Below are 112,643 nucleotides of genomic sequence, written 5' to 3'. Positions count from 1 at the left end.
GAGGTCACGGTTGAGCAGTTCGTCAGCCAACTGGCCGAAGGTCAGCGCCTTATAGGCCGCGGCGTCCTTGACGCGCGCCTGCAAGGCCCGCAACTGGCCTTCGGTCAATGCCAGCAACAGCGTGCGCTGGGGGTCGAGCAGGCGGGCGAACTGATGAATCAGGAAGGTCTTGCCGGTACCGGCGAAGCCCTGCACGGCCACCGATTCGTCGATCCCACTGAGAAACTCGCGCAACAGCCGGTTCTGCTGGTCGCTGAGCATCAGGTCGCTGGCCAGCGACGGCAGGGACACCGGGTGCAGCGGCGTTGCGCGCTGGCGGTAGCTGTCGGCGAACTGGAAGTTCCACTGGCCTTCGGCATCCAGCAGTTCGTCGGCCTGGTACGGCACCTCGCTGGACAACAGTGCGATACCGTTCTCGCCGAGCATGCCCAGGCCCATCGCGAAGGCTTCACGGTCGAAGTGTTGCGCTACCTGGCCCTGGAAACGCCCGGGCGCGGCATTCTCGACCTCGTTGGCAATACGCACGATTTCAGCGAAACGGCGCTCCTGCGCATCCGCCGAGGCGTTGTTGGGCTGGCGTGGCAGGTTCTGCACGAAAAGCACCGTCGCGGCTTCGAGCAGGCTGGCGGTGCTGAAGAACCCGGGATGGGGCTCGCTGGCGAGGCGGTCGGCCTGGTCGCTGGACAAAGGCAGGTAGAACATCGGCACCTCGGGGGAAATCAGGGCGGCACGATAACAATTTTTTAGCTGAAATGCTGGCTTCAGTGTTGCCTGGGCCAGCCTGCGACGAGGCCGCTAGCGCCTGCTCAACCCCTGCCCCGCCTCAATGTCTCGCTGGGAAACTCCTTGAACAACTGCCGGTAACTCTCTGAAAACCTTCCCAAATGCCAGAATGACCAGCGCATCGCCACCTCGGCCACCGTCACTCTACCGTTGCGCAACAGATCGCGCCGCGCACCGTTGAGCCGACGCAAGCGCAACCAGTGCGCCGGTGGCATGCCGGTAAATGCCTTGAACGCTTGCTGCAACTGACGTAGGGAAACCCCGGCAACCGCCGCAAGCTCCACCAGGTTCAGGGTCTCTTCCGGGCAGTCGGCCGCCCACTCACTGACCCGCCGCATGATCGCCCGTTCCTCGTCTCGCCGCCCCAGGGCCACGCCCTGCAAGCGTTGGCAGGCGTTGTCGAGGATGAACAGGCAGTCATCCAGCAGCTGTTCCGCCAGGGCCTGCCCCTGCAGTGGGCAATCGGCCTCGCCCAGGCGGGTCAGCGTGGCACTCAGCCAACTGCCGAACAGCGCATTCTGGCCGCTGCCCAACGGCACCATGAACAACCCTTCGAGGCGCTGCGGGTCCAGGCCATGACCGGCCAGGAACGCCTGGTCGAACACCACCGCCACTTCCTCGTAGTTCTCCGGCGTGATCCAGATGTTGCGGCTCTGTTCGTTCAGCAGATAGAGGCTGTTCTCGCTGCGGTCGAAGCAGAACGCCAGCGAACCGCTTGGTGCACGGAAGAATTGCTCTACCCGGGTATTCAAGCGCTCCTCGTACACCTCCACCCCCTCCAGCCCCAGGCAACGCAGCTCACCGCTGAAATGCCCGGGGGACATCTGCCGGTACTGCTGCTGCCATGCCGGGGTGGCACGCACTTGTTCGGTGACGTCGGTGGTATGGAAGGCCTGGACTTGCAGGGCATTGGCGGTTGTCACGCGCGGTCCTAGTGCACTCTTCTGGTGCATTCATTGCCGGAGTAAAGTGGATAGATCGGCCACAGGGCTGCGACCAAGATAGTCTCCAGTGCGTCAACTGGGAAGCGCAACGCCTTCGAAACCTGGTAACGGGTTTTGCCGCAAACCCGCTCCCCCACTGAAACCCAACCAAGAGGTCTGTATGAACGCCCCCTTCGATCAGCTGTCCACCTGGCTGAAAGAACACCGCATCACCGAAGTCGAATGCGTGATCAGCGACCTGACCGGCATCGCCCGCGGCAAGATCGCGCCTACCGCCAAGTTTCTTCACGAGCGCGGCATGCGCCTGCCCGAGAGCGTGCTGCTGCAGACGGTCACCGGCGACTACGTTGACGATGACATCTACTACAACCTGCTCGACGCAGCCGACATCGACATGGTCTGCCGCCCTGACCCGACTGCGGTTTACCAGATCCCATGGGCGATCGAGCCCACCGCGATCGTGATCCACGACACCTTCGACAAGCAGGGCAACCCCATCGAACTGTCGCCACGCAACGTACTGAAGAAGGTGCTCAAGCTGTATGCCGACAAAGGCTGGCAGCCGATCGTGGCACCCGAGATGGAGTTCTACCTGACCCAGCGCTGCGAAGACCCGGACCTGCCGCTGCAAGTACCACTGGGGCGTTCGGGCCGTGCCGAAAGCGGTCGCCAGTCGTTCTCGATCGATGCCGCCAACGAATTCGACCCGCTGTTCGAAGATGTCTACGACTGGTGCGAGATCCAGGGCCTGGACCTGGATACGCTGATTCACGAAGACGGCCCGGCGCAGATGGAGATCAACTTCCGTCACGGCGACGCGCTGGACCTGGCCGACCAGATCACCGTGTTCAAGCGCACCATGCGCGAGGCGGCGCTCAAGCACAATGTCGCTGCCACGTTCATGGCCAAACCGATCACCGACGAGCCGGGCAGCGCCATGCACCTGCACCAGAGCGTGGTCGACATCGCCACCGGCAAACCGATCTTCGCCAATGATGACGGCAGCATGAGCCAGCTGTTCCTGTACCACATCGGTGGCCTGCAGAAGTACATCCCCAAGCTGCTGCCGATGTTCGCCCCCAACGTCAATTCGTTCCGCCGCTTCCTGCCGGACACCTCGGCACCGGTCAACGTCGAATGGGGTGAAGAAAACCGCACCGCCGGCCTGCGCGTACCCACCTCCAGCCCCGAGTCGATGCGTGTGGAGAACCGCCTGCCCGGCGCCGATGCCAACCCGTACCTGGCCATCGCCGCCAGCCTGCTGTGCGGCTACCTGGGCATGGTCGAGCGCATCGAGCCCAGCGCACCCGTGCAAGGCCGCGCCTACGAACGACGCAACCTGCGCCTGCCGATCACCATCGAAGACGCCCTGCAGCACATGGAAGACTGCGAGACCGTGCAGCAGTACCTGGGCAAGCAGTTCGTCCAGGGCTATGTGGCGGTCAAGCGTGCCGAGCACGAGAACTACAAGCGCGTGATCAGCTCGTGGGAGCGTGAGTTCCTGATGCTCAGCGTCTGAGCCGGCCCGTTCGCCTTCATCTGGCCGCTCTACGGGGTTTGTGGACGCGGCCTCCAGCGCACTCGAAAAACAAGATCAACGAGGTGTCCCCATGCGTCATCTGCAAGCCCTGATCCCCGCCGCGTTCACCCTGCTGTTCGCCAGCACCGGCCACGCCACCCCCTCGGTCAGCGTGTACAACTGGACCGACTACATCGGCGACACCACCTTGGCCGACTTCCAGGCCAGTAGCGGGATCAGGGTGGTCTATGACGTGTTCGACTCCAACGAAACCCTGGAAGGCAAGCTGCTGGCCGGGCGCACGGGTTATGACGTGGTGGTACCCTCCAACCACTTCCTCGCGCGCCAGGCCCAGGCCGGTGCCTTCCTGCCGCTGGACCGCAGCAAGCTGCCCAACTGGCCGCACCTGGACCCCAAGCTGCTCAAGCAGCTTGAACAGAACGACCCCGGCAACCGCTATGCCGTGCCCTACCTGTGGGGCACCAACGGCATCGGCTATAACGTCGACAAGGTCAAGGCGGCCCTCGGCGTCGACCATATCGACTCGTGGGCGGTGCTGTTCGAGCCGGAAAACCTGAAAAAGCTCAAGCAGTGCGGCGTGGCGTTCATGGACTCGCCCGACGAACTGTTCCCGGCCGTGCTCAACTACCTGGGCATGAACCCGCGCAGCGAGAAACCGGCCGATTACGCCAGGGCCGAAGCCCGCCTGCTCGAACTGCGCCCCTACATCACCTACTTCCACTCCTCCAAGTACGTTGCCGACCTGGCCAATGGCGATGTCTGCGTCGCCTTCGGCTATTCCGGCGATGTGTTCCAGGCCGCCAACCGCGCCGTGGAGGCGAACAACGGCGTGAAAGTCGCCTATAGCATTCCCAGGGAAGGCAGCAACCTCTGGTTCGACCTGCTGGCCATCCCCAAGGACGCCAACAACCCTGAACAGGCCCTGGCCTTCATCAACTACCTGCTCGACCCCAAGGTGATCGCCAAGGTCAGTGCCACGGTCGGCTATGCCAACGCCAACCCTGATGCCCAGGCCTACATGGATGCATCGCTGGTCAACAACCCCGAGGTCTACCCACCCCAGGAAGTGCTGGACAAGCTGTACATCTCCAGTACCCCGAGCCCGAAGATAATGCGCGTCATGACCCGCTCCTGGAGCAAGATAAAGTCCAACCGCTGAGCCGAGAACCCCATGTCCTTCACGACCCAACACGCCGCCTCGTACTACGCCGCCACGGCACGCGATGCGGCGCCCTACCCTAGCCTGGACGGCGAACTGATAGCCGACGTGTGCGTGGTCGGCGGCGGGCTGACCGGGGTCAACACGGCCCTGGAGCTGGCCGAGCGCGGCCTGTCGGTGGTACTGCTGGAAGCCCGGCGCATCGGCTGGGGCGCCAGCGGGCGCAATGGCGGCCAGCTGATCCGCGGCATCGGCCATGATGTCAGCGGCTTTGCCCGGCATGTCGGCCAGGACGGTGTGCGTTATCTCAAGCAGGCCGGCATCGATTCGGTAGCGCTGGTGGCCAGCCGCATCGCGCAGTACGGGATTGCCTGCGACCTGCGCTGGGGCTTTTGCGAACTGGCCAATACACCCACCCAGTTCGCCGCATTCAAGGATGAGCTGGAGGACCTGGCCGCCCTCGGCTACCGCCCGGAAACCCGCCTGGTCGGTGCCGATCAGCTGCACGAGATCGTCGCCAGCGACCAGTACGCCGGCGGCCTGGTCGACATGGGCTCGGGCCACCTGCACCCGCTCGACCTGGTCCAGGGCGAAGCACGTGCTGCCCACGGCCTGGGCGTGCGCATCTTCGAGCAGAGCCCGGTGCTGCGCATCGAGCACGGCCCCCAGGTGGTTCTGCACACGCCGCATGGCAAGGTGCGGGCGAGTAGCCTGGTGCTGGGCTGCAACGCCCACCTCGACGAACTGGAACCGCGCCTGAGCGGCAAGGTGCTACCCGCCGGCAGTTACGTGGTGGCCACCGAGCCTTTGCCCGAGTCGCTGGCCAGTCGCCTGATCCCGCAGAACATGGCGTTGTGCGACCAGAAGGTCGGCCTGGACTACTACCGCCTCACAGCGGACCGGCGCCTGCTGTTCGGCGGTGCCTGCCATTATTCCGGTCGCGACCCCAAAGACATCGCTGCCTACATGCGGCCCAAGGTAATCAAGGTGTTCCCGCAATTGGGCAACGTGCAGATCGACTACCAGTGGGGCGGCATGATCGGCATCACCGCCAACCGCTTTCCCCAGGTCGGCCGCCTCAGCCAGCAGCGCAACGTGTACTACGCCCAGGGCTATTCCGGGCATGGGCTGAACGTGACGCACTGGACCGCCAGACTGCTCGCCGAAAGCATTGCGCTCGGCCATAGCCGCGGGCTGGATGTGTTCAGTGCGGTGCCGCACCTGACCTTCCCTGGCGGCAAGGCACTGCGCTCGCCGCTGCTGGCACTGGGGATGTTGTGGTACCGCTTGCGCGAGGCGCTGGGCTGAACGGCGGCGACAGGTGTGCCATTTTCATTCCGATTGAACTCCGCCACTGGCCATCTGTCGCGCACCTGCTAGCGTTGTTCTGGCCGACTCCACATGGATGCATGTTCATCATGAAATCACTGCCTCGCATTACCCTGTTGTGCGCCGCATTGCTCGCCGTTGCTGCCTGCTCCAGCAATCGCGTGGACCCCAAGGACTACTCCGGCTTCCTCAAGGACTACAGCCGCCTGGCAGAAGCCAAGAGCCCGTCGGGAGACCCGGTGATGCGCTGGATCGACCCCAAGGTCAACGTCAACCAGTACAGCCAGGTGTACATCGAACCTAGCCAGTTCTACCCCAAGCCACAGCCGACGGAGGTCATTTCGGCGCAGACGCTGCAGGAAATCACCCGCTACTTCAATGAGGCCCTGCGTCGTGAAATGGGCAGCGTAGTGCCCCTGGCCAAGGGCCCCGGCCCGGGGGTCATCGTGGTGCGTCCTGCGATCACTGCGGTGTCCACCAGCAACGAAGGCCTCAAGCCCTACGAGATCATTCCCATCGCGTTGATCTCGGCCGGTGTGAACACGGCCATGGGCGGCCGCGACCAGCAGGTGGATGTTGGCGTCGAGGCGGCATTCCTCGATGGTGCCAGCCAGAAGGTGCTGGCCCAGGTGGTGCGCAAGGGGGCAGGACAGGAACTGGAAAACAAGAGCACCAAGCTGACCCTGAACGATGTGAAGCCGGTGCTGGATGGCTGGGCCAAGGACATGCGCGCGAGCTTCCTGGCAGCGAAACAGAAAGCCCGCTAGGCGCTTGATGAAGTAGGGGCGGCCTTGCGTCGCGAAGGGGCGCGAGCGCCCCGGATCCAAGTGTCCAGAACCATCTCGGGGCTGCCCGGCAGCCCTATCGCGACACCAGGCCGCTCTTGCCGTTGAATGCGTCAACACTCCACGAACGCAACAGCCAGACCGCCGCGCGAGGTTTCCTTGTAGTTGGCATGCATGTCTGCCCCGGTATCGCGCATGGTGCGGATCACCCGATCGAGCGAGATGAAATGCTCGCCATCCCCGCGCAAGGCCATCTGTACGGCGTTGATCGCTTTCACGGCGGCGATCGCGTTGCGCTCGATGCAGGGCACCTGCACCAGGCCGCCGACCGGGTCGCAGGTCAGGCCAAGGTTGTGCTCCAGGGCAATTTCGGCGGCGTTTTCCAGTTGCGGTGGCGTCGCGCCAAGCACCTGGGCCAGGCCGGCAGCGGCCATCGAACAGGCTGAGCCCACCTCGCCCTGGCAACCGACCTCGGCCCCGGAAATCGACGCGTTCTTCTTGCACAGGATGCCGACTGCCGCTGCGCCCAGCAGGAAGTCCACCACATCCGCATCGCCAGCGGCGGGGTTGAACTTCATGTAATAGTGCAATACCGCCGGGATGATGCCGGCCGCGCCATTGGTCGGCGCGGTCACCATGCGCCCGCCGGCGGCGTTCTCTTCGTTCACCGCCAGGGCGAACAGGTTGACCCACTCCATGGCACTGAGGGTGGAGCCGATCACGTTGGGTTTGCCCAGCTCCTGCAGGCTGCGATGCAACCGCGCTGCGCGCCGCTTGACCTGCAGGCCACCGGGCAAGATGCCTTCGTTGCGCAGGCCGTTGTCGACGCATTCACGCATGGCCGCCCAGATCCGCAGCAGGCCCTCGCGGACTTCGCCCTCCGGGCGCCAGGCACACTCATTGGCCATCATCAATTGCGCCACGCTCATACCATGGGCTTTGCACAAGGCCAGCAACTGCGCTGCGCTATCGAACTCGTACGGCAGCTGCACCGCGTTCGCTGCGCCTGGTGGCGCATCGATATCGGCTTGTTCGACGATAAAGCCACCGCCCACCGAGTAGTAGGTCTGGCGCAACAGGCTGGCCTGCCCGTCCAGGGCTTCCAGGCTCATGGCGTTGGGGTGGTAAGGCAGGTTTTCGTCGAGCAGCAGCAGGTCACGGCTGTACTCGAACGGCAGCGGGTGGCTGCCATCGAGCATCAGGCATTGCGCCTGCATGACCTGGGCGATGCGCGACTCGATGGTGGCCGGGTCGATACGGTCCGGCCACTGCCCCATCAGGCCGAGCAGGCAGGCGCGGTCGGTGGCGTGGCCAACGCCGGTGGCCGACAGTGAGCCATACAGGCGCACCTCGACACGGCGCACCCGGTCGAGCAGCCCTTGCTCACGCAGGGCCTGGGCAAAGGTCGCTGCTGCCCGCATCGGGCCGACGGTATGGGAGCTGGACGGGCCGATGCCGATTTTGAAAAGGTCGAAAACACTGATAGCCATGCTAATGCCTGACCGTGTCCGGGTATGTAGCCGTAGCACGGTGATCTGAAAAAATTGAGCGGTATTGCGAAGTTGCGCGATACTGCCGCGCTGGCTCATGGATGACCAACGAAACTTCCTAAGCATGGCTTTAGCGGTACTAAACGATGCGTCGACAACTCAATGGCCAGATGTTCGTCTGGCTGCATGTATTTGCCTGTGCGGCCCGGCACTTGTCCTTCACCCGCTGCGCCGAAGAACTGCACATCACCCCCGGTGCGGTCAGCCAACAGATGCGCCAGCTGGAAGAACGCCTGGGCTATCGGTTGTTCCTGCGTCGGGCGCGCGGCGTGGAACTGAGCGCCGAAGGGCAGCGCCTGGCGCAGACGGTGGCCGAAGCCTACGGCAGTATCGAGGCCGAACTGTTGCGCCTGGATGCCGGCGAAATCCGTGGGACCTTGCGCCTGCGTTCGATCCCGTCGTTCCTGGCCAAATGGCTCACGCCCCGCCTGCCGCGTTTCCAGCAGCGTTACCCGGACATCGAACTGCGCCTGGTGGCCGAGGACAGTGCCCAGGCATTGACCCTGGGTGATTTCGACCTGGCCATCGACCTGAACGATGGCAGCTACCCCGGCATGCTCTCGACGCCACTGCTGGACGAGCAGATTTTCCCGGTGTGTTCCCCCACCCTGCTGCGCGGCCGCCCGCCGCTGCACGGGCCGGCAGACCTGGCGCATTACCCGCTGCTGCATGACATCACCGCCTGGCGCGGCAGTTCGGAATATGCCGAATGGGAGTTCTACCTGGAGGGCATCGGCGCCGCTGGCCTGGATGTGCGACGCGGGCACACGTTCAATCGTAACCACCTGACCATCGAGGCAGCGATTGCCGGCATTGGCGTGGCGATTGCGCGGCGCACACTGCTCAACGACGAGCTGGAACGCGGGGCACTGATCGTGCCGTTCGGCGTGCCGATTGCCAACCACAAACGCTACGTGGTGCATTACCCGCCGGGCGGCTTGAACCAGCCTGGTGCGCGAGCGGTGCATGACTGGCTGGTGGAAGAAGCGCGAGGCTTCCGGGAGTTGCACCCGCTAAGCAAGGACCAGCCAGCTCAATAAGCCTGCTTGCCGGTAAACGCGTTCAGTGTGCGGACCAGGATCACGAAATCCAGCCACAACGACCAGTTGTTGATGTATTCGATGTCCGAGTCGACCCGCTGGATCATCTGCTCGATATCCTTGGTCTCGCCGCGGAACCCGCGCACCTGGGCCAGGCCGGTCATGCCTGGCTTGATGTTGTGGCGGGCAAAGTAATCGACGATGTCCTGCGAATACAGCGTGTCATGTTGCAAGGCATGCGGCCGTGGCCCGACCAGCGACATTTCGCCGGTCAGTACATTGAACAACTGCGGCAGCTCATCCAGGCTGGTGCGGCGGATAAAGGCACCGACCCGCGTCAGCCGCGGGTCATTCCGCTGCGCCTGGCGGATCACGCCCTGCTCCGGCTGGTGCACGTGCATGCTTCTGAACTTCCAGATACGGAACGCTTCCCCGGTCCAGCCGGTGCGTTCCTGGCGGAAGAACACCGGGCCGCGGCTATCGAGCTTGATCGCCAGCGCCACGGCCAGCAGCACCGGCGATGCCAGCAGCAGGATCAGCGCCGCCAACACCCGGTCCTCGAGGTTCTTCAGGAACAGGCTCATGCCGGTCAAGGGGGTTTCCGACAAGGTCAGCACCGGAATGCCGGCGATTTCCCGCACGCTGTGGTTGATCAGGCGCAAGGAGAAGATATCCGGCACCCAGTTCACCGCAATGCACTTGTCGAGCAACTTGAAGTACACATCGTTGATGACCTCGGAACCACCCAGGGGTGTCACCAGGTATACCGTGCGGATGCCGTGCCGGGCCACGATCTCGTCCAGCTCGGCAATGTGCCCCAGTACCGGCAGGCGTTGCTTGCCCTCGGCAGCGTCCCGCCCCGGCTCGTCGCGCTTGTCGATCAGCACGCAACCCAGCACACGTTCGCCGAACCAGGGGTTGTTACTGATTTTCTGATAGAGAAAATTGGCCAGGTCACCGGCGCCAATGATCAGGGCATTGTCCAGGCGCGCATGCGCGCTGAAGCGCTTTTGCAGTTCACGCACGGCAAAGTGCAGAAACAGCTGGGCGATGTAGCCGATGATGAACAGCTGCACGATCAGCAGCCGCGAATAGGTTTCGCTCTGTTTGGTCAGGAAGGCCATGACCACCAGGAAGCAAAAGGTGGCCGACCACGCCTTGAACAGCCGGAAAGCCTTGATGGAAAGCCCGACGTTGCTGCGGTAGATCGCATAGTGGTCGTAGATGACCGCCAGGGCGCCAATCAGCAGCAGCAGCATGATCACATAATCGGAGGTGATATGGCCAAACTGGTCGTAGATCAGATACCAGGCGATACCGGTGACTGCTATGCCATCGAGGCCGGCCTGGATGGCGTTGCTGACGCTGCTTCTTCTTTGAAGTAGGGAACGACTGCTCCTGGGTTCGAAAACCATTTCAGACCTCTTCAATTCGAGCGCAGCAAGTGCCTTTGATCCAACCGCAAGCCTTGAAAACGGCCCATGCGAAGCCTGCGAATCAGGATCATGCAGCCGACGATCCTTGCTCTCACTGTAGCAGCCAGACGCCATCAGCGTGCCGACAACGCCGCCCGCGCGCCTTCCAATTGGCTTACCGGGCGAGTCTGCCAGCCGCTCCGCTGCGGCGGTACAGCAGGGTACGCAGCAAGAACAGCGGGTTGCCCACCACATAGCGCGTGAACAGGCGCTTGGGCTCGCGCGACAGCCGGTACAGCCACTCCCCGCCCAAGCGTCGCAGCCACTTCGGTGCCCGGCTGACCTTACCACCGAGAAAGTCCAGGATTGCCCCACCGCACACGATCAGGCACGGCCCGCCAGTGGCCACCAGTCTCGCCGCCACTGCCTCCTGCCTGGGCATGCCCATGCCCAGCACGATCAACTCCGGTTGCCGCTCCCTGGCCAGTTGCAGGTAGGTTTCGATGCTGGCAAAGCCATCGTGAACCGACACTGGCACCACCCCGAACAACGCCGCGCAGCGCTGCACGGCCTGGTCCAGAAACGGTTGCCGTGTCCCCCAGAAGGCCACCCGCCGCCCCCGGTAGGCGGCCATCAGCCGAGGAATGAAGTCGGTGCCATTCATGTTGCGGCCGGGCTCCAGGCCGAGGTGACGGTAGAGGATCGCCATGCCGGCGCCGTCGCGCAGCAGCACGTCGGCCGCCGACAATGCCTGGCTGTAGGCGCGATCACGTACGACCAGGTTCATCGCATGGGCATTGACGAAGCCCAGCACCGTTGGTGCTTGTGCAGCGGCCATGCGGTCGAGCAGGCGCTGTGTAGCAGCGTCGTCGGCCACCGTTTCGAGCTTGCCGATGATGCTGTCCCAGCGCTTCTGCCAGTGGGCCATCAATCGTCATCCCGTTTCGAACGCACCCAGTCAACCTGGCGCTTGATCAGGAACCCCAGGTACATGGGGACTTTCCTTGCCGCGTAGAACGGCGCGTACAGCAGCACGGAAAACGGGACCAGTTCGCGACAGAAACGCGCCCACGCCAGCACCACTGCCAGGCCCAGCAAGGCCAACCCGCACAGGGCGATCCATGCCGGTGTCGCCACGCCGAACAGCAGGTATGCCAGCCAGGCCAGCAGGTTGAGCGCGACCAGGGCCAGCACCAGCAATGCCAAGGGCGGCACCAGCAGGTCCAGGGTCATGGCCAGCAAGCTGCCGTTACCCTGCGTGATGGCGGCCAGCGCGCGCCTGGGCGCATCGCTCAGCATCAGGCCCAGGTGGCCATGCTCCCAGCGGGTGCGTTGGCTGTTCAGGCCCTGCTCGTTGGCCGGGAACTGGCTGGTGACCAAGGCCTCGGGGCAGAAGATCGGGGGCTTGCCTTGCTGGCACAGGTCCAGGCCCAGCTTCACATCCTCCACCAGGTGACCATTGGCCAGGTCGACCAGGGCCAGGTCACGCCAGGCGAACGCCATGCCTGCCCCCATCAGCTGGCAAGGCAGGCCCAACCGGGCCCAGCCACGCGGGCGGACCAGGTTCTTGACCCGCCAGGCGAATTCGGCGACTTGCACTTTCGGCCCGGCCCCCGCCGGTGCATGGGTCAAGTACAACGCCTGGACCGGGCGGGCGACTTGCTGGCAGCGAAGCGCCAGGCGTTCGATTGCAGCCTCGCCTACCCGGCAGTCGGCATCCACCACGATCACCACCTCGGGCGGCTGGCCAGCCAGGTGACGCACACCAAAGTCCAAGGCGTAACCCTTGCCACGCAAGCGCACATCGTGCCGCTCCACCACCTCCGCGCCGGCCTCACGCGCCAGTTGCGCCGTATCGTCGGTGCAGTTGTCGGCCACCACCAGCAAACGGTCGCCAGGCTGCAACTGCGGGGTGATGCTCGCCAGCGTGGCACGAATGATCGAAGCTTCGTCATGAGCCGGTACCAGCACAGCCACCTGCGGACGCCTGCTGCCGCCGACGGGCTGCGCAGGCCTGGGCAGGCAAGCCATCAGCACTTGCAGCAACAGCAGCAGCACCGGTAGCAGGACGATGATCGCCAGCAGGCCGAGAAACCAAGCCAATACAGTTATCATGCGGATGCCTTGAAATAGCTGGCCAGCCGGGCCGCCTCGGTGTCGATATCATGCCGTTGCAGCACACGTTGGCGGGCCGCCTCGCCCATTCGCTGCAGCACTTCGACAGGTTGCGCCAGGCATTCGGCCATGGCTGTCGCCAGTTCGTCCACGGCGCCGGCGGGAAACAACCAGCCGTTCTCGCCCGGCTGTACCAGCTCGGGAATGCCGGCCACATAGGTGGTCAGCACCGGCCGGCGCAACGCCATGGCCTCCATGATCACCACCGGCAAGCCCTCGGCGAAGCTGGGCAGCACCAACGCGCGGGCGGCAAGGATTTCTCCGCGCACCTGCGCGCCGCTGATCCAGCCGGTGATACGCACGTACTGCTGCAAGCCGTAACGAGCAATCAACGCCTCGATCTGCCCGCGCATGTCGCCGTCACCAGCCAGCACCAGCTCGAAGCAGATGGGCCGTGCAGCCAGTATTCGTGCTGCTTCAAGCAGCAGCAGTTGGCCTTTCTGTTCACACAAGCGCCCTACGCACACCAGGCGTAGCGCCGCGGGTACGCTGGCCGGTGCTACTTCGTGGAAACTGCGCTCGAGGCCACAATGCACCACCTTCACCTTGGCCCAGTGGTCGTGTGCCACCCAGCGGTACAGCTGGCTGCGCCCGTACGAACTGACCGCCACGACAAAAGCGGCGCGCCGCACTTTCTCGCCGAGGTGCAGGAACTGTGGTTTGTCGAATTCCTCCGGCCCGTGCACGGTAAAGCTGTAGGCTGGCCCGCCCAGTACGTGGGCCAGCATCACCACCTCGGTGGAGTTGGTACCGAAGTGTGCATGCACATGTTGCGCCTCACCTGCCTGCAACCATTGCAGCACCTGGCAGGCCTCGGCCAGGTAGATCATGTGGTAGGGCCAGGGGCGATCGGCCCGCAGGCCCAGGCGCATGGCCAGCCACAGTGCGCGGAAGAACTGCCGTGGCTGCCTGCACAGCACTTGCCAGGTGGGTTTCAGCAAGCCCCTCATGCCGCTTTGCAACACATAGCGGGTGTTGCCACGTTCAGTCGCGTCTTCAGCGTCCTGCAGCTCGGCGTCCCACCCACGCAAGGCAATACGCTGCACCGTAAGCCCCTGGCGCTCCAGCGCGAGGATCTCGCGACGGATGAAACTGTGGCTGACTTTCGGGTACTGGTTGATGAAATAGGCAATGCGCATAGGAATCCAGATCAAGACCCGCATGATGAACCTTCTGACCCGCCGCAGTAGTGTCAGCTATCACTTCAAGCTGTCGACTACCGGTGGCTGGTGTCCCGCCGATGCCCCTTGGTCAGGTGCATCCCCCTGCTTCTCTTGTAGCCCAAGGTTGTGACCGCTGCCTGCCAAAGCAGCCTGCAAGCGAGCGAAAACATCGTCGAGCAGTAACTGGCGACGGCGGTACATCGCCCGTTTCCTGGACGGGATGTCCTCGTTCGCCCGTTGTGCCGGAGCCATTGGCAGGGCAAAAAAATCCGTACGCTCGCAGGCAATGGCGCCATGCTCCTGCCAGATCGCGTCATAATTGCCGACCAGTTCCTCGCCTTTGTCATGGCCGAAATACGCATGCCGGTGGTGGCGGCAGGCATCACGCACGGCATACAGATGCACCACGCGCAACGTCCTGGCCAGGCACTTCAGCGCTTCGAGCAGCAGGCTGCGCGGTCGCAGCCCCTCGAAGTCCTTGGTCAGGTCGCGGTAGATGGCCAGCGAGGTTTCGCTGTCGACCCCCTTGTGAATGCCTTGCACGGCACCGATGAACAGGCACAGCTCGCCCTGGCTGCGGCACATGGTGAATGCCAGGGAGGCAACGCGCAGGTCGTTTTGGAACAGGTTCAACACCAGCTCCCCTTCCCGCTTGAACCAGATCGGCCGGTCGAGGACCAGGCGGCAACCGGGCGAATGGCTGGACAGCTCACACACTACCTGGCTGGCTGTCCGCTCCAGCAGCAACAGTGCCGGAAACTGCCCGGCCACCACCTCAAAATGCGAGGCCACCACCTCCAGGCGCTGCGGCGCTTCCCAGCATTTGCTGATGTAGGGCCATTGCACCACGCCGATACAATCCACACCCAGCCGGCGCCAGCGCGCCTCGCCCAGGGCCAACGTCATGCGCTGCAGGAAGGCGTTCAATTCCGGCCATTGCCTGGCAATCTGCCGCATCAGCCGGTACTTGTTGTTCAGCGCGCGCAACGAGTAGCCCGGTTGCAGGGTGAACACGCTTTTCACCATCGTGCCAAGCATCCACGGCCCCTCTTGCTTGTATTCGATCAAGGCCGGCTTGCCGGCCACGAAGCGCTGCTGCAAGAACCTCAGTTGCCCGAGCATTTCCGGGAACTTGCCCAACACCAGGAACAACGCCTGGAGCCTGTTCTCCCGCGTCGATCTGCCACCACGGCGGGCCAGGCGCAAGGCCTGCAGCGGGTAGATCAGCAGCAACAGCAGGCCCCAGCCGCCCAACGCCAGGCAGGCCAGCACAATCGCCATCGGGATGCCCAAGCCCCAGGCCCAGGCCCGGCGCGATTCACGCAGCCAGTGCCGCTCGGGGGCCTGGCCATGCAGGTAAGCCCCCTCTGCATAGGCATGTCCGGCGCGCAGGCTGCGCCGCCACCATTGACCGAAACGAGTCATGGCGGCGTCGTGCAGTGTCATCTCGGCGTCCAGGCGCCAGATTTTCCAGCCCTGTGCCCGCAGGCGTACGCACAGTTCAGGCTCTTCGCCGGCGATCAACCCGGCGCGGAAGCCGCCGACGGCGGCAAAGGCATCTGCCCGCATCAGCGCATCGCCACCGCACGCCTTGGCCTCGCCGACCGGGGTATCCCACTCCAGGTCGCACAACAGGTTGTAAACCGAACGCTGGGGGAAACGCTCACGTCGCCGGCCACACACCACCGCCACGTCGGGGTGGCTGTCGAGGAACGCCCGCGCCACCGCCAGCCAGCCAGCGTCGACCTCACAATCGCCGTCGACGAACTGCACCAGGCGCAGCGACGGCAGCAGCCGCTGCAAGGCGGCAAAGCCTTCATTGCGCGCGCGCGCGGCGGTGAACGGTTGGCCCATGTCCAGCGCCAGCACCTCCACCCCCAGGCTGCGGGCCAGGTGCGGTGAACCATCGGAAGACCCCGAGTCGACGTACAGCACCTTGTCCGCGCCATGCACCAACGAACGCAAGCAACGCTCGAGGCGCTGGCCTTCGTTGCGGCCAATCACCACCACGCCGGTTCCGCTCGCCATGGGTTTCACTCGACCGGCACCGTACTGGCCGCTTGCCGGGCCTTGATGGTCGCCGGCACCCCCACCGCCAGCGAGTTGTCCGGCACATCCACCAGCACCACGGCATTGGCACCAATCACCACGTTGTTGCCAATGCGGATGCTGCCCAGCACCTTGGCCCCGCTGCCGATATCGACGTTGTTGCCGAACACCGGTGCAATCGGCTCGCTGACGTTCTTCAGGCCCACCACCACGCCGTTGCGAATACGACAGTCATCGCCAAACCGGGCATAGCCGCTGATCACGATGCCGCCAAAATGGTCGATGACGAAGTTGCGGCCGATCACCACTTCGCACGGTAACTCCACGCCGGTGATGATCTGCACGCATTTGAACAACACCTTGTACAGCAGCGAAAACAGCTTGCGCAGCAATGCCGGGCGCACGCCATAGCGCCAGCGGCCGAAGCGGTACACCAGCAATACCCAGAAGCCCTGGGCACCCCAGTCGCCACCATGGGCCCGCAGGTCGGCACGTATATTCTCGAACATGGCTCCACCTACCTTGTCGCTTGGCTGGCGTACCGGGTCTTGAACAACAGTGACCAGGTCGTCCGGCAGTGACGCCAGCAGGCGCGTATAGCGCCCCAGCCGCGTCGTTTCAACAGCGCCTTGAGTGCCAGCACCAGATCGCCGAGGGTCACCAGCAGCATGTGCAGGGCAAGCCCCGCCAAGCCGTGATGCTTGCGAAAGTACAGCAGCTCGCTTTCGATCTGATACGCCGAAATCTGTCGGCTGGCTGCCTCCAGTTCGGCTACCGAGCGTGAACTCTCCCCGCCGATGTGCACCACTGTGGTATGCGGGTAGAACACCACCTTCCAGCCCGCCGCCTTCACCCGCTTGCAGTGGTCGACCTCTTCGTAATAGAGAAAGTAGCGCGGGTCGAACAGGCCTACCTGGTCGAGCACTTCGCGGCGCACCAGGTAGAAGCAACCCGGCAGCCAGTCGCATTCGCGCACTGACGCGTGGTCCCAGTCCATGTCATCGACCATCTTCAGGCCCGGCAAGAAACGCCCCAGCCCGGTGCGCCCGGCAAACACATTGAGCGGTGTCGGAAAGTAGCGGCAGCTCGGCTGCAGATCGCCGTCGCGGCCCTCCAGGCGCACACCCAGCACGCCGCAATCCGGGTGCGCCTCCATGTAATCGAGGGTTTTCTGCAGGGCATCGGCAGCCACGAAAGCGTCGGTGTTCAGCAGCAAGGCGTATTTGCCCTGCAGGTGCGCCAGCAACTGGTTGTTGGCCCGGCCGAAACCCACGTTGTGCTTGTTGCTCAGCAGCAGCGCCTGCGGGCACACCTCGGCCATGCGCTGCAGCGAGTCATCCACCGAGGCGTTGTCCACCACCAGGTAGTTGGCCAGCCGTTCGCTGTCGGCCCGGCGCAGTGCATCGAACATCGGCTGCAGCAGCCCGGCGGTGTTGAAATTGACCACCAGGACATCGACCGGTTTGCTAGCCATTGCTGCCGTCCCCAAAGAAGTACTGGCGCCTTTGCGCCATCAGCAGCGGCTCCAGCTCGGGGTCATAGGCGCCGTTGCGCTGCTTGACCAGGTCGATCCACGGGTAGGCTTCGCAACGTGCCTCGACCCGTTTGATCAACTCCTCGGTGGTGCAGATGAATTCTGCCGGGTTGCCACCGAATACCGTGCCTGGTGGCACGTCCTTGGTCACTACCGCGCCTGCCGCGACGATCGACTCTGGCCCGATGGTCACGCGGGGCATGATGATCGCGCCATGGCCGATGAAGCAGTTGTCCCTGATGTCGATATAGCCGACCGAGTCCAGGTGTTTGCCGAAGCGGTGCTCGATCAGCAATACCACCCCGTCATGACCGATCAGTGTGCAGTCGGCCAGGCCCACACTGTTGCCGATACGCACCAATGAAGGGTCGAGAAACTTGCTGCCTGGGTTGGCGTGGAAGTGGCTGCCCACCGAATGAAAGTTGCCCCAGCGGCTGAGGTACGCGCCCCACTCGAGTGCCGTGGGCCTGCAGAACCTGCGGTAGAACGAGCTGCCACGCCCGGTTGCATGAACATACTGCGCCACTGCCTTGCGTATCCATCCTTTCATGCTGCCAGCCTCGCAATCAAAGCAATCTGGACTGTTCCTGAGGCGCATTCGGTCTCGTTCTTGTAGGTGCTGACCGCAACGCACTCAACCCGTTCACAACATTTATCACCCCAGCGCATCCCTGGCCGCGCTCATCCTGGCATCGAGGTGGTCGGCCAGGCGCAGGGCAAATTGCAACAACGGCAGGGTCGGATTGGAGGCCCCGCCGGTAGCAAAGATGCTGCTGCCGGCGATGTAGAGGTTGCCAATACCGAATACCTTGCAGTTGCTGTCGACGACACCGGTTTGGGCAGAGGACGCCATGCGCGTAGTCCCCATGTGGTGGGCATGGGGTGACAACCTCAACGGTATCGAAGTGTCATAGACATAATCATTGAGCTTGATGAACCCCAGGTCCATGTCGGCCCACTGCTTGGCCAGCTCACTGCCAATGCACTTGATGGTGTGGCGGTCATCAGCACTCAGGGCCCAATTGACGTTGACCTTGGCCACACCGAGTGCGTCCTTCTCATCCAGCAGCGAAATACGGCTATACAGGTTGGGGAACTGTTCGATCAGGGTGCTGATGAGACCGTCGCCGGGGCAACTGAACCGGGCCACGAAGGCGATCTTGCTGGCGACACCCATGTCGCAGGCCAGGTTCTCCAGAAAGTGCTTGACCTCGGCGGTGCGCCCGTAGGTCTGTACTTCGGCCAGCAAGGCAGCCCTGACATTGCCCTTGCCGGCCTTGTATTCGTCAATGAAGGCATCGGTGGTGAAGTACTCGCGCGGTGCAGGAGCGAGCCCCGACTTGAGGATGAAGCTGCCAAGGTCGATGTTCAGGTGCTCCATGAAACAGCTCCCGACCAACCCGTCCTTGCTCACGATACCCGCCCTCAGCAACGATTCGCTGTTGAGCAGTTGCCTGGCATTCTCGATGCCGCCGGTGGCCAGCACGAAGGTTCTCGCCACCAGGCGCTGGCGATTGCGCTGGTAATCGGACAGAACCACTGCGGCCAGGTTGCCGGTGGCCTCGTCGAACTCCAGGTCCACGCAGTTGCAGTTGATGAACACGTCCAGGCCTTCGGTCTGCTCCAGGGCGGTGGCGTATTTCTGCGCAAACCGCGTTGGCGGGCTGAGCAGAAAGCGGTCTGGCTCGAACTCGTCGCCACCGAGCCCGCTGTTGATTGCCTCGAAGTCCGACCCAGGCGGCAAGTCGACGATTTCCATGGCGGCAGGCAGGTAGCCGGCAATTTCCGAATAGGGAATCGGCCAACCAGGCAAGCCGCCGATGGGAGGGAGGGCGAAATCCGAAGCAGTGAACGGCCGGCAACGGCCAGCCCAGTGGTTCGATGTGCCACCCAGGTAACGCAGGCGGGACTCCTTGGCATACAGTTCCAGGCCGGTGGACTTGCAGGCATACAAGTCTTGCGAGAGTGATGAGTACTCGCGCCCGCCACCTTCGGCAAGCAGCACCCGCCAGCCAGCGGCGGCCAGGCGCAGCGCCAGGGTGATGCCGGCCGGGCCGGCGCCGATGATGCAGACGTCATAATTGTCGCGCAGGGTCTTCTGCAGTTGGTAATCGTTGATCATGCCTGCTCGTTCCGGAAGTAACGGGACGGCAACACCCAGCCATTGATCAACACGTGCCCGCGCTTGGCGCCACGTTCGCTGGCAATGGCCGTTGCAGTACCGAACACTGCCCCGCCGACGCCCAGCAAGACACAACTCTGGATAAAGCTCCTGCGCCCCAACTGCGCAGCACAGAAAGTAAACTTGCCCATGGTCCGGTGGCCTGTGCCCTTGAAAGTCTCTCTCGGCAAGCTGCATCACAGCCAATTGAAAAAGGCTGTCAGCAGCGCCCCGCAAAGCGCCCCGAGCAGTAGCATCGGCAGCACCATCAGCTCACGTTTGAGGCTGAAGATATCCAGCTTGCAATTCACGTACACGATCAGCACCAGCGTCGGCAGGGTGTGCAGGGCCACCCCCCAGATCGCCCACTCCGCTCCGCCAAGCGTCAGCAACAACGGCAGCAGCCCCCACAGCGAGACCAGGCGGATGATGTTGTCGATGGCTTGATACTTGGTCAGGCCCAGGGCAATCCACACCTGGTGTGCCAAGGTATAGCGCAATGTCAGGAACGACAGCGAAAGAATCGCCAGCATCGGGCCAGCTTCACGGTAGCGGTCGTCGTACAGCCAGCCGATCAGCAACGGGCTGGCAGTGAGGAACCCCCCACAGATGAACAACACCAGCAGGTCGACCAGCAGGCGGAAGCGGTGATACAACGCCTTCAGGCGCTCCTTGTCGTCGGCTCGGGCTGCTTCGCTGAAGGCGGGTAGCGCCACCGCCCCGAAAATTTTCATCAGTGCGGTCTGTACGGCCCCCAGGATGAGTACGGCTATCGAATAGACCCCCAGTTGCGCTGTCGTCATGCTGGCTCCGAACCAGATGCGGTCCCCGTACATGGCCAGCACGCCAACCATCGACGACAACAGGATCCAGCGGCCAAACACGATCAGTTCGTTCAACGCACTGCGGTCCCACTGCAGGCGGTTGCGCGGCCCCTCGAGGGCGGTATGGCCGAGCAGGGTCCAGGCCAGGGCCGACACCAGGCCGGCGATGACCAGCGCCCAGACCGAGTGGGTCAGGTAACCCAGTACCAGCATCACCACCAGGCCGACCACCTGCGAGGCCAGGTCGACCAGTGCCACGCGCTTCTGTTGGAAAGTGCGTACAGCCACGTCTATCTTGGTGGACTGAAAGCCCCAGATCACTGCCGACAGCCCAGTGGCCGCCAGCACCATCGGCAATACGGGTTCGGCATAGGTGGAGTCTGCCGGCCACAACTCGGCGTGCTGGGCAAGCCAGGCCCCCAGGGCCAGCAGCAGGGTCAGGATGAACAGCACGAAGCCGCGGATGATCTGCACCGTCCAGGCGGTATTGAGAAAATGCGGGTCGTCGCCGCGCTGGCTCTGCACGATGTTCTGCCGCAGGCCGACGTCGGACAACAGGTGCAGGAGTACCGAAATGGTGTTGGCAATGACCATCACCCCGAACATTTCCGGCACCAGCAGGCGGGCCATGAGCAGGTTGCCGCCAAGGCGCATCGCTTGTGACGCCACCTGCGAGACCAGGTTCCACGACCCGGCCTTGAGGGCCCGCTTGCGCAGGCTCGCGGCGGCTGACACATCAATCGACGGCATGACTTCAATCTCTGACTGACTAAAAAGTCACTATAGTTTCAATTAGCCACGATGCTAGCCGTTGCCCACCGAGGGAAAGGTGCACATAGCCAATGCCTGAACATTTGCGTGCGTTGATCGTCATCCTGTTCCTGGCTAGCGTGGTCTTCCTGCTGGCCCGGCGGCCTGCCAGCGACCTGATCCCGCTGCGCGACTTCAAGCGCAGGCGCAACCTGTGGTTCCTGCTGACCCTGCTGGCCTTCTTCTCGCACAGTTTCTGGCTGTACCTGGGCGCAGGCGCGGTCATCCTGTACATCGCCGGGCGCCGCGAGCACAACCCCATGGCGCTGTTCTACCTGCTGCTGTTCCTGATCCCGCCGGCTTCGCTACAGTTGCCGGGATTCGGCCTGGTCAATTACCTGGTCGACCTCAACCATATCCGCCTGCTGACCGTGTGCGTGCTGTTGCCGGCAGCACTGGCCCTGCGCCGCCAAGGCGACACCCTGCGCTTCGGCCGCATCTGGCCCGACAGGCTACTGGCGGCGGCGCTGCTGCTGATGAGCATGCTGTACCTGCGCGAAACCACCCTGACCGACACCCTGCGCCAGACGTTGTACCTGTATATCGACGTGCTCCTGCCGTATTACGTGGCCAGCCGTGGCCTGCGCCAGATCAGCGATTTCAAGGACACCCTGCTGGCCTTCGTGCTCGCAGCCTTCCTGCTGGCCCTGATCGGTGTTGCCGAGTACGTGCGCCACTGGCTGCTGTACAGCGCCCTGGTCGACGCCATGGGCGTGCCATGGAGCATGTCCGGCTACCTGGACCGCGGTGGTTCGCTACGCGCCAGTGTCACCACCGGGCAGGCCATTGTCCTGGGCTATGTGATGAGCGTGGCGATTGGCCTGTTCCTGTTCGTCCAGGGTTACGTGCGCCGCCCCTGGCAGCGTCTGATGGGGGCCCTGCTGTTGGCCGCCGGGCTGTTCGCACCGCTGTCGCGCGGCCCGTGGATCGGGGCCATGGTCATCGTGGTGATGTTCGTCGCCCTGGGCAAAGGCGCGGTCAGGCGCCTGGCACTGCTGGCTGCGGCCGGCATGCTGGCCTTGCCGCTGTTGACCGTCATACCCGGTGGCGACAAGGTACTGGACCTGCTGCCCTACATCGGCAACGTGGACAAGGAGAACATCACCTACCGCGAGCGGTTGATGGACAATGCGTGGATCGTCATCCAGCGCAACCCGCTGTTCGGTTCGTTCGATTTCCGCAATACCCCGGAAATGCAATCAATGATCCAGGGTGAAGGCATCATCGACATCGTCAACACCTACATCAATGTGGCGTTGCGGGTCGGGCTGGTCGGGCTCGGCCTGTTCCTGGCGTTCTTCGCCAGCGTGCTGCTCGGCATCCGCAAGGCCATGCGCAGCTTCCCCGACAAGGACGATGAGCGTCGCCAGCTCGGCCGGGCATTGCTGGCGACGCTGGTCGGCATCCTGGTGATCATCTTCACCGTCAGCAGCATCACCTTCATCCCGGTGGTGTACTGGACGATCGCCGGGCTGGGCGTGGGCTACAGCCAGATGGTGCGCCGGCTTCACGACAGCCAGGTCAGCGAGCTGGCCAACACGAGCCTTCAAACCGGGTAATGCCTATGAACCTGCTCTTGCTGCGCCGCTCAGCCCTGCACACCCTGCGCGTTTCGGTCCTGGCCGGCTTGGCCTTGCTGCCATGCGCCGGGTGGGCATCGGCGTGGCAAGTCAGTATCGATGAACAGGATGGCCTGCCCATGGTGACCCTCGGCGGCGGGCCGGTGATGAAAGCCAGGTTCGACTTCTGGGCGGCCAACTGGAGCTGGACCGGTTTCGACACCGCGGTCAAGGTCAATGGCCCTTACCACTACACGCTGCAAGGCAACAACAAGGCGCTGGATTTCGACCTGACGGCGGACATTCGCAAGGAGCAGGCGCAAACCCTGAGCTGGGTTTTCGACCTTGACGCTCACAGCCGCCAGGCCGGGGTGATGGGAGGCGGCATGGTGTTCCAGTTCGACCCCGGGCAAATCGCCGGGGACATGGGCGCGCCGCAGTTGCTGCCCGGCAACCGTGGCTGGTCCTGGGGCAAGGCTGAGCAGGGCCGAGGTATCGAGATGCGCTTCGACCCGCCGCTGGCCAAGGTGTATTTCGAACGCGGCAACCCGTCCGAATTGCGAGCGTTTCTCTACAGCGACCCGATCAACGCCGGCCAGCAGCAGATCAAGGCGCTACTGAACATCACCGGCGACATCGAGCTGGGGCCTACGCCCAGTGAACGCTTCGGCCTGGCCGACCCCACCCGCTGGCCGGATGACCAGCTGGACTGGCGTACCTCGCCGGTGGACCTGTCGTTCCTCAACGTCACGGAAAAGCCCGCCGGCAAGCGCGGCTTCGTCAAGGCCGTCGGCGAACAGCTGATGTTCGAGGACAACACCCCGGCGCGCTTCTGGGGTACCAACCTGTCCGCCTATTCATTGTTCAAAAGCCCGGACGAAAAAATCCGCCTCCAGGCCAAGCGCCTGTCAGCCCTTGGCTTCAACCTGGTGCGCCTGCACCATCACGACTCGCCGTGGGTCAGCCCGAACGTGTTCGGCGACGTTACCTTGGTGCGCGATACTCGCCAACTCGATGCCGAGTCGCTGCGCAAGCTCGATGTATGGATCAAGGCGCTCAAGGACGAAGGCATCTATGTGTGGCTGGACCTGCACGTACAGCGGGCGCTCACCGCCAACGACGACATTGACGACTTCAAGGAGATCGCCAAGGGCCAGGACCACGTCGACCTGAAGGGTTATGTCTATGTGAACCGCAGCATCCAGCAGGCCATGAAGCGCTTCGCCGAACAGTACCTGGGCCATGTTAACCGGTACACCGGCCTGGCCTACAAGGACGACCCGGCCATTGCAGCCGTGCTGATCACCAACGAGGACGACCTTACCCAGCATTACGGCAACGCCTTGCTGCCAGACAAGGACGTGCCCCGCCACAGCGCACGCTACATGGAGGCAGCCAAGGCGTTCGCCCGCCAGCATGACCTGCCGGGCGACCTTGCCTGGCGTGCCTGGGAGCATGGTCCGTCGAAGTTGTTCCTCAACGACCTGGAGCAGCGCTTCAATACCGAGATGATTGCGTACCTGCGCCATCTCGGCGTGAAGGTACCGATCGCCACCACCAGCACCTGGGGCGGCAATGGTTTGAGTGCGCTGCCGGCGCTGACCACAGGCGATGTGATCGATGCCCACAGCTACGGCGCCAATGGCCAGCTGGAGAAGAACCCACTGAGCAGCGACGGCATGATCGACTGGCTCGCCGCCGCCCAGGTGGTCGGCAAGCCGATGACCGTCAGCGAATGGAATGCCGAGCCCTTCCCGCTGCCCGACCGCCATTCGTTGCCGTTGTATGTGGCCGCTACCGCCAGCCACCAGGGCTGGGACGCGATGCTGCAGTATGCCTACAGCCAGCAAGCCTTCAATCCGGGCTGGCGCACGGCGGACAACTGGCACGCTTACAACGACCCGGCGATGCTCGCCACCCTGCCCGCTGCCGCCCTGCTCTACCGCCGTGCGGACGTGCATCCGGCCACGACCCGTTACGTGTTCGCGCCGACGCCTGGCATGCTGTACGGCCAGGAGATCACCCCGCGCAATTCAGCGCTGCTGCGCACGGCCATGGAAAAGGGCCAGTTGCAGATCGCCCTGCCGCAAACACCGGAACTACCCTGGCTGAAACCCGCCACCATCCCGGCCGATGCGCAGGTGCTGAAGGATCCGGGGCAAGCCTTGCTGGCGGCCAATGCCAGCGAAGCGGTTACCGACACGGGCGAACTCAGACGCAACTGGCAACAAGGCCTCTACACCATCGATACCGCGCTGACGCAAGCCGCCACCGGTTGGCTGGGTGGCCGCTCGATCAGCCTCGGCGCCATCCAGGTGCAGGCACAGACACCCTATGCCAGCGTCGTGGTGCAAAGCCTGGACGGCCGCCCTCTGGGCCAGTCGCGCGAACTGCTGGTGTCGCTGGGCACCCGGGCCGTGCCCAGGGCCGATGCCAACACACCGTTCAACGTCGAGCCGCTTGCAGGCACCTTGAGCATCAAGGCGCCCGCTGGCCTGAAACTGTACGCCCGAGAGGCAGCGGCACAGCTGAAAGCCTTGCCCGTGGCGTACCAGGATGGGCATTACCGCATCACCTTCGATGGCCAATACATGTCCAATTGGCTGTTCTTGAAATAGGGCATATGGCCATCTACCCTCAAACAGACCTGTAGCTGAAGCGCCCGCCCGGTCTTGACCAGGGATGATTCACTGCGGCTGAACAACAGCAGAGTCCAGGAGGCTTGGATGAAGTTTCTGGTTGTCGGTGGCGCAGGCTACATTGGCTCGCACATGGTCAAGCACCTGCTCGGTACTGGCCATGAGGTGGTAGTGGCCGACCTGGTCTCACCTGGCCCCGGTGTGCAGTGGGCGAAACTGGACATCGCCGACGAACCCGCCCTGGATGTGCTGTTCGCCGTTTGCCGCTTCGATGCCGTGTTCCACTTTGCCTCGTACATCCAGGTGGGCGAGTCGGTCAGCGTGCCCGGCAAGTACTACCAGAACAATGTCGCGGCGACCCTTGCCCTGCTGCAGGCCATGGTCAATGCCGGCATTCGGTACCTGGTGTTTTCTTCCAGCGCTGCCGTTTATGGTAACCCGCAGTATGTACCGATCGACGAAGCGCATGCCAAGGGGCCGATCAACCCGTATGGGCTGAGCAAATGGATGGTCGAACAGATTCTCGAGGATTTCGATCGCGCCTACGGCCTGAAGTCGGTCTGCCTGCGCTATTTCAACGCCGCCGGCGCTGACCCGCAAGGCCAGTTGGGGGAATGCCATGACCCGGAAACCCACCTGATCCCGCTGATCCTGCAGGCCGCTTCGGGAAGGCGTGAGGCGATCACGGTGTTTGGCCGTGATTACGACACGCCGGATGGCACCTGCATACGCGACTACGTGCATGTGGCCGACCTGGCGACGGCCCATGCGCTGGCGGTGGATTATCTGTTGGCTGGCGGAGAACGCACCGCGTTCAACCTGGGCAATGGGCTGGGCTTCTCGGTGCAGCAGGTTATCGATACCGCCGGGGTAGTGACCGGGCGACAGATACGCAGCCTCGATGCCCCGCGCCGCGCGGGTGACCCGCCGCGACTGGTGGCGGATGCTGGCAAGGCCATGCGTGTGCTGGGCTGGCGCCCGCAATTTGCCGAGCTGGAACAGATCGTGCGGCATGCGTGGCAGTGGGAGTTGCAGTATCCGTGGCTGAAGCGCCAGCGCTAGGGCGCGCGCTGCGCCCCCGTGGGCTGGCAGGCAAATGCCTCAATAATAGGTTCGCGGTTGCTCATCGGCCTTGTTCAACACCGTTCCGACCAGGTTCACCCTGGCCAGGTGGTGCAGGCAGTCCTCGATTTCCTTCCTGTTGTTCATGCCGTTGGCCACCACCAGCAACACACAGTCGAACTTGGGTATGACGGTAATCGCATCGTCAGAGCTGAGCAACGGTGGCAAATCGAAAATGCAGATGCGCGACTCATAGCGGTTGCGCAGGTCGCTGATCAGGTTGCTCACCTTGGGCGACGACAGCATTTCGGTAGACATCGGCACCGGTACCCGTGTCGGCAGCACCACGAACCGCGGCAGGGTCGGGTTGACCAGGCAATCCTGCAACTCGGCCTGGTCGCTCAGGAACTCGTTCAATGATTGCTCCATGGGCAGGCCCAGGCTGCTGCCGACCTTGGGCCGACGCAGGTCGAAGTCCACCAGCAACGCAGTCCTGGTGGTGTGGTGGGCGATACTCATGGCCAGGTTGATGGCCAGCACCGTCTTGCCCGCTTCAGGCGTTGGCGAGGTGATGGCCAGGGTACGCCAGCCATTCTCGTCCATGGCCCTGAGCACTTGCGTGCGCAGCAGGTCGATCGGCCCGTTCATGTTGGAGTTCTTGTTGTACGCCACGATGCGGTGGCGCTCCAGGTGCTCCGCGCGCAGTGGCACCACCTTGGTGTTTACGTAATCGAACTCGCCAGGCACCTCCCTCAGCGCCGTGCCGGGGGCTGGAGACAATGCCTGAGGGGTTCCCGGGGTCACCGGGTGAAGCGTGTGGCCAACAGCCGGCTTGGTCCCGTCCATCGCTGCTTTCCTTATGCAAACCGAGACATGACTTTGAACAACAGCACATCCAGTGGCAGGTAGAACACGTGCACCAGCACCATCAGGATAGCCACCAGTACCAGCGCCGCCAGCAACAGCCAGTTGCGCCAACGCTTGCGTCGGGCCACGTCGGCCTTGGTATCGATGTACGGCAGCGCCACCAGCACGCGTTTGCCCAACAGGTTTTCCAGGGCGCCAACGCCGCGAATACGCTGGTTGAACATCTCCAGCAGCATCACCAGCGCACCACCACCTGCCGGTGCCAGCACCAGGCCCAGGGCGGCGATCTTCTTGCGGTTGGGCTTGATCGGCTTCTCGGGCAGCAGCGGTGGCTCCAGCAGCACAAAGCGCTCGGCCTTGTTTTCCTGCTCAAGGCTCTCGGTGATCTTCGCGCCCATTTCCTTGGCACGAATTTCCTCGTACTTCTTGCGCGCGTTGTCATGGTCGCGCATCAAGGTCACCAGGCCGCGCTCGACCTGCGGCGCCTCGAGAATTTCGGCCTCGTAGCCTTCCATCTTCCTGGTCAGTTCGCGTTTCTGCTCGGCCAGCGAAGCGATGCGTTCCTGTGCCGCGCTGATCTTGGCGCGCACACGCGCGGCATCGAGGTTGCCGGTGGAAACCGCAGCCGTTGAGTTGCCGCTGGCTTCGAGTGCCTGGATCTTGCGCTTGACCGCCACCACATCGGGGTGGGCTTCCTTGTAGCGGCTCAGCAGCCGGGCATATTCGGCTTTCAGGCCTGGCAGGTCCAGGGCCTCGTCGGCAGCGGGCGCCCGCGGGCCTTCGCCAACCTTGGTGGCCAGCCCGGCATTGGCCGCGGACAACTCCAGCTCCAGGTAACGCAGCTCTTCCTGGGCTGCCTTGTAATCGCGGTCGACTTCACGGAATTCCAGCTCCGAGCGCGACAGCATGTTCATGCGCAGGGTCTGGTGCTCGGGCAAGGCATTGGCATGGGCCTGCTTGAAATCCGCCAGCTGGTTCTCCAGGCTGGCCAATTCGGCCCCCAGCTTGTTCGCTTCCTGGGTCAGGAACTCGGTGGTTTCGTTGGCTCGCTCGGTACGTTGCTTGAGGTTCTCGTTGAGGAACAGCGTGACCAGTTCGTCAGCAACTTGCTTGGTCACTTGCGGTTGCCTGTGCTCGAACGACACATTGAACGCCACGGTCGCTTCACCTCGCCCGCGCACATAGGTGGTAAGGCTCTGCACCACGATGGCACTGCGCATCTGGTCGATCCTGTCGCTTTCGCTGAAACGCTCGTCGGCGAACAGGTTGTACTTGTCGATGATGCGCATCAGGTTCTCGCGGGTCATCACCCGCTGGCGAATCACCTCGATGCGCTCATCGGCAAAGCTGGTGTTGTTGGTCGAGACCAGCTCGGGTGAAATCTGCTGCGACTCCACCAGGATGGTGCCGGCCGACTGGTAGATCGGCGGCACCATGACGGCGACCGCGACGGTCGCCGCCAGAATGACTACGATGCTCACCCCCAATATCAGGGCACGGTCCTTGATAATGGCGATGTAATCTCTGAGGGACAGTTCGTAGTCAGACTTCATCGGGCCACCTGCCTGAAGTTCAGATGTCGGGGTACCTGTACGTCAACGTCAAGCCCACGATCGTAGCGCTCGCATCGGCTTCGCGATCCTGCTGCCGTTCCTTGTACATCAACGACAGGCGCAGGTCCCAGTACGGCGAAAACTGGCGGCTGGCCCACACGCTGTAGGTTTGCAGGGTATTGGGTGTCTGCCCTTGGCTGTCTTGCCAGGCGGCGTCCGCACCCACCCGGGTCAGCTCGCTGACAGCGTAGCTCCATACACCACGCACCTGGTCCAGCTGGGCGAAGCCGCCTTCGGCGCTGGCCACCGTGCTACGCTCGGCGGTGAAACTGGCAAGGGCACGCGCCCCGGTGTACAGCAGCGCCACACCGCCCTCGCCACGCCCACCACCTTCGTTACCGGAAACTTCAGTGGCACCTGCGTACACATCAGCGCTGAGGCGTTCGGACAACTGATACTTGACGCCTATCGCCGGGCTGTAACTGTTCGAAGCCGTCGCCGTCTGGTCCTGCTCGGGCTCGTAACGGCGGACGTCAAAGCGGCTGTACACATCAGCCCGCTCGCTCCAGGCGTAGGTCCAGGTGAACACGTTGGCCAGTTCGTCGTAACCGGTCAGCGTACTGATGTCATAACGGGCACGGTTGTAGGTGGTTTCGTTGCTCAACGTGCTGCGTTCGGTGACTGCCTGGCTCCAGTTGCCGGTCAAGGTATAGAGCTTCTGCGTGCCATCGGTGGTGACCACACCGGTATCCAGCACTGTCCCCGACAGCGTCGAACTCTCGTTGTAGCGTGCCAGCAGGCCAAAACGCCCACGTTCGGTCTGGCGTTGCCAGCCCAGGCTCACATCCGGGTCCTCACGGTTGTCCACCACTGCCGTGTCGGACGAACGCATCACATGCATGCCCAGCCCCAAGCGCAGTTCATCACGGTCGAAAGTGCCGATCAGGGTGTAATCGGGCGCGATGATCGTGCGCGTTATGCCCTTTTCATCCGACGACAGCAGCAAGGGGTTGCTGTCGTATTCGACGGAGGTTGGTACTACCACCGTTGACTGCCAATTTGCCGCCAGGGCGGCGTCCGTGAATGGCAAGACCAAGATTGCCGTTGCAATGCGAGTTGTTCTAAGAAGAGGCATCAAGTGTTCTTATTAAAGGCAAGATCAAGGAACGACCAGCGTATCGCCAGCCTGAAGTTGGATGTTGGTGGACATATCCCTGCCCGACACCAGGTCTTTATATCGCACAGGCAGGATTTTTTGGGAAGCGCCGGTGCCGCGCACTACTTTGATTTCGCTTTCATCGGCAAACTTGTCCAGGCCACCCGACATGCTCAGGGCCTGCAGCACTGCAGTAGGGCCGGCCATCTGTACTGCCCCGGGCTTGATCACTTTGCCCTGAACATAGACCAGGTTACCGGCGATGCTCTTGACGACCACGCTGACGTTCGGGTCAGGAAGGAATTTTTCGAGTTTGGCGGCCACTTGTTTTTCAACCGCCGTTACATCCAGCCCGGCAACTTCGATACGCCCGGCAAGGGGAAAGGTAATACTGCCATCGGGCAGCACCGTGGCTTCCTGACGCAGGCTGTCTTCCTGCCACACCGAGACCATCACCACATCGCCGGGGCTTAGCAGGTAGGTACTGTTCGGTTCGGCATTGCTGGCACCGGCCCCCAGCATCAACAGACAGAACGCGGCAAACATTGAACGCACCATGAGGGTCCCTCCGGCCAAAAGGCCCGACGAAGAGCACTGAATGAGAACAGCCCACCAACTCTCGCTCCGCATTGCGGCATATACTCGCCGCGACCGCCTCACCTTCCTGGAGGCCTTTACCTTGACGCTGTGCAGCCTGGGCTGCGTTGCCGGCAACCGTGGACCTTCAAGGGCTACTGGCAATATAGCAACGCTTGGCAAATTGACAAGGAAGGGAATGGCACGCGGCATCCAGGGGGCAACCCTGTCGGCCGCAGCGAGCTCAGATCTTCCTTCTGTTGGCGACCGCTACAAAACCAACGACAGCAAAGGCAAACAGCCAACCTGCGGTTGACACAGACATGACACTGTTCTGGTTGATATATAAATCCGCTGCGCGCGCCGCGCCACTTAACAGCGCCAGCAAAGACATCGACTTGATTATCAGAGCCGTGCGCATACGCCCCTCCTTTTAAGAGGAAGATCAATAAGTTATTGCCGTGGTGTTGCAGGAGTTGTCCGCTGTTGAATTGAGCTTATGAGCACAATGGCAGTGCGTCAATGATCCGACACAATAATAAAATTCAATAGCTGCCCAACCGATTCGTCAAAATGTCGTCAGGCAAACTGTGCAGGGGCGCTTTGCGGCGGCGGGCTGCCAGGCAGCCCGCGGCTTTCATGGCATGACTGGCGGTACATACTGCAGCGTGGTACCCAAGGCCCACAGCAGCACCAGCACCAGCGGCACATGCACCAGCAACTGCACGAACGAGAAACCGATCAGGTCACGCGCCTTGAGCCCCAGCACCCCCAGCAGTGGCAGCATGTAGAACGGATTGATCAGGTTCGGCAGGGCTTCGGCGGCATTGTAGATCTGCACCGCCCAACCCAGGTGGTACTGCAGATCGTTGGCCACCAGCATCACGTATGGGGCCTCGATGATCCACTTGCCACCCCCCGAGGGGATGAAGAAGCCCAGCACCGCCGAATACACCCCCATCAGTACGGCGTAGGTGTCATGCGTGGCGATCTGGGTGAAGAACAAGGAAATGTGATGGGCCAGGGTCTGTTCATCCACCCCCTTCACCTGGGTGAGGATGGCGGCGATCGAACCATACAGCGGGAACTGGATCAGCACCCCGGTGGTGGTCGGGACCGCACGGGCCACTGCATCGAGGAAGCTGCGCGGGCGCCAGTGCAACAAGGCACCGAGCATGATGAACAGCAGGTTGTAGGTGTTCAGCCCGGAAATCGCGGTAATCGCCGGCTTGGTGGCGAACTCCTGGTACAGCCAGCCGGCAGCCAGCGCCACCAGCAACAGGATCAGGATCGGGCTGTGCTCCAGCCACTCGCCCGGGCGGGTGCGCTGGGGCGCCGGTGGCGCACTGAAGCTGGGGTCGACCCCGCAGTCCTGGGCGCTGCGCGCGCTGTTCGGGCCAGGTGCCGTGGCGTAGGCGATCACCAGCGAGACCACTACCAACGCGGCCAGCATCACCCCGGACTGCCAGAGGAAGATGGTTTCGGTGAACGGAATCACCCCGGTAATGGACAGGATCGACGGTGGCAGGCTGGCCGGGTTGGCCTGCAGCTGCGCGGCCGAAGACGACAGGCCCAGCGCCCAGACGGCGCCCAGGCCCAGATAGGCAGCGGCACCGGCGGCGCGGTAATCCATCTGCAGTTCGGTACGCCGCGCCAGGGCGCGCACCAGCAGGCCACCGAACACCAGCGACAGGCCCCAGTTGAGCAACGATGCCAGCATCGAGATCAGCGCCACCCAGCACACCGCCGAGCGGCCATTGCCGGGAATGCGCGCCAGGCGGTCGATCAGCCGTGCGGCGGGCGGCGAACTGGCCACCACGTAGCCACCGATGACCACAAAGGCCATTTGCATGGTGAACGGGATCAGGCTCCAGAAACCATCGCCAAACGCCTTGGCGGTGTCGGTCGGCTTGGCGCCCATGGCCAGGGCGCCGATGCCCACCAGCATCACCGCCAGGGCAGCGAATACCCAGGAGTCAGGAAACCAGCGTTCGGCCCAGTTGGAGCAGCGCAAGGCAAAGCGGGCGGAGCGGCTGTCTTGGATTTCAGCGGCCACGGTTCAATTCCTTTTATTGGTTTTTTTGGATACATGAGCAACGCAAAAAACCCGTAGGAACGGCCTTCTGTCGCAAAAGGGCGTTCCTACGGGGGCGCTTTGCGGCGAATGATTAGAAGGTCATTTCCTTCACGTCATCCGGCACGATCAGCTTGCCGGCGGTCTTCTCGATGATTTCTTCAACGCTCACCCCGGGCGCAGTTTCACGCAGGATGAAGGCGCCGTCTTCGATTTCCAGGTAGGCCAGGTCGGTGAGTACCTTGCGGATGCAGCCGGCACCGGTCAGCGGCAAGCTGCACTGCGGCAGCAGCTTGGACTCGCCGTCCTTGGAAGCATGGGTCATGGTGACGATGATATTCTCGGCGCCGGCCACCAGGTCCATGGCGCCGCCCATGCCCTTCACCAGCTTGCCCGGGATCATCCACGAGGCGATGTTGCCGTGCACGTCCACCTCGAACGCACCGAGCACGGTCAGGTCGACGTGGCCGCCACGGATCATGGCGAACGATTGCGCCGAGTCGAAGATCGAGGCGCCACGCCGGGCAGTGACGGTCTGCTTGCCGGCGTTGATCATGTCGGCATCCAGGGTGCTTTCGGTGGGGAATTCGCCCATGCCGAGCAGGCCGTTTTCCGATTGCAGCATCACATCCATGTCGGCGGGTACATAGTTGGCCACCAGGGTCGGAATGCCGATACCCAGGTTGACGTAGTAGCCGTCTTTCAATTCACGGGCGACGCGTTGCGCCATCTGTTCGCGGGTCAGTGCCATGGTCAGGATCTCTTTGTTGTTCTGATGGATGGCGCTCAGGCCTTGACGGTGCGCTTTTCGATACGCTTCTCGAAGGTGCCGACGATGACGCGGTCGACGTAGATGCCCGGGGTATGGATTTCGCTGGGCAGCAGTACGCCGGGCTCGACGATTTCTTCCACTTCGACCACGGTGATCTTGCCGGCGGTGGCCGCCAGCGGGTTGAAGTTTTGCGCGGTGTTGCGGTACACCACGTTGCCGTAGTGGTCGGCCTTCCAGCCCTTGACGATGGCGAAATCGCCGGTGATGGATTCTTCGAGGATGTACTTGCGGCCGTGGAATTCACGCACTTCCTTGCCTTCGGCTACCGGGGTGCCGTAGCCGGTGGCCGTGTAGAAGGCCGGGATGCCGGCACCGCCAGCGCGCATCTTCTCGGCGAGGGTGCCCTGCGGGGTCAGTTCCACTTCCAGCTCGCCGCTGAGCAGCTGGCGCTCGAATTCGGCGTTTTCGCCCACGTACGAAGCCACCATCTTGCGGATCTGCCGGTCTTCCAGCAGCACGCCAAGGCCGAAGCCATCGACGCCGCAGTTGTTGGAAACCACGGTCAGGCCCTTGACGCCACGCCGCTTGATTTCGTTGATGAGGTTTTCCGGGATGCCGCACAGGCCAAAACCGCCTGCCAGTACCGTCATGTTGTCGGTCAGGCCTTCGAGGGCCTGTTCATAGGTTGCAACGCGCTTGTCCAGTCCGGCCATGCTGATCCGCCTTTTGTAGTTGTTTAACCGACGAGGCTGTCGGTGAGCGTGTGGAAGACATCTTCACCGCAAGCGACTGATTTGTTAATTTTGTTTTCGTCATCGATTGATAATTTTTACAAAACAACCAACAGGCCCGTCATGAACGTCAAGCAACTGCGTGCCTTTGTCGCCGTGGCCAAATACCAGAGCTTCGCCCAGGCCGGTGAACACCTGCATGTCTCGCAACCAGCCCTGAGCCTGACCATCAAGGCCCTGGAAGAGAACCTGGGGGGGGCCCTGCTCAGCCGTACTACGCGCAGCGTCAGCCTGACCGCCGAGGGTGAGGTGCTGCTGCCGCTGGCACGCCGCCTGCTGGCCGACTGGGACGATACCGAAGAGATGCTGCGCCAGCGCTTCACCCTGCAGCTGGGCCGGGTTTCGGTGGCGGCCATGCCGGCCTTTGCTGGCAACCTGCTGCCGCATTCGCTCAAGGTGTTTCGCCAGCGCTACCCGAAGGTAAACGTCACCGTGCACGATGTGATCAACGAGCAGGTACTGGAACTGGTGCGCCATCGGCGCGTCGAACTGGGCATTGGCTTCGAACCGGACAATATCGATGGCCTGGACTTCCACCCGTTGTACATGGACCGTTTCGTCGCCGTGGTGCCCGCCGATTCGCCCTTGGCGCAGCTGCCTCAGGTCAGCTGGGCACAGTTGCTTGCCGAAGACTTCGTGGCCCTGCAGCGCCCTTCGGCGGTGCGCCTGCTGATGGAGCAGAACGTCGCCGCACGGCACGGCAAGCTGGCGGTGGCGTTCGAGAGCCACCAGCTTTCCACCATCGGCCGTATGGTCGCCAGTGGCCTGGGAGTCAGTGCCGTACCGGCGCTTTGCATCAACCAGATGCAGGAGCTCGGCGCCCGCTGCGTGGCCCTGGTCGAGCCCACGGTCGAGCGCCGCATTGGCGTGATTGCCCTCAGCGAACACAAGCTTTCCACGGCGGCGCAGGCGCTGCTTGAGGTGCTGCTTTCCAATACCCGGATTCCGGAGGTGACATGCGTTACGTGACATTGGCAGGTTCGAGCGTTCCGGCGATCGGCCAGGGCACTTGGTACATGGGTGAAGATCCGGGCCGCCGGGCGGCCGAGGTGGCAGCCCTGCAACAAGGCATCGAGCTTGGCCTGAGCCTGGTCGATACTGCCGAGATGTATGCCGAAGGCGGCGCGGAAGCAGTCGTTGGCCAGGCCATTGCCGGGCGCCGTGACCAGGTGTTCCTGGTCAGCAAGGTCTACCCGCACAATGCCAGCCGGCGCAGCATGGCGGCTGCCTGCGAGCGCAGCCTCGCGCGCCTGGGCACCGACTGCATCGATTTGTACCTGCTGCACTGGCGTGGCCAGCACCCGCTGGAAGAAACCGTCGACGCGTTCGAGCGCTTGCGCGAGCAAGGCAAGATCAGGCGCTGGGGCGTCTCCAATTTTGACGTCGACGACCTGCGTGAATTGCACAACCCTGATTGCGCGACCAACCAGGTGCTGTACAACCCGGCGCAGCGTGGCATCGAGTTCGACTTGTTGCCATGGTGCGAACAGCGCGCCCTGCCGACCATGGCCTACTGCCCGCTGGCCCAGGCCGGGCGCTTGTTGCAGCACCCGGTGCTGGCGCAAATCGGCGAACGGCACGGCGCCACCGCGGCCCAGGTCAGCCTGGCCTGGGTGACCCGCAACGACGGGGTGATTGCCATCCCCAAGGCCGTGGCGCCCGAGCATGTGCGGCTGAATGCGGCGGCGGGTTCGCTGACCTTGACCAGCGAGGACCTGCGGGCGATCGACCGCGCGTTCCCGCCGCCGACGCGCAAGCAGCGCCTGGCGATGGTCTAGGTATATACACGGGTCGCTTTTTCTGTGGAGCAACTGTGTTGGGCAGGATGCAACGGCTTGCACAGGTACAGTGCTAGTCTGGAAGCAGCGCCATCCTTGTAGGAGCGGCTTCAGCCGCGATCACCGGCACAGCCGGTGCCAGCCACCGCGTCGCCGGCTTCGCGGATAAATCCGCTCCTACAGGGTAACCGGATCGCTTTAATGGAAATCGCGGCTGCGCACATCCAGCCCCTGCAGCAACTGGCTGACATCTTCCAGTCGCCGCGCAATCAAGTGGCGCACGCCGTCGGCCTGCTCCAGCCGCCCGCTGACCTTGAGCAACTGCGACCCCACCAGTGCCCGTCGCTGCCGCTCGGCCAGGTCGCGCCACACCACTACATTGAGCATGCCATGCTCGTCCTCCAGGGTGACGAAGGTCACGCCACTGGCCGTCTGTGGCCGCTGGCGGCCCACCACCAGCCCGGCGACGGCAATGTTGTCGCCATGCTCGACACCTTGCAGTTCGCCCGAACTGCGGCAGCCCAACGCCCTCAGGCGTGAACGCAACAAGGCCAGCGGATGCGGCCCAAGCGTGGTACCCAGGGCCTGGTAATCGGCCATCAGGTTCTCCGCCACGCTGGGGACGGGCAGTTCGACGGCGTCTTCCGGCGCAGCTTCCACGTCGGCGAACAAGGGCAGCTGTGGCTGCACCGCCGCCACCTGCCAGCGCGCCTGATGGCGGTCGCGAGCCAAGGCGCGCAGCGCGCCGGCATCAGCCAACTGGGCGCGGGCACGCGCGTCGAGCCCAGCGCGCAGGCACACGTCCTCGACATCGCGCCATGCCCGCTGCGCCCTCGCCTGCACCAGGCGCCTGGCATCGGCCTCGGCAAAACCACGCACCAGGCGCAAGCCCATGCGGATGGCCAGGGCCTCGCCCGATTCGGGCTCAAGCGTGCAGTCCCAGTCACTGTGGCAGACATCCACCGGCCTGACCTCGATGCCCTGGCGTCGGGCTTCTTGCAGCAACTGGTCGGGGCTGTAAAAACCCATGGGCCAGCTGTTGACCAGCGCACAGGTAAAGATCGCCGGTTCATGGCACTTGAGCCAACTGCTGGCATAACACAGCAAGGCAAAGCTGGCCGCGTGCGATTCCGGGAAGCCGTAACTGCCAAAACCCTTGATCTGCTCGAAGATGCGCTCGGCAAATGCAAGCTCGTAACCATTGCGCAACATACCCTTTATCAGCCGCTCGCGGTGTGGCTCCAGGCCGCCGTGGCGCTTCCAGGCGGCCATGCTGCGGCGCAACTGGTCCGCCTCGCCGGGGCTGTAGTCGGCCGCGACCATTGCCAACTCCATCACCTGCTCCTGGAACAACGGCACCCCCAGGGTGCGCTCGAACACGGCCTTGAGCTGCGGCGAGGGGTACGTCACCGGCTCCTGCTTCAGGCGCCGACGCAGGTAAGGGTGGACCATGTCGCCCTGGATCGGCCCAGGGCGGACGATGGCCACCTCGATGACCAGATCGTAGAACTTTTCGGGCCGCAGCCGCGGCAACATGGCCATTTGCGCGCGCGACTCGATCTGGAACACGCCCATGGTCTCGGCGCGGCTGATCATCGCGTAGGTGGCCGGGTCTTCAGCGGGAATGGTCGCCAGGGTCAAGTGCCGGCCACGGTGGCGTTGCAGCAGGTCGAAGCAACGGCGCAGGGCGCTGAGCATACCCAGTGCCAGCACGTCGACCTTGAGCAGGCCGACCATGTCCAGGTCGTCCTTGTCCCACTGGATCACCGTACGCTCCGGCATCGCCGCATTCTCTACCGGCACCAGCTCATCCAGGGGTTGCTGCGAAATGACGAAACCGCCCGGATGCTGCGACAGGTGGCGGGGGAAGCCGATCAGCTCGCCGGCCAACACCAGTACCCGCCGCAGCGTAGGGCTGCCCGCCTCGAAACCGGCCTCGGCCAGACGCTGGTCATCGGGTATGCGATCGCTCCAGCGGCCACAACATTTGGCCAGGGCATCCACCTGGTCGGCGGGCAACCCCAGCACCCGCGCCACATCCCGCAGCGCACCGGCGGCATGATAGGTGTTGACCACCGCAGTAAGCGCCGCCCGGTGCCGACCGTAGCGGCGGAACACATACTGGATCACTTCTTCGCGGCGGTCGTGCTCGAAGTCCACGTCGATATCCGGCGGCTCGTTGCGCTCGCGCGACAGGAAGCGCTCGAACAACAGGCGGTGTTCCATGGGGTCGAGCTCGGTGATGCCAAGGACGAAACACACCACCGAGTTGGCCGCCGAACCCCGGCCCTGGCAAAGAATGCCCTGCCTGCGGGCGAAAGCGACGATGTCGTGCACCGTCAGAAAATAACTTTCGTAGCCCAGCGCCTCGATCAGCGCCAACTCCTTGGCCAGCACTTCCCGCACCTTGTCACTCGCCCCGCCCGGCCAGCGCGACGGCATCCCTTGCTCGCACAGTGCCTGCAACCAGCTGGCCGGGGTATGGCCCTGGGGCACCAGTTCGCGTGGGTACTGGTATTTCAACTCGCTCAGTTCGAAGCGGCAGCGCGCAGCGATGGCCAAGGTCTCGGCCAGCAGGTCGGCGGGATAGAGTTCGCCCAGTTGTGCCTGGCTGCGCAGGTGGCGCTCGCCATTGGCAAACAGAAAGCGCCCGGCCTCGGCTACCTGGCAATGCTGGCGGATGGCGGTCATGCAATCCTGCAAGGCGCGGCGGCCGCGCACGTGCATGTGCACGTCGCCGCAGGCCACGGCACGGATGCCGACCCTGGCCGCCAGGCTGCGCATGCGTTCAAGGCGCAAGGCATCGTCACTGCCACGGTGCAGGTGCACGGCCAGCCACAGGCGCTCAGCGAACACGCTGTACAGCCACTGCCCCGCAGCGGTATCGCCGCTGTCATCGGCTACCCACAGGGCCAGCAGGCCCTGGTGGTGCTGCTGCAGGTCATCGCGAAACAGCTGGTACTCGCCCTTCTGTGCTCGCCGCCGGGCCCGGGTGATCAACGCACACAGGTTCTGGTAGCCCGCCAGGTCCTGCACCAGCAGCACCAGCTTGAGGCCATCCTGCAGCTGGACTTCGCTGCCCACGATCAACTGCAGCTGGTGTTCCTTTGCCGCCTGCCAGGCCCGGACGATGCCGGCCAGGGTGCATTCGTCGGTGATCGCCAGGGCCTGGTAGCCCTGCTCGCGCGCACGCCGGAACAGCTCGTCGGCACTCGATGCACCGCGCTGGAAGCTGAAGTTGGACAGACAATGCAGCTCGGCATAACCCGGGGCGTTCATGCGAACCAGCCCTGCAGCCACAACGGGCCAGCCTGGCTCAGGTCACGATAGGCCCAGCCACGCAGGCCATCACGGGTTTCGATGCGGTAGTAATCACGGCGCACGTCGCCGCCATCCCACCAGCCCGACTCGATACGCTCGCCATGGCCCTGCACGCGATAGCTGGTTTCGTCCAGCCTCAGCGGGGCCGGCAGCAACCAGCCAGGGCGGCTGCCAGGGAGCACCGGCAGGTTGCCCTGCCCGCCCTGCACCACCGGCTGCCAGGCGTATTCGGGGCGGTGGTCGGCAGCTACGCTCAGGCTCTTGACCGCCTCATCGCCCAGGCGCGCGCGCAGTCGTTCACGCAATTGCTCCCAGGGTTGCGCCTGTTGCGCCCGCGGGTCGAACAATGCCTGGTGCTGTGGCACGAAAGGTGGCAGGTCCTCGGCTACCAGCCGCAGGTTACGCACCGGGGCGGGAATGCGCAGCGGCTCCAGGCGCCCGCGGGCCAGCTCGAACAGCCTCGCGGCATCGCGTTCGGCGGCCAGCAGCCCCACTTTGAGCAAGGTATCCGGCCCGTCGACGTGCTCCAGGTGCAGGCAGAACCGCTGCACGCCGCAATCACGCCCGGCGAGGAATGCGGCAAGGTCATTGAGCATGCGCCGCAACGGGAACAGCAGGGCCTGGTGTGATTCGACGTCGAAATTCAGCTCCAGCCTGGTTTCGAAACGGTCAGGTGGCTGATAGAAGGCCAGCCCCAGGTTGCGCAAGCCAAGCAGCTGGTCAAGGTGCAGCTGCACCTGGGCCGCAAAGCGCCTGGCCAAGGTGTCGCGAGGCAAGGCCAGTACCTGGCCCAACTGCCCCAGGCCCATGCGTGCAAAGGCTTCGGCAGCCGGCGCAGGCAGGCCGATACGCTCGATGGGCATGCCCAGCAACGCCGCCCGGGTGGCATCGGCATCGCCTACGGCCAGGCCATCGTGGCCGTTGGCAAGCATGCGCGCCGCCACCGGGTTGCTGGCCAGGACGATGCGTTGGCGCAGCCCCAGCTCCGCCAGTTCCTGGCGCAGGCGTGCCTCGAACGCCGGCCAGGGGCCGAACAGTTGCAGGCTGGAGCCCACCTCCAGCAACAGCGCGCGTGGGTAGTGCAGGCTGACCTGGGCGCTGAAGCGGTAGGCCCAGGCCGCCAGCAACTGCTGCACCTGGTCGATGCGCCTGGGGTCGGCTTCGACACAACTGAAACCCTCGGCCAGGGCGCGTGCGGCGGTCAGGGTTTGCCCCGCACGCAAGCCGAGGGCGGCCGCTGCCGGGTTGACCGCCTGCAGTACCCGGCGCTGGGTCGGCCCGCCAAGCAGCACCAAGGGGGTGTCGGGGTCGTCACGCTCACGCAGGACCGTGTCCAGCGCCAGCTGCGGAAACAGGATGCAGGCCCAGAGCATGGTGCATCAGCCCCGCCCCGGGCAGGCGATGGGCAGCGCCGGCGGCATGCCGCCCCGGCTTTTCAGCACACGCCATTGCGCCGGGCGGGTGTCGACGGCAATGCGCAGCGCGGCGGGTGAAGGGTTGTGCGCTGCCTGTTGCGGCCGGCAGGCAAAGGCCAGTGCCTGGCCGGTTTCGGCGGCCACCTGCAGGCGCCGCAGGGCGCGGTCATCGGCACGTTCTGGCCAGCACAGCACCGCCGCACAACTGCCGGAGCGCAGGCACTGTTCGGCAGCCCACAGGGCCTCGGCAGGTTCGGCGTCAACCTGCACCAGCCAGCGCAGGTCCACCCCGGCAGCCTGCCAGGCCGGGGCGTAAGGAATGAAGGGCGGTGCCACCAGCACCACCCGGCCAGCGTCAGCGCTCAGGCGCGCCAGCGTTGGCCACAGCAATTGCAATTCGCCACAGCCGGGGCTGGCCAGCAACAGTTCGCTGAGGGCCGCTGCCGGCCAACCACCTTCCGGCAGGCGTTCGTCGAGGGCGGCATGGCCGGTGGGCTGCAGCCCGAGTGGCCGCGCCTGGGCCTGCCGGCCGCGCCATACCCGGCGCTGGTCGAGCAGCCGGTCGAGGTCGACCACCGCGCCCATCAGTCACGCCTCAGCAAGCCGCAGAATACGCCTTCGATGAAGAACTCCTGTTCAGGCCGCACATCGATGGGCGCATAGGCCGGGTTGCGCGGCAACAGCCGGTAACCGCGGCCCTGGCGCTGCAGGCGCTTGATGGTCACTTCCCCGTCCAGGCGCGCGACCACGATCTGCCCGTCGCGGGCGTCGGCCTGCTGCAGGATGCCGACCAGGTCGCCGTCGAAGATGCCGTCGTCGATCATCGAGTCGCCACGCACCTTCAGCAGGTAGTCGGGGGTACGGCGGAACAGGCTGGGGTCGAGCAGCAACTGCTCGTGGATGTCGAGGTCCGGGCCGATGGGGGCGCCTGCCGCTACCTGGCCCAGCACCGGCACTTCGAGGATTTCCGGCCGGCGCAGCGGTTCGGCCAGGCGAATGCCGCGCGCCTGGTTCGGCGTGACATCGATGTAGCCGGCCTGGCACAGGGCGGTGATGTGCTTGCGGGCGACGCTGCGCGAGGCAAAACCGAAGCGCGTGGCGATATCGGCCAGGCTCGGTGGCTGGCCGTGGTCGGCGATGCGCTCGCGGATGAAGTCGAAGATCGCGCGGCGTTTGGGGGTAAGATTGTCCATGGAGCACATTTGTACTCTTTTCGAAGCACGCTGAACAGCCCCCTTCGTCGTCGGCTTTCGCTATCATGCCCAGGCGCGTGGTTTTTATCTGGATACCCAATGCTGACTGCCCTGCTGTTCGACCTCGACGGAACCCTCACCGACACCGACACCCTGCACCTGCAGGCGTTTCGCCAGCTGCTGCACGAGCATGACGGCCGCGAACTGAGCCAGGCACAGTTCGAGGCCCAGGTCAGCGGCCGCGCCAACGGCGAGCTGTTTGCCGAGCTGTTTGTCGGCGCCAGTGCCGAGCAATGCCGCGCACTGGCCGACCGCAAGGAGGCGCTGTTCCGCGACCTGTCGCCCAGCCTGGAGCCGATGCCGGGCCTGCTGCGCCTGCTGGAACATGCCCGCGCTCATGCCCTGGGACTGTGCGTGGTGACCAACGCACCGCGGCTCAATGCCGAACACATGCTGGGCGCCATGGGCCTGGGCCGGCACTTCGAGCATGTACTGGTGGCCGAGGAACTGGCGCGGCCCAAGCCCGACCCGTTGCCCTACCTGACCGGGCTGCAGCGGTTGGGGGCCGAGGCCGGGCAGGCACTGGCCTTCGAGGACTCGCTGCCAGGGGTGGCGGCGGCGAGTGGCGCAGGGATCTTCACCGTGGGCGTGGCCACGACCCAGACGCCGGAACGCTTGCTGGCGGCGGGGGCCGGGTTGGTGATTGACGATTTCAACGACCCGGCGTTGTGGGCGTTGATCAAGGCCATGCAATGACCTGACTCGCTCTTTGTATCTCGACTGATCATCGAGGGGAGGTCATGAAGCGGAACCGCTCCCAGGGCCAACCGGCGCCGCTGTTCATCAACAGCCTGTTCCGCAAGGTGATCATCCCCGACCAGCACCTGGTAGCGCTGTACACCAGCAACCATCGCGAGCGCCGCCGCAAGGCTGGCTGGATCGGCGTCGCCGGCCTGGCAGCCGTGGTGCTGTGCAGCCTGTGGGGCTGGTCATACCTGAACAACCGCGCCACCCTGGCCAGCATTGCCAGCGAACTGGCCCAGGCCAAGGGCGATGACCAGGCTGCCGATGGCCAGTACACCGCCTGGCGCAGCCTCGACCGCTTGCGTTTCTGGGCCGCGCACTACTATCAGCAACACCACGAGCAGGGCGTGCCCCTCGGCATGCGCCTGGGCCTGTACCAGGGCCATGAGGTCGAGCCGTTGCTGCGCAGCCGCTACTTCGCCACGCTGCAGAACGTGATGCTCAAGCCCACGGCCGACAACCTGACCCGCACCCTGTACCTGCTGACCACGCTCAAGGTCTATAAGCGCAACACCCGTGAGCTGCAGCCGGTGAGCGGCGTCGACAGCGTCGAGGCCGAGGCGCTGCCGCATGACAACCGCGCGCAGTCGATCGCCGACTTCGGCAAGGCTGCCCTGGACACCTACGTGATGCTCTCGCCCAGCCAGCGCGAGAAAGCCGACCCGGCGTTCCTCTTTGCCTGATAACCTTTGTACCCGGGGGCCGCTACGGCGGCCCACATCCCACAACGTGCCAGGAAACCTGGCACGCTGCTTATCCGCCATGACCCGAGTACTGGCAAACCGACCTGAAGAGCGCCGACTGGGAGCAGGTAATCACCTTGGCTGCCGAAGGGCTGGCCCAACGTGAACACTTCCAGGGCATCACCTTTGGCCTCCTGTTGACCGAGCAGGTCCTGGAAGCCTTCTGGGACACGCTGTACCCAACGCTTGAGGACGGCCTGGACGAACGCGCTGCCCGGCTGGCCTGGCTGAAGACCACGCTCACCGACATCGCCGGTGGCTTGCCCATTACCCAAGGGCAGAATTTCGGCGTGTTGCGCTATGACGAATCACGCCATGTGGAAAACCTTGCCCTGCAGAACCCGAAGGCGATGCAGGCCGCGCTGAACGAAGGCAAGATCAATGCCGAGATCTTCCAGCGTTCGGTGGTGCTCAGCGACACCGAACACCTGCGCACCAAGGCCTTGCAGATCGGCGCCAGCCTGAATGCGTGCAAACGCCTGCAGGCCACTGTCGATCGTTTGTTCGGCCACGAAGCGCCCAGTCTTGCCAGCCTTGCCGACATGCTGTCGCGGGCCAGCCAGCTGGCCGAGAAACTGCTCAAGGACCGCGGCGTCGAACTGCACCCCGCCACCGTGGCGGTAGCAGAGCCCGAGGCTATCTTTGCCCCCACCCGCGAAGCAGGTGACCCGATGAACACACCCGCCCAGACCACTGTGCCTGCGCCCATGCGCACCACGCCACTGACCCGTGACGAGGCCTTCACCATGCTCGCGGGCATCGCCCAGTTCTTCAAGCAGAGCGAACCGCAGAGCCCGGTACCCTACCTGATCGAGCGCGCCATCAAATGGGGCAACATGCCGCTGGAAGGCTGGCTGAGCGACGTGATCAAGGACAGCAACGTGGTCGACAACATTCGCGATGTGCTGGGCACCCGTGAACCACGCTCCTGACCCTGTGCAGGCCTAACTGCCAGCGCAATACCTGTGGGAGCGGGCGTGCCGGCGAAACAGGCGACGCGGACGAGGCCGGCAGAGCCCAGGCAAATACTGCCACCGTGAGCGCTCCCAACCGCCAGGGACTGCTCAGATGCCGCCACAGCCAACGCACCGGCCCCTGCGCAAGCAGGCCCGCGAAGAGACCGGTGCAGGCCTACATCCACCAGGCCAGCACCACCGGCAACCAGGCAAACGACAGCACCGTCGAGCACATCACCAGGTTCGCCACCTGCTCTGGCTCGCGGTTGGCGCGTACTGCCATCAGGTAGTTGAACACCGCCACCGGCATCGCCGATTGCACCACCAGTACCGCGCGCGCCAGGCTGTCCAGGCCCAGCGCCACGCCCACCGCCCAGCCCACCGCTGCCCCCAGGCCAATGCGCACGCCGCCCAGCAGCAAGCCGCTGCCCACCTGACGCAGGCGAATGCTGGCCAGCGACACGCCCAGGGTCAGCAGCATCAGGGGGATGGTCATGCCGCCCAGCAAGTTGACGGTATTGGCCAGCCAACGGGGCAGCTCGAAGTCGAGAAAGATGATCGGCATGGCCCCGGCCAGGCTGATCACGATGGGGTTGCGCAGCAATGCCTTGAACGAAGCAGCCGTACCTGAAATCGCCATGCCGAGGGTGAACTGCACGATCGACAAGGTCAGGAAGAACGCCACGGCCAGGGCCAGGCCATGTTCGCCGAAGGCATACAGGCTGATGGGCAGGCCCATGTTGCCGGTATTGGGGAACATGAACGCCGGCAACAGCACCCGCCAGTGCCGGCCCGTAACGCGGCACACCAGCCAGCCGGCCAGGGCCATGCCCAGGGTGCACAGCAGGCAGGCCATGGCCATGCTGGCGAAGGCGTTCGGCTGCAGTTCGGTACGGCTCAGGGTAGACAGTACCAAGGACGGCGTGCCAATGGTCATCACCACCCGCGCGATGAATTCGGTGGGGTAGTCCAGGCCCTTGCGGGCCCAGGCATAGCCGATTCCGGCAACCATGAAGACCGGGGCCAGGACTGCGAACAACGAGGCGAACATGGGGCCTGCCTTGCTTGGGGATGGGGGCAGCATTATGCCGCAGGCTGCGGCGTCTCGTCGCATGCCCGGCCCCCTTGGGCAAAACCTCCGATGCCCTTAGAATCGCGCGTCCTTTTCGCCCGCTGCCCTGGCGGGCCGATCCCACTCGAGGTACCTATGTCTGCGCGTTTGCTGGCCATGGCGCTGGCGCCCCTGCTCGGGCTGTTCATCATCGCCCTGGGCAACGGCTTCATGTCTTCCCTTACCACCCTGCGCCTGGGCGCTGCCGGCGAATCGGCCACTACCATCGGTATCGTCTCGTCGACCTATTTCATCGGCCTGACCCTGGGCGCCATCTTCAACGACCGGCTGATTCTGCGCATCGGCCATATCCGCGCCTACACCAGCTTCGCCGCGCTGATCGCGGTGACCATCCTGCTGCAAGGCCTGTGCTACGAGGTCACCTGGTGGTCGCTGCTACGCCTGATCAACGGCTGGGCGGCGGTGGGTGTGTTCCTGGTGATCGAAAGCTGGCTGTTGCTGGCCGGTGATGCCAAGATCCGTGGCCGCCTCCTGGCGCTGTACATGATCGCCTTCTACGGTGCCGGGGTTATCGCCCAGGCAGGCTTGGGCGAAATCACCCACCTGGGTGACACCGCGCCGTTCATGCTGGCTGCCGTGCTGGCCGCGCTGTCGGTGCTGCCGATCGTGATTCTGCCACGGGTATCGCCGCTGCTGGACCAGGTCGAACCGCTCAAACCGCGGCAGTTGCTGGGCGTGGCTCCGTCGGGCCTGGTCGGCTGCTTTGGCTCGGGTGTGGCCATTGCCGGCATCTACACCCTGCTGCCGCTGTACCTGCAACGCATCGGCCTGGATGTAGGTGAGGTCGGCAACATGATGGCCTGGGTGATCCTCGGGGCCATGCTGCTGCAATACCCGGTCGGGCGTTGGTCCGACCGCAAGGACCGCCAGGATGTACTGATCGCCCTGGCTGCGCTGTGCATGCTGCTGGCGCTGGTGACGGTGTTCCTGCCGTCGGACTCGGCCCTGCTGCCGGCCATGTTGTTCCTGCTGGGCGGCGGTGTGTTCACCCTGTACCCGGTGGCGGTCAGCCATGCCGCCGACCGGGCGCCGTCCGATGCGCTGGTGCCGATGATTCAGGGCCTGCTGCTGATCAACTCGTTGGGCTCGGCCATGGCGCCGGTGGCGATCTCGCCGATGATGACCGAATTCGGCGAGGCCGGGTTGTTCTGGGCCTTTGCCGTGGTCAACCTGGCCATGGTGTGCTTCTTCATGTGGCGCCGTGGCAAGCGCCCGGCCGCAGAGCACCCGGCGCCGTTCACCGCTTCGACCACCTTCTCGCCGACCGGTGCCGAGTTGCGGGTGACGGAAGACCTGATGCATGCAGCGCAGGAACACCCACCGCTGGCCCCCACCGAGCCTGTGCCCAGCAGCCGCAGCGCAAGCCACTGAACGTAGGGGCTGCTACGCAGCCCCGGCGACCGTCGCTGGAAACATGTAGAGGACTGTCCTGCCTTGGGGCTTGATGTGTTTGCCTGAAGATCTTCGTTGCCTATGAGATCGAGCGCCGCCCGCGCGGCGCATCGCGGATGAATCCGCTCCTACATTTGTTGCAACGTGGCCATGCCTGTGAGGCCATGGTTGTCAGCCTCGTTGGCATGACGGAATTTTCGGGTGGGCATTGATGCCGCCTCGCATGCCTTAGGACATGCACCTAGGCAGGCGACCATGGCGTAACAGGTTCGGCACGTTGCAACAAATGTAGGAGCGGATTCATCCGCGATGCGCCGCGCGGGCGGCGCTCGATCTGATAGGCGCTACATAGTTACCACTCGTCGCGCCGAAGGCACCGCGCCCCTCCTCCCCAGCCAAACGAATGACAGATCATTTGCCCAGGAGTGTTGCCATGATCCGCATTCGTCCCCTTTCGCTGTCCCTCGCCCTGGCCCTGGCCACGCTGGCCGGTACCAGCCTCGCGGCTGGCGAGAGCACTACTACCGACACCCGCCCGCAAGCCGACCAGAGCGGTGGCAAGACCGCCGGTGAAGGCAGCAGCGTCAACAGCCCGGGCAGCAGCACGGACAACGACAGCAGCGACACCGGCAGCAACAGCGATGCCGCCGACGGCGCCGCTGGCGGCTCCAACAGCACCGGTGAAGCCACAGGCTCCGGCGCGGGCCATACCGGTGGCAATGCCGAGGACCAGGACAGCCGTTGAGGCAGCGCTGGGCCACACTGCGCCGAAATGCCCCAGCGAGGATTCACCATGCACCTCACACCCTGGCTGCTGGCTGCCCTGCTAGCGTGTAGTCCCCTGGCTGTCGCGGCTGGCCAGGGCGCACTGTCAATCAGTTCCTCATCGTTTACCGACGGCGGGATAATCGCCTTGCCGCAGGTTGGCCTGGACCCGGCCTGCGGCGCGGGCGAAGAGCGCAGCCCGCAACTGAGCTGGGACAACCTGCCCGCGGGTACGCAGTCGCTGGCCCTGATCCTGTTCGACCCGGACGGCGGCAAGGGCCTCGGAGTGGTCCACTGGCTGGTCTACAACATCCACCCTGACCAGGATGGGCTGAAGGAAGGCGCCGCCGGCCTCACCGGGCAACGCGTTACGGTGGGGCGCAATTCGCGCGGCACGCTCAGCTACCGGGGACCCTGCCCGCCTGCCGGCGACAACCCGCACCACTACGTATTGACCCTGATCGCCACCGACCTGCCGCCAGGCACCTTGCCCGAAGGCCTGGACCGCACCGGCCTGCTGCAGTTGCTGCAAGGCCATGCGCTGGGCGCGCAGAGCCTGGTCGGGCGTTACGGGCATTGAACCAGGCAGTACAAGATCAAATGATCGCCGCGATAGCATTTATCCATTGAATGGCCCAGCCGAACTGAAGTAAGCTCGGGCTCATTCATTGGAGAGCAACATGCCAGAACACAACCGCAACCACGCCAACCACACCGGTCGCACCCTGCGCCCTGTGCTGGCTGTTGCCGGCTGCGTGGCACCTGCCAGCTATTACTTCGGGTATTGGTTTAGCCACTAGGCGCCGATACCCATGCGGCGCCCACCTTCGAGGGGCCGCCGAACATGAGCATACTCAAACCCCCGGTCGGCCTCCCGACCGGGGGTTTTGCTTTTCCGGCCTTTGCACAACACCGATTCACATTGAGGACCGATTCATGAACTACGCCACTTATTACTCCGCCAATACCTACGCCTGGCGATTTAGCCAATCCCGTTCGGGCCAGCCTGCCGCCTCCGTTCGGTCTTCCATAGGTGGCAATGCAGCAGCCAATACCAATTCAACGATCTGTCGAACACCTCGATAGGGCCGACAGCGCGGGCCTGAACCCGCCGTCCGCCCAGGGAAAAACGCCATGCAAGCTTCCAGCCTCGCCCTGCCCCTGACCCAGCCACAAGCGGCCAATACCACCGTCAGCCAGCGCCTGCCCAGCCCGCACCTGCTCAAGCAGCAAATGCCGCTGCCCAGCGAACTGGCCCAGCAAGTCCATGCCCACCGCCAGGCCATCCGCGACATCCTCGACGGCCACGATCAGCGCCTGCTGGTGATCGTCGGCCCATGCTCGATCCACGACCCACGCTCGGCCCTGGAATACGCCGATCGCCTGGCCGCCCTCGGCCGCGAAGTCGACGACCAACTGCTGCTGGTGATGCGCGCCTACGTCGAAAAACCGCGTACCACGGTCGGCTGGAAAGGCCTGGCCTACGACCCGCACCTCGACGGTAGCGACGACATGCACGCAGGCATCGCCTTGTCCCGCGGGCTGATGCTGAGCATGCTCGAACGCGGCCTGCCGATTGCCACCGAGCTCCTGCAACCGATGGCCGCCGGCTATTTCGATGACCTGCTGGGCTGGGCCGCGATTGGCGCGCGCACCACCGAATCGCAGATCCACCGCGAAATGGTCAGTGGCCTGGAACTGCCGGTAGGCTTCAAGAACGGCACCGACGGCGGCATCGCCATCGCCAGCGACGCCATGCGCAGCGCCGCCCATCCGCACCGCCACTTCGGCATGGATGCGCAGGGCTACCCGGCAATCATCGAGACCCTGGGCAACCCGGATACCCACCTGGTGCTGCGCGGCGGCCACACAGGCCCGAACCACGATGCCAACAGCATCGCCATGGCCCGCCAGGCCTTGGCCAAGGCCGGGCTGCAGGCGCGCATCATGGTCGATTGCAGCCACGCCAACAGCGGCAAGGACCCCGCGCGCCAACCTGCCGTGTTCAACGACGTGCTGGCGCAGCGCCTGGCCGGCGACCGTTCGATCGTCGGAGTGATGATCGAAGGCCACCTGTTCGATGGCTGCCAGGCGCTGGGCAAGGGCCCATTGAAATACGGCGTGTCGATCACCGACGGCTGCCTGGGCTGGACATCGACCGAGGCCCTGTTGCGCCAGGCGGCGGAAAAACTCCAGTAGGCCGCTCGCAAGCCTGGCGAGACATACCCCGGACAAGTGCGCTAGGCTTGCCTTCTTTACCCCCAAGGAGCAGTACCCATGGCCCGTGCAACCGCCCGCCACATCCTGGTCAGCAGCGAAGAGAAATGCAACGAACTGAAAGCGCAGATCGAAGCCGGTGCCGACTTCGCTGAAATCGCCAAGGCCAACTCCACCTGCCCGTCCAGCCGCCAGGGCGGTGACCTGGGCTCGTTCGGCCCGGGCCAGATGGTCAAGGAGTTCGACACCGTGGTATTCAGCGCCCCGGTCAACACCGTACAAGGCCCGGTGAAGACCCAGTTCGGCTACCACCTGCTGGAAGTGACCAGCCGCCAGGACTAAGTCTTCGCAGCCGATGAAGGGCCCTGTAGGAACGGGTTTAACCGCGAAGGCGTCCGTGCGAGCAACCTTGTTGCCTGAGCCGACGCCTTCGCGGGTAAACCCGCTTCTACAGTGGTTGCCTTGTCTGGTCCTGCTTTGTCTTGCCTTCAACGCCCACGCCACCCCCACCCACGCCCTCACCGTCTACGGCGAAGCGCCCCGCTACGACGCCGGCTTCCAGCACTTCGACTACGTCAACCCCGGCGCTCCCAAGGGCGGCATCCTGCGCCGCTCGGCCATCGAGATCGGCCAGTTCGACCATATCCTGCCGTACATCGACAAAGGTATTGGTGTCAGCGAGGTCGATGGCCTGCTCTATGCACCCTTGGCCATGCGTTCGTTCGATGAACCCTATACCGTCTATGGCCTGATTGCCCGGCGCATGGAGCGCGGCCCGGATGACGCCTGGCTGCGTTTCGAGATCGACCCGCGCGCAACCTTCGCCGATGGCCAGCCGGTGCGTGCCGCAGACGTACGCTTCACCTTCGAGCTGCTGATGAACAAGGGCAGCCTCAAGTACCGCACCCAGTTCGCCGATGTAGCCGGGGTAACCGTGGAAGGCCCGCAGCATGTACGTTTCGACTTCAAACCGGGGCATGGCCGCACCCTGGCGCTGGACCTCGCCAGCCTGCCGGTGCTGCCCGAGCACGACTGGCAGCAGCGCGATTTCGCCAACGGCGCCGGCTTCGACAAGCCGGTCGGCAGCGGGCCGTACCGTATCGCGCGCATCGACAATGGCCGCAGCATCACTTTCGAGCGTGACCCCAACTGGTGGGCGCGGGACCTGCCGGTCAGCCGTGGCCGCTACAATTTCGACCAGCTGCGCATCGAGTACTTCGGCGACACCGAAGTGGCGCGGCAGGTACTCAAGGGCGGGGGCTACGACTACAATCGCGAGTTCTCCGCCACCGCCTACACCCTGGGCTACGCCGGCGCCCAGCTGGATGACGGGCGTCTGCAGCGCGCCCACCTGGGCCCGGCCAAGCCGCAGGTTGCCCAGGGCTTCGTGTTCAACCTCGACCAGCCGCAGTTCAAGGACCGCCGCGTGCGCCAGGCGCTGGGCATGCTGTGGGATTTCGAGTGGAGCAACCGGCAGATGATGCGTAGCATGTACATCCGCCAGCAAAGCGTGTTTTCCAATACCCCGCTGGCCGCCCGCCAATTGCCCGACGCGGACGAGCTGAAGCTGCTCGAACCGCTGCGCGGCCAGGTACCGGACGAAGTCTTCAGCAGCGTGTTCAGCGCGCCGGTCACCGATGGCTCGGGGATCATCCGCCAGCAGCAGCTGCAGGCCCTGGCCCTGCTTGAGCAAGCCGGCTGGCGAGCGCAGGGTGACAGCCTGGTGGACAGCCAAGGCACGCCGTTGGCGTTCACCTTTCTCAATGGCCAGGCGGGCATGGAGCGCCTGCTCCTGCCGTGGAAGCGCAACCTGGCGCAAATCGGCATCACCCTGAACATCCGCAACGTCGACTCGGCCCAGTACGTCAACCGCCTGATGGCGCGCGATTACGACATGATCGTCACCGGCTACCCGGTCACCCTGTCGCCCGGCGCCGAGCTGTACAACTACTTTGGCTCGGCAGCGGCCCATGACCCTGGTTCGAACAACCTGATGGTGTTGCAGGACCCTGCCGTGGACAAGCTGGTCGACGGCCTGGTGCGCGCCGTCAGCCAGGCCGACATGCTGCGGCATGCCCGCGCCCTGGACCGGGTGCTGCAGTGGAATTACTACTGGATCCCCAACTATTACCCGCCGGGCAGCTCCACCGTGTGGTGGAACCGCTTCGGCCGGCCCAAGGTCCAGGCTGCCTATGACGAAGGCCTGGACACCTGGTGGGAGGTCAGCCCCAGCGCGCTGAGCGACGCGCAGATGGCCGAGCGCCTGAAGGCTTCGCCATGACCACTTACATCCTGCGCCGGCTGTTGCTGATCATCCCGACCCTGCTGGCGATCCTGCTGGTCAACTTCGCCATCGTGCAGGCAGCGCCGGGCGGCCCTGTGGAACAGGCGGTGGCGCGCCTGCAAGGCCTTGGCACCGGCGCGCCTGCTGCGCGGGCCGAGCTGGTGCATGGTGAATCCCGCGCCAGCCGCGGTCTGGACCCGAAACTGATCGAAGAGATCAAGCGCCAGTATGGCTTCGACAAGAGCGCCCCCGAGCGCTTGTGGCTGATGCTTGGCCAATACGCCCGGCTGGACTTTGGCAACAGCTTCTTCCGCGGCGCCAAGGTCACCGAGCTGATCCTCGACAAGCTGCCGGTTACCCTGTCGCTGGGCTTGTGGGCCACACTGATCACCTACCTGGTCTCGATCCCGCTGGGCATCCGCAAGGCGGTACGCCATGGCAGCCGCTTCGATGCCTGGAGCAGCGCGCTGATCGTGGTCGGCTATGCCCTGCCCTCGTTCCTGTTCGCCCTGCTGCTGATCGTGCTGTTCGCCGGCGGTACCTCGTTCAACTGGTTCCCGGTGCGCGGCCTGGTCTCGGACAACTTCGACGAACTCAGCCTGCTGGGCCAGGTGGCAGACTACTTCTGGCACCTGGTGCTGCCGGTCGGCGCACTGGTCATCGGCGGCTTCGTCACCCTGACCCTGCTGACCAAGAACGCCTTCCTCGACGAGATTTCCCGGCAATACGTGGTCACCGCCCGCGCCAAAGGCCTGAGCGAGCGCCGGGTGCTGTATGGCCACGTGCTGCGCAACGCCATGCTGCTGGTGGTGGCCGGGTTGCCGCAGGCGTTGATCACGGTGTTCTTCGCCGGCTCGTTGCTGATCGAGGTGATCTTCTCGCTCGATGGCCTGGGCCGCATGAGCTATGAGGCGGCGGTATCGCGGGATTACCCGGTGGTGTTCGGCACGCTGTTCATCTTCACCCTGGCGGGCCTGTTGATCCGCCTGATCGGTGACCTGTCGTATACCTTGCTCGACCCGCGCATCGACTTCGACACGAGGGCGCACTGATGCTTTCGCCCGTATCGCGCCGTCGTCTGCAACGCTTTCGCCGCAACCGCCTTGGCTGGGTGTCGCTGTGGCTGTTCGCCTGCCTTCTGCTGCTGAGCCTGGGTGCTGAACTGGTGGCCAACGACAAGCCGTTGCTGCTGGGTTACAAGGGCGAGCTGTACGTGCCGGCGCTCAAGCGCTACACCGAGCAGCAGTTCGGCGGCCAGCTGCCGTTCCAGCCGGATTACCGTAGCGCCTACGTGCGCCAGCTGATCGCCGGCCAGGGCGGCTGGATGCTGTTTGCGCCCATCCCGTTCAGTGCCGATACGCCCAACTATGACTTGCAGGTGCCCACACCCAGCCCGCCGAGCGCCAGCAACTGGCTGGGCACCGACGACCAGGGCCGCGACGTGCTGGCCCGCGTGTTGTATGGCACCCGGGTATCGTTGCTGTTCGCCTTTGCCCTGACCCTGGTCAGCGTACTCGTCGGTGTGGCGGCCGGCGCCCTGCAGGGCTACCACGGCGGCTGGGTCGATTTGCTTGGTCAGCGCCTGCTGGAGGTATGGTCGGGGCTGCCGGTGCTGTACCTGCTGATCATCCTCAGCGGCTTTGTCGAGCCAGACTTCTGGTGGTTGCTGGGGATCATGGCGCTGTTTTCCTGGCTGACCCTGGTCGATGTGGTGCGCGCCGAGTTCCTGCGCGGGCGCAACCTGGAATATGTGAAGGCGGCGAGGGCCCTGGGTTTGCCGGACAGCCAGGTGATGCTGCGGCATATCCTGCCCAATGCGATGAACGCCACGCTCACCTATGTACCGTTCATGTTGACCGGCGCGATCACGACCCTGACCGCACTGGATTTCCTCGGTTTCGGCATGCCGGCCGGGAGCGCTTCGCTGGGTGAGCTGGTGACCCAGGGCAAACAGCACCTGGAGGCGCCGTGGCTGGGCTTTACCGCGTTCTTTGCACTGGCGGTGATCCTGTCGCTGCTGGTGTTTATCGGCGATGCCTTGCGCGAGGCGTTCGACCCCAGAGGATAGGTGTTCAGGACTTTTACCCATGCACGACAACGACAGCCTCAAGGACTACCCCCAGGTACGGCAGCTGGCGATCCGCTCACTGTTCGAGATCATCGAGCAGTCCAGCGAAGGCACGGTGATCGTCGACCGCCAGGCGCGCATTGTCTGGATGAACGAACGCTATGCCCGGCGTTTCGGCCTGGCCGATGCCGCCGGCGCCATCGGCCAGCCGTGCGAGGCAGTGATACCGGGCAGCCTGATGCGCGATGTGGTGAACAACGGCCGGCCGATCCTGCTGGACATGCTCGATACCCCCAACGAGCCACTGGTGGTCATGCGCCTGCCCATCCACGATGACCAGGGCGCGCTGATCGGCGCTATCGGCTTTGCCCTGTTCGATCAACTGCGCAGCTTGTCGCCCCTGCTCAAACGCTACGCCAGCATGCAGCAGGAGCTGGCCTCGACCCGCTCGCAGCTACGCGCCCGCCAGGCCAAATACAGCTTCGCCCAGTTCGTCGGTAGCAGCGCCGCCAGCCTGGAGGCCAAGCGCCGCGCCCGGCGTGGCGCAAGCAGTGATTCACCGGTGCTGCTGCTGGGTGAAACCGGCACCGGCAAGGAGCTGCTGGCCCACGCCATCCACGCGGCGTCGGCACGGGCGCACAAGGCCTTTGTCAGCATCAACAGCGCAGCGATCCCTGAAACGCTGCTGGAAGCCGAATTCTTCGGTACCGCCCCCGGCGCCTTCACCGGCGCCGACCGCAAGGGCCGCAGTGGCAAGCTGCAACTGGCCGAAGGCGGCACGCTGTTTCTCGACGAGATCGGTGACATGCCGCTGGCCCTGCAGAGCAAGCTGTTGCGTGTGCTGCAGGAAAAGGAATACGAACCGGTTGGTTCCAACCAGATGCTGCGCAGCGACGTGCGCATCATCGCCGCCACCTCGATCGACCTGCAGGCCGCCATCGCCCGCGGCGCGTTCCGTGCCGACCTGTATTACCGGCTCAACGTGCTACCGATCGAGGTGCCACCGCTGCGACAACGGCTGGAGGACCTGCCGGCGCTGTGCGAGGCCATCCTCAGCGAACTGGGCAGCCAGTACGAGCTGGAGCCTGAAGCGCAACAGCTGCTGGCGCGGCATGCCTGGCCGGGAAATATCCGCGAGTTGCGCAATGTGCTGGAGCGGGCCGCCTTGCTGGCGGATCAGCCACGGCTCGGGGCTGCCGACCTGCGTACGGCCTTGGGGCCGTCGAGCCCGCTGGCGGAGGCGCCGGTACGCCAGAGCTATCGCGAGGCGTGTGCGGCGTTCGAGCGCAAGCTGATTGCCGGGGCATTGGCCGAGCATGAAGGAAATGTGCCAGAGGCTGCAGCAGCGTTGGGGCTGGGGCGGTCGACGTTGTACAAGAAGATGGTGGCGCTCGGTCTCTGATTGGAGACTACTGTTTCAATTTTGAGACTCCGCCAGGGCTGCGCCCTCACCCGCCGGCGATGGGCTGCACGGCAGCCCACTACAGTCTCAAAATGTAGACAACACTTTCAGTGCAAAACAAATAATCCATGAAAATCATATAGTTAACTGTTTGGCACGATTTCCGCTATCTCCTGCATACCGATAACAACAAGACTCACCCAGGAGACCCACCCCGATGACCGTGCTCATCGCCCTCGCCGCCTTGGCCCTGCTGATGCTGGCTGCCTACCGTGGCTACAGCGTGATCCTCTTCGCCCCCATCGCCGCCCTCGGTGCCGTGCTGCTCACCGACCCTTCTGCCGTGGCCCCCGCCTTTACCGGGGTGTTCATGGAGAAAATGGTCGGTTTCATCAAACTCTACTTCCCGGTGTTCCTGCTGGGGGCGGTGTTCGGCAAGCTGATCGAGCTGTCGGGCTTCTCCCGCTCGATCGTCGCCGCGGCCATCCGCGTGCTCGGCACCCGCCAGGCGATGCTGGTGATCGTGCTGGTCTGCGCCCTGCTCACCTACGGCGGCGTTTCGCTGTTCGTGGTGGTGTTCGCGGTGTACCCATTCGCCGCCGAGATGTTCCGCCAGAGCAACATCCCCAAGCGGCTGATTCCGGCCACCATCGCCCTCGGCGCGTTCTCGTTCACCATGGACGCCCTGCCCGGCACCCCGCAGATCCAGAACATCATCCCCAGCACCTTCTTCAACACCACCGCCTGGGCCGCGCCCTGGCTGGGCCTGATCGGCACGCTGTTCGTGTTCTGTGCGGGCATGGCCTACCTGCAGCGCCAGCGCAACAAGGCGCAACGTGCCGGTGAAGGCTACGGCAGCGACCTGCGCAACGAACCGGAAACCGCCGCCGACCTGGCCTTGCCCAACCCTTGGCTGGCCCTTTCGCCGCTGCTGCTGGTAGGGGTGATGAACCTGCTGTTCACCCACTGGATCCCGCAGTGGTACGGCTCCAGCCACAGCCTGCAACTGCCTGGCATGAGCGCGCCGGTGCAAAGCGACGTGGCCAAGCTGACGGCCATCTGGGCGGTGCAGGCGGCCTTGCTGGTGGGCATCCTGATGGTGCTGGTGTGTGCCTTCGGCGCCATTCGCACCCGCCTGGCCGAAGGCAGCAAAAGTGCCGTGGCCGGGGCCTTGCTGGCGGCCATGAACACCGCCTCGGAATATGGTTTTGGCGCGGTGATCGCCTCGCTGCCGGGCTTCCTGGTGCTGGCCGACGCCCTGCGCGGCATCCCCAACCCGCTGGTCAACGAGGCCATCACCGTGACCTTGCTGGCCGGGATCACCGGGTCTGCCTCGGGCGGCATGAGCATCGCCCTGGCGGCCATGGGCGACAGCTTCATCGCCGCGGCCAATGCCGCCAACATTCCGCTGGAAGTGCTGCACCGGGTAGCGGCCATGGCCAGCGGCGGCATGGACACCCTGCCGCACAATGGCGCAGTCATCACCTTGCTGGCGGTCACCGGGCTGACCCACCGCGAGGCTTACAAGGATATTTTCGGTATTACCCTGATCAAGACCCTGGCGGTGTTCGTGGTCATCACCACGTTCTACGCCACCGGTATCGTCTAAGGAGCATTGCATGACCCTCAACGGCAAGACTGCACTCGTGACCGGTTCGACCAGCGGCATCGGCCTGGGCATTGCCCAGGTGCTGGCCCGCGCGGGCGCCAACATCGTGCTCAATGGCTTTGGCGACCCGGCAGCGGCGATGGCCGAGATCGCCCGGCATGGGGTGAAGGTGGTCCATCATCCGGCCGACCTGTCGGACGTGGCCCAGATCGAGGCCCTTTTCGCCCAGGCCGAGCAGGCATTCGGTGGCGTCGACATCCTGGTCAACAACGCCGGGATCCAGCATGTGGCGCCGGTGGAGCAGTTTCCGCCAGAAAGCTGGGACAAGATCATCGCCCTCAACCTGTCAGCCGTGTTTCACGGTACGCGCCTGGCCTTGCCTGGCATGCGCACGCGCAATTGGGGACGCATCATCAACATCGCTTCGGTGCATGGCCTGGTCGGCTCGACCGGCAAGGCGGCCTATGTGGCGGCCAAGCATGGGGTGGTCGGCCTGACCAAGGTGGTGGGCCTGGAAACTGCCACCAGCAACGTTACCTGCAATGCCATCTGCCCAGGCTGGGTGCTGACCCCGCTGGTGCAGAAGCAGATCGACGATCGTGCGGCCAACGCTGGTGATCCGCTGCAGGCGCAACATGATCTGCTGGCTGAAAAGCAACCCTCACTGGCCTTCGTTACACCCGAGCACCTGGGCGAGCTGGTACTATTCCTGTGCAGCGAGGCCGCAAGCCAGGTTCGCGGCGCCGCCTGGAACGTCGATGGTGGCTGGTTGGCCCAGTGAGGGTCGGCCTGGTCCTGGCGGTGGCCTGGCATTCGTCTATCTGCAAGGAGGCCCTATGCGCCCAACCCCGATGACCGCGATCCTGGCCCTGACCCTGGCGGTTGCCACGCAGGCGTCAGCTGCCAGCCTGAAGGATGTCGCGCCCTACCCCGAGGCGGAAAAAGGCTTCACCCGGCAAGTCATTCACCTGCCGGCCCAGGCCGATGAATCGGCCTACCAACTGGAAATCCTCGCCGGCAAGACCCTGACGGTGGGCTGCAACCGCCAACGCCTGGGCGGCAGCCTGGAGGAACGTACCCTGGAAGGCTGGGGTTACAGCTACTATCGCCTGGACAAGGTCAGCGGCCCGGCCAGCACACTGATGGCCTGCCCGGATGGCAAGAAGACCGAGGCCTTCGTGCCGGTGGTCGGTGAAGGCTTCATGCTGCGCTACAACAGCAAGCTGCCGGTGGTGGTGTATGTGCCCAAGGATGTCGAAGTGCGCTACCGCATCTGGAGCGCATCGCAGGACGTGCAAAAGGCTAAAGTAGAGTAGACACCGTTGCTTGTCGGAGCGGCCTTGCGCAGCCCATCGCGACGCAAGGCCACCCCTACAGGTTCAGGCCACATCGGGTAGTAGCAGGAGGTACGGCATGAACGATGTGCTCTGGCGCCCCTCCACGGCGCAGATCGCGGCCAGCCGGATGGACGCCTTCCGCCGCTGGGTCAACCTGCGTTACAACCTGCAGCTCGACGACTACCACGCGCTGCACCGCTGGAGCATCGAACAGCGCCCGGCCTTCTGGCAAACCCTCGCCGACTATTTCCACGTTCGCTGGCATACCCCGCCGCGCCAGGTGCTCAGCGAAGGTGCGCAAATGCCCGATGCCCGCTGGTTCACCCAGGCCACACTGAACTTCGCCGAACACCTGCTGCGCCGCCGTGATGACCGCCCGGCCCTGGTCAGCGTGCGTGAAGACGGGCAACGCCAGGTACTGACCCATGCCCAGCTGGCGGCTCAGGTGGGCGGATTGCAAAAAGCCTTCAAGGCAGCCGGCATCGGCCCCGGCGACCGGGTCGCGGCGATCATGCCCAATACCTGGCAAACCCTGGTCGCCATGCTCGCCTGCACAGGCCTCGGCGCCGTCTGGTCCAGCTCGTCGCCCGAGTTCGGTGTACACGGCATCATCGACCGCTTCGGCCAGATCGAACCCAGGCTGCTGATCGCCTGTGCCGGTTACCAGTACGCCGGCAAGGACCTCGACCAGGTAGACAAGGTCAACCAGGTATGTGCGCAATTGCCCGGGCTGCAACAGCTGATCGTGGTCCCCCATACCCGCAGCGGTACGCGTGGCGACGAGTTCCAGGCTGCCAACGTCAGCTTGTGGGACGAGTACTTCCAGCCTGGCGGCGAACCCTGCTTCACCCCGCTGCCGTTCGATCATCCGCTGTACATCCTGTATTCCAGCGGCACCACCGGCGCGCCCAAGTGCATCGTCCACCGCGCAGGCGGGGTGTTGTTGCAGCACCTCAAGGAACACGGCCTGCACAACGACCTGAAGGCCGATGATGTGCTGTTCTACTACACCACCTGCGGCTGGATGATGTGGAACTGGCTGGCCAGCGGCCTGGCCGTGGGTGCAACGCTGGTGCTGTATGACGGTTCGCCCTTTCACCCGGGCCCCGAACGGCTGCTAGACCTGATCGACGCCGAGGGCATCCAGGCCTTCGGTACCAGTGCCAAGTACCTGGCGGCGCTTGAACAGGCGGGCCTGGAACCGGCGGCCAGCCATCGCCTGACCAGTTTGCGGCTGTTGCTCTCCACCGGTTCGCCGCTGTCGCCACACAGCTATGACTACGTGTACCGCAAGATCAAGGCCGACCTGTGCCTGGCATCGATGTCCGGCGGTACCGATATCGTTTCCTGCTTCGTGCTCGGCAACCCGACCCTGCCGGTGCGCCGTGGCGAGATCCAGTGCAAGGGCCTGGGCATGGCGGTGGAAGTGTGGAACGAGCACGGCCGGCCGGTGCTGGAGGAAAAAGGTGAACTGGTGTGCACGCACCATTTCCCGTCGATGCCGTTGGGGTTCTGGCATGATCCGGACGGCAGCCGTTACCACGACGCCTATTTCAGCCAGTTCCCCGGGGTATGGGCCCAGGGCGACTACGCTGAACAGCGCGCCGACGGTGGGCTGGTGATCCATGGCCGCTCCGATGCCGTGCTCAACCCGGGTGGCGTGCGCATTGGCACGGCGGAGATCTACCGCCAGGTGGAAAAGGTCGAGCAGGTACTGGAAAGCGTGGCCATCGGCCAGGACTGGAACGGCGATGTGCGGGTGGTGCTGTTCGTGCGCCTGCGTGACGGCCTGCAGCTGGACGATGCCCTGCGCCAGCAGATCCGCCAGGTCATCCGCCAGTACACCACGCCGCGCCACGTGCCGGCGGTGATCGCCCAGGTCGATGATATCCCGCGTACCATCAGCGGCAAGGTGGTGGAACTGGCAGTGCGCAATGTGGTGCATGGCCGGCCGGTGAAGAACACCGATGCCCTGGCCAACCCCGAGGCGCTGGAGCAGTTCCGGGATCGGGAGGAGTTGAAAACCTGACCCATGTCGCCGCTCCTGCACGGACGCGTAATCGCCTCAGCACAATACTTTGAGGCATAATACGCACCTTTTTCGCCCCCGAAGCACAGGTACTCCATGAAAGCCCAAGCCCGCCACATCCTGGTCAGGACCGCTGACGAAGCCGAAAAGCTCAAGCAGCGCATCGCCAATGGCGAGGCTTTCGACGTGCTCGCAAGAAAGTTCTCCACCTGCCCTTCGGGCAAGCGTGGCGGTGACCTGGGCGAGATCCGCCCAGGGCAGATGGTCGGCGCCATCGACCAGGTGATCTTCAAGAAGCCCCTGCGCGTGGTGCACGGGCCGATCAAGAGCAAGTTCGGCTACCATCTGGTGCAGACGTTCTACCGCGACTGATCCCAGTAGCCCTTTGCCACCTGACATTTTTGCCAGTTGTGGCCATGACGCACTCCTCTATACAACTCCGGTAACCCTGCGGGCCACGTGTGGCGCGCAGGACTTCCTGGAGAATGGAGGCTTTCTGATGCGTCTACGCCTGATGCTGACCCTGGGCTCGCTACCCCTGCTGGGCATGGCTCTTCCCGTCGCACAAGCAGCTTGCACCTTCACACCCGGCCCGGGTAACGACACTTACACCTGTGACAGCGGTACCGCGCCCTCGCTGGTGGATACCGGCGGCGACAACCGCCTGGTGTTCCTTGCAAACGGTAGTGGCGCGATTACCGGCAACGTCACCTTCGGTGCGGGCAGGGACAGTATCGACATGGCCTCCGGCAGCATCGGCAGCAACGCCAACCCAGGCTCAGGCACCGAAGGCAACGTCGACCAAGGCTCGGGCAGCGACGACTTTGCCATGAGCGATGGCGTCATCAAGGGCAACCTCAACCAGGGCGATGGCCTGGACACCTTTGATATGAAAGGCGGCTGGATCAAGGGCACATTCGATAGCGGCGACTATGCCAAAATGGACGGCGGACGCATCGGCAACGTCAACATGCGCCTGGACCAGAATACTTTCATCATGCGCGGCGGCAGTGTCGACAAAAACGTGATCACTGCCTTTGACAAGGACTACGTGGAAATCTTCGACGGCACCATCGGCAGCAATATCAGTGTCAGCGGTGGCGATGACCGGGTGCTGGTGCATGGCGGCCAGGTAGGCGGCGATGTGCTGCTAAGCACTGGCAATGACCACTTCATCTGGGACGGTGGCCAGATAGGCGGGCGAGTCGATGCGGGTCCGGGTGATGACGCGGCACTGCTCAAAGGGCTGAAACCCGAGGTGCTGGCCATTGTTCTGGACGGCGGTGAGGGTAACGACAGCCTGACCTTTGACGCCAGCCAGGCAGTTGGCGGCGCCCGCTATGTCAACTGGGAGCTCATGGCGTTGAACAACGGCAGCCAGCTCGCACTCGATGACACGCTGGTGCTAGGGGATACCAACAGCACCACCGGCAGCTTCACCATCGACGCCAGCAGTACCATCAGGTCACGCCAGGGCATAATCGCTGCCTTTGGCCCGGGCCAGCGCGTTACGCTGAACAATGCGGGCACCATCGATCTGGGCAGCGGTAATGACGCTCAAGGCCGGCTGACCGTCCAGGGCGACTACACCGGCAACAACGGCACCCTGCGCCTGAACAGCGTGCTGGCCGGCGACGGCGCTGCCTCCGATCGTCTGGTGGTCAGCCGTGGTGCGATTGGCGGCTCTACCCAGTTACTCATCAACAACCTCGATGGCGCCGGTGCAACAACCGCGCAGAACGGCATTCAAGTCGTTGAAGCGCGTGACGGCGCGGTCAGCACGGCCACCGCATTTGTCCAGACCCAGACCCTTTCAGCCGGCGCCTACGACTACCGGTTGTTCAAGGGCGGCGTGACTGCAGGCAGTGAAAACAGCTGGTACCTGCGCTCCACCCTGGTTGCGCCACCCGCTCCGGCCCCTGCGCCGGAACCGGGCGAGCCAGTGGTGATCGCACCCGCCGCTACCCCGCCTGTCGCGGCCCCGGCGCCGGGCCAGGTCGACCTGCCAGCACCGGTGCCAGGCGAAAGCCTGCCGCTGTATCGTCCGGAAGTTGCGGTGTATGCCGCAGCGCCACGGGGCGCCGCGATCATCGCCCGCCAGGCACTGGGCACGTTCCACCAGCGTCAGGGCGACCAGCAGCTGCTGCAGGGTGACGGTGCCCTGCCTGCCAGTTGGGGCCAGGCCTATGGCGGCGCGCTACGTCAGCAATGGAGCGGCACGGTCAGCCCGAGCCTGGATGGCGACCTGTACGGCTTCAAGGTGGGCCAGGACCTGTATGCCAGGGTTGGCGACAGTGGTTATCGCCAGCACATCGGTATCTACGTCAGCCATGGCCGTCTGGACGCCGACGTCAAAGGCTTCGCCTTGGCCGTCCAGGACCGCAGCGTGGGCGACCTGAAACTCGATGGCGACAGCGTGGGCACTTACTGGACGCTGATCGGGCCACGAGGCCAATACCTGGATGCGGTGCTGCAGTACACCCATCTCGATGGCCGAGCCCGCTCTGACCGTGGTGACCAGTTGAACATCGACGGCCACGCCTGGACCGCCTCGCTGGAGTCCGGCTACCCCATCGCCCTGTCCGACCGCTGGGTTCTGGAGCCGCAGGCTCAGTTGATCGCGCAAAAAGTCTCGCTCGACAGCGCCAGCGATAGCGCCTCGCACATCAACCACGACGCCCAGGTCGAGCTGACCGGCCGGTTGGGCGTTCGGCTCGAAGGGGCCTTCAAAGGCAGCAGCGACCGTCTGTTGCAACCCTATGCGCAAGTCAACCTGTGGCACGGCGATGGTGGCCGCGATACCTTGACCTTCGATGGCGTCGACAAGATCAAGACCGATTACCGCTATACCTCGGTGCAACTTGAAAGCGGCGTGGTAGCACAGGTTGACGAAGCGCTGAGCCTGCATGCTGGCGTGCAGTACACCGCCAACCTGGACAGCCGCCAGCAGGAAGCCAGCGGCGTGAACCTGGGCGTGCGCTGGCAGTTCTAGCGGCGCGCAGCCAACAGGCCGAGGCCTGCGCAGCCCAGCAGCGAGGCGCTGACCCGGTTGAACAGCCGGCGCGGGCCGGGCTGGCTGAACCAGCGCTGCAGGTACGCGCCAAGGCCTGCGTAGATGGCGATGGCGGCCCACTCCAGCAGCAGGAACAATAGCCCCAGCCAGAGAAACTGCTCACTCACCGGCGTGGCACTGCCGACCGAAACGAACTGCGGCAGGAAGGCGGTGAAGATCAGAATCGCCTTGGGGTTGCCGGCTGCCACCCAGAATTCCTGGCGCGCCAGGCGCCAGGTGCCGCGCGGGTAGTCTGCGGCTACCAGCGCCTCGCCCACTGGCGCCCGCCACAGTTGCCAGGCGATATAGAACAGGTACCCCGCCCCGAGCACCTTGATGGCCAGGAACAGGTACTCACTGGTATGCAGCACCACGGCCAGGCCCATGGCAGCCAGGGCAATCATGCCGCTGAAGGCGACGATGCGCCCGCCACCGGCCACGCACGCCGTGCGCAGGCCGTAGCGGCTGGCGTTGTGCAGCGATAGCAGGTTGTTCGGCCCCGGTGCCATGTTCAAGGCAAAGCAGGCGGGGATGAAGAACAGCAGGCTTGAAAGGTCCATTGTCTTTCCTCTGGCGAACAGGCGTCTATTCCGGCGGATACGGGCCTGGCGGTCAAGTTACAGCCAGCGGAAAAAACTGTATGGGTGCGCAGCGCCTGATAAGCTGCCCGCCATACCGAGGACCCCATGATGCCCCGTTCCCATGCCGCGCTGTGGCGCGACCCGGCCCTGCCGCATGTCGAAAGCCGCCGCGCCTGCCATAGCCGGGCCTGCTACAAGGCCCACAGCCACCCGACGTTTTCCATCGGCGCGGTGGATGCTGGCGTCAGTCACTTTACCGGCGCCGGTAACGGGCAGGAACGCCTCGCACCTGGCACGCTGGTCATGATCCCTGCCTGCCGCGTGCATGCCTGCAACCCCGAGCCCGGGCAAGCGTGGAGCTACCAGATGCTGCATGTAGCGGCCGACTGGCTGGCGCGGTTGCGCCAGGAGTCGGCGCTGAACGGTGAAGGCCCCGGTGAACCGGCACGCATCTGTCGCGACCCTGAGGTATACCGACAGTTCTGCGAGCTGAACAGATTGCTGTTTTCCAGCGCCAGCAGTAGCGAAAAAGATGCCGCGCTGGTTGCTTTTCTGGGTGACCTGGATATTGCCGCGCATCCGCCACTGGCGCCGGCACCGGCCCTGACGGCGACCGCGTTGAGTGGGCTGATTGCGCACATCGAAGGCCAGGACCCGGCACAGTTGAGTCTGGCGGTACTGGCCCGGCAGGCCGGGCTTGGGCGCTACCAGCTGATTCGCGCGTTTCGCGCGGCCACCGGGTTTACACCGCATGCCTACCTGCTCAATGCCCGGGTCAACCGTGGGCGCCAATTGTTGGGTGAAGGGCAGGCCCTGGCGGAGGTGGCCTATCGGCTAGGGTTTGCCGACCAAAGCCATTTCCAGCGGGTGTTCAAGGCCCATGTGGGGGTGACACCGGGGCAGTACCGGGGAGGCTGAAGGCCTGCGCGGTCTCTGTAAGCGGCCTGCAATATTGTTCAATACGGCATTTGCGCTGAGGGGCAGAGTCAGGCTTTTCCGCCAGAGCAGTCTCACCCCAATGCAACAGTTCCTGATCGTCGCCCTCGCCCACTTCCTCGCCCTGCTTTCCCCCGGCCCGGACTTCTTCCTGGTCGCGCGCACATCAATCAACAGTGGCTGGCGGGTTGCCAGCGGCGCCTGCCTGGGTATCGCCCTGGCCAATGGCACGTTCATCGCCATGGCCTTCACCGGGCTGTCGGTGCTCCAGGAAGGCAGCCCGCTGTTCAGCACCCTGCAATTGGCCGGTGCCGGCTACCTGCTGTATATCGGTGTGCTGTTCCTGCGCCACGCCGGGCAATCCAGCCTTGGCAGCGTGGCAGGTAACCAGGTCGTTGCAGGCTGGTGGCGCAGCCTGGGCATGGGCTATCTGTCGGGCATCCTCAATCCCAAGAACGGGTTGTTCTATGCCAGCCTGGCCAGCATGGTCAACAGCGCCAGTGTCGGCTGGAAAGCGGCCTGCGCCCTGTGGATGTTCAGCATTGTGCTGCTGTGGGACCTGCTGGTGGCCGTGGCCATCGGCAACCCCTTGGTGTTGCGCCGTTTCGCCCGCAGCCTGCCGTGGCTGGAACGGACCTCGGGGGTCATGCTGGTGGTGCTGGCCATGGCGCTGTTGCTGCACCTGGCGCAGCGCTGAGCAACTGCAGCGTGGCCAGGTCCATGAGGCTGAAATGGCCGTTGGCCCAGCCCCCGGTATCGAGGTGCCAGACATTCCCCAGCTGTTTTGCCTGCAACACCGGCGTGTGACCGACCAGCAAGGCCCGCAAGCCCTTCACGGGCCGGGTATCGCCTTCCTTCAAGCGCCGCCGCGACCACTGGCATACCTCCAGCACCCCGGGGTCGTTATCCAGCTCCAGCCAGGTACGCAATACCTCCCAGTCGGCAAACGGACTGTCGGCATGCAGCAGGCCAACCGGGCCGTTGGCAGTTTCCACTTCCAGGGCGATCGGCAGTTGCTCGAAGCGTTCGACGAAACGCAACTGCTCCCCCGGCGGCAGGTCGAGAAACCAGCCGCCGCCGGCCGCGCGATACATATTCAGGTCGAGCCGCCCACCGCGCAGGCGAGTGATCGCCAAGGCTTCGTGGTTACCCTGCACCGCATGCAGCCACGGTTGCGCCAGCCAGTCCAGCACGGCCTCGCTGTGCGGCCCGCGGTCGACCAGGTCACCGACGCTGAACAGGCGGTCCACCGCCGGGTCGAACCCCACCGCCTCAAGGCATGCCTGCAGGCGCTGGAAGTGACCGTGGATATCGCCCACCGCCAGGTCCCGCCCGCGGGTGTTTGCGGCTACCCGCCGAAACCGGTCCATTGCACTCGTCCTCTGTTGCTGCAGCACGCCCGACCCACTTCTCAAGCAACAGCATGGCACAAGCCGCCCCGGCCGCGCAGGTCGAAGTGCGTTTCGATCACCCAAGAGCCCGGCTCGACGACGGGTTTCCGCGCCTCGCCAAGCCCCCCGCTTTCCTGAAAGAACCCTTCACTGGATCAGACATTGCCGCACAGCGTATGCTCGGCGTTTCGGCCTGCTCCAGGGAGGATGTTTGATGAAGCTGTGTGCCGTGCAACTGGCATCGCTCAAGGGCGATGTGCAGGCGAACCTCGAACGCCACCTGGCCTGCATCAGCCAGGCCGCCGCCCTTGGCGCTGAATTGGTAGTGTTCCCTGAGCTGTCGCTGACCGGCTATGAACCAACCCTGGCGCGTCAGGCCGCCTTGGCTGTCAATGCTGCGCAACTCGACCCGCTGCAGGCCGCCTGTGACCGGCTAGGCGTCACCGTAGCCGTGGGCCTGCCTCTGCCAGCAGCCGAGGGTATCCACATCGGCATGCCGATCTTCAGCCCCGGTGTAGCGCGCCAGGCCTATGCCAAGCAGCGGCTGCATGACGATGAACTGCCCTGGTTCACCCCGGGCGACCAGGCCTTGCTGCTGCAACTGGGGCCGCACCGGATAGCGCCAGCAATCTGTTACGAATCGATGTTCATGGCGCATGCGGCCAGCGCGCGGGAGCAAGGCGCCGACCTTTACCTGGTCAGCGTGGCGAAAACCGCCAAGGGCATCCGCGAGGGCTACGCACACTACCCCGAGGTGGCTCGGGAACTGGGCATGCCGGTGTTGCTGGCCAACTGCGTAGGGCCGGCCGACGCGTTCATCGCTGCCGGCGGTTCGGCGGCCTGGGACAGCCAAGGGCGCCTGCTGGCCAAGCTGGATGATCGCAGTGAAGGGCTGATCGTGCTGGACACCCGCACCGCCAGTGCCGTAGCCGTACCCCTGAGCCGGCACTCGACATGATCCATGTGTTTCTGGCTGCGAATACCTGCGCGCCGTCGGGCCCCACGCACGCCGCGCCCAGCGGCAGTACACCATGGTGGCCGGTTCGCTGCTGACGGTGTTGCTCTGCCTGATCGCCAGCTGGTTTTGAGGCGCTACAGGTCCAGTGCCAGGCTTTGCCGCCCCTCCAGCGCCAACAGGTACTGCTTGGCCGCCAGGCCGCCGGCAAAGCCGGTCAGGCTGCCCGAGGCGCCGATCACACGGTGGCACGGGGCGATGATCGAGATCGGATTGCGGCCATTGGCAGCACCTACCGCACGCACCGCGGCAGGGTTGCCGATGTGCCGGGCAATGTCGCTGTAGCTGCGCGTTTCACCAAAGGGTATCGCCAGCAGCGCGGCCCATACCTGGCGCTGGAACTCGGTGCCGGCAAAATCCAGCGCCAGGTCGAAACGCTGACGCTTGCCGGCAAAGTACTCGCCGAGCTGGCGGGCGGTTTCCAGCAATACCGGGCACTGGTCGTCGCGGTGCAGGGCGCCAAGGCGCACGCGGTTTTCCCGCTCCGTTTCCCACAATACGGCTGCCAGGCACTCGCCACGGGCCACCAGGGTCAAGGTGCCGACGGGGGACTGCATGAAGGTGAATGCGCTGGACATTTCGGGCTCCTGCCAGGTTGCGATGAGCTCACTGTACGCACCCACCGCCATGCCTGCATCCGCTTTCTTGCTCAGGCAATCGCGCAATCGGCAATGCGTCGCGCCTGGACGAGATCGACCTTGGGGATCAGCTTGGCTGGAATGCGCCTCAGTTCAGCTGAGGCCCTGGCGGATGCGCTTCTTGTCGATCTTGCCGACGCTGGTCTTGGGAAGCTCCGGCACACAGCGCAACTGCCGCGGTATTGCCCATTTGTTGAGCTGCCCCTGGTCGACAAATGGCTGCAGGTGCCCGGCCAGTGTCGGCTGGTCAAACTGCATGCCGTCACGACACACCACCAACGCCAGCGGTTGCTCACCCCAGTGCGGGTCCGGGATGCCGATCACTGCCACCGAAGCGACACACGGATGCTGGCTGATGAGGTTCTCCAGGGCCACCGAACTGACCCATTCACCGCCGGTCTTGATCACATCCTTGATCCGGTCGCGAATGCGCACCACCCCAGCTGCGTCGATGCAGGCCAGGTCACCGGTGTGCATCCAGCCGCCCAGCCACAAGGCGGCGCCCTGCTCCGGTTCGTGGAGGTAGCCCTGGGTCAGCCATGGCGCGCGCACCACGATTTCCCCCAGGCTTTCGCCGTCGTGTGGCACCTCCCTGCCCTCGCTGTCGACGATGCGCAGGTCGACCAGGGCAATCGGCACGCCGGCGTCGATACGCAGCGGCAGCTGTTGTGCCATGGGCAGTGCCAGCAGCTCGGCACTGAGGTGGGTGATGCTGAGCAGCGGGCAGCTTTCCGACATGCCGTAGCCACAGTGCACGCTGATGCCGCGTGCGCTGGCGCGCTGCGCCAGGCCCAAGGTCAGTGCGCTGCCACCCAGCAGCATCTTCCAGCCGCTCAGGTCGGAACGTCGCCCTTCGTCGCTGTCGAGCATCATCTGCAGCACCGTGGGCACGCAATGAGAAAACGTCACGCCCTCGTCGCGGTACAGGCGCACCAGCCGGTTGGGCTCGTAACGCCCAGGGTAGACCTGCTTGATACCCAGCGCCGTGGCCACATAGGGTATGCCCCAGGCATGCACGTGGAACATCGGCGTGATGGGCATGTACACGTCGCCACTGCGCAGCAGCGGCAGCTCGCCGCAGGCCGCCAGGGTGCCCTGCTCGACCAGGGTATGCAGCACCAGTTGCCGGTGGCTGAAATACACCCCCTTGGGGTTGCCGGTGGTCCCGCTGGTATAGAACAGCGTGGCCAGCGAATGCTCGTCGAAATCGGCAAACTCGAACTGCGGCTCGGCAGCTGCCAACAACCCTTCGTACTCACCCAGCAGCGGTACGCCCTGCGCTTCGCGGTCACCGTCGCTGAGGCGGATGAAGCCCTCGACCGTCGGCAGGTCCTCTCTCAACTGCGCCATCAATGGCAGGAAGTCGTCGTGCACCAGTACCAGGCGGTCTTCGGCATGGTTCATGGTGTAGCGCACTTGCTCGGTGGAAAGCCGTACGTTCACCGTGTGCAATACCGCGCCCAGCATCGGTACGGCAAAAAAGCACTCCAGCGCACGGTGGCTGTCCCAGTCGAGCAAGGCCACGGTGTCGCCTGGCTTGACCCCGGCGGCGGTCAGTACATTGGCCAGCCGCTGGATGCGTTCGAGCAGCGTGGTGTAGCTGAAGCGCAGCTTGTCGGCGTAGACGATTTCCTGGTTGGGCTGGTAGCGCACGCCCGACAGCAGCAGGCGCTTGATCAGCAGCGGATAGGCGTAGGCCTGCTCTGCCGCAGGCATGATGCGAGTGGTGATCATGTCGGCGGCCTTCACAGTTGCCCGGCCTCGAGCAGGTACAGGCTGTCGCTACCGGCCCTCACACTGGCGCTCAGCGAATGAATGCGTGGCAGCAGGCGGGCAAAGTAGAAACGCGCGGTGCCCAGCTTGCTCAGGTGGAACGGCTCGGGAGCCGCATGACACTGGCAAACCACGGCCATGCGTGCCCACAGGTAGGCGTAGAAGGTGTAGCCAAACACCTGCAGGTACTCCACAGCCGCCGCGCCCAGCTCACGCGGGTTGCCCTGGGCCCGATCGAGCAACCAGGCGGTCAGCTCGTCTAGGTTGCGCACGGCAGCCAGCAGCGGCGCGCCGAACTCGGCGCACGCCGCGGGCAGCGTCTCGACAAAGGCAGTAATTTCGTCGGACACGCTGCGATAGGCCTGGCCGCCATCGGCAAACAGTTTACGCCCCACCAGGTCGAGGGCCTGGATGCCATTGGTGCCTTCGTAGATCTGGGTAATGCGGCAGTCGCGGATCAACTGCTCCTGGCCCCATTCGCGGATATAGCCATGACCGCCCAGCACCTGCTGGCCGTGCACGGTGGTTTCCAGCCCCATGTCGGTGAGGAAGGCCTTGGCCACTGGCGTGAGCAATGCCACCTTGGCCTCGGCCTGGGCGCGTGCGACCGGGGCCTCGCTGTATTTGGCCAGGTCCAGCTGCAGTGCCACATAGGTAGAGAAGGCCCGCCCGCCTTCGTTCAGCGCTTTCATGGTCAGCAGCATGCGCCGCACATCCGGGTGGACGACGATCGGGTCAGCGGCTTGCCCCGGCGCTTCGGCCCCCGTCGGCGCACGGCCCTGCTGGCGATCACGGGCATAGGCAATGGCGCCCTGGTAGGAGCGTTCACCCAGGGCCAGGCCCTGGATACCTACGCCAAGGCGCTCGTAGTTCATCATGGTGAACATCGCGTTGAGGCCCTTGTTCGGCTCACCGACCAGGTAGCCGATTGCACCGTCGAAGTTCATCACGCAGGTGGCCGAGGCCTTGATGCCCATCTTGTGCTCGATCGACCCGCAACTCACCGCATTGGCCTCGCCCAGCACGCCATCGGCGTCAACCAGCACCTTGGGCACCAGGAACAGCGAGATGCCCTTGGGTCCTGCTGGCGCATCCGGCAGCCGCGCCAGCACTAGGTGGATGATGTTCTCGGTCAGGTCCTGCTCACCGCCAGTGATGAAGATCTTGGTCCCGCTGATGCGGTAGCGGCCATCGGCAACCGGCTCGGCGCGGGTGCGAATCAGGCCCAGGTCGGTGCCAGCGTGCGGCTCGGTCAGGCACATCGAACCGGTCCAGCGCCCTTGGTACATGGGCGGCAGGTACAGCGCCTTCAACGGCTCGCTGGCATGGTTGAGCAGCGCCAGGCAGGCCCCGGCGGTCAGCATCGGATACAAACCAAACGACAGGTTGGCGGCATTGAGCATTTCTTCGAGCTGGGCACCGATCACTTTCGGCATGCCCATGCCACCATATTCCGGGGCACCGGCCACGCCCACCCAGCCATCGGCGGCAAATGCCCGGTAGGCGTCGGCGAAACCCGCAGGGGTATGCACCTGCCCGGCGTCCCAGCGGCAGCCTTGCTCGTCGCCACTGCGGTTGAGCGGCGCCACCACCTCGGCAATCAGCCGGCCGGCCTGTTCGAGCACGGCCCGGGCCGTGTTGCCATCGACCTGCTCGGCCAGGGCGGGGGTTTGCGCCCACCAGGTCGGGATATCGAACACTTCGTTGAGCAGAAAATCCATGTCGCGCAGCGGCGGAAGGTAATCAGACATGAGGCGAGCACTCGGTTTCTTGGGTTTGTGGAAGCGGCGTGGCCTGGGCCTCGGCAGGCACCGCAGCGGCCTGACCACGCAAGAGGAAATGCGATAGCGCGGGGATCAGCACCAGCGCGCCAAGCATGTTCCACAGGAACATGAAGGTCAGCAGCAGGCCCATGTCGGCCTGGAACTTGATTGGCGACCAGGCCCAGCCAACCACCCCGGCGGCCAGGGTGATGCCGACCAGCCCCACCACCCGGCCAGTGAAGGCCACGGCTTTCTGGTAGGCCTGGGCCAGGCTCAGCCCGGTGCGCTGGTAGTGCAGTTGCACGCTGAGCAGGTACAGCGCGTAGTCCACGCCGATACCCACGCCAAGGGCGATCACCGGCAACGTGGCAACCTTGACGCCGATGCCCATGGCCACCATCAGCGCTTCGCACAGCACCGAGGTGAGCATCAGCGGCAGGATCGCGACCAACGTGGCGCGCCAGCTGCGGAAGGTGAACAGGCAGAACAGCGTGACCGCCAGGTATACCAGTAACAGCATGCGATGGTTGGCCTCGCGCACCACCACGTTGGTGGCGGCCTCGATGCCGGCGCTGCCGGCAGCCAGCAGGAACTGCTGTTCGGCGTTGCTGTTGGCCCGGGCAAAACGTTCTGCCACGGCGGCCACCTGGGCCAGGGTGTCGGCGCGATGGTCCTTCAGGTAGGCGATTACCGGCATCAGCGAGCAGTCGTTGTTGAACAGCTCGGGGGCGTTGACCGAGGCCTGCTGGGCGGCGTAGTTGAGCACGTCCTGGTTGCGCTGCAGGCTGTTCAGGCGCGGGTTGCCTTCGTAGGTGCCGGCGGTGATCTGGCGCACGGCATTGGCCAGCGACACGGTGGCCTGCACACCCGGCAATTGTTGCAGTTCCCAGGCCAGGCGGTCGGCCAGGACCAGCGTCTGGTATTGCAGGCAGCCTTCCGGTGCGGTCTTGACCATGACCGCGAAGGTATCGCTGGACAACGCGTAGTGCCGGGTGATGTAGGCGTTGTCGAGGTTGTAGCGAGAGTCGGCGCGCAGTTCGGGGGCACCGCTGTCGAGGTCGCCGATTTTCAACTGCAGGCTGCCCCAGATGCCAAGGCCGCACAGAGCCAGGGCCACCAGCAGTGCGGCGCTGGCCCATTTGCGTTCGGTAGAGCGGTCGAGCAGGTCCCACAGCCGGCCGAAACCGCGGTGCTGCGCTGCGCGGGCGTCGATGTACAGGGCCCGCTCGGCAGCCTTGCGACCAACACCTACATAGGACAGCGCCACCGGCATCAGCAGCAGCGAAGTGAAGATCAGCACCGCCACGCCGATGCTGGCGGTGATGGCCAGGTCCTGGATAACCGGGATGTCGATCAGCATCAGCACGGCAAAGCCCACCGCATCGGCCAGCAACGCAGTCACCCCGGCCACGAACAGGCGGCGGAAGGTATAGCGCGCGGCCACCTGGCGGTGGGTGCCACGGCCGATGTCCTGAAGGATGCCGTTCATCTTCTGCGCCGCGTGGGATACTCCGATGGCGAAGATCAGGAACGGCACCAGGATCGAATACGGGTCGATGGCGTAGCCCAGCCAGGCGACGATGCCCAGTTGCCACACCACCGCAGTCAGCGAACACAGCACCACCAGCAGGGTGCTGCGCACGCAACGGGTGTAGCAATAGATGACCAGCAGGCTGGTCAGCACTGCCAGGGCGAAGAACGCCATCACCTGGATCAGCCCGTCGATCAGGTCCCCCATCAGCTTGGCGAAGCCGATCACATGGATGCGGTACTGGCCGCTGGCCTGGTACTGGCTGCGCAGTTGTTCGAGCTTCTGCGAGAAGGCGTGGTAGTCGAGGCCTTTGCCGGTAGCCGAATCCTGGTCGAGCAGCGGCACGACCAGCATGCTCGACTTGAAGTCGCGCGCCACCAGGCTGCCGACAATGTTGGCGCGCTCGATGTTCTGCCGCAGCTGCTCGATGTCACCCGCAGCGCCCTGGTAGCCGTCGGGCATTACCGGGCCACCCTGGAAGCCCTCCTCGGTCACCTCGGTCCAGCGCACCGCCGGGCTCCACAGCGACTTAACCCAGGCCCGGTCCACGCCCTGGCTGAGGAACAGCTCGTCGTTGATGTGCCGCAGGGTCTGCAGGTAGCCCGGGTCGAAGATGTCGCCCTGGGTGTTCTCCACCACCACCCGCACCGCGTTGCCCAGGCCACGCAGTGATGCGCGGTTTTCCAGGTAGTTCTGGATGTAGGGGTGGCTCTGCGGCAGCATCTTGTCGAAACTGGGGCGCAGCTCCAGGCGGGTCAGCGCCATGTAGCCCAGCACCAGGGTCGCCAATAGCATGCACAGCAGGAACGGCAGGCGATGGTTGAACACCAGGCGCTCCAGGCCATTGCCCGAGCGTGGGTCGAAATCGTCGAGGTTGCGGATTACCGGCAGGGTGTCTTGGCGGGTAGCGGCCATCAGGGTCTTCTCTTGTTATGGGTGCAGCGTGGGGTTACCGGGCTGGTTGCGCACGCCCCGCTCGCCGACCAGTACCAGGCCGTTGCCGGTATCGGTGGCGAGCGCGGTCACCGGGCCACGGGCGCTTTGCGGCACCGGGCTGAAGCTGGCGCCATCATCCCGGCTGAGCAGCAGGTCGCCAGCCTGGCTGGCCAGCCATAGCTGGCCGTCACGGCCGACACCGGCGGCGGTGAGGCTGGTGTTCACACCCGTGCTGACCGGTTGCCACTGCCGGCCGCCATCGGTGCTGCGGTAGGCATGCCCACGCAGGCCGTAGACCAGCAGTACGCCAGGCTTGCCGATAGCACCGAACAGTGTGCCGGCGTAGGGTGTCTGGACACGGCTGAAGCGCTCACCGGTTTGCTTCAGCAGCAGGCCTTGCTCGCCGGTGATGTACAGCTCGTCACCTACCGCGGCCAAGCTGGTCAGGTGCAGGCCTTGCGGGTTATCGCTGTGGTCGAGCCAGGGCTGCCAGTGCTCGCCGCCATCAATGGTGCGCAACAGCAGGTTGAACACGCCGACCGCATAGCCATGGCGGGCATCGCTGAACCACACGTCGAGCAAGGCATTGTCGCTACCCGTGCCCGGCAGTTGCTCGGCCAGTGCCCGGCCATCCAGCTGCTTCTGCCAGTGCACGCCGCCATCGCGGCTGTGCAGCACCACGCCATCGTGGCCAACCGCCCAGCCCAGTTCGGGCGTGGCGAAGCTCACGGCATTCAGGTCGGCGCTGACCGGTACCTGGGCCTGCTGCCAGTGCGCGCCATGGTCGTCGGAGTACAGGATGTGCCCTCGCGGGCCCACCGCCACCAGGCGCTGGCCGGCCAGGGTGACATCGCGCAAGGCGCTGCTGGCGACCAGGGCGCTGGACATGGCGGGCAGGTCCAGCACATCGGTGAAGGGCGCAGCCTGCGCCGCGCCCTGCAGCGCGGCCAAGGCCAGAACTACCACGCTGCATCGTTTGAAGACAGACATTGCCACCTCTGCTCCGTACGCTCAGCGAATGCCGTTGCCGGCCAGCGATTCGGGCGACCACTGGGTTTTCGACAGCGGGTCGATGTAGCGGATGCCGCCGTAGGCACCGACCACGCCATTGAGGTTGTAGGTGCCGCCGATCAGGTCGTAGATCATGAACGGTGTGGCGTCCGGGGTCTGCTTGTCATAGCTCTGGGTGAGGAAGGCGAACGAGCCGCGGTACAGCTGGCCACGGGCGTCGTACTGGTCCGAGGCCAGGGCGATCCAGCTGTCTTCGTCGAGGTAGAAGCGGCGCTTGTGGTAGATATGGCGCGCACCGTCCTTGAGCTTGCCTTCCACCACCCACACCCGGTGCTTCTCCCAACGCACGAACTGCGGCGCCAGGTGGTTGGGGGTGATCACCTGCTTGACGTCGGTGTTGTAGGTCAGCTGGTAGGTGTTGTACGGCACGTACATTTCCTGCTTGCCGACCAGGGTCCAGTCGTAGCGGTCCAGCGCACCGTTGAAGACAAACACGTCATCGTAGGTACCCGAACCCGAAGTGCCCGGGTTGGGCGTGTCGTAGGCGAGGTTCGGTGCCAGCTTGACCCGGCGCTGGCCCGGCAGGTACTGCCAGGCACTGCGTGGCTGCACCAGCGGGTTGGCGGCATCGCGCAGCATCATCGCTTCGCCGGCGCGGCGTGCGGGCCCGGTGTACACCAGCTTCATCTGGTAGTAGGTGTCCTTGGCACCGATCGGCTTGGTCATGTCCTCGTAGATCGGGTAGCTGATATTGGCCTGGCCAGTCGTCGACAGCGATGGCTTGCCGGCAGCGTCGACGTTCCACGAGTCGTACTTGGCAGTCATGCTCACGCCCTGATAGCGCAGCAGGAAGTTCCACATGGCCTCGGCGCCGCTCTGCGGAATGGGGAACGGGATGCCCGGCAGCACGTTGTCCACCGCCGTGCCGCCCTCCTGGCTGTTGGCCGCAGTGGCGTTCTTGCGGGTGTTGTCGAGTACCGCTTGCGGCAGCGCCACGCTACGGTGGGTCGGGTATACATCGACGCGGTAGCTGGGGTAGCGCTTGAGCAGTTCCAGGGTGGTGGCAGTCAGCTGGCCCTTGTACTGCTCGGCGTTCTTGCCATCGATGACCAGCAGCGGCTTGTCGCTGGCGAACGGGTCGGGGCGCATGCTGGCGCCGCTCTGGTAGCTGGCTGGCGGCGTCAGCAGGCCGCCCTGGTAGGCCGGGATGGAGCCATCGGCATTGCCGGCCTTTTCCGCGCCGATGGCGGTCAGGCTGGTGCCCAGGCGCGCGGCCTGGTCAGTGGAAACGGCGGCCTGGGCAGCATTCAGGGCGGCCAGCGACAGGCACGAGGCCAGCAGGGTACGTACGAAATTCATGATGGTTGTCTTCCTGTGTAGGCTGTAGGAAACATGACTCAGAAGGTCGTCTTGACGGTCAGGTACAGGGCGCCACGGTCCTCGGTGGTGGCACCACCGCCGGAGAAGGAGGCGTAGCCACCGCCGTAGCAGGTGTAATCCTGTTCGCCGTCCAGGGCGTTGGGGGTGCTGCCGTCGGTCTGGCCGTCCTTGCAGGCCTTGGTCTCACCGAAACTGTCGACGTACTTGAGGTCGACGAAGTACTGGTTGTAGATCGCGGCGCTCACGCCCACCGCATAGTTGCCGGTGTTCTCGGCGCCGCCGCCTTGCACCGGCGACACGCCGTCGAGGCCGACGTTGACCGACAGCGGCATGCTCAGGTCCATGCCCGGCAGCACCTGGTACCAGGTGGGGGTGAAGTTGACCGCGATGCCCCAGTTGTCGCGGGTGGCCTTGTCGATGCCGCGGTAGCTGCTCTTGCCCTTGTACAAGGCCTCGTTGTGGCTATCGAGTTTGAGCAGGTTGCTGTAGAACAGCTCGCCAAGCAGGGTTGCCGAATCGAACAGCGGCGTATCGCCAATGGTCATCAGGCCGTTCAAGGTCCAGTGCAAGGTGTCGCCGGTGGCGCTCAGGCCGTCGCCATCCTTGGGCACGTCGTAGATCACCCCGCTGCTGGGCAGGCGTGCCGGAAGCAGGCCGAAGCCGCCGCCCAGGCCACCCTGGCCGGGGGCGCTGACGATTGCCGGGATGCTCGCCAGCGGCATGTTGTGGCGGATGTTGAGGTCGCTGCCGACACTGATACCGCCCACATCCTTGGACAGGCTCAGGCCATAGATGTCGATGTCGTCGGAATAGGCGAACTGGTAAGTGGTGCTTTGCAGCGAGTTGTACAGGTTGCCGACCGCCCCCTGGCGGCTGCCCGGCGGGTTGCCGAACGGGCCGTTGGCGACGGTCATGCCGCGCGCGTCGAGCCAGGCCTGCGGGAGGATCTCGGAGGTCTTGCGGTAGTAGAAACCGAGAGTGCCGCCCAGCCACTCCGGCGACCACTTGGCCATGATGCCCCAGTCGCCGCTCTTGCCCGGTTTCAGGTCGTGGCCACGACGGATGCTGGTCAGCGCGCCGCGCACCGGGATCAGCCCCGGGGTGCCGGTGTGGCCGAGCAGGAAGCTCTGCGCCCCCTCGCCGACCACGTCCGAGCCGCCATAGTAGGTGCCGGCCTCGGGTAAACGGGCGGCGTCCCAATCGAAGAAGTACTGGGCGCCGAGGGTCAGTTCGGAGTTGACCAGGAACGAGGTCGACAGCTGGTTGCGTGGCACGAACAGTTCCTTGGCCTCGGTGCCCGGCGAGGCGGCCAGCTTGGCCAGGTCCAGGCCGGACTGGCCGTAGCTCAACGAGTGCACCGGGTTGAGCAGGGTTTCACCCCAGAACAGGTTGTGCTGGCCGAGCTTGGCGCTGACCTGCGAGGCCTCGCCGACTTCACGGCTGAAGAACACGAAGGCATCCAGTACTTCACCGGACGGGCCGCTGTAGTAACGCTGGGCGTAGTTGCTCAGGTGCGGGCTACCCAGCGGCACACCGGTGCCGGGCAGGCCATTGAGGCTGGGGTTGATGCCGGACTGGTCACCCTTGCCATTGACGAATGGGTTGCTACTGGAACCGGTGTTGTCATAGGCCTTGTCGTACCAGCTGGCGGTGCTGACCCGGAACCCGGTGTTGCCCTGGTAGACCACATCCAGTTCGGTCAGCAGGTCGACCCGGTTGGTGATGTTGGTGCCGGCCTTGCGGAAGTTGTAATCACCGTCGTTGCTGTTGGGCGTGCCCAGCATGCGCTGGTCGGCGCTTTCGGTGCGTACGCCGTAGTTGTACTTGACGGTGTTGTCGAAGCGTACGGCCCAGTTTTCATTGCCGGTGTCGACTTCAATTGCTTGGGCGGCGGGTAGCGCGAGCAGGCTGACGGCGCAAGCGAGCAGGCAGCGCTGTGGCTTCACAGCACGGTGAATGCGGGTTACTGGCATTACGATGGCTCCACGTATTGTTATTGTTTTTACGCCACCCGTCTTTTTGCGGGCGTGGCTGGGGCGTCCATGCGCTATTGCAGGTTCGGGTTATCCAGGCGGCGGACCAGGGCTTCGGCCAGCGGCCAATGGCCGAAACCGGACGCTGGGTTGAGGTGGCCAACGGCCCCCAGGTTGATCAGTTCGCTGCCCCAACGGCGGGCCAGGTCGCCAGCCGTGGCGTAGCTGGCCAGGTGGTCATTGCTGCTGGCAGCGACAATGCTCGGGAATGGCAATGGCGCCTCCGGCACCGGCGCCCAGCCATGCTCAGCCAGGCTGGCCGGGCTTGGGTAGTGGGCCGGCCATGGTGCGTTCAGGTCCGGTGGTGCCGCCAGCAACGCCCCTTTGACTGGCCGCTGGTAGCGCGCCGCCCAGTGGGCGACCATCAATACCCCGGCGCTGTGCGCCACCAACAGCACCTCGCCGTCGATCTGCTCCAGCTCACGCTGGATCGCTTCGACCCGGGCCGTGCAGCTCAGGCGGTCAACCTGCAGCGGCGGGACGCTGCGAACCTTGGCCAGGCGCTTGGCGAGCAAGGTCTGCCAGTGCTCGGCAACATGCTCGCGCAGGCCAGGGACAATCAACACGGTGGCAGTGGTTTGCAGTTTTTCCACGGTGAACCTCGTCTCGGGATGCAGCTCTTGAGGTTCACAGTAAACAGCGCGCCACTGGGGTGCTTCACATTCGGCGTCAGGGGCTTTTCATTTGATGACAAAGGGCCCGCGAGGGCTTTGCTTTTCAATTCATGACACGCAGTCTATAAAGCACGAAACGCATGTCGGCATACCCAACATGGAAAACAACAAGAATGCCTGCCCTCGTCCGTGCCGCCAGTTTGACCAACTACCTCGAAGTGTCCCGCCACCTGGGCCTGAACCCGCACGCGTTGCTGGCGCAGGTTGGCCTCAGTGCCGCGTTGCTCGATGACCCCAACCGGCGTATCCCGGTTGCCAGTGTCATTGCCTTGCTGGAAGCCTCGGCCAGCACCAGCCACTGCGAGAGCTTCGGCCTGCGCATGGCCGAGTTGCGGCAACTGTCGGATTTTGGCGAAATCAGCCTGCTGCTCAGCCACCAGCGCACCCTGCGCGATGCCCTGCAGGTGATCGTGCAATACCGGCACCTGCTCAATGACGCCCTGGCCATTCATATCGAGGAAGCCGGCAAGACCGTGATCATTCGCGAAGAGGTGATCAACGAGCGCGCGCCTTGCAGCCGCCAGGCCACCGAGCTGGCCATCGGCGTGATGATGCGCCTGTGCGCGGCCCTGCTAGGTGCCCACTGGCACCCGATCAGCGCCAACTTCACCCACGCGGCCCCAGCCGACCTGGCGACCCACAGGCGCATCTTCGGCTGCACTCTGGTGTTCGGCAGTGAGTTCAACGGCATTGTCTGCCCCGCCGCCGATCTCGACAGCGCCAGCCCCCAGGCCAACGAAGCCATGGCCCGTCTGGCGCAGCGTTACCTGGACAGCCTGCCGGCGGGCGGCACCCCGTCGCTGGAGCTGGAGCTGCGCAAGACCATCTACCTGCTGTTGCCCATGGGCCGCGCCACCATCGAACAGGTGGCGCAGACGCAGGGCATGAACGTGCGTACCCTGCAGCGGCGTCTCGAGGAAAACGGGTTGACCTTCAAGGACCTGATCAACAGCGTGCGCCGCGACCTGGTGATGCGTTACCTGGAAAACCCCGGCTATTCGCTGGGGCGCATTGCCGACATGCTCGGTTATTCCATGCCCAGCTCATTCACTCGCTGGTTCATCGCCCAGTTCGGCATGCCACCGGCCAGCTGGCGGGCCCGGCACGATGAAGTGTAGGAGCGGATTCATCCGCGCAGCAGGCGACGCGGTGGATGGCACCGGCTTTGCCGGTGATCGCTGCTGCAGCCGCTCCTACCAGTGAATGCGTCAGGCGGAAGGTTGCAGCCCCACGTGCATCAGCGCCAGCACCAACAGCACCAGAAACACGCTCTCCCCGACCATCAGTGCAATGGGTTTGAAGCCGACCGAGGCCAGCGCCTTGAGCTGGGTCTTCATACCCAGGGCACTGATCGCCACCACCAGGCAGCCACGCGATAGCTCATTGATGCCGCCCTGCACCGCCGCCGGCACCCACCCTGTGCTGTTGACGCAGGCCAGAAGCAGGAAGCCGACCGCAAACCAGGGCAGCAAGGGTGGCCGCTGACCACCTGCCTCAAGGCCGTGGTGGCGGGTGATCATGGCCGCGCAGACAATGACTGGCAACAGCATCGCCACCCGCATCAGCTTGACCACTGTGGCAATGTCACCGGTCTCGGTGGACAGGCTGTAGCCCGCCCCCACCACCTGCGCCACATCGTGGATCGTCGCGCCAAGGAAGACCCCGGCCTGCCCGGGCGACAAGTGCAACCACCGGGCAATCATCGGGTACAGGATCATCGCCAGGGTCGACAGCGCTGAAACGCCGATCACGGTGAACAGCGTCGCATGCTCCTTGCGCGGGTGCTGGGGCAAGGCGGCGGCCAGCGCCAGCGCCGCCGAGGCGCCACAAATGGCCGTCGCACCGCCGGTGAGCAGGCCGAACAGCCGTGAAAAGCCCAGCGCCTTGGCCACCACTACCGCGGCCAGGATCGTTACCACCACCAAACCAACCACCAGGGCCACCGGTTTCCAGCCCAGGCTGGCGATCTGGTCCAGGGTGATGCGCATGCCGAGCAAGGCCACGCCCAGGCGCAGTACCGTGCGGGCGGTAAATTCGATGCCGGCCTTGCAGGGGCCATCGACCGCCAGAAAGTTCAGTGCCATCCCCAGTAACAGGGCAAACAGCATGACCGGCGCTGCATAGTGTTCGCTGAGAAAGCTGGCCGCAGCACCGACGATCAGGCTGACCACCACCCCCGGGGCAAACGTGCGGATACGTTGCTGGGTAACACTCAGTGCCAGAGTAATCATCGCCCGGCGTCCTCGTTGTCAAACACGATGTAGACTTGCCCGCCCTGCTGCTCGACCGGGTAGCTGGTGACCTTCAGCGCCCTGGAATTGACCAGGTAGCCGCTGGCCAGGTCAAACCGCAAGCCATGCGCGCAGCACTGGATGACGCGGCCTTCGAGCCGCCCACCGCACAACGACGCGCCCTGGTGCGGGCAGCTGTCATCGATGGCATAGAGCGCGTCGGCAACGTTGAACAGCGCCACGCTGCGGCCTTCACAGGTCAGCAGTACACGACCGTTACGTTGCGGTACCTGGCCGGGGCCTACTGCAATACGCCGGCTCATGCCCGTTCGACCTGTTGCAACGCGTCTGTCATGGCGGCGAACAGCACCTCGGCAGGCTGGGCGCCAGCAATCAGCGGCCCCTGGTTGAAGCGAAAGCGCGGCACGCTGCTGCCTGCGCGCCCTGCCCCATCAAGGAACGGACTGCCATCGTCACGCAGGCAACCGGCTACCTGCGCCGCTTCCAGCCCGCAACGCTGGGCGATGTCGAGCAGGACACGGCTGTCTCCCAGGTCGCGGCCCTGGTGGAAGTAGGCAATGAACATTTGCGCCAGCAAGGCTTCCTGGTGCGCTGTGTCCAGCAACCCCACGGCCCGTTGCAGCAACCGGTGGGCATTGCCGGTATTGGGCATGCGACGAATACGCGAGAAGTCGATGTCCTCGCCGACCACGCAGGCGGCAGCACGCACCAGGGCCTGGCGCTCGCGTACCGCCTCCTCGCTGCCCAGGCGCTGCAGGTAGAACGCATGGAACGGCAGGCCACTGGCTGGCAAGCCAGGCAACAACTGCACCCCGCGCCATTGCAGGTGCACGTGCACCTGTGGCCGTTCGCGCTGCAACAGCAACAGCGCAGCCTGCAGGTGCCGCTGGCCAATCAGGCACCACGGACACACAAAATCGAAGAACACTTCGACGGATAACAATAGCTTCACGGTTTCAACTCCCGGGGTGCGTCAGCCATGTGATGGGCCGGCGCATGCAGACGCTCCATGTCAGGTTGGTAATGCCGTTTGGCAAGGAAGAACACCAGTGCCGCGCCGAGGCTCATCAGCGGCACCAGCTGGAAGGCGGCCTGCAGGCCGATCAGGTCGGAAACGCGCCCGGTGATCAGTGGCCCGGTGGCCAGGCCCAGCAGGTTGTTGGCCAGGGTCAGGGTGGCAAACGCAGTGCCGTGCACCGCGGCGTGGGTGAGGTTGGCGACCATGGCACTGGATGGGCCGTTGGTGCCGGCGGCAATCATCATGCCCAGGCCGATCAGTACCAGTTGCGCGGTACCTGCTGGTAGCGCAAAAGCAAGCGACAGCAACGCGCAACTGCCCAGGCAATAGGCAATGGCCAGGCTGATCTTGCGATCAGGGCGCTGCCGCCCGAGGCGGTCACAGAGCATGGCGCAGAGGATCATGCCAATGCCGCTGCACAGCACGATGACTGCGGCAATCGCCCCGGCCCGGTCGGTGCCCATGGCGTAATAGCGGTTCAGGTAGCTAGGCATCCACACGATCACGGTGCCACCGACGAACAGCTGCAGGCCGCTACCGACATAGGCGGCGATCACCGAACGGCTGTTGTACAGGCTGCGCAACGGTCGGCCGGCGTTGCCCTGCAACTGCTGCGCGCACTTTGGCGCAATGCGCGCCTCCTTGACGACCAGCGGGTACAGCAGTGCCAGCATCAGGCCGAACAACGCCATGCCGGCAAAGGCCCAGCGCCAGCCCAGGTGCTGGGCCAGCACGCCGCCCAACGCCATGCCCAGGACCGAGCCGAACATGCCACCGGCCATGAACGCACCGGCCAGGGTCGAGCGCATGTCACGGGGGAACACGGCAACCACCACGGCGATGCCGACACTGCCATAAGCGGCCTCGCCCACCCCGACCAGAAAGCGTGCGATGAACATTTGCGGGTAGTCCTGTGCCAAGCCGCAGCCGAGGGTGGCCAGGCTCCACAGTACCGCCATCAGCACCAGGCTGCGCACCCGGCCGAAACGGTCGGCCAGCAGCGACAGCGGGAAGGTCAGCAGGCCGACCATCAGCGCGACGATACCGCTGAGCAGGCCGAGCTGGCTGTCGCTCAATGCCCATTCGCCCTTGAGCAGCGGGAACACCGCGTTGAGCACCTGGCGCGACATGTAGTCGGAGATCAGCAGGCCGAAGGTCAGGGCGAACACCACCCAGGCATAGCGCCGAGGGACGCTGTGGGCGGTGTCGGTGCCGGAATCTTCGGCACTGGCGAGATAGGTGGCCATGTTGCCTCCTTGGGTGCGGGGCGTGAGGTTGTTCTTGTTGTTATGGACTACAGCCAACATTCATGTTGCTTTTGCGGGCCTCTTCGCGGGCATGCCCGCGAAGAGGCCAGGCCTGCCGTATCAGCATCAGCCGCGCTGCGGCACACCCCTCACACCCGGCTGGCGGTTGGGCGCCATGCCATTGGCCTTGAGGGTCTGCTCGATGCTGTCGTACTGCTGGCCGATGCGGTAGATGGCGCGGGCTTCCTTGCCTGTGGCGATCTCCCGACCCAGTTCGTGGGCTATGCGCACGGTCTGCTGGATCTGCTGCACCGAGGTGAAGCGCTTGCCCTGCTGGTCGATGATGGTGTCTTCGTTGCCGCAACGCGGGTGCAGGCCCATGGCCAGGGCCATGGTGTTGAACGGCAACACGTTCTTCAGCAGCGACTCGGCGGTGAGGGTGCAACCATCCGGTGCACGGTGGATGAAATTGAAGAAGTTGAACGGATTGGGGCCGTCGAAGCCGCCGCCAATGCCGATCCAGGTCAGGTTCAGCGGGCCCATGTAGTCACCGCGGCGGACGATGCGTTCGAGGGTTTCCAGGGCGTGCATGCCGGTCAGCTGGAAGTGCGGTTGGATGTTGCTGGCCTGCAGACGGCGCAGGTGTTCGCGGACCCAGGCCGGGCCGGCCGGCACGGTCATTTCGCTGTAGGCGGCATGGATCGCCGGGCTGGCCAGCGAGGTACCTTCCAGGTATTCCGGGTACAACAGCTCCATGATGTTCATCTGTGTGGTATTGATGGCCACGGTCACCTGATCGGGGCGTGGCGTCAGCTCGGCGAGCATGTGCCGGGTGTCGTCCGACAGCCACTTGGCCGCCTCGCCCTCGCTTTCCGGCGCGAAGGAAATCGACCCGCCGACCTGGATGATCATGTCCGGCACCGCTTCGCGTACCCCGGCAATCAGCTCGTTGAACTTGGACAGGCGCTTGGAGCCTTTGCCGTCCAGCTCACGCACGTGCAGGTGCAACACGCTGGCGCCTGCCTCGTAGCAGTCGACGGCCTTCTGCACCTGCTCGTCCATGGTCAGCGGAATGTCTTCAGGGAAGTCTTCGGGCATCCACTCCGGGCCATAAGGGGCCACGGTGATCACCACCTTTTCCATGTTTTCCGGGTGCAACGAATCGTCGAAGAATTGCATGCTGTAGTCCTCGCTATTGTTATTGTGTGGTTGCCGCCGATCATGGCGGCCGCCCTAGAACGTAGCGCTGCCCTTGATCCCGGCGCGCTCCATCTTGCGATGGCAAGGTGGGTAGTCCATGACGGCGTAGTGCTGGGTACTGCGGTTGTCCCAGATCGCCACGCTATTGGGCCTCCAGCGCCAGCGCACCTGGTACTCGGGCAGGTAGGCCTGGCTGATCAGGTAGCGCAGCAAGTCGCCAGCGCCGGGGTTGGCGTCCTGGCCGAAGCGCACCCGCTGCGGGGTGTGGTAGTTGCTGAAATGGGTGGTAAAAGCGTTGACGAACAACACCTTCTCGCCGGTTTCCGGGTGGGTACGCACCACCGGGTGCTCGGCATCCGGGAACTGCGCCTTCAACGCCAGGCGCTTTTCCAGCGGCATGGCGGCGCCAAAGCTGGCCTCGATGCTGTGACGGGCGCGCAGGCCTTCGATCTTGGCCTTCACATCGTCTGGCAGGTTTTCATAGGCCAGCACCATGTTTGCCCACATCGTGTCGCCGCCTACCGGCGGGCATTCGATGCAACGCAGCACACAGCCCATGGGCGGTGCCTCGCGCCAGGTGGCATCGGCGTGCCAGGCATTTTCATAGCGGTCGTTGGGTTGGTCCGGGCGCTTGTAGATCTGCACCAGGCCGGGGTGCTCCGGGTCGCTGCCGGCCACCGGGTGGTCTTCCAGGTCGCCGAAGCGACGAGCAAACGCGACGTGTTCGGCGCGGCTGAAGTGCTGGTCGCGCAGGAACAGTACACGGTGGCGGAGCAACTGTGCGCGCAGCTCGGCGAACAGGTCATCGTCGTGGACCGCGTCGGCCAGGTTGACCCCTGCTACCTCGGCACCGATCGCGCAGGTCAGTTGTTCGATGTGCATGCTGTTGCCCTCTTCAGATGACGAAGATCGACGAACCAGTGGTCTTGCGCGCTTCCAGGTCACGATGGGCCTGAACGGCATCCTGCAGCGCATAATGCTGGTTGATTTCGATACGGATGCGCCCACTACTGACGTGGTCGAACAGCTCGCCGGCCAGGTCGGCCTTTTCCGCCGGGTCGGCGATGAAGTCGGCCAATGCCGGGCGAGTAAGCTGCAGCGAGCCCTTGATCGCCAGCAACTGTGGGTCGAATGGCGGGATCGTACCCGAGGCCGTGCCGACGCAGACCATCAGGCCGCGACGCTTGAGTGAGTCGAGCGACCCCATGAAGGTGCTCCGGCCGACGCTGTCGAACACCACGTTCACCCCTGCCCCATCAGTCAACTCACGCACGCGCGTGGCCACGTCCTCGACGCTGTAGTTGATGACCTGATTGCAGCCATGGGCCCGGGCCACTTCGGCCTTGGCCTCGGTAGACACGGTACCGATCACGTTCAGCCCCAGTAACCGTGCCCACTGCGCGACGATCAGGCCGACCCCGCCGGCGGCGGCATGCAGCAGCACACTGTCGCCGGGGTTGAAGGCATAGAGCCGCCGCAGCAGGTAGGCGGAGGTCAGGCCGCGCATGGTCATGGCGGCGGCCGTTTCGAAAGCAATGGTATCCGGCAGTTTGATCAGTGCGGCCGCGGGAATCAGGCGCTCGGTGCAATAGGCACCCAGGGTATTGAGAAAGCCGGTGTAGGTGACCCGGTCGCCGACCGCGACCTGGCTCACGCCCTCACCCACCGCTTCGACCACGCCGGCAGCTTCCACGCCGATGCCGTTGGGCAATGGGATCGGGTAGGTGCCGTTGCGGAAATAAGTATCGGCGTAGTTCAGGCCAACCGCCACCTGGCGCAAGCGCACCTGCCCCGGGCCGGGCTCGCCGACTTCGGCGTCCTCGTAGCGCAGCACCTCGGGGCCACCGGTCTGATGGAAACGTACGACTTTGGACATGCTTGTCTCTCCAATCATCGATCTGGACGCCAGGCGTCAGTTCTGGGTGATTGGACTGTATGCCCTTGGCATCCAAGGTGCTTCGCATCGGACGACAGTGGGTTTTCATTTCATGACAACTGGACTGTCGACCGCACTCCTCGCTCTCCCTGTTTATTCATGAGGCGCCTTGATGGTTATCCAGGGCCAGACTAATACTTAAATCTCTGCCTGGGGAGGCACATGACATGCAACCGAGATTCGTTATCGTTCCGGCTGTGCCGATCGAAAAGGAGTCGCTCCGCCTGGGTGCCCGCGATTTCGCCGCGACCGTTTGCGCGGGTTTCGACATCTACGACAACCAGGCCAAGGAACGGCTCAAGCCCAGCTATCCAAGCAGGAGCGACGCGCAGCTGCAGTGCGAGCAAATGAACAAGCGCTTTGATGCAGGATGATTGCGGCCATCAGGCACTATGCCCGGCTACCCGACATGATCGGCTCCAACGGCTCAGGGCCACCAGGCTCAGTCCAGGCATTCCTTGGCGGCCTGGCGCAGTTTGTCACCTGACAGGAAGCTACCTTTGTAGAAGGTGGCGCGGCTGCCCTGGCGATAATCGACCACGTCCAGCACATCGTCGGAGGCCACGGCGCTGGGGGCTGTCAGCCGGTAGCCGTGGGCGATGGACTTTTGCGTGGCCTGGGGTGCCAGCGCTTGCCACTTCGGCAGTACGCAGGCGGCATACTGTTGGGGCGATTTGTGAGTCAGCTTGCTGGCAGTAGGCTTACCAGGGGTCGCGCAGCCGGCAAGACCGGTGACCAGCACAGAGGTGAGAAAGATACGAAACATAGACATTTGCAATTGACCCTGTTGAACACGCGGTATTCTAACGGGGGTCAAGCCCGGATACTAATCAACCAAAGTTGATGGGCGATGCCTGGCCAACACCAGGGCCGCTCCCGCAGGCCGGTGAGCACTTGCGGGGGCGGCTGGCCCGGTTCAATCCAGTGCGCCGTGCAACACCTCGTAGATGATCCCTGTCGCGACTGCCACCAGGATCAGGTCCACGCCTGCCTGCATCCACTCATAGCCGTCGTAATGCGGCAGCTGCCCCAGCAGCCGGCCATCGAGCTTCTTGGCGATACCTGGCGGCAGTGGTTTGCCACGGGCCAGGTTCTTCTGGATACCCGGGGGCAGTGCTGGCCCGGCGTTCCAGTAACTGCGGTGGCCGGCGAGGATGTCGAGCACGTAGCCATGGTCAATCGAAGGGTTGCCATATCCGCCACCGCCACCGCCACCGTGGCCTTGGCCTTGGCCTTGGCCCTGACCTTGTCCGTGTTGGCCCTGGACGTGCTGATTCTTGCCATGGCCCTGCCCCTTACCGTTACCCGGGTCGGCAAAGGAAAGGGAAGGCCCCACTGCCAAGGCGATCGAGGTGACCACTGCAACTACCGACCATCGACGCTTTGCCATATCTGTTTCCTTACACTAGGGAGTCGTTCCTGTACTGTAGACCAATCACCGGTGCCGGCACAGGTCCGCTCGAGTGCGCACAGGCCAAGGTCTGGTGCACCGCTGGAACATGGCTGTATCCGCTCATCAACACGCTTGTCGGCTCAGGCCGACCGAGCCTGACGGATAGGCAATTCAACCCTGAATGTCGTACCGACACCCACCTCGCTGGCCACGTGGATCTCGCCGCCATGGCGCCTGATGATGCCGTACGAAAGTGACAGGCCCAGCCCGGTGCCCTGGCCGACAGGCTTCGTCGTGTAGAACGGGTCGAAGATCTTCTGCAGGTTCTCGGCAGGTATGCCACAGCCATTGTCGGCGACTTCGATCCACACCCACGCGTCGTTGGCGCCGGTTCGCAAGGTAATCCTGCCCCGCTCGTTGCCCATCGCCTGGGTGGCATTGACCAGCAGGTTCATGACCACCTGATTGATCTGCGACGGCAGGCATTCGACCTGCGGCAACGGTTGGTAGTCCTTGACCAGCTCCGCCTTGTGCTTGAGTTCGCTGGCAACGATGTTCAAGGTCGACTCGATGCCTTGATGCAGGTCTGCCAGCTGCCAGTCCTGGCTGGCGTCCACGCGGGAAAAGTCCTTGAGGTCCTTGACGATCCGCGCAACGCGACTGATGCCATCCTTGGATTCGCGGATCAGCGCCGGGATGTCCTCCAGCAGGTAGTCCAGTTCGATTTCCGTGCGCAATTTCGCCAGCTCCGCGCTGAGGCCCTCCGGAACCAGGTTGTTTTCCGCATCGGCATAGGCCTTGAGCATGTTTTGCAAACGGCCGAAATAGTCATCCAGCGCGCCGAGGTTGGATGAAACGAAGCCAATCGGGTTGTTGACCTCATGGGCGACGCCGGCAGCCAGTTGGCCAAGCGAGGCGAGCTTTTCCGACTGGACCAACTGGTTCTCGAGCAGCCGGCGTTCATCCACCTCACGTTGCAGTGCTGCGCTAGCCTGGCTAAGGGCCTGGGTGCGCCGTTCAACCCGCTGCTCCAGTTCGTCATTGGCGCTGAGCAGCGCTCGGTTCACCCGGTTTATTTCGGCATAGCTGCGCATCAGCCACACCCCCATGTACAGCAGCAGCAAAACCAGCAGGGTGGAAAACACCAGCAGGTAGAAATGGTATCGCTGAGACGTGAGCAACGCGGCCTGTTCGTCGTGGTCCAGCATCAGGGCAATGGCGTCCAGACGCTCGGCGATCGGCACCGCCTCGATCGCTTCCAGCAATTGATCGACCTTGGGTTGTTCGCGCAGGATCAATTCTATGTGTTTGCTGATGGTATCGATGGGTACCTGAAAATCGACAGGCAAGCGCTCCTTGTTGACCGCAAGATCGTTCAAGCCAACGAGGATATCGGCAGCTTTGTCATCGGTCGTGGTCTGGGCAAACTCCAGGCTGCTGAGCATCAAGTCATAGGTGTCGCTGGTGATCCTGCGCAGGCGAAGCGTGTCGGCATCGACCAGTTGGCCTAGATGCGCCTGGATGACATCGGCTGCACCCGGGAGAAAAGCCAGTGAGTTGCGCAGAATCGCATTGTGCGTCTTGAAGCGCGACACCAGCAGGACCTTGTCGTCAAAGGCCTGTTGGTAGTCGCGAATGGCCGCTTGCCAGGCAGGCATGGCCGTTTTCTGGTGGCGCCCTTCCAGCTTGTGGAACGCCTGCCACAGCCGCTTCATGTCCATCAACGGCAGCACCAGCGGGTCATAATTGTAATTGGTGGTGGTGCGTGCCTTCAGCACTGCGCTCTCCCACTGGGCGTCGTATTGCTTGATCTGGCGAATCAGGTCACGCGCCTGGGCATAGGTACCGCTCTCATCGGACCTGGACATCCAGTACAGATAGACCAATACGGACGCCAGCAACATCACGCAGGTAGCCAACAGCAGCAGACTGCGCCGGGCATTGAGCTTCATAGCGGTTTGCCCTCCCATTGGCCGGTGAGGGTCTGGAGAAACTTGATGATCAGCGCTTTGTCACCGTCTCTTGGCGTGCGCCCCAACTGATAATGGAACATGGCGTCGACAGCGGCTTCCAGGGTAGGTGCCGAACCGTCATGAAAGTAAGGGGCAGTGACCGCTACGTTTCGCAGGCTGGGGACCTTGAAGAGGTACAGGTCCTCCGGGTCGCCGGTCACGTTGTAGCGCCCTTTATCCGCCTGCGTAACGTTGCCACGGTTGGCGAAATAATCATCGAAAACGCCGAATTTCTGCAGCATGTTGCCACCAATGTTCACGCCTTGGTGGCAGGCGATACATCCGTATTCCTGGAAGCGTTGGTAGCCATGCTTCTCCTCCAGGCTGAGACTGCTGGTGTCACCCTGCAGGTAGCGGTCAAAGCGTGAATCGGGCGTCAACAGGGTGCGCTGATAGGTGACCAGTGCGTCTTCGATGTCGTGCGCGGTCACTGGCTGACCATAGGCTTCGGCAAACCCCACGCGATAGACCGGGTCGTTTGCAAGGCGTTGGACTACCCCTACCCAGCCATTCTCCTTTTGCGCCGCACTACCGCTTGCCAGGTGTACCAGCCCCTCAAACGATTGCGCACGCCCATCCCAGAACTGCAGGAAGTTCAGGCTGGCATTAAAAACGCTGGGGGTATTGACCGCCAAAGGTTTGCCATCGGCACCTGACGAGCGGGCCTGCCCGTCAGCGCCCCCCCGATCCAGGCGATGGCAATCGGCGCAGGATTGGCTGTTGTCAGGCGACAATCGTGCGTCATTGAACAACTTGCGGCCCAGCTCTACCCGCGCGGGGTCAAGCTTCGGTACTGCCGGCAGCGGCGTGAGTGGCCCACCGATGCTCTGGGCCAACGCCAATGCCGGCAACGGCACAAGCAGCGTGGCAATGATGCGAAGCTGCAGACTGGTCGGCACAGCACAACCCTCCCTGGCGAGATGCACGTTGCCTCCGAGCATAGTGAGGCCAACCGACAAAAGCTAACGGCAGAAGCAAATGTCATCTAGGCTGTAGCCAGGGAGCAGTCTGGCTGAAACCGGCAAGGAGCGATTCATGGAGCAACCCGTTACCGATGGCACCACAGACAAGCCCGTAGTACTTCTGGTGGACGACGAACCCTCGATTCTCAACAGCCTACGTCGTTTGCTACGCAGCCAGCCTTACGAAGTCCTCCTCGCCGAAAGCGGCGCCGATGCCCTGCAGTTACTCCAACAGCGCCCGATCAACCTGGTGATGAGCGACGCACGTATGCCGAACATGGACGGTGCCACGCTATTGGCGCACGTGCATGAACGGTTTCCCGACACGTTGCGCATTCTGCTGACCGGTTACGCTGATACCGACACCATCGCGAAAGCCATCAACGACGGGCATATCTATCGTTACATCAGCAAACCCTGGAATGACGAAGAGCTGCTGGTCACCTTGCGTCAGGCGCTGGACCACCAGCATTCGGAAAGCGAGCGAAAACGCCTGGAACAACTCACTCAAGTTCAGCTCCAGCAACTCAAGGCACTCAACGAGAGCCTCGAACAGCGCGTAGCCGCGCGCACCGCCGAGTTGCAGCAGACCGCCGACATGCTTGACCTTGCCTACGAAGAGCTCAAGCGCAGTTACGTGACCAGCACCGAATTCTTTTCGCAACTGGGCAACATGCGCCTGCCCAAGGCCAAGCAGACCAACCGGCAAGTCATCGACCTGATACAGGTGTACTGCACCAGTCATAAGCTGGACGACGCGACCTGCCGCAACCTGACCATGGCGGCTGCGCTGTACAACATCGGCAAGATGAGCTGGACCGACAGCATGCTCACCTGCCCAGCCGACCTCATTGCGCCCCAGGAACGCGAGCTGTACCGCTCATACCCGAAACAGAGCGAAGCGCTGGTCATGACCCTGGACCCCATGAAAGAGGCCGCACAACTCATCCTGCACCACCAGGAACGCTGGGACGGCAGCGGTTTTCCGGGCCATCTCAAGGGCCAGGCAATTCCATTGGGGGCCCGCTGGCTGAAAATGGCCGTGGACTTCATCGAGTTGCAGCGCGGGCTGGTCCTGGAGCGCCAGCTCAATAGCGATGAGGCCCTGCTGTACATTCGCAAATATGCCGGAAAGTTGTACGACCCAGACCTGGTGGAAGATTTCGTCAACGTCTGCGCCGAATACATGCGCGACATCACCTTGACCGACCCGGCCATCAAGGTGTTGAACACGCACGAGCTGGCAGAGGGCATGATACTGGCGCGAAACCTCCATGCCGACAACGGCATGCTGCTGTTGAATGCCGGCAAAGTCCTGAGCGGTCTGCTGGTAAAGAAACTGATTGCCTTCGAAGAAATGGAAGGCGGCAAATACAGCGTGTTCGTCCGGATCCCCGACGAGGTTGGGAACGCGCAGCCTGCACCCGCAGCGGCAGGCTGACCCAAGGGCCGCCACACAGCAACGCAAAGATGATGGTCCTGTCAGAGGAGTGCCCTGCGCACCCCTTCGTCGATCACCTGCGCCTTGTAGGGGTTGCCACCGTTTTCATGGGTGATGATGCCAAGCACCATCGCCCGCAACGTGGCCGGGTGCCTGAGGTCGATCGGCTGGGTGCTGCGCACGCCCAGGCTGCGGGCCACCGCTTCGGCATAGGCGCGAGTGTCGTTCTCGCTACTCGGCGCCCAGCGGCTGATGGCCTCGAGTACGGTATCGATGCCTTTTTCACCCAGACCGGGCAAACCGTCCTTGCCGCGATAGTTGATGAGCAGCTTGCCAAGCGCGCGGATGCCGTTTTCCGGTTGGTCGAAACGGGCGAAGCGCGGCCGGGCCACGCCCTCTTCAATGCCCAGTTGCCCTTGCCAGGGGTTGCGCGGGTTGAAATCGATGTTACCGGGGTTGTTGTTGCGTATGCCACGTGGCGTACTCATCAGGTGACCCTCCTGTACCGCTTGATCCGTACTGCCGTCACTCCTGTTGATGACGGGCGGAGCCCATGAGTTTTCTCCGGGCGAGAAAATCCCCGCCAAATGGCAGCTTGCGCCAGGCTGCTCATCATTCCACCCGGCACCACACGGCGGGCTATGCTTATCCGCCAGGGCAGGAGGGCGAGGTATGTGTGGCAGGCTGAGCCAGTACCGGGGCATCCATGATTTCGTTGCAACCCTGAGCTTGCCGCAAGCCTGGCGGAACAATGTCGGCGAGCAGCCCCTGGGTCGCTACAATATCGCGCCGACAACGCCGGTGGCCGTGCTGCGGGTGGATCACGCAGGCCTGCGGGCAGACCTGGTGAAATGGGGATGGCGGCCGCACTGGGCGACTGACCGCACAGCGCCAATCAATGCCCGTGTGGAAAAAGTGGCACACGGCCCCTTCTTCCGGGCGATCTGGCCGTACCGGGCGATCACGCCAGTCGACGGCTGGTATGAATGGGTCGATGAAGGCGGGCCGCGGAAACAGCCTTATTACATCCGCCGCCGGGATGGGCACCCTGCCCTGTGTGCATCGATTGGCCAATTTGCCGGCAACGCCTGCGACGGCTTCGTGATCATCACCGCCGATGCCCAGGGCGGCCTGGTGGATGTGCACGATCGCAGGCCTGTCGTGCTCGCGCCAGAACTGGCTCGCGCGTGGATCGTCGCCGACATGCCGAGCGAGCAGGCGGAGCAACTGGTGCTCAACCTGGGTGAACCCGCAGAGCACTTCGAATGGTACCGGGTGAGCGCGGCCGTGGGAAATGTGCGCAACCAGGGCGCTGAACTGATCGTTCCGCTGCGCTGACGCGTGCATTTCAAGGTAGCGAGTGTCTTGCCAGTTCGCTGCGTTATTGCTAGCTTCGCTGCATGATCAACGATTGCCTGACCTCGACCACTACCACCACGACCGCTGCAGGCGGAGCGTGCGAGGTGTCGTGAGCGTATAGCAGACGAACTTCAAAGGCCCGCCAGCGATGGACGGGCCTTTTTTCTGCCCCGTGCATCGCTGGCTCCACGCAAGGAGATGCAGCCATGTATGCCCTATTGATACTCGACATCCAGGTTGGGCTTGTTCACGGCGCCGAAAAACCCTGGCGCTGTGAAGCGTTGCTGGAAACCTTGAATACCCTGATGGACCAGGCACGCAGTGCAGGCGCCCCGATCTTTCTCGCGCGCCACGTGGGGCCAGCCGGCTCGCCAATCGAGCCCGGCAGCCCCGCAACGCTGATTGCACCAGAACTCAAGCTTCTGGGCGGCGAAGTGGTATTCGAGAAGCGCCGGCCCAATGCCTTCGAAGACACCAGCCTGGCTGCCCAGCTGCGCGCTTGCGGTGCTAGCGGCGTGGTAATCACAGGCCTGAAAACCCAATATTGCGTCGACAGCACCTGCAGGGTAGCCCGTGATCTCGGGTTTGCCGCTGTGCTCGTTGCAGAGGGCCATTCCTGCTCGGATACACCGCTGATGAAAGCCAGGGATATCGTCGCGCACCACAACGCAACGCTTGATGGCCCGTTTTGTCAGGTGGTTCGCGCAGCAGACTGGCGCTTCCCCCGGCCCTGACGCCATGACCTATGCTGTGCTTGTCTGAAGGCGCTACAGAAGCTGCCAGCCACGCCCAGACGCGGCAAACCGAGGAATGGAGACTCAGATATGCCAGCTTGTCCGTTACCCGCTGACGAAGCGTTGCGCCAGCGCACACTCGACGACATGAACCTGGTCGACACGCCTGCCGAGCATTACCTCGATACCCTGGTGCGGCTCACCCAGGACCTGGCCCACGTCGACACTGTGCTTATCAGCCTTATCGATCAGGACCGCCAGTGGTTCAAGGCGCGTATAGGGCTCGAAGCCAGCGAGACGACACGCAGTGTCTCCTTCTGCGGCTACGCCATTCTCGGCGAAGATACCTTGATGGTCGCCGATGCCAGGTACGATACGCGCTTCGTCGACAATCCGCTGGTACTCAACGCACCCTATATCCGCTTCTATGCCGGCCACCCCCTGCGCGCCGGAAACGGCAAAGCCATCGGTACGCTGTGCATGTTCGACCCTCGGCCGCGTGAGCTCAGCAAAGCCCAGCAAGCGAATTTCAAGGACCTGGCCACACTCGCGGAAGGCTACCTGCAACTCCGGGCCCTGGCGCAGGTCAACCGCGATCTACGCCTTGAAATGGATCGCGAGCAGCGCAAAGCCTTGCTCGATCCGCTGACTCAACTGTGGAACCGCGGCGCGTTGGCGGCCTTCGAAGGGCATCAGCGGCGATTGGCCGAGCAGAATGGCTTACAGCTGGGTGCAATTTATGCAGACCTGGATCATTTCAAATCCATCAATGACCGGTACGGCCATTCCGGCGGCGACAAAGTGCTCTGCGAATGTGCCCGGCGTCTGCGCGCGGCACTTCGCCCCGATGACCTGCTGGTGCGCCATGGCGGTGAAGAATTTGTCGCCATATTGCAGGTCAAGGACAGCGAAGAGCTGCGGCGCATCGCCGAACGAATCCGTGAACTGGTCGGTAGCGCACCGATGCAGTTGGCCAACGGTCAATTGAACGTCAGCCTGAGCATAGGCTGCACCCTGTTCGCCAACGCTGAAACGATGGAGGACGCGCTGAACCGCGCCGATACAGGGCTGTACACGGCCAAACAGCAAGGGCGTGACCAGGTAGTCTACCGGGCACCGCCTGCATGAGCAGAGCGTGGCTCCGGGGCTGGCAACAGGCTGCTGTGCTCCAGGTTCCTCTCGTCATACCGTAAAAGACGCCCGGAATTGGTCAACACCAGCAATGTGCTGAGGTTGTGCAACAACGCCGCGACCATTGCCCCTGCAGCCCCGAGGATGCCAAACGCTGCCGCGACGACAATGGCCAAGGTCCAGCCCAGGCCGATCAGCACATTCACTTGCAGGGTGCGACGGCAGCGGCGGCTGAGGCGGATGCAGGTGCCCAGGCGCCGCAGGTCACCGTTGATCAGCACGATATCCGCTGCGGCCAGCGCGATATCAGCGCCGCCCGCACCGATCGCCACCCCCACCACACCGGCTTTCAGCGCCAGTGAATCATTGATGCCATCGCCGACCACCAGCGGCCGCAGGCCAATCTGCAGCTCATGGTTGACCTGCTGCATTTTGTCTTCCGGCAATGCTTCGGCTACCACCCGCGTGATACCAAGCTGGGCAGCGATCGCTTCGGCCACACGCTTGCGGTCACCGGTCAACAGCAACTGGCGCTCAAGGCCCAGCTCTCGCAACTGCTGCATCGCCTCGGCGGCTTCGGCGCGCACATTGTCGGCCAGAAGCAGCCAGGCCAGAAACTGGCCATTCAGGGCCAGGCCAGCAATCGGGCCATCATGTTCAGGCAGTGTGGGCACTTCGATGCCCAATTGGCTGAACAGCTCCGGGCGGCCCAATGCGGCTTCGCCCTCGACCGCGCGGGCCACTACGCCAAAACCCTGGCGCTCCTGAACATCCACCAGCGGCAGATGCCGGTCATGCGCCACCAACGACGCCAGGGCCCGGCTGACCGGGTGGCTACTGGCCGCACCGAGACTGGCGGCCAGTTCGATGATGGCGGCCTGCGACAACGAACTCGAGATGTCGACCACGCTGCGCAGACGCAGGTTGCCGTAGGTCAGGGTACCGGTCTTGTCGATCACCAGCGAAGACAGGTCGGCGAGTTCCTCGAGAAAGGCCGACCCGCGAATCAGGATGCCGTGCCGAGCGGCGACGGCAATGCCTGCCACTGCTGTCGCCGGCGCGGACAGCACCAATGCACACGGGCAAGCCGCCACCAATACGGCCAGCATGGCCTGCGCATCGCGGGTAATGAACCAGGTCGCGGCGGCGATCAGCAGCACCAGGACCATGTAGCGCCCAGCGTAGCGCTCGAGCAGCCGCGTGATTGGCGGCTTGGCCTGTTCGGCGCGCTGCATCAGCGCGATCACCTTGCCCAAGGTAGAGTCCTCGCCGACGCGGGTGACTTCCACGCGCAGCAGGCCATCGAGGTTGATCGAGCCACCATGGATATCCATGCCAGGGCTGACTTCCTGCGGGACGGATTCGCCGGTGATGGCCGCGGTATCGAGGCTCGCCTGCCCTGCGACGACCCGGCCATCGGCGGGCACGCGGTCGCCGGCTCGGACCTCGACCTGGTCGCCAGGCGCAAGGCTGGCGTTGTCGACCTCGCGCACCTGGCCATCGGCACCGATCAGGCGTGCATGGCTGCGTGTCAACTGGCCAAGCGCGGCAATGGCTTCCTGCGCACCCAGCACGCTGCGCTCTTCGAGGATATGGCCGAAGATCATGATGATTGGCAGCAGTGCCGCAGTGGCCAGGTCACCGGTCGCCCAGGCGCCCAGCATGGCCAGGCCGATAAGCTGGTCGGTGATACCGTGCAGGCTAGGATGCAACAGGCTGTGCCAGGACGCGCGCAAGACCGGGATGGCTACCAGTAGCGAGGCAACGCCCAGGAGCATCTGGCTGACCCCCTCCTGGGTTGGCGTCAGCCAGCGCCAGACCAGCCCCAACCCCAGAAGCCCCAGTGCCAGCATTGCCAGGATCAGCTGGCGACCGGCCGTGCGCCGTTCGGCCTGCGACAGCAAGCCCGAGGTGAGGTGGGTATGGGCGTGATGGTGATGCCCGTGGCCATGGCAGTGGTGGGTACTCATCGCGAGCAGCTCCAGAAATGAACGTGAGCCGGGGCGGGCCGGCAAGGATCGAGTGGGCAAGGCACTGCGCTCATGGCTTGGGCCCCTGCAGGATCATGTGCCCGGCATCATCCTTGTTGACGGTGGTGACCGAGCCAGCGCGGGCAAGAATTGCCGGTACGCGCTGCTGGTAGAGGCGTAGCAACAGTTGCGGATCCTGCTGTTGCGTCAAGCCGACGATCGTGGCCGTCTCGGCCTGCGCTCGCGCCAGCCGTTCACTGGCCTCGGCCTGGGCCACTTGTACCGTGTGATCTGCCGCCTGGGTGGCCTGTTGCAGTTGACGTGCGGCGTCGTTGCGGGCCTTTGCCACAGCCTGCTCGGCCTGCTGGCTCGCGGTGAGCACGGCGTTGAACGCACTGACCGCGGACCAGGGCAAGGAGGACTGGATGTCGACCCGCGCCACCTCGATCCCCAGGCTGGCCCCGGCCGAGCGCAGACGCGCCAGGCTGGCATTGATGCCCTGTTGCAGGTCGCCGCGAAGTTGTTCGCGGTGCTCGGCCACCTGAGCATCCGTCCCAACCAGTTCAGGGCGCGCCACCAGGATGGCATCCATGTCGCGCGAGGCACAGATCAGTACCGCGTTGCGCTCCACCAGGCGGTCCAGGGCGGCCTCGACATGCGGTCGCTGGCGCGCGAAAGCATACGGGTCGGTCACGGTGTAGAACACCCGCACGTCCAGTTGTACGGCGCCGGCATCGCCGGTCAGCAGAAACCCGGAGCCTGCCGTGGCATCACTGGCCAGCGAGCCGTCCTTGTCGGATTTCTGCGCCAACTCCGAGCGCAGCAGCACCTCGACCCGACGCTCGGTAACACGCCCTGCCGAGGGCAACATCACTACCTGCTCGAACGGTTGCGGCCATGCCAGCAGCAGGCCGGCATTCTGGATACGTGCCTCGGCGCCGAGGCGCAACACCACCGCGCGGCTTTCCGGCCCCACCTGGCGCACGTTGCCGAACAGCCAGCCCACTGCCGCCAGCAGGGTCACCACGTAGAGCACCAGAAAGCCGATGCGCCCTGACTGCAGCCAAGGGCTGTCGGGTAACCGCGACGACAACTGTTCAGCGATGGCCATGGTCAGCTCCAACTGGCAACGCGGGCCCTTCCACCAGCGCACGGAACGGCGCCGCGTCGGTTCGCAACACCAGGCGCGTGGCAGGGTTGATGACCGAGCCCAGGGTATCGAGCGAGCGCAGCAAGGTGTACAGCTCTGGCGCACCGGCGTATGCCTTGCCATAGATGTCCGCCGCCTGCACTTGTGACTGGGCCTGGATCTGTGCGGCCTTCACGTTCGCGTCGGCTTGCAGGATCCTGGCGTCGCGTTCGGCGGCTGACTGGATTTCGGCAGCCTTGCGCTTGCCTTCTGCAGTGCGCTCGGTGGCGATGGTTTCGCGTTCGGCACGCATACGGTCGACAGTGGCATCGAGGGTTACCTTGGGCAAGGTCAGACGCTCGAGGCCCACCTGCACCACACGTACCCCATAAGTGTTGATCAGTTGCTGCTCGATCCGATCCTGCAGGCGCTGCTCGAACGCATCGATACGCACCCGGCTGGCGTCGACATTGACCAGGTCTGCCAGTTCGAAGCCGCTGGCAGTGGTTTCCAGTGCCGAACCCAGCAGGGTGCGAATCTGCCGCGCCGCCTCGTCCGGCTGGTTCTGCACCGCTCGCATGAACAACTGGATGCTCTGCGGGTCGGGTGCTACCTGCCAGGCGATGTAGGCCTGGACAATGATGCGCAGGCCGTCGCGGGTACCGACATCCTGCAGCCCGCTTGAGGTCGTGCGCAGGCGTAGGTCGACCGGCACCGCGGCCTCGAACGGCACCGGCCAGCGCCAATTCAGGCCAGGCTCCATCAGCACGCGCGACGGGTTGCCGAAGCGCGTGATGACCGTTGCCTCGCCCACCCGAACCTGGACAAGACACGCCGTCGCAGCCATCACCAAAACAAGCAGCAATGCCACGCCAAGGCGTAGCCAAGCCGGCCGGGCAAGCTTGCGGCCATGGTCATGCTCGTGAGCGTGGCTGTGGTCATGACCGTGTGCAGAGTGGGAATTCAATGGTTACGCTCCTGGGTGCGTCCGGATGCGGGTACTGGCTGTGTAGGGTCGACAGGCACAGCGAAGCTGCGCAGGTCCAGGGTCGGTGCCTGGGTTGCCGCCAGGCGGTGGTCGATGATCAGGCTGCTTGCCCCGGCCATCCCCTGCGACAAACGCTCCAGGTACTGCTCCAGCAGAAAAGCCTGGCCAGCGTGCTGCCACGCGGTGCGTTCGGCGGCAAATCGCAGCGCGGCGGTGTTGGCCGCGGTTTCGGTTTCGTGCGCGTCGGCTGTGGCCTTGTCGGTCAGCGATGTTGCCGTGAAGCGCGCCTGGTTGAGCGTTTGCATGGCCTGGCCACGATCGCGGGCGATCAGCGCCTGGGCGCTGATCTGCGCAGCCTGCACGGCATGGTAGGCATGGGCCGCGCCCGCTGGCGGGTGAATCGCCTCCACCGAAGTTGCCAGCAGTTCCACCCCGCTGTCCATCCGGTCCAGGTCCGCCTGCACGGCACGGCCTATGTCACGGCCTAGCGCCGTACGCTCGGCACCGAGCAAACCATCCAGCGAGCGGCCGGCAAAATCGTGAACCAGCACGCGGTTGGCAACGCTGCGCAGCAGTTGCACAACGTCGGTGCTGTGGTAGGTTGCCGCGAGAGCCGCCGCGTCACTCATGCCGATACGGTAGATGAAACGCACGTCCATGTTCACGATCTGCAAGCCCTGGCGCCCGCCCTCGGCGCCGGCGATAACCTGTGAGTTCTCGCTCAGGTGGGTGGTGTCCCACAGCCGATTGGCCGATGCCGGGGCTGCCCCCTCGGCAGCGGCCAATGGGCCCGCCGCATTGGCCGCGTTGGAAGTTGCCAGCTCATGGATGATACTGTTGTCTATGCTGAGTACCTTGCCGAAAGGCCAAGGCAGGCCGACATGCAAGCCCGGCTGATACACCTCCACTGGCTTGCCAAAACGTTCATATACGCCGCGACTGTTCATCGGCACTTCCACGATGCCGGTCAACAACCAACCGACCAACGCCACCAGCGCCGCTACAGGCAAGAACGCTCTGCGCATGAAGGCAAAAGCCCATACCTGGCGCAGGTCGATACCCAGGCGCTGGTGTAATTCGTTCTGCAGCACTGTGATCGGGCGCGGTGGCCATTGCAGCATGTCGCCAACCAGGCTGCGCGCTACCAGCGCAGGCTCTTCGCGTGGGCGCCACGGGCGAAACAACGCAAACACTGCCCGCGACAGCAGCTCGAACGCTGCCAGCCCTGGCAGCACACCTATCAGCACCGCCAGGCGCGCCGGCCACAGTCGTTCGCCATCGACAAAGACCAGGCAGCCAATGGTCAACACCTGTACAGCGATGACCACCCGAACCAACGCCGCAAGCGCCTTGGCCTCGGGCCAGGTCGCCGTGCTTTCTGCCGTCAGGTGGCGCTCGGCCACGACCAGGCAGAACGCGAACACGGCCAGGATGCCGATCGCAACCCAGGTCACCTGACCGGCGACCAGCGGTACGGGCAAATCAAAGCGCCAGGCGCCTTTGACCAAGAGCAGCGCCAGCCCTGCAAGGCCTGCAAGCCAGGGCGTCTCGGCACCAAGCTTGTGCAATTGCCTTCGGCACGCTTCACCCATCTGCGCGCACCAGCGATCGAAACGGCTGAGCGATTGCGGCTCGGTAGTTTCCACCGTAGCGCTGCGCCAGAACGCCAACTGCAGCGGCGTTGCGCCCAGCAGGGTCGCGCGCCAGTTGGCCACCCGCCAGGCTGACTGCGCAGCCGCAGCCAACAGCAACAACGCCGCGGCATTGACGGCGAGCAGGACGAACCAATGAGAGTCGGGGCTGAATACCCCAACCAGCCCCTGCAACATCAACAACAGCGTGGCGAATGTCAGTGCCAGATAGGTCACCCGCACCAGTTTGCTTGCGTGCGCCGTCGCGCGCTGGAAACGAGGAAACCCATCGAGGGCGTTGACCTCGGTGTCTGGATCGACGCTCATGAAGACTCCAGGAAATGCCAGGCGCCACGAGTCAGGCCCTGAACAGGCTGGTAACAATTTGCAACAAGCCGTAACGTTATAACAGGGAATGTAAAAATTCTGTTCATGCTCAAGAGCATGTGTCGGGCTGTAGGAGCTGGATCACAAGGGCGAGCTGGAACCACTCAAGAGAGCTAAGACACGTCGGCTGATCAGCGCATCATAGCCATCCGCCATCGCCATCAAGCGAGCGCTAATGGCGATGTCATCGGCGTTCATGCCGCGTCGCGTTGATGGACAAGGGCACTGCTAGCGAACAAGGAAGCCATTTTTCTGCGGATCTCGATCGTCAATGATCCAATTGCTAAAGCCGCAGATATAGGCATTTCCGGACACCTCCGGGATTACCGCCGGGATGTCGCCGATCATCGTTTCCTTGACCACCTTGGCGGTGAAGACGGAGCCGATGACCGACTCGTTGATGAGCAACTCGTCCTTGCCGAGCTGGCCGCGCAGGTATAGCTGCGCAGCACGACCGCTGGTTCCCGAGCCTGTTGGCGAACGATCAACTTCACGGTCGGCAAAGATGCAGCAGTTTGCCTGAGTCGACCCGGGGAACCGCGGCTCCCCATCAATGATGGTGCCGTAGATATGATTGATCTCAGGGATGTGTGGATGCACCACTGGAAACGCCTTGTTCGCCGCCTCCTTGACCTCGGCACCAAATTTCTTCAGTTCTTCCACCGACGCCTCGCGAATTGCCAGACCATGCGGTTTGCCGCTGGTATAGAAATAGAACGCGCCACCATAGGCGATGTCGCCGGTCACTTCCCCATAGCTCGGCGTTGTGACAGTCACGTCGCGTTTGTAGATGAACGACGGCACGTTGATGAAGCGCACGCCGTTGGCATGTTTGCCATCCCACTTCACAAAAGCCTCGATGAAGCCGCATGGTGCATCGATGCCGACACGAGTCTCAGGCTCGGTTCGCTCAACCCAGCCCAGCTCGACTGCGGCCGTGGCCAAAGCGATTGTGCCGTGCCCACAGTGGTCGCTGTAGCCTTCGTTGTGCAGGAAAATGATGCCAAAGTCAGCTTGCGGCGAGACGGGTTCGGTCAGGTATCCGCCATACATGTCGGCATGCCCGCGTGGCTCGAACATAAGAGCCTGGCGAATGTCATCTGCATTCTTCAGCAGCCAGGCGCGGCGCTCTACGATTGTCTTGCCGGGCAAACGCGGCAAACCTGAAGTCACAATACGGAACGGTTCACCACCGGTATGGACTTCTACGGTATTGATGGAGCGAGAGATCTGCATGAGGCAACCCTTTCGTTATCGACGCAGGTCACTGGCATTCAGCGATGCCAGCGCAACCCGAGACGCTGCCAAATCCCATGCGGCGGTGCCAACGCTTTTGAAAACAGCCGGTCTGGATGCATCAACCCCGTGCTTCAGAGCGTGGGCGAGCGACTTGACCTGAGCCCAGTCAACCCCCGCTCGCAGCAGGTCACCTGCTTCATGCTGCGCGCCGGCAGGCTCATCGGCGTAAATGACGCTGGAGTCCAGCGTGTGTTTACCAATCTCAGCCATCTCCGGCTTGAAGGCGCCCACACCAATTACCAGTCGACCTGGCTTGGCGAGCTCGTCGTAAACAGGCTCAGTGCTGGTGGTGACGGTGATCACCACGTCGACATCAGGCACACCTGCGTCCAAAGGCTCCAAATGGGGGTGCAGCTCACGATTGCGATCGCAGAACTCGGTTGCCATCTGCAGATCCAGGCCGCGCACAAAGACCTTGGCTTCTGGATAGAGGGCATTGATTGCCTGAACGTGGTAGCGCGACTGCGCGCCGGTACCGAAGAGCAGGATTTGCTTCGGTGCCTCTTTCCGGAAGGTACGAATTGCCAGCAGCGTTACTGCCGCGGTTCGGCGGCCAGTCACTTCAGGACCGTCCAGCAGACAGACGATCTTGCCCGTGGTGGCATCACAGACGGTCACGGTGCCATTGATGGTCGGCAGTTCAAGCTTAACGTTCCCGGGGTGAACGTTAACCAGCTTGTGGATACCGATGTCTTTCGCAGTCGCGGGCATGCTCAACAGAACGCCCCCCTCACCCAGCGGTACGACCATGCGCTCAGGGCTGAGGATCGTGGCGTCATCCAGCTCCCTGGCCGCGCTATCGATCGCTTCGACAAGTTGACGGAAATCCAGCAAATCTGCAGTTTTCGCTTGGTCACATACGATGATCGAAGCGTTGGTGGTGGATGGATTACTCATTTTTTACTCCTTGCTTTTTCTTATTCATTTCTTCTCGTACCCACCCCATAGGGCTCAACTGGTCTGTTGAACGAACCACTTACCGTTCTCCTGGATCCAGCACCTACCATGACCGTGCCGGAAACGCCTGACTGGTACGGATTATAACCAGTTACTGGTTGATAATATGCCCACAATTCGATTGCATCAATGACCAATTTCCTCTCAAAAGCGAGAATTTCACCTCAAAAGGTCGTAAATAAGACCGGACACCCTGAGATTGGTCATGGCGAGTTGAAAAGAGAGTATGATCTGGCAGAAACCAACCACTGGCGACTGGTCATGACAACAGACCAAAATGTAATGAAGGCCGACTTCCGGCCGAAGCAGATTTACGAACAGGTCGCTGATCAGATCCGGCAGGGAATACGCTCCGGCACCTTCCAGCCAGGCGCCCGCCTGCCTTCGGAAAGAGATCTTGCTCAGCGTTTCCAAGTCAGCAGGCCTGCAGTTCGGGAAGCCATCGGCGCCCTGCAGAACGAAGGCGTGGTCATTACCCGGCATGGATCCGGCACCTACGTCATCGACAAGGTGACCCAGGAGGTGAGCCCGCTCTCGCCATCTTCAGAGGCGGACTACAGTCCTATCAGTACCTTGGAGGTGAGGTTGCTGATTGAGCCGGCGATTGCCAGGCTTGCCGCGCGCCGCGGTAAAAGAGATGAACTAGCGGAGCGCTTCCTGGCGCAAATGGCGAATGTGAAGGACATCACTGACGCTCGTCAGCAGGCGCTATGGAATGAATGCGATCGCAAGTTCCATCGACAGCTGGCGCTCATGACAGGCGACATGCTCATTGCCAAGATCGCTGACGAGATTGAACGAACGATGGCTCAGCCTCTCTGGAATCGCCTGAGAGATGACGGCATCCATGATGCTGCACGCATCCAGTTGTACGTTGCGGAGCATCGACTGATCTACGAAGCCATCGTTTCCGGCGATGAGGAAGCAGCGGCCTTCTACGTGGAAGGCCATCTTAAGCGTGTTCACCGGGATATCAGTCGTGGGGACGAGACAGCTTGATGACTAGGTTCTGTACGAGATCCCGAGAGACTGAATCAACGCCCTTCGGAAGCTGAGGTTCTGTAGGGTTCTCCGCAACTACGGAAAGTCAGTTCCACTCATCCAGTGCGCGCAAGCGCTGGAGGGCGTGCTTGTATTGGCAAAAAAGAGCATACGTAGCGCGAGCTGTCCCGGCAGCACTCTGTGCCCCTATTCCATTGCAGTCGGATTTGGCGTATTGCTTCCACCGTGCCTGAGACTCCTCTAGCAAGACCGGAACCGTCTCGAAAGTTGCAAACGCGCTCGGATGCCCAACCAGCTCTCGAGCAGTTACCATCTTCTTCTGATACTTCTGTTCGACCGCTTCGTTACTCGTGCGCACCATCGCCAACAGACACATATCGCTATCGTTCGTAGAGCGCACGTCTGGTCTCCTAAGGCACTCCTGCCACACGGCCTCCACACTTGCTGCGAACTGGCGCACCTTCGCATCCAGTTCTTCCTCTCGACCAACATCAGCGTGGGCCGTACCGACCACCAGCAATGATCCCATGCAGATCGCCTTGAACATACTTGTCACGTGCCTCACTCCTTGTGGTGGCTATTCAGGGACTGAATGGTGCAGCAAGAAGAGTATGCGCGCCACCAAACGGCGCACTTCGATTTTGTGGCCCGGGTCACTCCGCTCGCTTGCACATGTCGCAATCCAGACGCTGGCAGATCCAGGGCTTTACGCTGGACCATGTGGCGCAAGCCTGCCAGGGCCAGGGCGACGTGCATCGTTACCATGTACTACCGCCCTACTCGCTTCGCATGACCGCTGAGCTTAGGGACCTGCTCGAGGCATCTGCCGGACAGGCAAAACGTTGCCTCAACGCTGAGATCGTTGCTCGCTTGGAAGAGAGCTTCGAGAGAGAAGCTGTCGTGCAGCCCCTGTCGGAGCACGAAGCCGCCATGCAGGTACTGGCAAAGATGTATCAGGAGACCCAGGATAAGATTAACGAGCTGAAATCAATGCCTAGCTTGAGCCCAATGGAGCAGGTCGAGCTGCTGCATGAAGAGGCTACTGCAAAGTATCTCCGCCAAGCGGCCGCACGAGCATCAATGGCGCCAGGGGATCGGCCTGCTCGGAGCAAGAGGGGGTCGATGCCCAGCCCACAGCCGCAACCGCAACCGCAGATCGAGATTTCAGATCTAACGCCCAACGACGATTCGCTGTATCTGGAGGCCGCACGCTGTGTTGTGTCGAGCCGCCGCTGCAGTGTATCGGCTGTTCAGCGCCAACTGAAAATCGGCTACAACCGTGCAGCGCGGCTGATCGAAGCGCTTGAGGACGACTGCGTTATCTCGGCACCTAATGCAGAAGGCAGTCGCCACCTACTCACCCCCCAGCAGCGGAGCGCTGCACGCCTGCTGCCTTCCAAAGCCGAAATCGAACAGCAGCGAAAGCAAGAAGAGCTAGCTCTTCGTACCGCGTACCTCGTAGAAAAGTACGACGACCAATCAATCGTTCAGGCCATCCTAAAGGAGAAAATCTGGGAGGGGATGACTGCCGCTCAGCTATTCGACTCCGCCGGAGAGCCCGAGGCGATTGACCAAAAGTATATGAAGAACAAATCACGCGAGGTATGGAAGTATGATCACGAGGGCCGTAATCGTTATCTGCTTCGCGTAACACTGGAGAACGGCCTGGTGGTTGGCTGGGACTCTCGCAGTTAACTCAGCCCGGCCAAGCGCCGGGCTCGTCTCGTCACACTTCTAGCACTTACATATTAGGAGGCGCCGGGCGCACATTTTGTATCTGGACACCCAAACGATCTATGAGCTCTTCCAGCTTGGTGCGGTTCCCGTCGCTACTTGCCACACCTGCCAGTGACTGACCTACAGAATCTTTGGGCAACGCCAGGATATTCTTGTACGTGATGGTGATCGAGTTCGATCTCTTTGAGTTTTGGCTAGCCGAGGTGTCTGCATGGATGCCTACCCCATCACTGACAACAGGAGGTGCCAGATCGACCTTGAGCCCTCCACTTGCAGTCGTGTCAGCCGATATATTGAACGTAACCGACGCAGATTCTGCAAATAGCCCGGTTTTCGCATCACCTTGAGCGGCGCGCATAGCGTTTATACCCTGCCCTACTTGCTCCATTGCCTGAACCAATGTGATTTCACTGGGCTTTGTAACTTGTTGGCAACAGCCTGTTAAAGACACTACGCATAGGACCATCATTACGTGCTTCATAACCGCTCCTTGTCAGAATGGCATATGGCCACCCTTGGAGCGTAGCTGTGGTTTTTATTCGTAGCTGTGGCCAGATGCAAAATGCCCAGCGCGGGGCTGGGCTCGGCAATCACTGCTCCTGAGGAGACCAGTTGAACTTGTAGTTCAACGGAGGTAGCTCGTAGTGTTCTGCCAGATACAGGCCCAGCATCTCGCCTTCCTTCGCGTATGCCGCTGCTTTGTCGACAGTGGGATACCAGCTCACCCAGAGCGTGTCCAGTGGGAACATTTTTTCGAACGACGCGAAGCTGAACCGCCATCCTGCCATGTGGCCGGTAGCGCCTTTCGTACGTGCACATCGGATGAATGCTGCAAGGCGGCGCTTGAGGTTATCCGACTCTCCAACAGTCAAAATACCGTTATTGTCAATGCCCACTGCTCGCGCGATAGCACGGTCTGCACAGATTATGTACACGCCAGGAACTGCCGGCGCGCTCTGATAATGATCTACGAGCTTCAGCCACTCCGGCTCCCAACCTTCCCAATTTTTGACCTTCATCAGACGCCTCCAATGATAGAGGCAAAACAATATCACAGCCTCCCCCTAGCCGGGGGGGCAAGATGCAAAAAGCCCAGCGCGGGGCTGGGCTTCATCTAGTAGTTATCCTAAGTATCGGAAAACCCACTGCATTTCACAATTATCTCCACGAATGCTCCCCTTATCTGGGTCCTTCAACGAAACCTTGTTCCAGAACGGGTTGCTATCGTCTCCCGATGGCCAAGAGTGACGGCAAGAGTTGGAGCCGTCATACGGGTTATCCCAATCAACCTTGAATGATATTTTTAGGTCTTGGGGGCCGGCATTTTCGAAACTGCCACATATGCAATACTCAACCGATCCCTCCGTGCCAGTAAATATTCCGCTTGACTCGCTGCCCCAGGCAACCGTCTGTCCTGGTTCAATGACATCTGGTGGTTGCATGCCATCCATCCAAATCCCATGACTTAATTCACTCTTCGCCTTGATCAAACTGAATGGACTACCATTAACAAATGTTATCTTTACAGACCTAGCGGCACCGGACCTAAATCCGAGAATATTTGCAAACTCCTGAGCAACACGAACCGCCCCCTCCGCAATAGCACTGCTAACAGAATTGAATGATTTCAACGCTGATGAAACCATTTCCTCTGATATCAGATCATGGGGTGGCTTCGCCTGGTGGCTACCCATCCCTCCGCCAAAAGCTTCGTCAATCCATACCATTACGCGAGCAGCACGAAGTTCTTCATCTGAATTGGACATAACGCCTTCCCTTCCTTAGCAGGCAAATACCGTTTGGCTTACAGCACATAAAGGCTAGCAGAGGTTTCGATCCTTCACCGCCCCTGTCCGCCCATCCACCCTGGACGGAAAGCCAGTACGCGCACGGCTCCGCGCCGTAGTAGCGTTATGCCTCCACCAACTACTTAAACCTATCAAACGCAGGGAAAAGGTATGCAGTACCACAGCACCGAACATCTGGAGAGGCATGAAGAATTCCGCCGCATGCTGATTTTGGCGGCTCAAGGAACCAGCCAGCTCCTTATCGTATCCCCAGACAAAATCGACACGCTTGAAGACTATCTGAAGGCTTCTTTTCAAGAGGCTCCGGCCAGAAAGCTCAGGAAAGAGAAGTCTCTAAAAATCAATGACAGTCTTACAGTTTTTCTTGAAGCCAAAGATCCTAACTCAGGCTTCTCAAGAGGGCACGTTTTCATCCCTTGGGCTTCCATGCACACAGTGGACCGCGCCGTGAACGATAGTCGATCGATCAGTACCTTCTACATTCCGCACTCAGGTCCAGATTCCGGCCCCGGGACCGTGGATGAGCTTGCTCTGTACAAGAATAAATACCCGAGCTCGAAAGAGCTGTAACGAACCGCCCCGGTACATTGCCGGAAAGCCCATGGACTGGGGCGTCAATACATAAGGACTACGTATGACCCAAGCAGAGTTAAACCAGCAGCTCGTCGACGCGGTTAATGCTCATGGAGCTGACCTGCAGAATCTCAATTGCGTGCTCGCTGGTCTGGTTCACCAGCTTGCCGCAACGCAGGGAAAGGAAGGTCTTGAAGGCGCAAGAAAGTTTGCCCTCCAGGTCGCTGAAGGAATGCCGAAAAGTGGGCCAGTCCGACCGAACCCGAAGGCGATTTCTGAGTTCTTCAGCGACCATCCTCTGGCTTGATGCCGAGCTTTTTCTCGACCCGGGAGAGTCGCTCCTCGACGACGAGCAACTCTCTTCGGGCCCCCCTTCACTTCCTTCAAGTCGACGGCGAATTTGCCCGCCTTCACGATGATCTGACTTTCAGGCACTGCGATAGATCCCAGTCCAATCTGATGCATATCCCACTCCTGCGGCCTTGCCGCGTCAGTTGTTGCTCTGTTCAGCTGCTTCAGCCATTACACCTAGGGCCTCATTCTCCATGGCGCGAAGGTCGGGGAACGCCTCTTCCAGGCCTCTGCGCTTGATCCCGATCATCTTGGCGGTGCTTGGGATGGCCGTGTAGTCGAGCCCTGACGGCCCCCCAGGCCCCAGGCGCCATTGAGTACCCATGGCCTCGAACAGGCAGAACGCCGGCCATACATCAGGCCAGACCTCCACTTCTTCGATCTCTATGTCGTCGAGCGTGAGCCCAAGGAACGCTAGTTGCTCGGCGGAGGGACCTTGCTCATACAAGGCCCGCGCCGCCGCCTTCAGTTTCCCAGGCGGGCCGGGTTGTACGCTTGCTGGTAGGCATCCAGTACGGCTTGAGGCGCACCGACGCAGGTGGTGACTAACTCCAGGATTGCCTCATCGTTGAACTTGTCGTCGAAGCCCCAGCCTACGGTGACGGCCTTGATCTGCTCAGCCTGGAGTTGCACCTGCCCGGCAGTGAACTGCTCGAGGCTCGCACTCTCGGCCTTAGCCTTTTCAGCATTGGCTTCGGCAGCCTGGTTCCAGCTGTCGTAGAGCTTGGCCAAGGCGGTGCGGTCGAAATAGCGGAACGTGAACTCTACCGCCACCGGGTCGCCGCCCACGCGCGGGATCTTCACCTCAGCGGTGAACGTCGGGTTCTGCGCGATCTTGATCTTCGGCATGGTGGCTCCTTAAACGGCCAGGTAGCGCAGCGGGCGACCGGACAGGCCGACGCTAATGGTGCGGGTCATGATGTTGTTCCGCTCCATGGTGGGAGTGGTGGTGATACTGACGTAGCCCGGGTAGAGGATCTGATCACCGTTGCGCAGCTTCAGGCGGACAACGGTCAGCTCCTTGGACTCGTCGAAGCCTTCGACGGCGCCCACGTAGGCAGCGGCCGGCTGGTCCTCGACCACGATGGCCAGGCTCAGCGGGTTGCGGTTGGTCGGGAACTGGCTGGCGTTACGGCGATGGCTCGCGCTTCGAGCATCGCGTGACCCACTGGCAGCCACACCTCACTCCACCCACCGAGTAACCCACCACCTGGAGGCGACCATGGGCGCACTTCGAGCAGCACAGTTTGAGTACGACAACCGGATGCCGCCGGCGGTGAGCGAAAGCGCGGCTGAGGAAGCTGAGGCGCGCTGGATCGACGACGGCATTGCCGAGCTGATGGCGCGCCGTGACGTGGTGTTCCAGCGCAGCTTCCGCCAGCGTGGCGTTACCTATGAGCGCTTCGCTCAGGCGGTGGATGAGTTCGTGATGGGCCAGCTTGGCCTGTCGGGCACCAGCAACTCGGTACTTGGGCGCCTGGTCCTGGCGGCTCGCTGCAAGGTCACCAGCGATGCGGCCGCAGCAGCCGACGAGATCTTGAACGTGGCCAACCCTGAGTCGGCGCTTGAAGAGATCGCCCGCCAGCTGCTCGCTCCCTTCGCCAAGGAAGCAGTGCTGGCCCAGGCCGAGGACGCGGAATGAATCCTCACAGCGTGGCGGTTCGCGCCATCGAAGCTGCAATCGAGACGATGCTTCTGCCGGGCTCTGGCCCGGTGGAGGATGCGAAGGCCGAATCCATGGTGGTTGCCTACTTCTCCCTTCTGGCCATCGACTCCAACGGGTTCAAACACTACTGCGAGCGCATCCGGCGGATTGCCGTTCGGCGCAAGGAGGCTGCATGACTACGCCGATCTTCCCGTCGATCATCGACGACCAGGTGGCTGAGGTTGCCCAGGCCGTGCCAGACGATCGAATCCTGCTGGTGTTCAAGGGCCTGACCATGGAGGACGCAATGAATCAGGCGCGCATGGCTCACATCGAGAACCCGGCGGCCTGGTCGGGCCGCGCCTACCTCTGCGGCATGTGCACCCTGGCCTACGAGGTCCGCACGTGAGCCGCCAGCAGGCCAGACGCTGGGCGTTCTGGCGCGGCTCCTTCTCCATGCTCTTCGCCTGCACCTACTTCATGCTGGCCAGCGCTCTCGCTGGCTGCATTACCTCCTGACGCAGGACCCCGAGTGCGGCGGGCCCTTCGGGGATAACCGTGCCCGCAAGGGAGCGTAAGCCGGTAAGAGCGCGCAACCATCACCGGCAGCCAGGGCGTTCGGCCTACATCACGGGCGTGACCTGGCATTTCCACTATTCCAACTGACAGCGCCGGCCTGGCGCGAGGTGTACCAATGTCCACTACCAACATGCGCATCTGGGAGCAGGTGCAGACCACCGATACCCGCTACACCAAGAACGCCGAGGTCGGCGGCCAGAAGATCACCAGCCTGAACGGCACCGCGATGGTCATGAAGGCGACCGAAATGTTCGGCCCGGTAGGTATCGGCTGGGGCTGGAAGGTGCTTGAGGAGCGATTCGACGACGGTCACGAGGTGTTTGCCGGTGAAGGCGACAAACGAATATGCCTGGGCCGGGAGATCGGCCACACCGTCAAGATCCAGCTCTGGTTCATGCAGGACGGCCAGCGCGGCGAGGTCGAGCAGTACGGG

At 63.5% G+C, this 112,643-nt stretch carries 105 protein-coding genes and 3 pseudogenes (2 of these 108 running past the window's edge); 45 read left to right on the top strand and 63 right to left on the bottom strand.

What is annotated here, in order from left to right:
• Both HU760_RS12985 and HU760_RS12980 read right to left on the bottom strand, forming a co-directional pair.
• A protein-coding gene (locus tag HU760_RS12985) for a DEAD/DEAH box helicase (protein WP_186674175.1) crosses the window boundary here: on the bottom strand, window positions 1-702 show its 5' portion. Its footprint begins 1,209 nt before the window's first position; only the first 702 of its 1,911 coding nucleotides appear in the window; its start codon is at window positions 700-702; its stop codon lies off the left edge, out of view.
• 104 nt (window positions 703-806) lie between these two features.
• The gene (locus HU760_RS12980; RefSeq protein ID WP_186674176.1) at window positions 807-1,706 is read right to left on the bottom strand and encodes a helix-turn-helix domain-containing protein; all 900 of its coding nucleotides are present in this window, start codon (window positions 1,704-1,706) and stop codon (window positions 807-809) included.
• A 181-nt stretch (window positions 1,707-1,887) separates the two neighbouring features.
• On the opposite strand from HU760_RS12980, the gene HU760_RS12975 reads away from it, so the two are divergent.
• From HU760_RS12975 to HU760_RS12960, 4 genes are all read left to right on the top strand, one after another.
• Window positions 1,888-3,246 (top strand): glutamine synthetase family protein, encoded by a 1,359-nt coding sequence (locus HU760_RS12975; RefSeq protein WP_186674177.1) that lies wholly within the window; start codon window positions 1,888-1,890, stop codon window positions 3,244-3,246.
• A gap of 91 nt (window positions 3,247-3,337) precedes the next feature.
• Complete coding sequence (locus HU760_RS12970) at window positions 3,338-4,426, top strand: polyamine ABC transporter substrate-binding protein (RefSeq protein ID WP_186674178.1); 1,089 nt, start codon at window positions 3,338-3,340, stop codon at window positions 4,424-4,426.
• A gap of 12 nt (window positions 4,427-4,438) precedes the next feature.
• Window positions 4,439-5,734: an NAD(P)/FAD-dependent oxidoreductase gene (locus tag HU760_RS12965; RefSeq protein WP_186674179.1), complete on the top strand. Its 1,296-nt coding sequence runs from the start codon at window positions 4,439-4,441 to the stop codon at window positions 5,732-5,734.
• 110 nt (window positions 5,735-5,844) lie between these two features.
• A complete protein-coding gene (locus HU760_RS12960) occupies window positions 5,845-6,522 on the top strand; it encodes a DUF3313 domain-containing protein (protein ID WP_186674180.1) in 678 nt (225 codons plus the stop codon).
• A gap of 131 nt (window positions 6,523-6,653) precedes the next feature.
• On the opposite strand, the gene HU760_RS12955 is transcribed toward HU760_RS12960, so the two are convergent.
• Complete coding sequence (locus HU760_RS12955) at window positions 6,654-8,030, bottom strand: L-serine ammonia-lyase (RefSeq protein ID WP_186674181.1); 1,377 nt, start codon at window positions 8,028-8,030, stop codon at window positions 6,654-6,656.
• Window positions 8,031-8,176: 146 nt separating this feature from the next.
• Between HU760_RS12955 and HU760_RS12950 the strand changes: the two genes are divergently transcribed.
• Window positions 8,177-9,130 (top strand): LysR substrate-binding domain-containing protein, encoded by a 954-nt coding sequence (locus tag HU760_RS12950; RefSeq protein ID WP_186674182.1) that lies wholly within the window; start codon window positions 8,177-8,179, stop codon window positions 9,128-9,130.
• Here the strand turns inward: HU760_RS12950 and HU760_RS12945 are convergent.
• The 12 genes and pseudogenes from HU760_RS12945 to HU760_RS12890 form a co-directional block, all read right to left on the bottom strand.
• On the bottom strand, window positions 9,124-10,545 hold the full coding sequence (locus HU760_RS12945) for an undecaprenyl-phosphate glucose phosphotransferase (protein WP_186674183.1): 1,422 nt from the start codon (window positions 10,543-10,545) through the stop codon (window positions 9,124-9,126). The genes HU760_RS12950 and HU760_RS12945 overlap by 7 nt on opposite strands.
• 175 nt (window positions 10,546-10,720) lie before the next feature.
• Window positions 10,721-11,473: a WecB/TagA/CpsF family glycosyltransferase gene (locus tag HU760_RS12940; protein ID WP_186674184.1), complete on the bottom strand. Its 753-nt coding sequence runs from the start codon at window positions 11,471-11,473 to the stop codon at window positions 10,721-10,723.
• The gene (locus tag HU760_RS12935) at window positions 11,473-12,660 is read right to left on the bottom strand and encodes a glycosyltransferase family 2 protein (RefSeq protein WP_186674185.1); all 1,188 of its coding nucleotides are present in this window, start codon (window positions 12,658-12,660) and stop codon (window positions 11,473-11,475) included. The genes HU760_RS12940 and HU760_RS12935 overlap by 1 nt, the downstream gene beginning before the upstream one ends.
• The gene (locus tag HU760_RS12930; protein ID WP_186674463.1) at window positions 12,657-13,859 is read right to left on the bottom strand and encodes a glycosyltransferase family 4 protein; all 1,203 of its coding nucleotides are present in this window, start codon (window positions 13,857-13,859) and stop codon (window positions 12,657-12,659) included. The genes HU760_RS12935 and HU760_RS12930 overlap by 4 nt, the downstream gene beginning before the upstream one ends.
• Window positions 13,860-13,919: 60 nt before the next feature.
• A complete protein-coding gene (locus HU760_RS12925; RefSeq protein WP_186674465.1) occupies window positions 13,920-14,921 on the bottom strand; it encodes a VirK/YbjX family protein in 1,002 nt (333 codons plus the stop codon).
• Window positions 14,922-14,936: 15 nt separating this feature from the next.
• A pseudogene (locus HU760_RS12920) lies at window positions 14,937-15,911 on the bottom strand (glycosyltransferase family 2 protein); the annotation flags it as partial.
• Between the two features lie 5 nt (window positions 15,912-15,916).
• Entirely contained in the window at window positions 15,917-16,441 is a 525-nt protein-coding gene (locus tag HU760_RS12915; RefSeq protein ID WP_186674186.1) for a serine O-acetyltransferase, read from the bottom strand.
• A gap of 8 nt (window positions 16,442-16,449) precedes the next feature.
• Entirely contained in the window at window positions 16,450-17,406 is a 957-nt protein-coding gene (locus HU760_RS12910; protein ID WP_186674187.1) for a glycosyltransferase family 2 protein, read from the bottom strand.
• The gene (locus HU760_RS12905) at window positions 17,399-18,016 is read right to left on the bottom strand and encodes an acyltransferase (RefSeq protein WP_186674188.1); all 618 of its coding nucleotides are present in this window, start codon (window positions 18,014-18,016) and stop codon (window positions 17,399-17,401) included. Before HU760_RS12905 ends, HU760_RS12910 begins: the two co-directional genes overlap by 8 nt.
• 105 nt (window positions 18,017-18,121) lie before the next feature.
• A complete protein-coding gene (locus HU760_RS12900; protein WP_186674189.1) occupies window positions 18,122-19,588 on the bottom strand; it encodes an FAD-dependent oxidoreductase in 1,467 nt (488 codons plus the stop codon).
• On the bottom strand, window positions 19,585-19,779 hold the full coding sequence (locus HU760_RS12895) for a hypothetical protein (protein ID WP_186674190.1): 195 nt from the start codon (window positions 19,777-19,779) through the stop codon (window positions 19,585-19,587). The genes HU760_RS12900 and HU760_RS12895 overlap by 4 nt, the downstream gene beginning before the upstream one ends.
• Window positions 19,780-19,824: 45 nt before the next feature.
• On the bottom strand, window positions 19,825-21,201 hold the full coding sequence (locus HU760_RS12890) for an oligosaccharide flippase family protein (RefSeq protein ID WP_186674191.1): 1,377 nt from the start codon (window positions 21,199-21,201) through the stop codon (window positions 19,825-19,827).
• 92 nt (window positions 21,202-21,293) lie between these two features.
• Between HU760_RS12890 and HU760_RS12885 the strand changes: the two genes are divergently transcribed.
• From HU760_RS12885 to galE, 3 genes are all read left to right on the top strand, one after another.
• Window positions 21,294-22,820: an O-antigen ligase family protein gene (locus HU760_RS12885; RefSeq protein ID WP_186674192.1), complete on the top strand. Its 1,527-nt coding sequence runs from the start codon at window positions 21,294-21,296 to the stop codon at window positions 22,818-22,820.
• A 5-nt stretch (window positions 22,821-22,825) separates the two neighbouring features.
• A complete protein-coding gene (locus tag HU760_RS12880) occupies window positions 22,826-25,438 on the top strand; it encodes a cellulase family glycosylhydrolase (protein ID WP_186674193.1) in 2,613 nt (870 codons plus the stop codon).
• 108 nt (window positions 25,439-25,546) lie between these two features.
• On the top strand, window positions 25,547-26,521 hold the full coding sequence (galE, locus tag HU760_RS12875) for a UDP-glucose 4-epimerase GalE (protein WP_186674194.1): 975 nt from the start codon (window positions 25,547-25,549) through the stop codon (window positions 26,519-26,521).
• A 39-nt stretch (window positions 26,522-26,560) separates the two neighbouring features.
• Here galE and HU760_RS12870 read toward each other — a convergent pair whose 3' ends face one another.
• The 8 genes from HU760_RS12870 to HU760_RS12835 form a co-directional block, all read right to left on the bottom strand.
• Entirely contained in the window at window positions 26,561-27,367 is an 807-nt protein-coding gene (locus HU760_RS12870) for a CpsD/CapB family tyrosine-protein kinase (RefSeq protein ID WP_186674195.1), read from the bottom strand.
• A gap of 11 nt (window positions 27,368-27,378) precedes the next feature.
• Window positions 27,379-28,941 (bottom strand): GumC family protein, encoded by a 1,563-nt coding sequence (locus HU760_RS12865; protein WP_186674196.1) that lies wholly within the window; start codon window positions 28,939-28,941, stop codon window positions 27,379-27,381.
• Window positions 28,942-28,960: 19 nt separating this feature from the next.
• Window positions 28,961-30,076, bottom strand: a complete 1,116-nt coding sequence (locus HU760_RS12860; protein ID WP_186674197.1) for a hypothetical protein — start codon at window positions 30,074-30,076, stop codon at window positions 28,961-28,963.
• Between the two features lie 24 nt (window positions 30,077-30,100).
• Window positions 30,101-30,655: a polysaccharide biosynthesis/export family protein gene (locus HU760_RS12855; protein ID WP_186674467.1), complete on the bottom strand. Its 555-nt coding sequence runs from the start codon at window positions 30,653-30,655 to the stop codon at window positions 30,101-30,103.
• Between the two features lie 262 nt (window positions 30,656-30,917).
• Window positions 30,918-31,094 carry an EPS-associated small membrane protein EppA gene (gene eppA, locus HU760_RS12850; RefSeq protein WP_186674198.1) on the bottom strand — a complete coding sequence of 59 codons (177 nt, stop codon included), beginning with the start codon at window positions 31,092-31,094 and terminating at the stop codon, window positions 30,918-30,920.
• A 216-nt stretch (window positions 31,095-31,310) separates the two neighbouring features.
• Window positions 31,311-32,729 carry a short-chain fatty acid transporter gene (locus tag HU760_RS12845; protein WP_186674199.1) on the bottom strand — a complete coding sequence of 473 codons (1,419 nt, stop codon included), beginning with the start codon at window positions 32,727-32,729 and terminating at the stop codon, window positions 31,311-31,313.
• Between the two features lie 112 nt (window positions 32,730-32,841).
• Complete coding sequence (locus HU760_RS12840) at window positions 32,842-33,498, bottom strand: CoA transferase subunit B (protein WP_186674200.1); 657 nt, start codon at window positions 33,496-33,498, stop codon at window positions 32,842-32,844.
• A 35-nt stretch (window positions 33,499-33,533) separates the two neighbouring features.
• Entirely contained in the window at window positions 33,534-34,232 is a 699-nt protein-coding gene (locus tag HU760_RS12835; RefSeq protein WP_186674201.1) for a CoA transferase subunit A, read from the bottom strand.
• 141 nt (window positions 34,233-34,373) lie between these two features.
• On the opposite strand from HU760_RS12835, the gene HU760_RS12830 reads away from it, so the two are divergent.
• Both HU760_RS12830 and HU760_RS12825 read left to right on the top strand, forming a co-directional pair.
• Window positions 34,374-35,279 (top strand): LysR family transcriptional regulator, encoded by a 906-nt coding sequence (locus HU760_RS12830; protein WP_186674202.1) that lies wholly within the window; start codon window positions 34,374-34,376, stop codon window positions 35,277-35,279.
• On the top strand, window positions 35,267-36,088 hold the full coding sequence (locus HU760_RS12825) for an aldo/keto reductase (RefSeq protein WP_186674203.1): 822 nt from the start codon (window positions 35,267-35,269) through the stop codon (window positions 36,086-36,088). Before HU760_RS12830 ends, HU760_RS12825 begins: the two co-directional genes overlap by 13 nt.
• A gap of 198 nt (window positions 36,089-36,286) precedes the next feature.
• Here the strand turns inward: HU760_RS12825 and HU760_RS12820 are convergent, their stop codons facing one another.
• From HU760_RS12820 to lexA, 4 genes are read right to left on the bottom strand one after another with little or no spacing between them, the layout of a single operon-like run.
• Complete coding sequence (locus HU760_RS12820; RefSeq protein WP_186674204.1) at window positions 36,287-39,367, bottom strand: error-prone DNA polymerase; 3,081 nt, start codon at window positions 39,365-39,367, stop codon at window positions 36,287-36,289.
• A complete protein-coding gene (locus HU760_RS12815; RefSeq protein WP_186674205.1) occupies window positions 39,364-40,782 on the bottom strand; it encodes a Y-family DNA polymerase in 1,419 nt (472 codons plus the stop codon). The genes HU760_RS12820 and HU760_RS12815 overlap by 4 nt, the downstream gene beginning before the upstream one ends.
• A gap of 6 nt (window positions 40,783-40,788) precedes the next feature.
• Window positions 40,789-41,409 carry a translesion DNA synthesis-associated protein ImuA gene (imuA, locus tag HU760_RS12810; RefSeq protein WP_186674206.1) on the bottom strand — a complete coding sequence of 207 codons (621 nt, stop codon included), beginning with the start codon at window positions 41,407-41,409 and terminating at the stop codon, window positions 40,789-40,791.
• Window positions 41,409-42,017, bottom strand: a complete 609-nt coding sequence (gene lexA / locus HU760_RS12805; protein WP_496197641.1) for a transcriptional repressor LexA — start codon at window positions 42,015-42,017, stop codon at window positions 41,409-41,411. Before lexA ends, imuA begins: the two co-directional genes overlap by 1 nt.
• A 99-nt stretch (window positions 42,018-42,116) precedes the next feature.
• Between lexA and HU760_RS12800 the strand changes: the two genes are divergently transcribed.
• From HU760_RS12800 to tssA, 3 genes and pseudogenes are all read left to right on the top strand, one after another.
• Complete coding sequence (locus HU760_RS12800; protein WP_186674208.1) at window positions 42,117-42,773, top strand: HAD family hydrolase; 657 nt, start codon at window positions 42,117-42,119, stop codon at window positions 42,771-42,773.
• Between the two features lie 17 nt (window positions 42,774-42,790).
• Window positions 42,791-43,501, top strand: a pseudogene (locus HU760_RS12795) (ImcF-related family protein); the annotation flags it as partial.
• 95 nt (window positions 43,502-43,596) lie between these two features.
• Window positions 43,597-44,496 (top strand): annotated as a pseudogene (tssA, locus tag HU760_RS12790) (type VI secretion system protein TssA); the annotation flags it as partial.
• 199 nt (window positions 44,497-44,695) lie between these two features.
• On the opposite strand, the gene HU760_RS12785 reads toward tssA, so the two are convergent.
• Window positions 44,696-45,571, bottom strand: a complete 876-nt coding sequence (locus HU760_RS12785) for an AEC family transporter (protein ID WP_186674209.1) — start codon at window positions 45,569-45,571, stop codon at window positions 44,696-44,698.
• 156 nt (window positions 45,572-45,727) lie between these two features.
• On the opposite strand from HU760_RS12785, the gene HU760_RS12780 reads away from it, so the two are divergent.
• The 15 genes from HU760_RS12780 to HU760_RS12710 all read left to right on the top strand — a co-directional run bounded on the left by HU760_RS12780 (window position 45,728) and on the right by HU760_RS12710 (window position 63,747).
• Window positions 45,728-47,023 (top strand): MFS transporter, encoded by a 1,296-nt coding sequence (locus HU760_RS12780; RefSeq protein WP_186674210.1) that lies wholly within the window; start codon window positions 45,728-45,730, stop codon window positions 47,021-47,023.
• A gap of 454 nt (window positions 47,024-47,477) precedes the next feature.
• Entirely contained in the window at window positions 47,478-47,789 is a 312-nt protein-coding gene (locus tag HU760_RS12775; RefSeq protein WP_170030061.1) for a hypothetical protein, read from the top strand.
• 48 nt (window positions 47,790-47,837) lie between these two features.
• Entirely contained in the window at window positions 47,838-48,389 is a 552-nt protein-coding gene (locus tag HU760_RS12770; protein ID WP_186674211.1) for a YbhB/YbcL family Raf kinase inhibitor-like protein, read from the top strand.
• A gap of 554 nt (window positions 48,390-48,943) precedes the next feature.
• Window positions 48,944-50,008, top strand: a complete 1,065-nt coding sequence (locus tag HU760_RS12765; protein WP_186674212.1) for a 3-deoxy-7-phosphoheptulonate synthase — start codon at window positions 48,944-48,946, stop codon at window positions 50,006-50,008.
• A 78-nt stretch (window positions 50,009-50,086) separates the two neighbouring features.
• Window positions 50,087-50,368 carry a peptidylprolyl isomerase gene (locus HU760_RS12760; RefSeq protein ID WP_003258780.1) on the top strand — a complete coding sequence of 94 codons (282 nt, stop codon included), beginning with the start codon at window positions 50,087-50,089 and terminating at the stop codon, window positions 50,366-50,368.
• 13 nt (window positions 50,369-50,381) lie between these two features.
• Window positions 50,382-52,307, top strand: coding sequence for an extracellular solute-binding protein (locus HU760_RS12755; RefSeq protein ID WP_186674213.1), 1,926 nt, complete (start codon window positions 50,382-50,384; stop codon window positions 52,305-52,307).
• Window positions 52,304-53,362, top strand: a complete 1,059-nt coding sequence (locus HU760_RS12750) for a microcin C ABC transporter permease YejB (protein WP_186674214.1) — start codon at window positions 52,304-52,306, stop codon at window positions 53,360-53,362. The genes HU760_RS12755 and HU760_RS12750 overlap by 4 nt, the downstream gene beginning before the upstream one ends.
• Window positions 53,362-54,378, top strand: a complete 1,017-nt coding sequence (locus tag HU760_RS12745; protein ID WP_186674215.1) for an ABC transporter permease — start codon at window positions 53,362-53,364, stop codon at window positions 54,376-54,378. The genes HU760_RS12750 and HU760_RS12745 overlap by 1 nt, the downstream gene beginning before the upstream one ends.
• A 19-nt stretch (window positions 54,379-54,397) precedes the next feature.
• Window positions 54,398-55,780: a sigma-54 interaction domain-containing protein gene (locus tag HU760_RS12740; RefSeq protein WP_186674216.1), complete on the top strand. Its 1,383-nt coding sequence runs from the start codon at window positions 54,398-54,400 to the stop codon at window positions 55,778-55,780.
• A 217-nt stretch (window positions 55,781-55,997) separates the two neighbouring features.
• On the top strand, window positions 55,998-57,389 hold the full coding sequence (locus HU760_RS12735; RefSeq protein ID WP_186674217.1) for a GntP family permease: 1,392 nt from the start codon (window positions 55,998-56,000) through the stop codon (window positions 57,387-57,389).
• Window positions 57,390-57,399: 10 nt separating this feature from the next.
• Window positions 57,400-58,170 carry a 3-hydroxybutyrate dehydrogenase gene (hbdH, locus tag HU760_RS12730; protein ID WP_186674218.1) on the top strand — a complete coding sequence of 257 codons (771 nt, stop codon included), beginning with the start codon at window positions 57,400-57,402 and terminating at the stop codon, window positions 58,168-58,170.
• Window positions 58,171-58,225: 55 nt separating this feature from the next.
• Window positions 58,226-58,705 (top strand): serine protease inhibitor ecotin, encoded by a 480-nt coding sequence (gene eco / locus HU760_RS12725; protein ID WP_186674219.1) that lies wholly within the window; start codon window positions 58,226-58,228, stop codon window positions 58,703-58,705.
• A 97-nt stretch (window positions 58,706-58,802) separates the two neighbouring features.
• The gene (locus HU760_RS12720) at window positions 58,803-60,755 is read left to right on the top strand and encodes an acetoacetate--CoA ligase (RefSeq protein WP_186674220.1); all 1,953 of its coding nucleotides are present in this window, start codon (window positions 58,803-58,805) and stop codon (window positions 60,753-60,755) included.
• Between the two features lie 96 nt (window positions 60,756-60,851).
• A complete protein-coding gene (locus HU760_RS12715; RefSeq protein WP_186674221.1) occupies window positions 60,852-61,127 on the top strand; it encodes a peptidylprolyl isomerase in 276 nt (91 codons plus the stop codon).
• A 127-nt stretch (window positions 61,128-61,254) separates the two neighbouring features.
• The gene (locus HU760_RS12710; RefSeq protein ID WP_186674222.1) at window positions 61,255-63,747 is read left to right on the top strand and encodes an autotransporter family protein; all 2,493 of its coding nucleotides are present in this window, start codon (window positions 61,255-61,257) and stop codon (window positions 63,745-63,747) included.
• On the opposite strand, the gene HU760_RS12705 is transcribed toward HU760_RS12710, so the two are convergent.
• Window positions 63,744-64,367 (bottom strand): LysE family translocator, encoded by a 624-nt coding sequence (locus HU760_RS12705; RefSeq protein ID WP_186674223.1) that lies wholly within the window; start codon window positions 64,365-64,367, stop codon window positions 63,744-63,746. The two genes, HU760_RS12710 and HU760_RS12705, sit on opposite strands and share 4 nt — an antisense overlap.
• Before the next feature lie 129 nt (window positions 64,368-64,496).
• On the opposite strand from HU760_RS12705, the gene HU760_RS12700 reads away from it, so the two are divergent.
• Together HU760_RS12700 and HU760_RS12695 are read left to right on the top strand one after the other, a co-directional pair.
• Window positions 64,497-65,306 (top strand): helix-turn-helix transcriptional regulator, encoded by an 810-nt coding sequence (locus HU760_RS12700; RefSeq protein ID WP_186674224.1) that lies wholly within the window; start codon window positions 64,497-64,499, stop codon window positions 65,304-65,306.
• A gap of 100 nt (window positions 65,307-65,406) precedes the next feature.
• Window positions 65,407-66,021, top strand: a complete 615-nt coding sequence (locus HU760_RS12695) for a LysE family translocator (protein WP_186674225.1) — start codon at window positions 65,407-65,409, stop codon at window positions 66,019-66,021.
• Here HU760_RS12695 and HU760_RS12690 read toward each other — a convergent pair.
• The gene (locus HU760_RS12690) at window positions 65,969-66,694 is read right to left on the bottom strand and encodes a metallophosphoesterase (protein WP_186674226.1); all 726 of its coding nucleotides are present in this window, start codon (window positions 66,692-66,694) and stop codon (window positions 65,969-65,971) included. The two genes, HU760_RS12695 and HU760_RS12690, sit on opposite strands and share 53 nt — an antisense overlap.
• 235 nt (window positions 66,695-66,929) lie before the next feature.
• On the opposite strand from HU760_RS12690, the gene HU760_RS12685 reads away from it, so the two are divergent.
• Window positions 66,930-67,673, top strand: a complete 744-nt coding sequence (locus HU760_RS12685) for a carbon-nitrogen hydrolase family protein (RefSeq protein WP_186674227.1) — start codon at window positions 66,930-66,932, stop codon at window positions 67,671-67,673.
• Window positions 67,674-67,807: 134 nt separating this feature from the next.
• Here the strand turns inward: HU760_RS12685 and HU760_RS12680 are convergent, their stop codons facing one another.
• The 8 genes from HU760_RS12680 to HU760_RS12645 form a co-directional block, all read right to left on the bottom strand.
• Window positions 67,808-68,308 (bottom strand): methylated-DNA--[protein]-cysteine S-methyltransferase, encoded by a 501-nt coding sequence (locus HU760_RS12680; RefSeq protein ID WP_186674228.1) that lies wholly within the window; start codon window positions 68,306-68,308, stop codon window positions 67,808-67,810.
• A gap of 153 nt (window positions 68,309-68,461) precedes the next feature.
• Entirely contained in the window at window positions 68,462-70,102 is a 1,641-nt protein-coding gene (locus tag HU760_RS12675; protein ID WP_186674229.1) for a fatty acid--CoA ligase, read from the bottom strand.
• 11 nt (window positions 70,103-70,113) lie between these two features.
• Window positions 70,114-71,892 carry an acyl-CoA dehydrogenase C-terminal domain-containing protein gene (locus HU760_RS12670; RefSeq protein WP_186674230.1) on the bottom strand — a complete coding sequence of 593 codons (1,779 nt, stop codon included), beginning with the start codon at window positions 71,890-71,892 and terminating at the stop codon, window positions 70,114-70,116.
• Window positions 71,885-74,350 (bottom strand): efflux RND transporter permease subunit, encoded by a 2,466-nt coding sequence (locus HU760_RS12665; RefSeq protein WP_186674231.1) that lies wholly within the window; start codon window positions 74,348-74,350, stop codon window positions 71,885-71,887. Before HU760_RS12665 ends, HU760_RS12670 begins: the two co-directional genes overlap by 8 nt.
• A 15-nt stretch (window positions 74,351-74,365) precedes the next feature.
• Window positions 74,366-75,361, bottom strand: coding sequence for a WD40/YVTN/BNR-like repeat-containing protein (locus HU760_RS12660; RefSeq protein WP_186674232.1), 996 nt, complete (start codon window positions 75,359-75,361; stop codon window positions 74,366-74,368).
• 21 nt (window positions 75,362-75,382) lie between these two features.
• A complete protein-coding gene (locus HU760_RS12655) occupies window positions 75,383-76,741 on the bottom strand; it encodes a DUF1329 domain-containing protein (RefSeq protein WP_186674233.1) in 1,359 nt (452 codons plus the stop codon).
• Between the two features lie 38 nt (window positions 76,742-76,779).
• On the bottom strand, window positions 76,780-78,735 hold the full coding sequence (locus HU760_RS12650; protein WP_186674234.1) for a DUF1302 domain-containing protein: 1,956 nt from the start codon (window positions 78,733-78,735) through the stop codon (window positions 76,780-76,782).
• Window positions 78,736-78,809: 74 nt separating this feature from the next.
• On the bottom strand, window positions 78,810-79,388 hold the full coding sequence (locus HU760_RS12645) for an RBBP9/YdeN family alpha/beta hydrolase (protein ID WP_186674235.1): 579 nt from the start codon (window positions 79,386-79,388) through the stop codon (window positions 78,810-78,812).
• 194 nt (window positions 79,389-79,582) lie between these two features.
• Between HU760_RS12645 and HU760_RS12640 the strand changes: the two genes are divergently transcribed.
• Window positions 79,583-80,587, top strand: coding sequence for an AraC family transcriptional regulator (locus HU760_RS12640; RefSeq protein ID WP_186674236.1), 1,005 nt, complete (start codon window positions 79,583-79,585; stop codon window positions 80,585-80,587).
• A gap of 90 nt (window positions 80,588-80,677) precedes the next feature.
• Here the strand turns inward: HU760_RS12640 and HU760_RS12635 are convergent, their stop codons facing one another.
• From HU760_RS12635 to HU760_RS12605, 7 genes are all read right to left on the bottom strand, one after another.
• Window positions 80,678-81,700: a YeiH family protein gene (locus HU760_RS12635; protein WP_186674237.1), complete on the bottom strand. Its 1,023-nt coding sequence runs from the start codon at window positions 81,698-81,700 to the stop codon at window positions 80,678-80,680.
• Complete coding sequence (locus tag HU760_RS12630) at window positions 81,697-82,023, bottom strand: Rieske (2Fe-2S) protein (RefSeq protein ID WP_186674238.1); 327 nt, start codon at window positions 82,021-82,023, stop codon at window positions 81,697-81,699. Before HU760_RS12630 ends, HU760_RS12635 begins: the two co-directional genes overlap by 4 nt.
• Window positions 82,020-82,673: a DsbA family protein gene (locus HU760_RS12625; RefSeq protein ID WP_186674239.1), complete on the bottom strand. Its 654-nt coding sequence runs from the start codon at window positions 82,671-82,673 to the stop codon at window positions 82,020-82,022. The genes HU760_RS12630 and HU760_RS12625 overlap by 4 nt, the downstream gene beginning before the upstream one ends.
• The gene (locus HU760_RS12620) at window positions 82,670-83,986 is read right to left on the bottom strand and encodes an MFS transporter (RefSeq protein ID WP_186674240.1); all 1,317 of its coding nucleotides are present in this window, start codon (window positions 83,984-83,986) and stop codon (window positions 82,670-82,672) included. Before HU760_RS12620 ends, HU760_RS12625 begins: the two co-directional genes overlap by 4 nt.
• A gap of 126 nt (window positions 83,987-84,112) precedes the next feature.
• A complete protein-coding gene (locus tag HU760_RS12615; RefSeq protein WP_186674241.1) occupies window positions 84,113-85,165 on the bottom strand; it encodes a beta-keto acid cleavage family enzyme in 1,053 nt (350 codons plus the stop codon).
• Between the two features lie 54 nt (window positions 85,166-85,219).
• Window positions 85,220-86,068: a TauD/TfdA dioxygenase family protein gene (locus HU760_RS12610; protein WP_186674242.1), complete on the bottom strand. Its 849-nt coding sequence runs from the start codon at window positions 86,066-86,068 to the stop codon at window positions 85,220-85,222.
• A gap of 13 nt (window positions 86,069-86,081) precedes the next feature.
• Entirely contained in the window at window positions 86,082-87,062 is a 981-nt protein-coding gene (locus HU760_RS12605) for a quinone oxidoreductase family protein (RefSeq protein ID WP_186674243.1), read from the bottom strand.
• A gap of 227 nt (window positions 87,063-87,289) precedes the next feature.
• On the opposite strand from HU760_RS12605, the gene HU760_RS12600 reads away from it, so the two are divergent.
• The gene (locus HU760_RS12600) at window positions 87,290-87,496 is read left to right on the top strand and encodes a hypothetical protein (RefSeq protein ID WP_186674244.1); all 207 of its coding nucleotides are present in this window, start codon (window positions 87,290-87,292) and stop codon (window positions 87,494-87,496) included.
• Between the two features lie 68 nt (window positions 87,497-87,564).
• Here HU760_RS12600 and HU760_RS12595 read toward each other — a convergent pair whose 3' ends face one another.
• From HU760_RS12595 to HU760_RS12580, 4 genes are all read right to left on the bottom strand, one after another.
• Window positions 87,565-87,894, bottom strand: coding sequence for a hypothetical protein (locus HU760_RS12595; RefSeq protein WP_186674245.1), 330 nt, complete (start codon window positions 87,892-87,894; stop codon window positions 87,565-87,567).
• Between the two features lie 144 nt (window positions 87,895-88,038).
• Window positions 88,039-88,512: an anti-virulence regulator CigR family protein gene (locus HU760_RS12590; protein ID WP_186674246.1), complete on the bottom strand. Its 474-nt coding sequence runs from the start codon at window positions 88,510-88,512 to the stop codon at window positions 88,039-88,041.
• Between the two features lie 143 nt (window positions 88,513-88,655).
• Complete coding sequence (locus HU760_RS12585; protein WP_186674247.1) at window positions 88,656-90,467, bottom strand: DAHL domain-containing sensor histidine kinase; 1,812 nt, start codon at window positions 90,465-90,467, stop codon at window positions 88,656-88,658.
• On the bottom strand, window positions 90,464-91,468 hold the full coding sequence (locus HU760_RS12580; protein WP_186674248.1) for a cytochrome-c peroxidase: 1,005 nt from the start codon (window positions 91,466-91,468) through the stop codon (window positions 90,464-90,466). Before HU760_RS12580 ends, HU760_RS12585 begins: the two co-directional genes overlap by 4 nt.
• A 94-nt stretch (window positions 91,469-91,562) precedes the next feature.
• Between HU760_RS12580 and nosR the strand changes: the two genes are divergently transcribed.
• Entirely contained in the window at window positions 91,563-92,930 is a 1,368-nt protein-coding gene (gene nosR / locus HU760_RS12575; protein WP_186674249.1) for a response regulator c-di-GMP phosphodiesterase, NosR family, read from the top strand.
• 41 nt (window positions 92,931-92,971) lie between these two features.
• On the opposite strand, the gene HU760_RS12570 is transcribed toward nosR, so the two are convergent.
• Entirely contained in the window at window positions 92,972-93,418 is a 447-nt protein-coding gene (locus HU760_RS12570) for a structural protein P5 (RefSeq protein WP_186674250.1), read from the bottom strand.
• Window positions 93,419-93,602: 184 nt separating this feature from the next.
• On the opposite strand from HU760_RS12570, the gene HU760_RS12565 reads away from it, so the two are divergent.
• The 3 genes from HU760_RS12565 (at window position 93,603) to HU760_RS12555 (ending at window position 96,151) form a co-directional block, all read left to right on the top strand.
• Window positions 93,603-94,268, top strand: a complete 666-nt coding sequence (locus HU760_RS12565) for an SOS response-associated peptidase (protein WP_186674251.1) — start codon at window positions 93,603-93,605, stop codon at window positions 94,266-94,268.
• A 227-nt stretch (window positions 94,269-94,495) separates the two neighbouring features.
• A complete protein-coding gene (locus tag HU760_RS12560; RefSeq protein ID WP_186674252.1) occupies window positions 94,496-95,023 on the top strand; it encodes an isochorismatase family protein in 528 nt (175 codons plus the stop codon).
• A gap of 90 nt (window positions 95,024-95,113) precedes the next feature.
• A complete protein-coding gene (locus tag HU760_RS12555; RefSeq protein ID WP_186674253.1) occupies window positions 95,114-96,151 on the top strand; it encodes a GGDEF domain-containing protein in 1,038 nt (345 codons plus the stop codon).
• On the opposite strand, the gene HU760_RS12550 is transcribed toward HU760_RS12555, so the two are convergent.
• The 6 genes from HU760_RS12550 to lhpI all read right to left on the bottom strand — a co-directional run bounded on the left by HU760_RS12550 (window position 96,130) and on the right by lhpI (window position 104,455).
• Window positions 96,130-98,124 carry a heavy metal translocating P-type ATPase gene (locus tag HU760_RS12550; RefSeq protein WP_186674254.1) on the bottom strand — a complete coding sequence of 665 codons (1,995 nt, stop codon included), beginning with the start codon at window positions 98,122-98,124 and terminating at the stop codon, window positions 96,130-96,132. The two genes, HU760_RS12555 and HU760_RS12550, sit on opposite strands and share 22 nt — an antisense overlap.
• A gap of 70 nt (window positions 98,125-98,194) precedes the next feature.
• Window positions 98,195-99,235, bottom strand: a complete 1,041-nt coding sequence (gene hflK, locus HU760_RS12545) for a protease modulator HflK (protein WP_186674255.1) — start codon at window positions 99,233-99,235, stop codon at window positions 98,195-98,197.
• Window positions 99,222-100,220, bottom strand: coding sequence for a protease modulator HflC (gene hflC / locus HU760_RS12540; RefSeq protein ID WP_186674256.1), 999 nt, complete (start codon window positions 100,218-100,220; stop codon window positions 99,222-99,224). Before hflC ends, hflK (HU760_RS12545) begins: the two co-directional genes overlap by 14 nt.
• Window positions 100,217-102,199: a protease modulator HflK gene (gene hflK, locus HU760_RS12535; RefSeq protein ID WP_186674257.1), complete on the bottom strand. Its 1,983-nt coding sequence runs from the start codon at window positions 102,197-102,199 to the stop codon at window positions 100,217-100,219. Before hflK (HU760_RS12535) ends, hflC begins: the two co-directional genes overlap by 4 nt.
• Window positions 102,200-102,487: 288 nt before the next feature.
• Window positions 102,488-103,495: a trans-3-hydroxy-L-proline dehydratase gene (lhpH, locus tag HU760_RS12530; RefSeq protein WP_186674258.1), complete on the bottom strand. Its 1,008-nt coding sequence runs from the start codon at window positions 103,493-103,495 to the stop codon at window positions 102,488-102,490.
• Window positions 103,496-103,510: 15 nt separating this feature from the next.
• Window positions 103,511-104,455 (bottom strand): bifunctional Delta(1)-pyrroline-2-carboxylate/Delta(1)-piperideine-2-carboxylate reductase, encoded by a 945-nt coding sequence (gene lhpI / locus HU760_RS12525; protein ID WP_186674259.1) that lies wholly within the window; start codon window positions 104,453-104,455, stop codon window positions 103,511-103,513.
• Window positions 104,456-104,644: 189 nt separating this feature from the next.
• Here lhpI and HU760_RS12520 point away from each other — a divergent pair, with 189 nt between their 5' ends.
• Window positions 104,645-105,514: a FadR/GntR family transcriptional regulator gene (locus tag HU760_RS12520; protein ID WP_225932813.1), complete on the top strand. Its 870-nt coding sequence runs from the start codon at window positions 104,645-104,647 to the stop codon at window positions 105,512-105,514.
• Window positions 105,515-105,602: 88 nt separating this feature from the next.
• On the opposite strand, the gene HU760_RS12515 is transcribed toward HU760_RS12520, so the two are convergent.
• Window positions 105,603-106,064 carry a lysozyme inhibitor LprI family protein gene (locus HU760_RS12515; protein ID WP_225932854.1) on the bottom strand — a complete coding sequence of 154 codons (462 nt, stop codon included), beginning with the start codon at window positions 106,062-106,064 and terminating at the stop codon, window positions 105,603-105,605.
• A gap of 125 nt (window positions 106,065-106,189) precedes the next feature.
• On the opposite strand from HU760_RS12515, the gene HU760_RS24710 reads away from it, so the two are divergent.
• Window positions 106,190-107,212, top strand: a complete 1,023-nt coding sequence (locus tag HU760_RS24710; protein ID WP_437179824.1) for a DNA translocase FtsK — start codon at window positions 106,190-106,192, stop codon at window positions 107,210-107,212.
• A 46-nt stretch (window positions 107,213-107,258) separates the two neighbouring features.
• On the opposite strand, the gene HU760_RS12500 is transcribed toward HU760_RS24710, so the two are convergent.
• The 3 genes from HU760_RS12500 to HU760_RS12490 all read right to left on the bottom strand — a co-directional run bounded on the left by HU760_RS12500 (window position 107,259) and on the right by HU760_RS12490 (window position 109,020).
• On the bottom strand, window positions 107,259-107,735 hold the full coding sequence (locus HU760_RS12500) for a hypothetical protein (protein WP_186674261.1): 477 nt from the start codon (window positions 107,733-107,735) through the stop codon (window positions 107,259-107,261).
• 109 nt (window positions 107,736-107,844) lie between these two features.
• Window positions 107,845-108,273 (bottom strand): hypothetical protein, encoded by a 429-nt coding sequence (locus HU760_RS12495; protein ID WP_186674262.1) that lies wholly within the window; start codon window positions 108,271-108,273, stop codon window positions 107,845-107,847.
• A gap of 102 nt (window positions 108,274-108,375) precedes the next feature.
• The gene (locus HU760_RS12490) at window positions 108,376-109,020 is read right to left on the bottom strand and encodes a hypothetical protein (RefSeq protein WP_186674263.1); all 645 of its coding nucleotides are present in this window, start codon (window positions 109,018-109,020) and stop codon (window positions 108,376-108,378) included.
• A gap of 192 nt (window positions 109,021-109,212) precedes the next feature.
• Between HU760_RS12490 and HU760_RS12485 the strand changes: the two genes are divergently transcribed.
• Together HU760_RS12485 and HU760_RS12480 are read left to right on the top strand one after the other, a co-directional pair.
• The gene (locus tag HU760_RS12485) at window positions 109,213-109,632 is read left to right on the top strand and encodes a hypothetical protein (protein ID WP_186674264.1); all 420 of its coding nucleotides are present in this window, start codon (window positions 109,213-109,215) and stop codon (window positions 109,630-109,632) included.
• 64 nt (window positions 109,633-109,696) lie between these two features.
• Window positions 109,697-109,942, top strand: a complete 246-nt coding sequence (locus HU760_RS12480; protein ID WP_186674265.1) for a hypothetical protein — start codon at window positions 109,697-109,699, stop codon at window positions 109,940-109,942.
• A gap of 183 nt (window positions 109,943-110,125) precedes the next feature.
• Here HU760_RS12480 and HU760_RS12475 read toward each other — a convergent pair whose 3' ends face one another.
• The 3 genes from HU760_RS12475 to HU760_RS12465 are packed head-to-tail and all read right to left on the bottom strand — an operon-like array spanning window position 110,126 to window position 111,165.
• Window positions 110,126-110,434, bottom strand: a complete 309-nt coding sequence (locus tag HU760_RS12475) for a DUF1799 domain-containing protein (RefSeq protein ID WP_186674266.1) — start codon at window positions 110,432-110,434, stop codon at window positions 110,126-110,128.
• A gap of 17 nt (window positions 110,435-110,451) precedes the next feature.
• Window positions 110,452-110,835, bottom strand: a complete 384-nt coding sequence (locus HU760_RS12470) for a phage tail assembly chaperone (RefSeq protein ID WP_186674267.1) — start codon at window positions 110,833-110,835, stop codon at window positions 110,452-110,454.
• Between the two features lie 9 nt (window positions 110,836-110,844).
• Window positions 110,845-111,165 carry a phage tail tube protein gene (locus HU760_RS12465; RefSeq protein ID WP_367615772.1) on the bottom strand — a complete coding sequence of 107 codons (321 nt, stop codon included), beginning with the start codon at window positions 111,163-111,165 and terminating at the stop codon, window positions 110,845-110,847.
• A 43-nt stretch (window positions 111,166-111,208) separates the two neighbouring features.
• On the opposite strand from HU760_RS12465, the gene HU760_RS12460 reads away from it, so the two are divergent.
• The 4 genes from HU760_RS12460 to HU760_RS12445 all read left to right on the top strand — a co-directional run.
• On the top strand, window positions 111,209-111,628 hold the full coding sequence (locus tag HU760_RS12460; RefSeq protein WP_186674268.1) for a hypothetical protein: 420 nt from the start codon (window positions 111,209-111,211) through the stop codon (window positions 111,626-111,628).
• Complete coding sequence (locus HU760_RS12455; protein ID WP_186674269.1) at window positions 111,625-111,828, top strand: hypothetical protein; 204 nt, start codon at window positions 111,625-111,627, stop codon at window positions 111,826-111,828. Before HU760_RS12460 ends, HU760_RS12455 begins: the two co-directional genes overlap by 4 nt.
• The gene (locus HU760_RS12450; RefSeq protein WP_186674270.1) at window positions 111,825-112,040 is read left to right on the top strand and encodes a hypothetical protein; all 216 of its coding nucleotides are present in this window, start codon (window positions 111,825-111,827) and stop codon (window positions 112,038-112,040) included. The genes HU760_RS12455 and HU760_RS12450 overlap by 4 nt, the downstream gene beginning before the upstream one ends.
• Before the next feature lie 285 nt (window positions 112,041-112,325).
• Window positions 112,326-112,643: the beginning of a hypothetical protein gene (locus HU760_RS12445; RefSeq protein ID WP_186674271.1), read on the top strand. 414 nt of this gene lie beyond the right edge of the window; 318 of the gene's 732 nt are visible here — the first part of the coding sequence; it begins with the start codon at window positions 112,326-112,328; the stop codon falls past the right edge of the window.

The organism is Pseudomonas oryzicola (assembly GCF_014269185.2).
Taxonomy (GTDB): domain Bacteria; phylum Pseudomonadota; class Gammaproteobacteria; order Pseudomonadales; family Pseudomonadaceae; genus Aquipseudomonas; species Aquipseudomonas oryzicola.
This window is presented reverse-complemented; position numbering and strand designations above follow the sequence as displayed.

Excerpts from the sequence above, each read along its gene's own strand:
- HU760_RS12825 (WP_186674203.1), top strand. The coding sequence starts at position 35,267 with ATGCGTTACGTGACATTGGCAGGTTCGAGCGTTCCGGCGATCGGCCAG.
- HU760_RS12870 (WP_186674195.1), bottom strand. The coding sequence starts at position 27,367 with ATGGACGGGACCAAGCCGGCTGTTGGCCACACGCTTCACCCGGTGACC.
- HU760_RS12485 (WP_186674264.1), top strand. The coding sequence starts at position 109,213 with ATGCAGTACCACAGCACCGAACATCTGGAGAGGCATGAAGAATTCCGC.
- HU760_RS12550 (WP_186674254.1), bottom strand. The coding sequence starts at position 98,124 with ATGAGTACCCACCACTGCCATGGCCACGGGCATCACCATCACGCCCAT.
- hbdH (WP_186674218.1), top strand. The coding sequence starts at position 57,400 with ATGACCCTCAACGGCAAGACTGCACTCGTGACCGGTTCGACCAGCGGC.
- HU760_RS12690 (WP_186674226.1), bottom strand. The coding sequence starts at position 66,694 with ATGGACCGGTTTCGGCGGGTAGCCGCAAACACCCGCGGGCGGGACCTG.
- HU760_RS12955 (WP_186674181.1), bottom strand. The coding sequence starts at position 8,030 with ATGGCTATCAGTGTTTTCGACCTTTTCAAAATCGGCATCGGCCCGTCC.
- HU760_RS12700 (WP_186674224.1), top strand. The coding sequence starts at position 64,497 with ATGCCCCGTTCCCATGCCGCGCTGTGGCGCGACCCGGCCCTGCCGCAT.
- HU760_RS12640 (WP_186674236.1), top strand. The coding sequence starts at position 79,583 with ATGCCTGCCCTCGTCCGTGCCGCCAGTTTGACCAACTACCTCGAAGTG.
- HU760_RS12885 (WP_186674192.1), top strand. The coding sequence starts at position 21,294 with ATGCCTGAACATTTGCGTGCGTTGATCGTCATCCTGTTCCTGGCTAGC.
- HU760_RS12740 (WP_186674216.1), top strand. The coding sequence starts at position 54,398 with ATGCACGACAACGACAGCCTCAAGGACTACCCCCAGGTACGGCAGCTG.
- HU760_RS12660 (WP_186674232.1), bottom strand. The coding sequence starts at position 75,361 with ATGTCTGTCTTCAAACGATGCAGCGTGGTAGTTCTGGCCTTGGCCGCG.
- HU760_RS12950 (WP_186674182.1), top strand. The coding sequence starts at position 8,177 with ATGCGTCGACAACTCAATGGCCAGATGTTCGTCTGGCTGCATGTATTT.
- HU760_RS12630 (WP_186674238.1), bottom strand. The coding sequence starts at position 82,023 with ATGAGCCGGCGTATTGCAGTAGGCCCCGGCCAGGTACCGCAACGTAAC.
- HU760_RS12900 (WP_186674189.1), bottom strand. The coding sequence starts at position 19,588 with ATGATCAACGATTACCAACTGCAGAAGACCCTGCGCGACAATTATGAC.
- HU760_RS12570 (WP_186674250.1), bottom strand. The coding sequence starts at position 93,418 with ATGAGTACGCCACGTGGCATACGCAACAACAACCCCGGTAACATCGAT.
- HU760_RS12565 (WP_186674251.1), top strand. The coding sequence starts at position 93,603 with ATGTGTGGCAGGCTGAGCCAGTACCGGGGCATCCATGATTTCGTTGCA.
- HU760_RS12595 (WP_186674245.1), bottom strand. The coding sequence starts at position 87,894 with ATGTCTATGTTTCGTATCTTTCTCACCTCTGTGCTGGTCACCGGTCTT.
- HU760_RS12635 (WP_186674237.1), bottom strand. The coding sequence starts at position 81,700 with ATGATTACTCTGGCACTGAGTGTTACCCAGCAACGTATCCGCACGTTT.
- HU760_RS12460 (WP_186674268.1), top strand. The coding sequence starts at position 111,209 with ATGGGCGCACTTCGAGCAGCACAGTTTGAGTACGACAACCGGATGCCG.
- HU760_RS12620 (WP_186674240.1), bottom strand. The coding sequence starts at position 83,986 with ATGGCCACCTATCTCGCCAGTGCCGAAGATTCCGGCACCGACACCGCC.
- lhpI (WP_186674259.1), bottom strand. The coding sequence starts at position 104,455 with ATGAGTAATCCATCCACCACCAACGCTTCGATCATCGTATGTGACCAA.
- HU760_RS12915 (WP_186674186.1), bottom strand. The coding sequence starts at position 16,441 with ATGTTCGAGAATATACGTGCCGACCTGCGGGCCCATGGTGGCGACTGG.
- lhpH (WP_186674258.1), bottom strand. The coding sequence starts at position 103,495 with ATGCAGATCTCTCGCTCCATCAATACCGTAGAAGTCCATACCGGTGGT.
- HU760_RS12815 (WP_186674205.1), bottom strand. The coding sequence starts at position 40,782 with ATGCTCTGGGCCTGCATCCTGTTTCCGCAGCTGGCGCTGGACACGGTC.
- eco (WP_186674219.1), top strand. The coding sequence starts at position 58,226 with ATGCGCCCAACCCCGATGACCGCGATCCTGGCCCTGACCCTGGCGGTT.
- HU760_RS12750 (WP_186674214.1), top strand. The coding sequence starts at position 52,304 with ATGACCACTTACATCCTGCGCCGGCTGTTGCTGATCATCCCGACCCTG.
- HU760_RS12960 (WP_186674180.1), top strand. The coding sequence starts at position 5,845 with ATGAAATCACTGCCTCGCATTACCCTGTTGTGCGCCGCATTGCTCGCC.
- HU760_RS12925 (WP_186674465.1), bottom strand. The coding sequence starts at position 14,921 with ATGCTTGGCACGATGGTGAAAAGCGTGTTCACCCTGCAACCGGGCTAC.
- HU760_RS12935 (WP_186674185.1), bottom strand. The coding sequence starts at position 12,660 with ATGATAACTGTATTGGCTTGGTTTCTCGGCCTGCTGGCGATCATCGTC.
- HU760_RS12890 (WP_186674191.1), bottom strand. The coding sequence starts at position 21,201 with ATGCCGTCGATTGATGTGTCAGCCGCCGCGAGCCTGCGCAAGCGGGCC.
- HU760_RS12520 (WP_225932813.1), top strand. The coding sequence starts at position 104,645 with ATGACCAATTTCCTCTCAAAAGCGAGAATTTCACCTCAAAAGGTCGTA.
- HU760_RS12865 (WP_186674196.1), bottom strand. The coding sequence starts at position 28,941 with ATGAAGTCTGACTACGAACTGTCCCTCAGAGATTACATCGCCATTATC.
- HU760_RS12560 (WP_186674252.1), top strand. The coding sequence starts at position 94,496 with ATGTATGCCCTATTGATACTCGACATCCAGGTTGGGCTTGTTCACGGC.
- HU760_RS12835 (WP_186674201.1), bottom strand. The coding sequence starts at position 34,232 with ATGGCCGGACTGGACAAGCGCGTTGCAACCTATGAACAGGCCCTCGAA.
- HU760_RS12940 (WP_186674184.1), bottom strand. The coding sequence starts at position 11,473 with ATGGCCCACTGGCAGAAGCGCTGGGACAGCATCATCGGCAAGCTCGAA.
- HU760_RS12830 (WP_186674202.1), top strand. The coding sequence starts at position 34,374 with ATGAACGTCAAGCAACTGCGTGCCTTTGTCGCCGTGGCCAAATACCAG.
- HU760_RS12755 (WP_186674213.1), top strand. The coding sequence starts at position 50,382 with ATGAAGGGCCCTGTAGGAACGGGTTTAACCGCGAAGGCGTCCGTGCGA.
- HU760_RS12720 (WP_186674220.1), top strand. The coding sequence starts at position 58,803 with ATGAACGATGTGCTCTGGCGCCCCTCCACGGCGCAGATCGCGGCCAGC.
- HU760_RS12670 (WP_186674230.1), bottom strand. The coding sequence starts at position 71,892 with ATGTCTGATTACCTTCCGCCGCTGCGCGACATGGATTTTCTGCTCAAC.
- HU760_RS12455 (WP_186674269.1), top strand. The coding sequence starts at position 111,625 with ATGAATCCTCACAGCGTGGCGGTTCGCGCCATCGAAGCTGCAATCGAG.
- HU760_RS12480 (WP_186674265.1), top strand. The coding sequence starts at position 109,697 with ATGACCCAAGCAGAGTTAAACCAGCAGCTCGTCGACGCGGTTAATGCT.
- HU760_RS12785 (WP_186674209.1), bottom strand. The coding sequence starts at position 45,571 with ATGTTCGCCTCGTTGTTCGCAGTCCTGGCCCCGGTCTTCATGGTTGCC.
- HU760_RS12860 (WP_186674197.1), bottom strand. The coding sequence starts at position 30,076 with ATGCCTCTTCTTAGAACAACTCGCATTGCAACGGCAATCTTGGTCTTG.
- HU760_RS12600 (WP_186674244.1), top strand. The coding sequence starts at position 87,290 with ATGCAACCGAGATTCGTTATCGTTCCGGCTGTGCCGATCGAAAAGGAG.
- HU760_RS12820 (WP_186674204.1), bottom strand. The coding sequence starts at position 39,367 with ATGAACGCCCCGGGTTATGCCGAGCTGCATTGTCTGTCCAACTTCAGC.
- HU760_RS12585 (WP_186674247.1), bottom strand. The coding sequence starts at position 90,467 with ATGAAGCTCAATGCCCGGCGCAGTCTGCTGCTGTTGGCTACCTGCGTG.
- HU760_RS12450 (WP_186674270.1), top strand. The coding sequence starts at position 111,825 with ATGACTACGCCGATCTTCCCGTCGATCATCGACGACCAGGTGGCTGAG.
- HU760_RS12715 (WP_186674221.1), top strand. The coding sequence starts at position 60,852 with ATGAAAGCCCAAGCCCGCCACATCCTGGTCAGGACCGCTGACGAAGCC.
- HU760_RS12840 (WP_186674200.1), bottom strand. The coding sequence starts at position 33,498 with ATGGCACTGACCCGCGAACAGATGGCGCAACGCGTCGCCCGTGAATTG.
- HU760_RS12975 (WP_186674177.1), top strand. The coding sequence starts at position 1,888 with ATGAACGCCCCCTTCGATCAGCTGTCCACCTGGCTGAAAGAACACCGC.
- HU760_RS12735 (WP_186674217.1), top strand. The coding sequence starts at position 55,998 with ATGACCGTGCTCATCGCCCTCGCCGCCTTGGCCCTGCTGATGCTGGCT.
- HU760_RS12655 (WP_186674233.1), bottom strand. The coding sequence starts at position 76,741 with ATGAATTTCGTACGTACCCTGCTGGCCTCGTGCCTGTCGCTGGCCGCC.
- HU760_RS12500 (WP_186674261.1), bottom strand. The coding sequence starts at position 107,735 with ATGAAGCACGTAATGATGGTCCTATGCGTAGTGTCTTTAACAGGCTGT.
- HU760_RS12665 (WP_186674231.1), bottom strand. The coding sequence starts at position 74,350 with ATGGCCGCTACCCGCCAAGACACCCTGCCGGTAATCCGCAACCTCGAC.
- HU760_RS12490 (WP_186674263.1), bottom strand. The coding sequence starts at position 109,020 with ATGTCCAATTCAGATGAAGAACTTCGTGCTGCTCGCGTAATGGTATGG.
- HU760_RS12765 (WP_186674212.1), top strand. The coding sequence starts at position 48,944 with ATGCAAGCTTCCAGCCTCGCCCTGCCCCTGACCCAGCCACAAGCGGCC.
- HU760_RS12930 (WP_186674463.1), bottom strand. The coding sequence starts at position 13,859 with ATGCGCATTGCCTATTTCATCAACCAGTACCCGAAAGTCAGCCACAGT.
- nosR (WP_186674249.1), top strand. The coding sequence starts at position 91,563 with ATGGAGCAACCCGTTACCGATGGCACCACAGACAAGCCCGTAGTACTT.
- HU760_RS12590 (WP_186674246.1), bottom strand. The coding sequence starts at position 88,512 with ATGGCAAAGCGTCGATGGTCGGTAGTTGCAGTGGTCACCTCGATCGCC.
- hflK (WP_186674255.1), bottom strand. The coding sequence starts at position 99,235 with ATGGCCATCGCTGAACAGTTGTCGTCGCGGTTACCCGACAGCCCTTGG.
- hflK (WP_186674257.1), bottom strand. The coding sequence starts at position 102,199 with ATGAGCGTCGATCCAGACACCGAGGTCAACGCCCTCGATGGGTTTCCT.
- HU760_RS12695 (WP_186674225.1), top strand. The coding sequence starts at position 65,407 with ATGCAACAGTTCCTGATCGTCGCCCTCGCCCACTTCCTCGCCCTGCTT.
- HU760_RS12910 (WP_186674187.1), bottom strand. The coding sequence starts at position 17,406 with ATGGCTAGCAAACCGGTCGATGTCCTGGTGGTCAATTTCAACACCGCC.
- HU760_RS12905 (WP_186674188.1), bottom strand. The coding sequence starts at position 18,016 with ATGAAAGGATGGATACGCAAGGCAGTGGCGCAGTATGTTCATGCAACC.
- HU760_RS12780 (WP_186674210.1), top strand. The coding sequence starts at position 45,728 with ATGTCTGCGCGTTTGCTGGCCATGGCGCTGGCGCCCCTGCTCGGGCTG.
- imuA (WP_186674206.1), bottom strand. The coding sequence starts at position 41,409 with ATGGGCGCGGTGGTCGACCTCGACCGGCTGCTCGACCAGCGCCGGGTA.
- HU760_RS12675 (WP_186674229.1), bottom strand. The coding sequence starts at position 70,102 with ATGATCACCACTCGCATCATGCCTGCGGCAGAGCAGGCCTACGCCTAT.
- HU760_RS12705 (WP_186674223.1), bottom strand. The coding sequence starts at position 64,367 with ATGGACCTTTCAAGCCTGCTGTTCTTCATCCCCGCCTGCTTTGCCTTG.
- HU760_RS12615 (WP_186674241.1), bottom strand. The coding sequence starts at position 85,165 with ATGCAATTCTTCGACGATTCGTTGCACCCGGAAAACATGGAAAAGGTG.
- HU760_RS12685 (WP_186674227.1), top strand. The coding sequence starts at position 66,930 with ATGAAGCTGTGTGCCGTGCAACTGGCATCGCTCAAGGGCGATGTGCAG.
- HU760_RS12605 (WP_186674243.1), bottom strand. The coding sequence starts at position 87,062 with ATGTCCAAAGTCGTACGTTTCCATCAGACCGGTGGCCCCGAGGTGCTG.
- HU760_RS12970 (WP_186674178.1), top strand. The coding sequence starts at position 3,338 with ATGCGTCATCTGCAAGCCCTGATCCCCGCCGCGTTCACCCTGCTGTTC.
- HU760_RS12880 (WP_186674193.1), top strand. The coding sequence starts at position 22,826 with ATGAACCTGCTCTTGCTGCGCCGCTCAGCCCTGCACACCCTGCGCGTT.
- HU760_RS12680 (WP_186674228.1), bottom strand. The coding sequence starts at position 68,308 with ATGTCCAGCGCATTCACCTTCATGCAGTCCCCCGTCGGCACCTTGACC.
- HU760_RS12470 (WP_186674267.1), bottom strand. The coding sequence starts at position 110,835 with ATGCCGAAGATCAAGATCGCGCAGAACCCGACGTTCACCGCTGAGGTG.
- HU760_RS12555 (WP_186674253.1), top strand. The coding sequence starts at position 95,114 with ATGCCAGCTTGTCCGTTACCCGCTGACGAAGCGTTGCGCCAGCGCACA.
- HU760_RS12945 (WP_186674183.1), bottom strand. The coding sequence starts at position 10,545 with ATGGTTTTCGAACCCAGGAGCAGTCGTTCCCTACTTCAAAGAAGAAGC.
- galE (WP_186674194.1), top strand. The coding sequence starts at position 25,547 with ATGAAGTTTCTGGTTGTCGGTGGCGCAGGCTACATTGGCTCGCACATG.
- HU760_RS12610 (WP_186674242.1), bottom strand. The coding sequence starts at position 86,068 with ATGCACATCGAACAACTGACCTGCGCGATCGGTGCCGAGGTAGCAGGG.
- HU760_RS12770 (WP_186674211.1), top strand. The coding sequence starts at position 47,838 with ATGCACCTCACACCCTGGCTGCTGGCTGCCCTGCTAGCGTGTAGTCCC.
- HU760_RS12495 (WP_186674262.1), bottom strand. The coding sequence starts at position 108,273 with ATGAAGGTCAAAAATTGGGAAGGTTGGGAGCCGGAGTGGCTGAAGCTC.
- eppA (WP_186674198.1), bottom strand. The coding sequence starts at position 31,094 with ATGCGCACGGCTCTGATAATCAAGTCGATGTCTTTGCTGGCGCTGTTA.
- HU760_RS12965 (WP_186674179.1), top strand. The coding sequence starts at position 4,439 with ATGTCCTTCACGACCCAACACGCCGCCTCGTACTACGCCGCCACGGCA.
- HU760_RS12650 (WP_186674234.1), bottom strand. The coding sequence starts at position 78,735 with ATGCCAGTAACCCGCATTCACCGTGCTGTGAAGCCACAGCGCTGCCTG.
- HU760_RS12745 (WP_186674215.1), top strand. The coding sequence starts at position 53,362 with ATGCTTTCGCCCGTATCGCGCCGTCGTCTGCAACGCTTTCGCCGCAAC.
- HU760_RS12515 (WP_225932854.1), bottom strand. The coding sequence starts at position 106,064 with ATGTTCAAGGCGATCTGCATGGGATCATTGCTGGTGGTCGGTACGGCC.
- HU760_RS24710 (WP_437179824.1), top strand. The coding sequence starts at position 106,190 with ATGTCGCAATCCAGACGCTGGCAGATCCAGGGCTTTACGCTGGACCAT.
- HU760_RS12760 (WP_003258780.1), top strand. The coding sequence starts at position 50,087 with ATGGCCCGTGCAACCGCCCGCCACATCCTGGTCAGCAGCGAAGAGAAA.
- HU760_RS12710 (WP_186674222.1), top strand. The coding sequence starts at position 61,255 with ATGCGTCTACGCCTGATGCTGACCCTGGGCTCGCTACCCCTGCTGGGC.
- HU760_RS12775 (WP_170030061.1), top strand. The coding sequence starts at position 47,478 with ATGATCCGCATTCGTCCCCTTTCGCTGTCCCTCGCCCTGGCCCTGGCC.
- lexA (WP_496197641.1), bottom strand. The coding sequence starts at position 42,017 with ATGGACAATCTTACCCCCAAACGCCGCGCGATCTTCGACTTCATCCGC.
- HU760_RS12800 (WP_186674208.1), top strand. The coding sequence starts at position 42,117 with ATGCTGACTGCCCTGCTGTTCGACCTCGACGGAACCCTCACCGACACC.
- HU760_RS12580 (WP_186674248.1), bottom strand. The coding sequence starts at position 91,468 with ATGCTCGGAGGCAACGTGCATCTCGCCAGGGAGGGTTGTGCTGTGCCG.
- HU760_RS12895 (WP_186674190.1), bottom strand. The coding sequence starts at position 19,779 with ATGGGCAAGTTTACTTTCTGTGCTGCGCAGTTGGGGCGCAGGAGCTTT.
- HU760_RS12855 (WP_186674467.1), bottom strand. The coding sequence starts at position 30,655 with ATGGTGCGTTCAATGTTTGCCGCGTTCTGTCTGTTGATGCTGGGGGCC.